Source organism: Dyadobacter sp. CY323, from assembly GCF_021390245.1.
Lineage (GTDB): Bacteria > Bacteroidota > Bacteroidia > Cytophagales > Spirosomataceae > Dyadobacter.
In genome coordinates this window covers 57,672-173,014 of the sequence record NZ_JAJUXH010000001.1, presented here as the reverse complement: position 1 = coordinate 173,014, position 115,343 = coordinate 57,672, and the positions used below count along the sequence as shown (strand labels likewise).

The window sequence follows — 115,343 nt, the reverse complement described above, 5'->3', positions numbered from 1 at the left end:
ATTGATTATCGCCACGATCGTGGTCTACAAGCAAGTCAATTTTATGCGCAGTCGCGATCTTGGTTTTTCAAAAGATCAAATGCTTGTCATCCATGGTGATACCGACAAAAAACGCAATGCTTTTCAGGAGTCGCTGCTCAATATCAGCGGCGTGAAATCCACAGCTGCGTCGACGAATGTGCCGGGTTCTAAAAACAATGAGGCCTACTCCGAAATTGAGAATGCGCAAGGCGAAATGCAGAGCGGTAACCTGGCAGTGTACAGTGTAGATTTCAATTTTTTACAACAATATGACCTGAAAATGGCTGCCGGACGCGGGTTTTTAAAATCATTTGGCTCGGATAGTTCCAAAGCATTGGTCATCAATGAAGCTGCTGCGAAAATGCTCGGTTACCAGTCCCCGCAAGACGCACTTGGGAGAAAATACAAACAATGGGGACGAGAGGGAACGATCATCGGTGTAGTCAAAGACTTCCATTTCAAATCTTTACAAGAAAGCATTACGCCTCTCACCTTCCGTTTTCTGGATTTTTGGAATGGGAATTTGCTTTCAGTAAAAATCGAAGGTAGCAATGTAAAACAGACATTGACCAGCATTGAAAAAGAATGGAAAGCGCAAAATCCCGAAAAGCCATTTACCTATTATTTCATGGACGAATATTTCGACCGCCAGTACCGGGCCGACGAGCGTTTTGAAAAGTTGTTTCTTCATTTTGCAGTACTCGCCATTTTCATTTCGTGTCTCGGTTTGCTAGGCCTCGCATCATATAGTACAGTGCAGCGCACCAAGGAAATCGGCGTCCGTAAAGTAATGGGCGCCTCGACCGGCAGCATTGTTGGGTTACTGTCCAAAGATTTCCTGAAACTGATTTTGCTGGCGTTCATCATTGCCTCTCCCCTCGCCTGGTTTGGCATGCATAAATGGCTGCAAAACTTTGCATATCAGACAGATATCGAATGGTGGGTGTTTGTGGCAGCCGCATTGCTTTCAGCTACCATTGCATTTGCTACGATCAGTTTTCAAAGTATTAAAGCTGCGTTACTGAACCCGGTCAAAAGTCTCAGAAGCGAATAACGATGAAAAACAACCGCGACACTGCACCTCCAAAATGGCCAAACCGGCTGCTGCGGATCTTCTGCTCGGCGCATCTGGTGGAGGAACTGGAAGGTGATCTGGAAGAACTTTACTACCAGCGTGTCCGATCGGGCAATGTTGGCAATGCGCGGTTCCGTTATGCGGTTGATGTACTGAGTATGATCCGGCCGTTTGCATTCAAAAAAGAAAAAAGCAGATACCCGCAACCTTCATTCCTGCAAACATTTATGATCAGAAATTATTTCAAAATTGCCCTGCGCAATATGTGGAAAAACAAGGCTTTTTCCTTTGTCAATCTTACCGGTCTGGTTGTAGGGATCACGGCTTGCCTGCTGATCCTGCAATATGTGAGTTTCGAGCTCAGTTTCGACCAGTTTCACAAAGATAGCGACCGCATTTACCGCATTACCAACGACCGTTTTCAGCAAGGAAAGCTGATCCAGCATGGTACCATTACCTATCCAGGCGTGGCTCCTTCAATGATGAAAGATTTTAATGAAATTGAATCTTACACGACCATCGGGAACCCGGGTACGTTCAGCTTGCAAAAAGACAATCAAATTTTTGAAGAAAAAGGCGCTTATGTCAATGACCGTTTTCTTTCTGTTTTTACATTCCCACTTATTACCGGAAATCCAAAAACCGTGCTTAAAGCTCCCAGATCTATTGTCATTTCTGAGAGCAATGCGAAACGGATTTTCCTTGCAACTCCGGACGATTATGCCGGGCTGATCGGGAAAAGCATCCGGATAGATCAGGATACCGAGCCTTATCAGATCACCGGCGTCATGAAGGACTTCCCGGCGGCGTCACATTTGCAGTATGGCGTGCTGATGTCGTATGAAACGCTTGCTAAAACCTGGGGTGAATGGGTAAGAGCTGGTTTCGAAAGCTCCGATATGTGGCATTACGTTAAGCTGAAACCGGGTGCGGATGTGGCTAAATTGGAAAAGAAATTCCCGGCGTTCAGTCGGCGCTACTTTAAGGGGGACAAGGTTACGGGCAGCGAGGAGCAGTTTTTCCTGCAACCGCTCAAAAAGGCGCATTTGTTTTCGGATTATGAATATGAGATTGGGAAAGTAAATAGCGGCAAGGCTGTCTGGACGATGCTGATCATTGCTGCATTCATTCTCTTGATTGCCTGGATCAATTATATTAATCTTTCAACGGCTCGCTCGCTGGAACGTGCCAAAGAAGTCGGTGTACGTAAAGTAGCCGGCGCAACATCCGGTCAGCTGATCTGGCAATTTTTATCTGAATCCTTGCTGCTTAACCTGCTTGCATTCATTTTGGCAATTGCACTAACTGTCGCATTGCAGCCCATTTTGAACCAGCTTATCGAACGGCCTTTGTCTTTGTCTTTGCTCACAGGCGATGGTTTTGGCGGAATATATATGCCGCTGGTGCTGGCTGGTATTTTTACACTCGGCATTTTGCTTTCCGGCTTCTATCCCGCATTTGCATTATCAGCATTCAAGGCTATTCAGGTTTTGAAAGGTTCATTCAAAAGGTCAACAAAGGGCATATGGGTGCGTCAGTCATTGGTCGTTTTCCAATATACAGCCTCCATCGCTCTGATTATCGGGACGTTCATTGTTTTCAAACAATTGAAATTCATGCGAGAGGAGAATCTTGGCTTCAATATGGATCGGGTGCTGGTGATACGCGGGCCAGAGCTCACCCGATGGGACTCAACAGCAATCGACCGGATCAATGCCTTTAAAACAGAACTGGAACGCATTCCTTCTGTGAAAGTAGCAAGTGCATCGGCCAATGTGTTTGGCAACCGGCTGAGCAGGAGCTTTAATTTTAAAAGAATCGGCTCCAATGATTCAAAAGGCGTCACTTTTAGCCGGATGCCGGTTGATCCCGCATTTTTCGAAACCTATCAGATTAAAATGCTGGCTGGCCGTAACTTCCGACCTACGGACTCGAATGCCGATGGCAACAAAGTGACCAATGCAATTTTAAATCTTTCAGCAGCAAAATTGCTAGGTTTCAAAGGCGCCGAACAAGCTGCCGGGCAGAAATTTGAGTTTAATGGTAAAGAATGGAACATTGTGGGTGTGGTGAGTGACTTTCATCAGCAGTCACTCAAACATGCCATTGAACCTATCGTTTTCGCTCCGTTTTACACATTATCGGGTTTCTTTTCCATCAAGATCAACACAGCTGACATTGGTAACTCAGTTGATTTAGTGAAACAGAAATACGATGAACTGTTTCCCGGAAACAACTTCAACTATTTTTTCATGGATGAAAAGTTCAACGAGCAATATAAAGACGACCGGATTTTTGGACAAATTTCGAGCTTCTTTTCGCTACTTGCCGTAATGATCGCCTCACTCGGGATTTTTGGTCTGTCATCTTACACCATTGCCCAGCGTACCAAAGAAATAGGTGTTCGAAAAGTACTCGGGGCGACGGTCGGCAGCATTGTGAAGTTACTATCTCAGGATTTCCTGAAACTGGTATTAATCTCCATCGTAATTGGCTCTCCCATTGCATGGTATGGAGTAAAACAGTGGCTGAACGATTTTGCTTATAAGATCGATATCGAATGGTGGATGTTCGTGGTTGCAGGACTTTTGGCTATTACCATTGCGTTTGCCACGGTTAGTTCGCAGGCGATCAGGGCTGCGGTGATGAATCCGGCGAAGTCACTCAAGTCGGAGTGAATTAAGCCACGAATACACGAATTTGCACGAATGCTAGTACGCCCACCAAAAGCCCCCTCCCACGGGTCGGGGGCACGATCAAATCTTTACGGCCAGAATAATCCCGGTCGCCCAGATTTGCTTGGTTACTACCAGATCGCTCCTGGAATCCAGGTAATCTTCCAGATTCCGGGCTTTTACATCGTGGCCTTCCGGCCAGTTTGGCTGAGGCATCATGTCATCGATGATGTAAAATGCACCGATGTTCAGCATATCTAAAACCTCGTCTAGCATCAAATACTTTCCGTGCCAGGTGTCTGCGAAAATATAGTCGAATTTTTCACCGGAATGGCTTGCTACCCAATCTGCGCCGTCGCTGTGTACCAGAGTCAGGCGGGGATCGCTGCCCAGATGATCCTCCGCGATTTTGAGAAAAGCAGCCTCGTTATCAACCGAAGTCAGCGTTGATCCTTCATCCATGCCGTCGAGTATCCAGGAAGTTGAAAGTCCGGTGCCGGTCCCAAGCTCTATGAACTTAGCTCCGGGCTTCGATGATGCAAGCGTTTTCAGCAGGGAACACGTGTAAATGTCCGAAGCCATGGTAAAGCCGGACTCTTTTGTCGCCACGTCGATTGCCTGATATGCTTTGGGTAACGGTTGGTGAATGTCCTGTGTCATTTGGAAATGCAGATTGAGATAGAAATGTGTGGGCAGTGATTTTGTAAACTTAATTGGAATGTTTCAGATCTCCCGCGATGTGACCGCAGATTTACCGTTTAATAAGAGACTGGTTATAAAACCGCCATTGTTAAAGACAACCGACCTTTAAATAATTAAGTTTGGGATGGTAATATTTTAAAATTAAGGAGTAATTATCCTGCCAACGTTCATTTAAACAACATTATGAAAAAACGCTATTTACAAGCTGCATCCCTTTATCTTCTACTTTTCGTTGGCGTCCTCGGTTGCGTGGACCACGAACTGCCTGAAGAACAAATCCCCGAACCTACTTCGCTTACCGCCGCCCCTTTTGCAAACGGCCTGCGCTTTCCTATCGGAATGGATGTCGATGATAAAGGAAACCTGTGGGTTTCTGAGGCCGGAACCGGTAAAGACGATGGCGCCATTGTGATGATCACACCAGGTGGGCAAAAAACAACTGTTTTGGAAGGATTCAAATCAGCGAAAGGCAATGAGGCTGTGGAAGGCATCAGCCACGTGCTCTATGACAAAGGCACATTATTTATTCTGCACGGGATTGAAGGCAAGCTTTATATTGCTGACGTATCCAACTTCAAAGCTGGCGATCTTCCAATGGCCTTGAACCTGATCCCTTTCGAAGAACATGGGCCCTTCGTGAAATCATTTTCATTCACGGATCCGCTTAATTCCAATTTATATGGCCTTACACTGGGACCTGACGGACATTTGTACATGACGGATGCCGGTGCAAATGCGATTTTCAAAAGAGATAAGAATACAAAAGAGTTTACTTTTTTTGCTAAAATCCCTGATGTGGCACCGAAAACCGATGCAGTTGCAACGGGCATCGTCTTCGATGGTACCAAGTTTTTGGTAAGCACACTTTCAGGTGGCCCATTTTTCGAGAATTCTGCGAAAATTTTTGAGGTATCTACATCGGGTGTTGTCAAAATCTACAGAGAGAATTTCACTACGCTGACGCACCTGACACTTACTGCCGGCAAAAAACCACTCGTCATTTCACTTGCGAAGTTCGATCTGAAATTGGGTGAGTTCACTCCTTTCTCTGGTACAGTCCGAAATGAAAGCGGAGATGTTCTGCTGGACAATCAAATGATGCCGACCGACATTAAACGCAGCGGCCCCAAAGAATTCTACCTGCTGAGCTACGCACTGGGAACGGTTCAGAAACTGACTTATTGATTTCAAATAATCGTAAAAAGGCGTCATTCGGGAGAGTGACGCCTTTTTTGATGGTGTTAAATAGGACATTGGTTATTCTTTACTCCCCGTTTCTTTTGGATTGACAACCTTGGGGGGCGCGTGATCCGGCATTTTTTCACCTAATAACTTACCCCAGGGTTTCAATTCATCGATCCGGTCGAAAATAATCTTAAGTACGGCTACAAAAGGAATTGATAAAAACATTCCGCTCACCCCCCACAACGTTCCGCCAAGCAACACTACCAGAATGGAAATGAGCGCATTAACAGAAACTTTCGAGGACACAACCTTTGGAACGATGATGTTGTTGTCAACAAACTGGATCAGAACATAAGCGCCGATGATCAGTAACGGAGTAGTGTATCCATCTTCGGTGATGAATGAAATCAGTACCGGTAATGCAATTGCAACCAGACCGCCGACATACGGAATGAGATTCAGAATTGCCCCGATCACGCCAAGCAAAACCGCGTATTCCACACCGAGGATCAGCAGCGCCGTGGAATTGAGTACAGCTATTATTGTCGTCTCAATCATCAGTCCGACAATGTAACTCTGCACGGCACCTTTGGTTTCCTTCAAAATTTCCGCTACCTGATCGGAATTATCTTCATCGAACACTTCAAATATGAAGTTCAGGATCAGTGGTTTATAAAATAAAAGCAGGAAAATATAAAGTGGAATCAGGATAAAAAAGCTGATCACGCCGAAAACGGTATTTAATGTCTTTCCAACATACGCCTTACTGCTGTTCATAGCTTCCTCCACCATACTTTGCTGCTTTGCGGTTGACATTCCGAAACTTTCCGACAACCATTTTTGCAGGTTACCAATCAGCATGGCCGCTTTTTTGGTCAGCTGCGGGATCATTTCGCCAAACTGGGCAATTTGAGATGAAAGAAAAAACATGATCCCCGCCACAACCAGTACCGCCAGAAATATCGTTAGAAAAATGGCCAGGATCTTATTAAAGTTCCACTTTTGAAAACGGTTGTAGAGCGGATTGAGAAGAATCGCAAGTAACCCCGCAAATGCAAATGGGACAATGATATCCTGTAACAAAAACAGAATGTAGAAGAAAAGATAGATGCCGATGAGCGACATGGGGGCTTTGATGTAAAAAGGATACGCGGCGCGTCCCTGCAGCCACTCGGCACCTTCACTTGTAACCCCTTTTGTTTTTTTGTAAAACAGCCCCATAGTAGCTAGTTAAGCAGAAAATAATGGATACATTAAAATAATTTCACTCAACTCCTTCATAGTCGATTACATCCTGATCAGAAATTTCAACGATTGAAATCACCTCACCTCTGACTTGCTCCGGCCCGCCGCGGTTTACAACGTTGGTAATATACGACTTACTTGGAAACGTATCATTCTGGATGATGTGACGCTCAAATGTAATGGTGTTTTCTTCGCTTATGGATGCAATCGTAATCATGAAATTCCGCATGGCTCGCATTTTTTAGATGTTGATACTAGCTGATAATATAATAAGCATGCCATGCCGGAAGGACCATCCATTGTAATTTTGAAAGAAGCCATAGATCAGCTTAACCTCGAAGGTAAGGTGATCAGGCATGTTGAGGGCAATACAAAAATCGATAAAGACAGGCTGATCAATCAGAAAGTGACTGATTTCCGCTCCTGGGGAAAACATTTCCTGATCTGCTTTGACGAATTCACACTTCGGATCCATTTTTTGCTTTTTGGCAGCTACCTCATCAACGAGCAAAAGAAAACGCCGCCACGACTGAGTCTGATTTTCGATAAGGATGAATTGAACTTTTACGCCTGCTCCGTTCAGATCTTTGAGGAGCCTGCGGACAAAATTTACGATTGGTCGGGTGATATCATGTCGGATTCCTGGAAATCGGCGAATGCATTAAAAAAACTGAAAGCAAATCCTGGTATGCTCGTTTGCGACGCATTGCTGGATCAGAATATATTCGCGGGAAGCGGGAACATCATAAAAAACGAAGTCCTTTTTCGGGCCCGTATCCATCCGCTCAACACCGTGGTAAAACTTCCGGATAAGAAGCTGAAAGAAATGGTGACAGAAACACGGAATTATGCTTTCGACTTTCTGGAATGGAAAAAGGAATTTACATTAAAAAAGCATTGGCTCGCGCACACCAAAAAGACTTGCCCGAGGTGCAACATTCCTTTCCACAAAGAGTATTTGGGCAAAACAAAACGACGGAGTTATTTCTGTACAAATTGCCAGGTTTTGTATGAATAAAAATTAATAGACTTTATCTTCACTAATTCCTGCTCCGGGCTTATCCGCTAAATTTCACAGATTGCGAACGATCTTTAACACCCTCATCGACAGCTACATCCACAATAAAGTGGGGATAGCCGAAAATTTCCTGAACGAGACATTGGCCGCCCAACTGAAACGTAACTTGTCGGCATTGTTCGCCGATGACCAGTTTCAATCGGCAGGTACAGGTAACGAAAAAATCATCGTGCAAGACAAATTGTACCGTGGAGATATGATCTATTGGCTGGACCGAAAGCACAACGACCCTTTCGAAAACCAATTTTTCGATCTCATAGACAGCTTTGTTCTTCATCTCAACCAGACTTGTTACACCGGCATTACAGGTTACGAATTTCATTACGCTTTATACCCGGCCGGCAGCTTTTATAAAAAACACCTGGATCAATTTCGCAACAATCCAAGCCGGCAGTATTCGATGATCACGTATTTAAATGCAGACTGGCAGGAAACCGACGGCGGCGAGCTAAGGATTTACCACGACGACCACGAGCAGGATATCGCTCCCGTTAATGGAAAAACCGTGTTCTTCAAAAGCAGTGAACTGGAACATGAGGTACTATTGACAAACAAGGCACGAATGAGCATTACCGGCTGGCTGAAAATAGGTTAGTCAAGGCTGAAACAAATCCAACTGAACCGCAGGTGAACCAACTAACGGTAACACATCCACCACATCATACTGCCGCCGTTTCTCATGGAACTTGCGGATTACAAATGCATCGCAGAGGAATGCGGCCTCGTATTCTGTAAACATAGAGTAAGCAAGTCCAATCCACTCGCGTGTGAGTCGCCGCCCGATAGTCATATGCGGGTTTTTCGATTCGTCGGCCCATTTTTTGGTGTATTGCTTTTTTAGTTTTTTATCAAAATTCTTCATGACCGTTTCACTTCTCTCGCGGATCGCAGCCGAAGTTTCCTCCGTTGGCTTAATGTAAAAAGCAGAATAATTAGCGCGATCGAAATCACCGAAGCTGGAAAACCGGATTTCAAAAGGAGTCAACTCCGAGACAACTCGGCGATATTCAGCCAGAATATATGGGTAGTCGTTTTCATCCGCATCAAACCCGTCCAGAGAAATATGCGCCTCCGCATTCGCGCTGCCATAGCTTCTGCCGACCGCGATGCGATATTGCTGTTTCATCTCCGCCACCTGACTGGCAATTTCGAGGCTGGGCATAATGGCGAGGGAATACTGTTCCATGGCATTTCAAATTTTGGACGAAATTCGAAATACGGAAAAGCTGCAAAGAATTCAAAACAGGAGAACATAAGGCTCGTACAAACGCATCCGTTTTGCAATCCTAAGTCCTTTAAATAAGCGGCGGCGCCTTTCATTCAAAATGCGTTGACATTTTTGTGACCAGCCTGCATTTAGCCCGTAACATAGTAGCAAGTGATTTTCAGAATGGAGTTATGCTGTGGAGGAACGAAAGTAGACAACTAAACAAATGAAGTATGGAAGCAAAAGATGAATTTCGGGCAAGAGTACTTGCATTAATGGAACAAGCGGATCAGGCGATTCATGCAGGTAGTGAAGTCCTAATCAGAAAAGAAAAAGTGCTGGATTTAACTGAATGGGTGACAATTAAGGAGTATTGCAAACGCTTTGATATAAAAAATACGGAGACAGTAAGCAACTGGATAAAGCGGGGCATTATTCCTGCGGACGACACCATGGTTATTGGAGAATTCAACAACATCCGGATGGTTAGAGCAAAGCCTTACCGCGTAAAGGCTACGCTTAGTACGTGCCAGTAAGAATTTTATTACTCAAAACAACCGCATCTGCTGCCCCGCCATATACTCGTGACCAAGCAAAGGAATAATATCAACAATTTCATACTGCCCCTTTTCTTCATTGAGTTTACGAATGGCAAATGCATTGCATTGAAACTCTGCCACAAAATCTTCATTCAATAACTCTTTGCAGACATCAAGCTCCGATTTAGTCAGCGAGCGCGCCACGCTCATATGCGGCTTTTTCCTGCCGACGATGTCCCATTTATCGGTGTGGGTCCGTCTCAAAAACTTACTGAAATTGGTGCCCATTTCTTTACATCGTTCCAGGATTATGTCTACCGAATCGTCATCCGGTTGAATGTAGAAAACGCATTCAGGCCGGTCGGCAAATTCTCCGAACCCCGACAATGCAACTTGAAACGGCGCCAATCCCGCCAGCACCCGTTTGAACTCCGCTAAAATGAGTGGATAATTTTCATCATGGGCTAAAAACAAAATCAACGTCATGTGCGCGGCGGAATTGACACTGCCGTAATTACGCCCAAGCTGCTGTTGCAAACGCTTTTTCAATGTCCGAACCAGACCAACGATCCGTTCATCCGGACTTATCACAAGCGTATACACGGACATCCGTTTCATTTGCATCATACCCATTTAAGGCTTTTGGCAGGAAGATCTACCGTTTCCCGGATTTCCGCTCAGGCTCGCCGATAATGCAATTGCACCAATCCGGTATCGAAACTTTTCGCATTAACCAATGTCAAATCTCCGTCCGGCCGTCCATCTTTAAAAAGCCGGATGCCATTACCGACGAATACGGGAATAATGGAAATGACAAATTCGTCGATCAGCTCGTGTTTCAGAAGCTGATGCACCACGTCGGCGCCCCCATCACAAAAAATGGTTTTGCCCTCTTTCGCTTTCAAATCAGCAATGAGCTCGCCAAGATCGCCCGTGTAAAAATGCCTGTTACCAATGCTTTCCCGAGGCGTACGGGTAATGATATACGTTTCTCTGCCATCGTGAGAAAAGTCCGGCGCATGCTGCATTACCCATTCATGCGTCCGCCGGCCCACAATCACCGTATCGACTTCCGTCATAAATTCTGCATACCCATAATCTTCACCTTCTTTCTCCACTTTCTGTAAAAATGCCAGGTCATCCCCCGGCGCCGCAATGTAGCCATCGACGCTAATCGCAATATAAAGTACGAGTTTCCGCATTATAGTTATGGTTGGTGTTTATAGTGGTAGACCGTCGGGTATGGTCATTGGTTGGGATAATGCGAAAATAGAAGAACGTGAGTAGTAAAAATATTCATCAAACCGGCTCGCCCGCCCACTCATTCGCGTTCCACGGCGCACTCATTCAAATTCACTCATTCACTCATTCAATCATTCCCGGCCCGCTTCATCCTCTCAAAGAAAAACACCAGATCCTTAAACGACCCGAAGATATCGGCGGAACGGGGATCGTAACCTTGTTCCTTCATGGAAATCATGTAGCCCGTGTAGATCGTCCAAAGGTGGTCGAGCCATGTTTCCGGCGAGCTGGCGCTCAGCAATTCTTTGACCTGTTCACCGTAGGCCATACACGTCGAGTCTGGAGACTCTGGGGAGTTTGGTTTGTTGTTCATTACGACTACTTTTTTGGATGGATAAAAAAAATGCCCTGCCTAAGGTGTCCAAGCGAAGTAATCTAAGCTCGAGGGACTTTCGCCGACCTCACACCATAACAGGGCAAAACTTTCAAGATTTTTCATAAAGACTACTTTTTTGGAGGACGCATATTCGGGAGAAATTTGCTGGGATGCAAATTGGGGGGTGGGGAATTTTCTAACGGTAGGAGGCAGCCACCGTTAGAACAATATTATATTAAAAGTTCAGGAAGGCGTTCAGTATAGACCTGTGAAGCTCTTTCCCTAATTTCTAGAAGTTCCTTTTTTGAGAAGCTGTATATTACCTGTCTTTTCTCATAGCATTTGCCCGTGGATAAATCAAGCTTGTGGTTCGACTCCATATTATGTGCGTGCGGAAATGATGGAAAAGGATCAGCGTCATATCTATGGATTACCCAAATTGTCTCCTGATGTTTAAACCTGGCCTTCTTTTTGACCACAAAATTGGAAGGAATCCAATCCTCATCGATTTCGATGGCTTTGAACAAAATATTAAATCAAACTTAGACAATTCAGACAACGCTTGATTATAGGTGATATCTAAATCCCAAACATCTCCTATCCATTCCATATCATCCTCGTCCGAATGCAACATGTATAATGCGTCCATTACATCGCCGTCAGTAATTGTCATCGACAAACAACGCCGAAAGTTCAAAAGCTAAGTCTCCTTTAAACTTATAAAATTCTTCGATCGTCATTTAAGTAATAAACAATGGGTTATTTTTTCTAAAATATTATATTTGAAGCTATGAAACTATTCGAAAAATACGCCAAGCTACGCCAAAAAGCCTATGTTACTTCAATGATCACCGAATCTGTGAGTGGTAGTATGGCGTTGGAAAATCAGCAGGTGCCAGAGGCACAGGTCAAGGCTATCGTAATCGCGTTATTGCGGGAAGCGGAGTTAAAGGGGCGTAAGTTCGACAAGAATTAAGGCAGTAAGTGCATTCATATCGCCCTGATCTGCATCCCTCAAAGCTTCAATATATTTGATTCTTGCCTCCCCCTCTCGGTGATATAATTGTATTGGTTCAAAACCTTTAAGCATAGCAGCAGCATTCAAAAGCAATCGCGCTGTGCGGCCGTTACCGTTGTTGAAAGGATGAATCCATACAAAACGGTGATGCAAATAAGTGAGTAGCTCAGCAATCTCCTGCCTCTCCTCCACCCTTTTAAGCCTGTAATTGATATCGTCGGCAAATTGGTACATCAACGCCGGAACCTGCGATGGATGCGGTGGGGATAACTTACCAACCTGAACCTCAATATTTCGCCATTTGCCAGCCCAGCTATATAATTCAGAAAAAGCTGTTCTATGAATTTCCAACATGAAGCTAATATCAAGATCCGCCGCCAAGTCTAGTTCCTGAATCAGTATTTCGCATTTGGCAATGCCACTGGTTTCGTATAGGTTCAAAAGTTCTCTGTCGGATATGTCCAGCAGATTTTCATCAATGGAAGGCGTGTAATCGGTTCCGTCGTTCATTGAAAGTGTTGAAGTATTTTCGAAGAAAGGATTTTTAATTGAAAACGACAACCAATATTAAACCTACTTCTCCGACTCAACAAAACGCACATTCAACAACCTTCCCCAAAACCTCCCGATACCGATTTTCCATTTTATTTCTACGCGAGCCAAGTAATGTTCTGGGATGCTTGGTCTGGAAAGTACGGAGCGGCAGAGAACCGTCGCTGGTGAAAAGTTGATATAAATATCCTTCGGGCAATATGGTTTTCCGCACGGGATTGAAGACTGCATTAATGCGTTCGTCGTATTTGGAGCCGGTGAGAAACACTACTACATCCGGTTTCAAAATAGCGATTTCGGCTTTCAACAATTCAAAACCTTCTTTGTTCCGGTCTTGCAGATCAGGTGATGGTGTAGTACTGTTGCAATCAAACTTAGAGATATTGGTCCAAAGAAATCCATTTGTATGCTTGCTCACTCCGTCCAAATCGCGATTCAAATCGAAAAATGTAGTCCGGCAGAAGTTCCAGAACGGACTTGATAATATGCGTTGGCTCTTTCCGTCGCGCAACTCGCTGGGCTTGCCGAGCCGAAAGCCATTATACATTAGCAAAAGCTCAGCAATACTCGGTTTTTTGCTCATTGAATGCCATCCAAAAGTCTCCTGCCCCACAAAAAGTATTCTATTTTCCATCGCGCAATACTCGTCAAAAACATGCACCAGCAACGGCGCAGACACATTGTCCTTCCAGGTTTGCGAGTAAATGGATTGCATGTAGTTTTTATAAAGTTCGAGTAGTTGGATGTTGAGAGTTTCGGCGGTCATTGATAGCGTTAGTTGAAACTTCTATTTAGGAAGAATTGTAGGTGGATTGAAACGGGTAAGTAAGTTTAATGCATAAGAACGCACTCAACCTAAATTGCTCGAATCTAGCTCTTTAACTTCAGTTTCCCGGCCCAAAACGGTTTTAGCATTACCGGCAGTCACCACCTTCTTGCCTGTTTGAGCTTCAAGCTCATTCAACGCAACCTTGGCGACATTCCCGCCTTGATATGCGACTTTTTTACTTTGCTCAAAAGTTTCAGGATTGACGGCCTGCGATATATCCTTGGTCGACGCCTCGGCCAGCATATTCAAAATCAGCTCCGTATTGGTCATATTGTCCCTGAGATTTTCTTTTTTCAAACCTTTCAGGGTTTTGTATTCTTTCGTAGTCTTTCCCGCCCAGGTTTTGGTGATAATGTCTGTGAGCACTGCAAATTGCAGTCCTTCCTGCAAACCCCGGCTTTTCCATTCATCGGTCAGCTCTTTACGGATTTCAATGCTTTTCAGACGCTGATTTATCCAGCTTTCCGAATAACCCAGCCGAAGATATTGTTCCAATGCTCTATCGATAGTCAACTCCGGATCCTGCATTTCATCGAGGCGTTCTGATGCAATTTGCGCCAGCCAGAGTTTAAAAGGTTCTGCTTTGGGTGAAGGAATGGATTGGATCAGGCGAAATAGCTGTTCAGTATCAGCAACATCAGTTTTGTAAAGCTTCCCATCAGAGGAACGCATTTTCAGTTGTCCGATAAAATCGGACAACTCACTACCTTCCTTTTTCAATTTGCTTTTCAAATCACTCCAGTACTTCCTCGGCCGATCCGTATCGGTCAGGATCTCAATGACATCGATGATTGAAAAAAACCATTTTTCTTGTTCCTCATCCCAAACAGTTCTTACTTTTTTGTCTTCAAAAATTTGAATGGCGTCTTGCTTTGTCATAGTATGTGTAAGTTTTACCGTGGAGATTATTTCTGACAATTTGGGAAAAATATTTCAAATGAAATATTTTTCCCCCACTTCTTACTTCGACGATTCCGCCTGCGCCTCCGGCGCACCCTTAAACCTCCCATCCCACCCCCGCAGCTTCCCAATAAAAAGCACCACCGGGAAAATAACTTTCTTCACAAAGGCCGGAATGCCAAGCATATCAAACTCACTCCGATACTTCGAGAGCAGATAAGCCGCGTCAAATGCAGCTGGGCGGCCTCCGCCGTTTTCCCGGCTCGACCGGTAAACCTCACCGAGAAAATACTCGATATTATACGGCGGCCAGATTTCCCCGGTACAGCGGAGCGTGGTCGTTCCGGCATTCCAGAACCGGTGGGCGATGCCGGCTTTGAATGTGGCCGATTGGCCTTCATTCAAAAAAAACGGCTGCTCACCCCGGACTTCGATCCCCATTTTACCTTCCAGAATATGCAAGCTTTCGTGCTGCTGGTGATGTACATGCATCGGCGGCCCCGATCCCGGACTTACCTGATTTTCAACCCGAACATATTCAACGCCGTCGCGAACTTCGCGTCCCAGAAAAGTAAGTTGCTCGCCGTGACCATTATCGATCGTCACCGGATATTTCTTTTTGATGGTTGTACTTTCCATTATCTGACCTCGGTTTGTATGGTTAAACTCCGCAAAAGCATCCCAGCAAATATCAATAACACGCTCAAACGCAGCAAGCTAAGCTTTTCCCACAGGTCTGCTCGCACCGTCAGGTCGACGCTCGTAGCAACGGAATATGCCGATGTGGTAATGGCTATCAATTCGGGAACAAAATAGGTAGCTGTGATCAAAAGAATCAATAGGTAGCCGCCGAAAACGATTAAAATTTGTTTTCGGCGCGGCAGCTTCCAGTTGGCGATTAATGCAGCGGCGAGGAGCAAAATGGTTACCGGATGCACCGGCATCCAGAAATTGGCCGGTTGAATGCCATACTCGCCCTGGAACATGCTGAGCGACACGGGCGGCGCCATACTCCACACGGGTACAATTGCGGCGTGTTCATAAATGGCCGCGCCGATGATGGTGATAAAGGCGATCGACGCCATAATCAGAAAGAGGTTTGAAAATGATTTCGTCATGAAGTTAAAAAGTTATATTTTTGGACAACGACCTAAAATTAGATACATTTAGGACATTGACCAAATATCACTTTAAAAAAATGAATGCAACCGAGGAAAAAATTATTAAACGGGCATTGGAGATATTTAACCTCAAAGGAATAGAATATGCCGGAATGCGCGAACTGGCAGCAGATTTGGGCATGCGGATCGGAAATCTCACCTATTATTTTCCGACAAAAGACGATCTGGTTTTCCGGCTAAGCGAAACATATTCTGAATCCAATTCGCAAATTCACCAGGATTTCCCGGTTAAAAGTCTATATGACTTTCTTAAAATGAGCAGACTACTTTTCGAAAACGGCCTGAGATATCAGTGTCTTCATTTGAGTATGGTGCATTTAATGGAGCAAAACCCGAAGATGTCAGAGAAATATGAGGGAGTCCGGAACGAACGTCATGCCGGATTGCACCGGGATATGAAGATCTTAGCAGAAAACAAGTACTTGAAATTCAGCTCCGACGACGATGAATTGCTCATTATTTCCAGCAACAGCATACAAAACAGATTCTGGCTTTCTGAAGCTGTATTATCCGAAAAACGCCAGAATCTGGGAAGTCAAATGAATTATTATCTAAAGATGAAAGCGCATTTGTTCAGACCTTACGCGACAAAAAAGGGGCTGAGTGACATTGAGTTGTTTTTGGGGGAGATTGGTTAATGCATTTTGATGTCACTTGGATGAAGCTTTTATCTGATGTTCCAATTTTCTTAGTTCTTCCAAATCCTCCTGATCAGCTAAATGTGCATCCTTCTGTTTTCTACTGGAATCGAATTGCTGATATATGTCGAACACTTGCTCCTCCATTCGTTCATTGCTTATCGAGCCTCTGCCCTGAAGTAAGTCTTTGTCATTAAATTCAATAATCCGGTCCACATTCTCCCTCCAGAAATCCATTTTGATTTGCTGACGATTTTTTGCCCTGAGTTCTGCCGTTTCGAGAAACACAGTTACAAATCTGTTTAGGCTGTCTATTTCATCTTGCGTGAGATAATTTTTTGCGATTAAAATGTCCTGTTTGCGTACGATCGCCCCTTTCCAGCTAGTCAGGCCCATATTCAGCTTTGTGGCGTCGGCCCGGTCCACGACAATTTCGGCGGCGGTTCTGCCGGTGATGGCATAAAGCATTTTATTCTGAGTTTCCGCGAAAAACATTTGTGTTGCCTTATCCGTCTTATCATAGTCAATGCTCAATGCGAACAAGTCACGTATTTTTTGATAAAACCGCTTTTCGGACGCCCGGACATCCCGTATTCTCGCTAACAGCTCATCGTAATAATCAGGCCTGCCGTCAGGATCCTTCAAACGCTGGTCGTCCATAACGAAACCCTTCACAATATACTCTCGTAAATTCTGGTTCGCCCATTGACGGAATTGCGTCCCACGATTGCTTCTAACGCGGAATCCGATGGCCAAAATCATTTCCAGAGAGTAGAAGGTAACGTCATATTTTTTGCCGTCAGAAGCAGTTGTCAAGTAATCCTTGACAACTGAATCCGCATTTAACTCATTCTCTTTGAGAATATTAATAACATGAAGGCTTATATTCTGCTTTGAGGTGACAAAAAGTTCGGCTAGCTGATTTTGACTTAGCCAGATGTTTCCGTCCCGGGCATAAAGTACCACAGAGCTTTTACCATTTTCGGCCCGATAAATAATGATCTCTTGCTTTTCCATTGAATGAAGGATTTGATTAGTGTGTTTTGAGACAGTTTTCAAATCTACGTCTTTCATCATAAAAAAACCCGCCGTTAAGCGGGTATAAACGTTTAATGTCGTTTCGAGTTATTTCTGATTGCCTTCAATCCACTTCCGCGCATTCACAAAAGCTTCCATCCACGGACTAACCTCATCCTTTCTTCCGTCGGGATAGTTTGCCCAATGCCATTGGAAAAGGGAGCGCTCGATGTGTGGCATCATCACCAAATGTCTGCCGGTTTCGTCGCAAAGCATCGCCGTGTTGAAGCCGGAACCGTTCGGACATGCCGGATACGTTTCGTAGCCATATTTAGCTACAATACTATAACGGTCTTCGGTATATGGAAACTCGAAACGACCTTCGCCGTGAGATACCCAAACGCCCAATGTACTTCCCGCCAGGGTTGAGAGCATTACGGATTTGTTTGGCTGGATTGTCAACGAAGTAAAAATGCTCTCATGTTTTCCGCTTGCATTGTGCAGCATTTTCGGCTTGTTGTCGTGTCCGTCGTTGATCAAACCAAGCTCTACAAAAAGCTGGCAACCGTTACAAACGCCTACCGACAAAGTATCCCAGCGTTTAAAGAAATTTTCAAGCGCGATTTTCGCTTTTTCATTGTAAAGAAATGCCCCGGCCCAGCCTTTTGCAGAACCTAATACATCTGAATTCGAAAATCCTCCAACTGCGCCGATAAATTGAATGTCTTCCAATGTTTCACGGCCTGAGATCAAATCGGTCATGTGGACATCTTTTACATCAAAACCCGCCAGAAACATCGCATTAGCCAATTCGCGCTCGGAATTACTGCCTTTTTCACGAAGTACCGCTGCTTTCGGACGTGGTTTCGAAGCATCGATTACCGGCTTTTTACCATCAAATTGAGCTGGAAATTTGTAGCGTAGTACGTGGTATTTGTAGTTATCGAAACGTTCTTTCGCCAGTTCCGGCTTGGTTTGTTTTTGATCCAGGAGATAGGAAGTTTTAAACCAAACATCACGCAGATTATCGATATCAAGATCCCATTTACCCGACGCATCTTTAACCGTCAGAGTCGAAGCCAGATTAACGGTTCCTATCTTATGGAAAGTTATTCCATTTGCTTCCAGAACCGATTCCGCCGATTCGTCGGCCTGGAAAACGATACCGATATTTTCAGCAAAAAGTTTTTTAATTATACCCTGATCTCCCAAACCTGACAAATCAATGGAAGCTCCCAGGTCACGGTCCGCAAAACACATTTCAAGCAAAGTCGTGATCAAACCGCCGCTGCCAATATCGTGACCAGCCTGAATTTTACCGGCTTTAATTAACTCCTGAATGGTGTTAAATGCAGTTTTGAATGCAGCTGCATCGGTAATATCAGGTGTTTCATCCCCAATTTTATTCAGGATCTGACCAAACGACGAACCGCCCAGTTTATATTGATCTCCTGATAAATTGATATAATAAATCGCACCACCACTTTTCTTCAAAACCGGCTCAACTACCCCAGTGATGTCATCACAATGCCCGGCTGCGGAAATAATTACCGTACCCGGCGCAATCACCTCGGTATCCTTATATTTCTGCTTCATCGAAAGCGAATCCTTACCCGTCGGAATGTTGATTCCCAGACTGATCGCAAATTCCGAGCAGGCTTTCACCGCTTTATATAAACGTGCATCCTCGCCTTCATTCCGGCAGGCCCACATCCAGTTTGCGGAAAGTGAAACGCTCGTTAGTCCATCTTTTAATGGTGCCCAAACGATGTTGGAAAGTGATTCGGCGATCGCATTGCGGCTTCCGGCTGCGGGATTAATTAATGCAGAAAGTGGCGCGTGCCCGATTGAAGTGGCGATACCGTCTTTTCCCTGAAAATCCAGCGCCATTACCCCTACATTATTCAATGGTAATTGCAACGGGCCGGCGCATTGTTGCTTGGCAACGTGGCCGCCCACACAACGGTCTACTTTATTAGTAAGCCAATCCTTACTTGCAACTGCCTCTAATTGAAGCATTTGTTCCAGATACTCGTGAAGCTTTTCAACTTCATACGTGACAGGCCCGTACTTTCTATCAATGGTTTTATCCGCCATGATGGTTTTCGGCGAGCTGCCGAACATGTCGTCCATTTCCAGGTCCATTGGTTTGGCGCCGGTTTTTTGCGATTCGAATGTAAACCGGTGAGTTCCGGTGACCTCTCCTACCTGATACAAGGGTGCCCGTTCGCGGTCCGCAATGCGTTTCAGGGTTTCCAGGTTTTCCTTGCTGATCACCAATCCCATGCGTTCCTGGGATTCGTTACCGATGATTTCCTTCGCTGAAAGTGTCGGATCACCGACCGGTAATTTATCCAGATCAATATTTCCACCGGTTTCTTCAACCAGCTCAGAAAGACAATTCAAATGTCCGCCTGCGCCGTGATCGTGAATCGAAACAATGGTATTGTTACCACTTTCCACCATGCCACGAACTGCATTGGCAACGCGTTTTTGCATTTCAGGATTAGAGCGCTGGATTGCATTCAACTCAATTCCCGAACCAAAAGCGCCGGTATCAGCAGAAGAAACCGCCGCGCCGCCCATTCCGATCCGGTAATTTTCGCCACCCATTACCACGATCTGGTCGCCGGTTTCGGGAGTCGATTTTTTAGCCTGATCCGCCTTTCCATATCCTACTCCTCCCGCCTGCATAATCACTTTATCATACCCAAGCTTGCGGCCTTCTTCCTCATGCTCAAACGTAAGTAACGAACCAACAATTAACGGCTGGCCGAATTTATTGCCAAAATCAGTCGCGCCATTGGAAGCTTTGATCAGGATGTCCATCGGTGTTTGGTACAACCATTTCCTTTCTTCAACTCCTTTTTCCCACGGACGATTTTCCTCCAAACGAGAAAGTGCGGTCATATAAACCGCCGTTCCTGCCAAAGGCAATGAACCTTGCCCGCCTGCTAGCCTGTCCCGGATCTCACCTCCTGAGCCAGTCGCCGCGCCGTTAAATGGCTCGACCGTTGTGGGGAAATTATGTGTTTCTGCTTTTAAAGAAAGTACCGACTCAAAATCCTTAATCTCATAATAATCAGGAACATCCGGCCGTTTTGGCGCGAATTGCTGCACAACAGGCCCTTTTACAAAAGCTACATTATCCTTATATGCCGATACAATTGAGTTCGGATTCGTTTCGGAAGTTTTACGGATCAGCTTAAATAATGAGACCGGCTGCTCCTCGCCATCGATCACAAATGTTCCATTGAAGATCTTATGACGACAGTGTTCCGAGTTGACCTGCGAAAAACCAAAAACCTCCGAATCCGTCAGTTTCCGGTTCAGTTTTTCGGCAAGATTATTAAGATACTCAACTTCCTCATCGCTCAAAGAAAGTCCCTCCTGCTTGTTATAGGCTGCAATATCATCGACCTCCTGAATCTCCTCCGGCTTAATGCTGATCGTATAAATATCCTGGTTCAGCTCGGGGTATTTCTGCGAAAGCATGGGATCGAAATCAGTAAAATCCGCATCGACTTTCTTGAATTCTTCAATGCGGATAATGCCCTGGATGTCCATATTCTGGGTGATTTCCACGGCATTGGTGCTCCACGGCGTAATCATAGCGGCACGGGGACCAACAAAAAACTCCGTGATGGTTTGCTCATCCCGGAGTTCTGCGCCGCCAAAAAGCCAGCTTAATTTTGAGATATCAGTGTCTGTCAGCGGTCGCTCAGTTTGCAGCGCAAAGACAGTGTTTTGGGTGTCTTCAAAAAAGTATATCATGGTATCGTATTATGCCGCAAAGGTAAGGCTATTTTGCTTTTTTGCCCAGCCTTAGCGACGTTTTTCTGCCTAATAATAACGCTGTCGCATATCCCGGCAACAAAAAGAGAAGCTCCCCAAATACGGAAAGCTTCTTCACTAACACTACTACACTTAAAAATATCAATGCGCTGCCGAAGCGTCGACTTTGGTTTTTCCGCTTTTAGTCCACAAAACAAAGGGTACACAAATAAGGAACATGACGCCCAGATACAGAAAAACATCCATATAAGACATCACCTGCGCCTGTTTGGTAACGGTAAAATCCAGCATTTTATAGCCGCTTTTCAGCGCCATATCAGCGGTCATACCCTTCGCCATAAAGGAATGCTGCAAACCTTCAACCCGCTGCTGGACAGCCGGATTATTCACATCCAGCTTACTTACCAGGTCGTTCCGGTGCAACATATTCTGGCGTGCCAGATAGGTTGTAATCACCGCCACTCCGAATGAACCGCCCAACTGGCGCATCATTCCCGTAAACGCCGCACCCTCACCAATCTCGCGGCCTTTCAAGGTGGATAATGCCAAAGTGGTGATCGGTACAAAAAGCAGTCCAAGTCCAATTCCGCGCACGATCAGCATGTTGAAGAATGCGTCTTTACCGGTATCCGGCGTGAGGATCAGGTAACCCCAGTAGCTGTAAATGAAAAAGAAAATCATCCCCAGCGCTACCAGATATTGTTGTTTCACACCTCTTTGTAAAAGCTGCCCCACGATTGGCATCATCATCGCCGTAACGATCGCGGCCGGCACCATCAGCATCCCGGATTGTGTCGCCGTCCACCCCAACGTAGCCTGGGTATATAATGGAATAATGAAAGTGGAGCCGTACAAGCCAAACCCGAGAATAAAAGATAATATCGTCCCAACGCGCAGGTTGCCATTTGACAAAACCCGAAGATTGACAATCGGATTTTTATAGGTTAACTCGCGCCAGATGAAGAAAAAGAACCCAAAAACCGAGGTAACTGTCAAAAGCGTAATGATCTCGTCATTAAACCAATCTTCCTCCTGCCCTTTTTCCAAAACATATTGCAAAGATCCTACCGCGATCGCCAGGAAAACGATCCCCCAATAATCGATCTCGTAACTATTCTTTTTCTCCGCGAATTTCGGGCTTCTTACAAACTGGAGCGTGAGCATCGCTGCGATAATTCCGAGCGGGATATTGATGTAGAAAATGTAAGGCCACGCGTAGTTATCGACAATGTAACCTCCCAGCGGCGGGCCGAGAGTCGGCCCTACAATCACACCCAGACCATAAATAGCCTGCGCGATTCCGCGTTTTTCGGGTGGGTAACTTTCGGTGATCAAGGTTTGGGCAGTTACCAGCAAGGCGCCACCTCCCAAACCTTGTATTAACCTGAAAAACACCAGCTCCCAGATGTTATCCGCATTTCCGCAAAGAAATGATGCGACTGTAAAAATGATGATCGAGGCAGCAAAATAATTCCGTCTCCCGAATTGCTGCGAAAGCCAGCTTGTCATCGGCACAATGATCACATTACCAATGGCATACGCTGTAATTACCCAGCTTACTTCGGACAGGGTTCCACCAAGGTTCCCCCGCATATCATTCAGTGCCACGTTCACGATCGTTGTATCGACGATTTCCAGCAATGCGCACAAAACCGCTGTGATCGTAATGATGATCCGGCGAAAGCCGTATTCAACAAGTGATTCCTGTAATTCCATTCAATATTGGTTTTAGAATCAAAATCAGGTTCTTAGTTCAACAGAACGTCCACAAAGACATTCATACCCGGACGCAATTCTGAGATAAACTGATGATCTTTTTCTTGTGTAAATTCGATTCGTACCGGCAGACGCTGCACCACTTTCACAAAGTTTCCGCTCGCATTATCAGGAGGTAAAAGTGCAAAACGTGCGCCGGTCGCAGGTGAAAACGAAGCCACTTTCGCTTCAAATTCATGATCCGGATAAGCATCCACATGCACCAGCACTTTTTGCCCAAGCTTCATCCTGGTTAACTGCGTTTCTTTGAAGTTGGCTACCACCCAAGGTTCTGTCGTCGAAATAATGCTGAAAAGTGATTGTCCGGCCTGCAGAAATTGTCCAAGCTGCGCATTTACCTTCGACACGCGACCGTCGGTTGGGGCGGTGATCACCGTATATGACAGGTTCAACTCTGCATTTGCGATCTCAGCTTGTCTGGCTTTGATGTTTGCATTTGCAACACCGGTTTGCACAGAAGTGGCCCTGGTTTGTTGCCCAGCCGCTTTCGCCTGACGCTGAGCGGCATTTTTCTGTGCAACTAAAACCGCCAATGCACGTTCCGCTTTTTGTTTGGTGGCCGACGCCTGCTCAAATTCCTGCTGCGTAATCGAATGGTCTTTGATCAGGTTTTCATATCTAGCAAAATCCTGATTTGCTCTCCACACATTTACTTTTGCTTCCTCGATCTGCGCTTCTACAATCGAAATGTTCGCTTCATACGTGATGCCACTGGCTTGTGACGCATTCGTAGTCGCATTTGCCACCACCAGACTTCCCTGTGAGCCAGCCAGCCCGGCCTTCGCCTGTTCCAGTTTGATCAGCTGGTCACGATTATCAAGTACGATCAGCGTATCCCCTTTTTTTACATTCTGGTTATCCTTAACCCGGATCTCGGTCACATATCCCGAAATTCTTGGGATTACCGGACTGATGTTGGCGTCTATCTGCGCATCGTCCGTTTCTTCATGATGGAGCCCGTGGTTGTATTTATTGAATCCCCAGATCCCGCCCACCAAAATGAGCGCGGTAAGGATAATGACAAAGCGGTAACTTTTCTTTTGTGGTGCAGTTTCTTCTGCCTCCAATGTGGTTTGTTTAGTTTCCATTATTATTTTAATGTTGAATGACTGAATGAGTGAATGTTCTATCCCGAACCACTCCGAACAATTAATGACCTAGTGACCCAATGACTAATTGACCTAATTAATCATCCCCGCGGTTTGTTCGAGTTTTTTGTAGGCAACAATGGCGTCGGCTTTTGCTGCTTCGTAGTTGATTTGCGACTGAACCTGCGCAACGTCTGCATCGAGCAGATCGGTGGTGGTTACCAGACTGTTATCATATTTATTTTTCGTAATGCGGTAGTTTTCGCTGGCTTGCTCCACGGCTTTGGCATAGACATCAATTTTGCGTTTACTTAACACATAATTAAAATAGGCAGTGTTTACTTCCAGATGAATGCGGTCGAGCAGAATTTCTTCATTCGTTTTTAGCTGATATACCCAGGTTTTTGCCTGCTCCATTTTGGCCCCGGATTTCCACAGCGATGCAATGTCGTATTTAACCCCAATCCCCGCATTCACTGCATTTGGGATCATCGCAACTCCCGGAATATTCAATGCAACATACCCGGCAGTCAGTGCGACACTTGGATAAAAATCCGCTTTAGCCACCTTAATGTCCGTTACAGCCGCTTTTTGCCGAATACCATTTGCTGCAAAATCCTTTCGGTGTGCCAATGCATTTTGTTCCCACTGATCTACACTTCCTTCCTCTTTTAATTGAATAAAACTCGCGGAATCAGCCAAGACAGCAGTATTTTCGGGAAGGCCGAGCATCAGGTCCATATTGATCGTCGTTATTTTCAGATCGTTTTCTGCATTCAAAAGAGCAAGTTCTACATTTGATTCCTGCAGTTTGGCTTTCATCAGATCGTTCCTAGCCAGCATCCCGTTTTTCTCACGGTTGGTAAATTCCGCCACCCGCTCACGTTCTCTCAAAAGATTTTCAGAAACCAGGTCAAGCGATTTTTTTGCTTTGTATAAATTGCTGTAAGCCGCAACGGTATTTTGTATAATGGCGTCGCGATCATTTTCAACGTCCAGTTTCGCAGCCTGTTCGAGGTAATGCGCAGACTCCAATCCATATTTAAACCGGAAACCTGAAAAGATCGGGAGCGATGCGCTGGCCATGCCGTACATCGCCTGATGCACTGCCGGAGCAGCCCCGCCACCCGTGCTATCATTTCCACTCTGCTTGATCTTTAGGTCGATATTTGGAGTATTAACCCGCAGATATGATCCCGAAATACTCAGATTGGGCAGCTGATTTTCCCGGATCTGACGAATGCTTAATCCAGCGAGATCTACATTCGTCTGGCTCAATTTAAGCTGTTTGCTGTTTTTCAAACTCATTTCAATGGCCTCCTCCAACGTAAGGGTGCGTGCGGTCTGGGCAAAGGAATGCGTGGCAGCCGCAACCCAGATCACTCCGGCTGCCGCGTAGACCATTCTCTTAATTTTGAATGTGGTGTTCATTAGATACGGATGATTTAAATAGACTTTTTAGGTGCTGGCTCAATTTGCGTTTCAGGTATTTTTGAAACTCTTCTTCCTCCATAGATTCGAGGTCGTTGATTTTCTTATAAAAATCCTGGGTGGCGATAGCATAATTAATCGTGCCATAAAGTGTGGTAGACATGAGGCTCATATCGATATTCTTGCGAAAAGCGCCGGAATCCTGACCTTCCTGAATGAGCTTCTGCATCAGCTGCATATTGCGTATTTTGAGATTCCGGATGTGTTCCGAAATGACCGGCGTGCGTTCCGAAGAAAGCTGCTCTCTCATCATAATGTTGTGAAAGCATTGATTTCCCATTAATCGGTCTATCACACTGTCTATCAGTACGTTGATCTTTTGTATAGGCATAAGATCGTCGTCCATTAAAAGCGTTTCCAGGCGCGACCGCGATTCGTTCATCCGGTGTTGGAACAGGGCCTCAATGAGTTTTTCTTTTGATCCGAAATAATAAGAGATCATGGAAACATTTACGTCTGCTTCCTGCGCGATATCTCTCACTGAAGTTCCTGCAAAACCCTTTTGGGCGAATAGCCGCTCGCCCACTTCGATGATTTGCAATTGTTTGGCGTTGTATTCCATTATGTGTTTCATTAACAGGATATTAGCAGTGCTTTTTGTTAATGACAAGACAAAATTACCAAACTCAAAAACAGAAATCAAACGCTTGTTTGATTTATTTAAACAAACGTTTGATTAGTTGAAGGATTTATCAAATTAATACCATTAAATTTTTTTTAATACTGAGATTAAATACTCGCCCGTTGTAACCGTTTTTGATCTATTTTTATCGTCAATACAACTCTATTCCGCTATTATTGATGAAATTTTACTTCGCGGGATCAGCTTTGCTTTTCCTTATTCTATTAGCTGCTTCCGTCCGGGTAGCTGGACAAACGCTGCCATCCTGCGGCACAAACGACTCGCTTGCCGAAGCTTACCTGAAAAAATATTCACTCAAAACTGACCTAGCCTCCGCACGTGCAGGTGCGACGGAGCAGCTCGAATACCGGCTCGCGCTGGATGTCAACTATAAAACTTACCTGCATTATAATAGCGACAAAAAGGCCATTACAAAGGCTGCGTACCGATTTATCGAAAATGCTTCCCTCATTTTCGAAAGAGATATGAATATCAAACTCACTGTGGTATCGATCCTGATTTGGGACCAGCCGGAACCCTACCCACTTGTCAATGACGAAGATTATTTCAACAACGTAGTGAACTACTGGCGGAACAATCGATTCGAACCGCGGGATGCCGTGGTTTCCCTTTCGGTGCGCGGCGGCTGGTTTTATGGCGGGTACCGGATGTGCTCGTCGAATTTTCCGGACCCATATAATCCGGGCATTTACGTGGATTTGCTGGCGCATGAACTTGGGCACACCCTCGGTTCCCCGCACACGCACAACTGCTCCTGGCCCGGCGGCCCCATTGATCGGTGCAATTCCGTAGAGAATGTCTCCGATTCTTGCCAAAGCCTGTTTACCGAGTCGATAAATGGTTCAATTATGTCTTATTGCCGCAGCAATATGTCTTTTCATCCGCTTTGCCAGAACCTGATACGGGACTATGCCGAGGGAAAAGTGAATACCGAGTTCAAGTTGAATGCATTGGTTAATGCGCCGACAACACCGCAGCTTTTAAAAAAATGGGAAACTGGCTCAGTCAACACGCCGACATTTGAGTGGGATGCGCAGGAATTGGCCGGACATTTCGTTTTCCAAATTGCCCGGGATGCCGCATTTACCCAAATACTTGAAGATGAATCGCCAAAACAGTCCATTTATCAGTCGCGCGGCCTGGCAGAAGGTAATTATTTTGCCCGGTTAAAATCCGTGAACGCAGGGGGAAGCAGCAATTGGTCCGCGCCACTTCCATTTAAAGTGGGACCTTTTTCCGAACAAGCGACCGCGCCTGTTCTCTCCAATGTCCGGATGGACAACGATCTGATTGTGTATGGAAGCTTCAAGAAATATGAGGGTATTCATTCTTACCAGGTTCAGGTTTCAACGTCTAATAATGAAGAGCAGAAGATCAGTTTTGATTTTACATCGGATAATAATGCGACTCAGTCCTTCAAAATTGCGGTACCGAACAATTTTTATGGACAAAATAACGTACGTCTGCGGGTGAAATACGGGAATATATGGAGCCAATGGTCTGACCCCGAGGGCACAACAAATCCATGGGGCAGCGTGGTCTGGAATGCTACGAATTTGCAGAACATTTCCAGCAAGCCCATTCTCGCCACTCAAAATTTCATCTCAAATCCGCATACGGGAGTTTTGGAACATATAGAGATCGCCACAGACGCCGATTTCAAGGATATCGTGTACACAAACAGCAACACTACCAACCGGATGAACGAATGGGTGACCAATAAATCTGATTTCATGCCCGAACTTTCAGAAAATAAGGACTATCATCTTCGTACACGGATCGAGTGGTTCCCGGAAAACATGACAAACTGGAGAAGCTACCAGCTTTCAACGGGAATGGACGATCAGCGCTTTCAGTATCTGACTACCATTTCCAAAAATATGTTATCGGCTAATTTCCGCGGAGCCCTTAAAAACCGGTTCTACCCGGCGGGAAAGAAATTGTATGTGTTTGATATTGTAAGTGGCTACTATTCAACTGAAAACCTCAAAGACTGGTCGGCCAGTACCGTCACCACGACAGCCGGAAAAAGCTCCAATTACATCAGCCTTTTCGGAGCATCGGACACGGGCAAAACCTATTTATTTGGAACCAATAACCTTTTCGTGGAATCGGACGGGAAAACGTTCGACTATCCATCTGGCTATCCGGCTATCTACTTCAATGAATTTAGCAAGGCTGTTGTGTCGGGAGACGGTATGTTTTTCAAAACGGCAAATCTGGGAGTGGGACGTTTTCACAACGGTGCCTGGACATTCTACGACTACAATACACTCTTTTCAACCCTGGCTGTCTGCATCGAAAAAGACGGTACCGGACGTGTCTGGGCCGTGATGGGTGACGGCCGTGTTTATTCGTTTTTCAACGAACGATGGACTCCCGAGACTTACCTCCCGCAATGGCGAAACGTGAAAGGATTAGCTTTTGATAAGGATCAAACCTGCTATGCCTACGGAGATTGGGGCGTGAGCAAATTGAACAAAAACAAGGAATGGGAAGCGATAGATACCTTTTCGCCATTCGCCATTCAAAAAATCATTTCTGACAAAGACGGGACCATGTGGCTGTCGGCCTACCGTTTCATCGGCATTATCAATCAGGATTTTGCAGATTATGCACTTATCAAATACAAAAATCAGAAAGCAACCATTTATTCCGACGGCCTGAACTTCCTGAAAGAACCCTTCGATCTGGAAATTTTCAACGATCAGTTATTGATCCTGACGAACGGCGGTGAATTGCATTCATTTGAAGAAAACAAAATTCAAAGGTTTGTACCAAAATCCAGGTATTGTGTGGGCAAAGAAACGAGTGTTACCATTACTACCAATTCAACTTTCGGAAAAGACAATACCATTTCCTTTCAGCTGAAAAACAATGCAACAAATGCGCTGACGATCTTGCCCGCACTTTCCAAAAACGGTAGCGAGGTTACTCTGAAGTTCCCCGAAACTCTTTCAACCGGACTCTATACGATCCGTACCATCACTACGAATCCCGAGTTGACAAGCAATGAAAGTCCGGCATTCAATGTAGAAAAAGCCGCCGCCTGCGAATTAGTCACAGCAACTGAGCCCTCGGAGATTATGCTTTTACAAAACGTACCAAATCCCGCACAGTCGAAAACAGCTATTACATTCTATTTGCCCGAGGCCACAACTGCAGAATTGGAACTCTTCAACGTCCGCGGCCAAAAAATAGCCTTGTTGAAAAGCGGCGCGTTCCATTCAGGTTGGCACACTGCGGATGTAGACGCATCGCGACTCCCCAGCGGGATTTACATTTACCGGCTGAAAGCCGGGAAGGTTACCAAAATTCTGAAGATGGCAAAATAAGAAATATCAGGAGGCCCCGCCGGGGCCTTTCATTCAATTTGGTATCACAATTTCTATAAACAGGGAGCCACGCTGTGGCTGGCAGGAAACTGAGTTTGACAATAGGCCAAATCTTGGAGGCCTTGATAAGAAGCATTTGGTTACAAGAGATTTCTATCGGCAAGACCAAGCAAAGCTCCCGAGCCTCCTGTTTCCAGAAAATGCAATTGAAAAGAAATACGTGCGGGCTCCGGAGGGGCCTCCTGTTTCTACAAAATGCAATTGAAAGGAAATAAGCGCGGGATCCGGAGGAGCATCCTGTTTCTAGGAAATCCAATTGAAACGAAATAAGCGCGGGCTCCAGAGGAGCTACCTGTTTCTAGAAAGCGTGGTTGATTAAGGTAATGCGGCCCCAGCGGGGCCTCCTGTTTCTAGAAAGCGTGATTAATTAAAGTAAATGCGGCCCCTGCGGGGCCTCCTGTAAGCTGGAAATCTAAACTGTAAACTTTTTTTAGGACGAGACAAATGTCATTTTACCCGGTCCGGATTTTCACCGACGAATGCGCCCCAACCTCCCTTTTTGGATTTTTTAGAAGTAGCGGTGGCTTTGGAAGCGGGCGAATTGGCATGGTACTGGTGGCAGATCGCGATCGCGATGCCGTCGGTGGCATCCATGAACTCTTTGCTCAGTTCCATTTTCAGGATTTTTTCCAACATATAAGCAACCTGTTCCTTGGAGGCACTGCCGCTTCCGGTCACGGATTGCTTTACTTTTTTGGGAGAGTATTCTACGATCGGGATATTTCGGGCTAACGCAGCCGCCATGGCAACTCCCTGGGCACGCCCGAGTTTTAACATGGATTGCGGATTTTTCCCGTAAAAAGGATCTTCAATCGCCATTTCGTCCGGCAGGTAGTCGTCGATCAGCTGGGAGATGCGCTCAAAGATTTTCTTTAACTTCAGTTCGTGGGTAGTATATTTGCTCAGATGTATCACCCCATATTGAACCAGCGAAATCTGCTGACCTTTGACCGAAATCACCCCGTAACCCATCACCTGAGTGCCGGGATCAACTCCTATAATAACCTTTTCGGTAACGTCGGTTTGCTGTAATCTGATCATGGTGCAAGATAACGAACTCTCCCCTCCAAAAGAAAGAACAAAACGGGCCTACCTGCTGCTCGGGATCAAACTGGTGGTTACCATCCTTATTCTCAGCTACATTTATAAAACATTCTCAAACGAGCAAAAGGGAATCGGTGATATCGGTGAAGTTTTTGGCAGTATTTTAAATGCGGAACACCTCGCAACCATTCTCCTTATCCTGGCACTGGTACCGGTCAACTGGGCTTTCGAAAGCCTGAAATGGCAGAAACTGGTGGGCAAGGTGATCAAACTCAGTTTTTGGGAAGCCTTTCGTGGGACATTAACCGGCCTGGCTGTGGGTGTGGCTGCTCCCGCCCAGCTTGGAGATACCATCGGCCGCATTGCCGCATTGAAATCAGATCGGAGGCTTGAAGCAATTGGCGCAGCACTCGTTTCAAATGGGATCCAGTTTTACGTTTCCGTGGTCGCCGGCGCGTGGGGCTGGTTTCAAATTCAGCAAAGGTTATTACTGGCAGAAACTTCGAAACAACTGCTGAGTTTGTTACTTGTATTGATCATCATTTTGGGAATTGCAACCATCTGGCTCAAAAAACCGGTCACGGAATGGAAACCGGAAAAGGCGTTTTTCAAAAAGATACAATCCTATATAAGGATCATCGGCAGCTATTCTTCGGGCGAAATCGGTTTTGCAACTTTATTAGGCGCATTTCGTTACCTGATTTTTCTAAGCCAGTTTGTACTCGCATTATCACTTTTTGATCTGCCGGTATCGGTTATCGATCTCATTTCATGCGTTTCGTTGATTTTCCTTGCTAAAACCCTGATTCCCGCCATTAATGTACTTGGCGATCTCGGTTTGAGGGAATTTACTGCATTGCTCGTGTTTGCATCCTACGATCTGCCACCTGAAAGGATCATCGCAGCCACGTTTCTGGTTTGGATCGTCAACGTGCTCGGACCGATCCTTATCGGTATTTTCCTGATCTGGAAATACAAATGGAAAGCTGTCCGGATGCAAGAAAAACGGTTGCGATGATCGAACAATACGTACTTTCCTGGCTTATTCCGCTGATCTGGCTTTTCGTGGCGAGCTATGCAGTATTCACATTTGTCCTGACTATTTTTTGGAAAAGGATCAAGCCTGCGCAGGATCGGCCCGACATCTCCGACATTTTCATTTCCGTCGTTATCCCCGTTCGCAATGAAGCCGCGAATATCGGATTTCTGCTCCAAGACCTCATTTCACAGACATTGCCTCTGAGCCAGTTTGAAGTATTAGTGATGGACGATGGCTCCACCGACGAAACCGCCAGCATTGTTGAAACCTTTGCACAGACGACAGAATGCAACATTAAGCTAATTGCATTACCCAACACTAAAACTACGTCACCCAAAAAACGGGCGATCGAAACAGCCATTTCACAAGCAAAAGGCACACTCATTGTAACCACCGACGGTGATTGCCGCGCGAAAGCCGGCTGGCTGCTCGCAATCGCCACATATTACAGGCAAACCGGAGCAAAACTGATCAGTTCCCCCGTAACTTTCACAGCCGAGACATCTTTGACCGATCACCTGCAAACCGTCGAATTCGCAAGCCTTATCGGTAGCGGGGCGAGTGCGATTTCCGCGGGTTACCCCTCGTTATGCAATGGGGCCAATCTTGCGTACGAAAAAAAAGCCTTTCTGGAAGTCGGTGGATTCGAAGGTGTTAAACACATTGCTTCGGGTGACGACGAGTTTTTAATGCACAAAATCGCAGCCCGTTATCCCGATGGAGTCTACTTTTTGAAGAATCAGAATGCGGTCGTCAGTACCGGTCCGCATAAACATTGGTCGGCTTTTTTTCGTCAGCGAAAACGATGGGCTAGCAAATGGAAGCATTACCAAAGCAAAACTCCGCTCATACTGGCGATTTACGTGTTCACCTGCAACTTTTCCATGATAGTAAGCCTGCTTTTATGGCTGTCGGGACAATTGAACGGCCAGGCTTTTCTTTTTTTATTGGGACTTAAATGCATTCCCGAATGGCTTTTCCTCGGCAGTATTTTACGCTTTCTTCAAAAACCAAAGTCGATCTTTTACATTCCGGTTACCCAGGTAATCTATCCTTTTTACGTATGCTTTTTTGGTCTGGCGGCTCAAAAACCGGAATACGAATGGAAAGGGAGAAAATTAGTTTAGCACCCATATAAAAAAAATGCCCGCAAATCGCAGGCAATTTTAAAAGTCACATAACGCTATATAAGATCAACTCTTATTTCTTCAGGATTTTAGAAGAATACTTACCTTCTCCGTTTACAACATTCACGATGTATAATCCCTGAGCGAAAGCCTGAACATTCACTCTAATTTCGGTTTCGTTCTGAGCGGGTAACTGCTGATATACTTTCTTGCCGCCCAATGTATAAATTTCCACTTTCTTCAACGGCGAGAAGCTTTTTACATTCACTTCATCCTGAGTCGGATTAGGATAAAAGTCAACCGCAAGTCTCGTGTCACAGGTCTTACCATCTACGCTGCGGATTGCACTGTATTCGAACGATTCATCCGTATCAACTTGTTGCAGACGATAGTAATAATATTTGGAAGGCGTTGATTCTGAGGAAAATGGAGCATCTGCAAAACTATAAGCTGATTTTCCTGCCGAGTAATCGATGCGTGCCAGCGGACTGAAAGTTCTTGCATCCGACGAACGCTCCACTACAAAGTGAGAGAAATCTTTTGCTTCGCTAACCACCCATTTCAAAGCCACGTTGCAATTTTCGTTCTTCGCGGTGAAGCTTGCGAGTGTTACAGGCAATGTACTTCCCGGAGGAGGGCTGGTATAGCAGCTTCCGTTTGTTGCCGATTCAGGATATTCGATTGAGATCGTCGTCCACGGATCCACGGTCACTTTGATTTTTGCGCCAGCTATGCGAAGTGAACCAAAACGATCGTCTTCAATTTCGACCCATTTCCCGTCTTTTTTCTCGTAACCAGGCCAGGCCATTCCCTTTCCATTGATGTCGAGCGCCGCGCCGGGAAACAAAATGCTACCTGTAAGATCCAACCCTGCATCTTCCTTAACTACCTTATCCTCAGAGTTAATCCATTCGATCTTCACTGTTTTTCCAGTGGCGTCAAAATCATGCGGGGTTACTACGTAATCCAGGTAAGGCGCATTATTCAAGCATTTCGATGAAGCTACAACCGTGATTGTCTTCTCGACCGGTGGGGTAACTGTCGGGATAAATGGCCAGAAGTGGATCTCGTCACCTTTGTGGTCGAACGTTTTCGCAATAACCTGACCGTTCAGGTTGCCGTTGTTTCTTTTGAAAACATTGGCCTGCGGAGCGAGGATCGAACCATAAATGACCGCACCTTTGAGTGTAAGATCTTTGGTGGCGTCGGGAAAGTTGAAAACCACATAGCTTCCTTTTGAGTCGTCGAAACCGCCCATATTCGGAAATTTCAGTTCGCTGTTTCCTTGTTTTGCGCAAAACGTAGGAAAGTCAACGATGTTGATGATCAGACCAAACTTACCATTCGCAGCTGCATAAGCTGCATCTGTTGTCCCGGCAGCCTGCCCCGAAGGAATGCTTTTGAAATTGATGTTATTGATGCTGTTCCAAACTTCCGCAGAAACGGTAAGTACATTTATTTTGGCCGGATCAACTTTAATGGTTGGGTTTTGATCGAAAATTCCCGTGGTAAGGTATGGTCCCATTGCGGCACCAGGCATTGGCTGGTCATTTTCTTTCAGGATCGGTAAATTATCCGCCAGCTCTTTCAGCTGAGTGGACGCCTTGATCAGTTTCGGAAATGCGCCGTCCACATCGATCTGACCGGCTCCGCTGCCAAACACGTTTTCAATGACCGGATTGTTGGATACGCCTACTTTATAGCCGGATTTGAACTCGTTTACGTTTGCATTGATGATGAAATTCGGATTTGAATCGTAACCTCCGTTGTTCTGCGTGATGGTTGCGTCGGTAATGCGGATCGTTGATTCCGCATTGTTGTAATCTTTGTACCAAACTTTAAGCTTGGTAAGATCACCAGAATCGGGTGTACCGTTTCCAATTTTGGCGTAGTTTTTACCATCCACTTTAAGGGCACCGCCCAGTTTCAACCCGCCGCGGACTGCGAGTCCGATGGAAACTCCGTCCACAAAAAACACACCATGTGAGCGGTTGAAAGTGATCTGATAGTTACCGGTAACAAACATATCTCCACCTACTGCAACCGGACCTTCAATCTCGTTTGGGGCGACAGTCAGATTTCCTTTGGTGAAAATATTAAACCCCATTGCGGGTGATGTTGGACTTTGTGCTTGTATTTGGCCAGAGCGTAGTATAAGGGTCGCCAGCGAGGTTAAGAGTAAAAGTTTTGAGGACATTGCTGAGTCGAGTTTTTAATTACTCAACAAACTTATGTCACCCCTAAATTTTAGTAATTCTTTTTGTGGGAAGTGGGTAGATCTTTGGGGTAATATTCCGAAAAACAGGGGTTATAAAATGATTCAAATTGCATTAAACCAATAACTCCGTCCTCAAAATGAAAACTATATGGGGACAGAAATGAATAAATTATCCACTAATCGTCAATTATTCTACAATCAATTAGCATAAAAAAGAGTAAATGCCCAAATCCATTGTACTATTACTACTTGTATTGACTTTAAATCACCGAACGTTCTCCATTTATCAATATAATAAAAGCAAGGTGACTGTTTAAGCACGCCCGAGTGACCGGAAGCCGGAAACGGCGCTTAATCAAATTATTTGGACGCTTTTATTCCCTTGATCTCCTTGATTTCATTCTGCATTTCCTGCAACATCCGCATCAGCTGCTGCATGTCAGATTGTGGCTCGGGAAGCTGCTTGCTATGGAAACTATAATACTCCCACAACTCAATTACTTCTGAAATCGGTACGGTATAGGCGAAATATTGCTTGTTGAATGATTGTAATAGCACAGTTCCATCTTTATTGATCGTCACCTGCTTGAACACAAAGTCCTGGTCACCCCGCAGGATCACGATACATGGTGTTTCCGGCTTTACGGAAGTCCAGTCCTGGACGTACCGGGTGATGATGTCAGCCCCCTCGGGCACCGGAAGCATGGAATCACCCACTGTCGGAAACATGCGGAACGTCCCGTTTTTGGGAACAGTGGGAAGATTGAACCGCGGCAATGTCGAAAGGAATTCAGGATCACTGTACCCATTCCGGTATCCGGCCTTCGCATGCACCGGCACGTATTCAATGTTTTCTTTATCTTCTTTATCCACCGTAATGGCCAGAACCCGGATCTTCCCTCCTTTCATAAACAGCTCACTCCCCTCTTCCAGGTCTTTAATCTTCTGGTCCGACAGCTTTGTCAGATCGATTTTCAGTATACTGTCTATGCTCATCCTGAAAAACTCTGAAAAGTTGATCAGGTCGTCAATCGTCGGATTGGCTGTCCGTCCGCTTTCATGCGCATTGAGCTTAACCCTGCTGATACCCAGCTTTTCTGCCAGCGCCTCCTGGCTTAAACGCTGTCTCAAACGAAGAAATTTAATATTGACCGACCAAAAGATTTCCTGAGCTCCCATAACATTTGATATTTACGAAATCAAATATAAGATATTTATAATATCAAAAGTAAAAACCATTTATATTTTTTCGGCACAAAATGCAGGAACTAGTTTTGTTTAACTATTTTTGATAAACGTTAAACAAAAAATGGCGCATTACTCCATTAAAGACCTCGAACGCATCAGCAGCACCAAGGCACACACCATTCGCATCTGGGAGCAGCGGTACCATCTCCTGCAACCCGAACGCACCGACACCAACATCCGCGTCTATGGCGATGATGAGCTCAAAAAGTTGCTGAATATCTGCACGTTGCTTGATAGGGGAATGAAGATTTCGCGGATCAGTAAAATGTCAAAGGCGGAAATTAGCCAGGAAATCGACCAGATAATTGCCGAATCGTTCCAGGCCGACGTCCACACCATGGCGATTATCAATCGCGCGCTCATTGCGATCAGCACCTACGATTCTCATTTGTTTGATTCGCTGTTTTCAGATGCCGTGAAGAGACTTGGATTGAGAAAAACATACGAGCGCATCATCTATCCGCTACTCGTGCGCACGGGCTTGATGTGGACTAAGGATGATCTGCTGCCCTCGCAGGAGCACTTTTTGTCCAACCTGATCCGGCAAAAACTCTTCGCGGCAATCGACACGCTGCCGTTGCCTGCAGAAGCCGATCAAACCTGGGTACTCTTTTTGAACGAGCAGGAAGATCACGAAATCGGGTTGTTGTTTGCGAACTATCTGATCCGTCAATATGGCAAAAACGTAGTTTACCTGGGGGCCAGAGTTCCCTACAGCGATCTTTCCGCGGTAATTACGAAGGTGAAGCCTACCCACCTGTATTCATTTTTTGTAAGTGCATTGGAAAACGAGCAAGAAACGCTGCTGACACGTCTTTCGTCGGACTTTGAAAACATTTGTATCTGTGTTTCGGGAGCAAACCAAACGTCCATTGAAAAAACATCGCTTCCAAACATCACGTACGTAAAAAACATCGACCAACTAACTGACATACTGAATGATAGCTATGCAGAATAAGGGAATAAAGAAAAGCGGGTCGCCCGCGGACGTAGCGGTGATCGGCTCAGGATTTTCCGGGCTTGCGGCTTCGGCTATTCTCGCCCAAAGTGGGGCAAATGTGACCGTTTATGAGAAACACCAACAAATCGGCGGCCGCGCCCGGACCTTTTCGCAGGCAGGCTTTATGTTTGATATGGGCCCGAGCTGGTACTGGATGCCAGACGTTTACGAGCATTTCTACGCACTGTTCGGGGTTAATGCATCTGACTTTTATGAATTAAAAAAGCTGGATCCCGGTTTCGCCGTAATTTTTGGGGAGAACGAGGTCATGGATATTCCGGAAGACTTCGAGGAGATCTGTGCACTTTTTGAAAGCATTGAGCCCGGAAGCGCCCCGAAATTAAGAAAGTTCATCGCCGAAGGTGAGTTCAAATACATGGTCGGGATGAATGATATGGTGTACAAACCGGGAAATTCGGTGACTGAATTCTTCAGTCTCAAACTCTTCCGTGATGCATTAAAACTCCAGTTATTTACATCTCTCAGCAAACATGCCAGGCAATATTTCAAAGATCCCAGACTACTCGCATTGATCGAATTTCCAGTGCTTTTTCTGGGCGCAATGCCGCAGGAAACGCCTGCATTGTATAGCCTGATGAATTTTTCCGCTCTGAAACAAGGTACTTATTACCCAATGGGCGGATTCGGTCAGGTGGCGCAATCTTTCCGGAAAATTGCGGAAAGTGCCGGGGTCCGGTTTTCAGTTTCGCATAATGTCGAAAAACTGGAAACGGATAATCGCCGCATCACGCATTTACATACCAATGGGAACCGGATCCAAACAGACGCCGTGATTGGAAGTGCCGATTATCATCACATTGAAACACAATTACTTGATTCCGACAACCGCTCCTACCCCGACGCTTACTGGGATAGCAGGGTATTTGCCCCCTCGGCACTACTTTTTTATCTGGGGGTCAATAAAAAAATCAAAAAGCTGCGGCATCACAACCTGTTTTTCGATGAAAACTTTGAGCAACATGCGGAAGAAATCTATAAAAATAAAAAATGGCCGTCCCGACCTCTTTTTTACGTCTGCTGCCCTTCCAAAACAGATCCCTCGGTAGCGCCGGAGGGAAGTGAGAACATTTTTATTTTAATGCCGATCGCAACCGGCCTCAAAGATCCGATGCCAGTCAGAGAAAATTATTATAACATTCTGATGGACAGGCTGGAAAAATTTGCCGGTGAAAATATCCGCGACCATGTGGTTTTCAAAAAAAGCTACTCGGTCTCCGATTTTACGGAAGATTACAATGCATATAAAGGCAATGCATACGGACTGGCGAACACACTTATGCAAACGGCCATTTTTAAACCAAAACTAAAAAGCAAAAAGGTAACTAACCTCTTCTACGCCGGCCAGCTTACCGTTCCGGGACCGGGAGTTCCGCCCTCGATCATATCAGGACAGATTGCCGCCAAAGAATTACTGAAATACCTAAACAAGTAAGTTATGAAAACCTTGTTCGACACTTTATCAGCATCCTGCAGTAAAAACACGACACAACTCTACAGTACTTCCTTTTCCCTGGGGATCCATTTTCTGAAATCTGAATTCCACAAGCCCATTTACGGCATTTACGGATTTGTACGGCTTGCCGACGAAATCGTAGACAGTTTTCATGACTACGATAAGGACCTCATGATGAATAAGATACGCGTCGATACCATCGAGGCGATCCGCGAGCGTATCAGTATTAATCCAATTTTAAACAGCTTTCAGCACGTCGTTCACAACTATCATATTGAATGGGAACTGATCGATACGTTTCTCAGAAGTATGGAAATGGACCTCCGGAAAAAGGAACACACACTCGATTCGTACAGTGAATATGTACTTGGCTCAGCGGAAGTGGTCGGGCTGATGTGCCTGCGTGTTTTTACGGAAGGCGACGATGCACTATTCGAAGAATTGAAACCGTATGCCATGAAACTTGGCGCTGCATTTCAAAAGGTAAACTTTCTCCGAGATCTGAAAGCCGATTATATGTTCCTCGGCCGGACCTATTTCCCGGGCGTCAATTTCAGCCATTTTTCCATTGGGGACAAACAAATGATCCAGAAAGAGATCGAATACGACTTTGAACAAGCTTTAATCGGGATTAAGAAATTGCCGCCGGGAGCCCGGAGAGGCGTATATCTTGCCTACTATTATTACAAAAAGCTGTTTCTCCGGATAAAAGAGACTCCACCCGAGAAAGTAATGGACGCGCGCATCAGAATTCCGGACCATGATAAAATCGGACTGATGTTTCGGTCGTTGTTAAGGCATCAGCTAGACATTTTGTGACATATTTTTGTTACCACAAAATAGAATAACCCTGTTGAAGTCTTAAAAAATTGAAATATGAGTGACCAGGTAGTATTAGTGAATGAAAATGACATGGAGATCGGACTGATGCCCAAGCTGGAAGCACATCAGAAAGGAGTTCTTCATCGTGCATTCTCCGTTTTTATTTTTAATTCAAAAGGCGAAATGTTGTTGCAGCAGCGTGCAGCCGGCAAATATCACTCCGAAGGACTTTGGTCAAACACCTGTTGCAGCCACCCTTACCCCGAGGAGCCGACACACGAAGCTGCATTAAGAAGATTGGAGGAGGAAATGGGGATACAGACTGATTTGCATTTCCTGTTTTCATTTCAATACCACGCGAGCCTCGAAAACGGTCTGACGGAACACGAATATGATCATGTTTTCTGGGGTGTTTCAGACAAAAAACCACACATTAACCTTTCGGAAGTGAGCAGTTACAAATACCTCAAACCCGCTGATATTAAATTGGATATGATACACAATCCGGGCGACTACACCGAATGGTTTAAGATTTGCATGGATGAAGTCGTAGACAAAATAGACGCTAAAAACCAGTCATTAAATTAGAAATGTACCCCTGGATCACTAACACACTGTTTGTAGTAGCCGCTTTCGTAGGCATGGAATGCATTGCGTGGCTGGCACATAAGTACCTCATGCACGGCGCATTATGGTCATTACATCACGATCACCATCAGCGCGACGACGGCGATTTTTTTGAGAAGAACGATTACTTTTTTGTGATTTTCGCCACGCCGGGCATTGCATTGCTGTGGTTCGGACTACGTGCTGATTTCAATTACCTGTTCTGGCTCGGGCTTGGGATTACGATCTACGGATTTACCTACTTTCTCGTACATGATATCTTCATTCACCAGCGGTTTAAAATGTTCAGAAACACCGATTCGGTTTATCTGAGAGCGATTCGCCGGGCACACAAAATGCACCATAAGCATTTGGGCAAGTATCAGGGTGAATGTTTTGGAATGCTTTGGGTGCCGTTGAAATATTTCAGAGAGGCAAAAAATGCGGCGGCGAAATGAATGCACTATATCTGATTATTGACATTTGCGCCATACTTGTCCCCATAATTGCCTCCTTTCACCCCAAAATTGCTTTACACAAGAAGTGGCATTTGCTTTGGCCAGCCATTCTGATCTCGGCCATTCCATTCATTATCTGGGATAGTTACTTCACGCAAATCGGTGTCTGGGGCTTTACACCCAAGTATCTGACCGGTTTCTACCTTTTTCGCCTGCCGATCGAAGAAATTCTGTTCTTCATTTGCATTCCTTACGCGTGCCTTTTCACCTATTATTGTTTCCGGATCTTTTACACGCCGGAATATCGAATACGTTTTGAAAAATCCATCACCTGGTTTTTCCTGATTTTCACGGTAATCATGGGTATTGCATTTTTCGGACGCTACTACACCACCTCGACCTCCATTTTATTAGTAGCGTTTCTACTATTCCTGAAATTCGTCGCCAAAGTACAGTGGATGAGCCTGTTTTACTTTTCTCACATGTTTTTGCTCATCCCGTTTATCATTGTAAACGGCATTCTCACCGGCACCGGACTGGACGAACCGATCGTTTGGTACAATCCGGCTGAAAATATGGGAGTACGGTTCCTGACCATCCCATTTGAAGATCTCTTTTATGGAATGCTGATGCTTTTACTCAATACTTACCTTTTTGAGCTTTTTCTGAAAAAATTCGATACGACAAACTGACCTTAAAAAACGTCACCGTGGGTTAGCGAGACCAGTTTACCGGTGAGCCTGGGCATTTTCGACAGCGCTCTGAGTGCCAGGTCTGTGGTAGTACGCTTTCCAAAGAGATTCTGCAAATGGTATCCGGCCGTAATGCGCGTTTTAAATGCATGATTCCAGGCGTTTTGGTAGTTTTTTAGTGCCTGTTCTTTGGTTTGTTTATTCTCAACAAACAAGATTAATTCCGTCGCAAGCAGCTTGGAGGCGCGCATCGCCATACTCATTCCATTTCCACAAAGCGGCGTAATGGAGCCCGCAGCATCACCTAGCAGGAAAATCCCATCGGTATCAGTTTGTTTTTTGTTAAAATGCACATTACTGATCACCAGCGGTTGCTCATTCACAAACTCCGATTCCGTGAAATAGGCTTTCAAATAAGGATTTTTGTAAAGTACATTTTGCTCCATAAGTTTGATATCCTTCCCATTCTGCAACAGATTGTTAGCTGTCGTCAGATAGCACAGGCAGTACCAATCCCGGTCCACTTTTGAAACGCCGCAATAGCCATCTTTGAAATTATGAAGTTCGATCCGGTTGGGCGGCAGGCTGGCCTTTATGTGATATTTTACGCCGATGTAATTATTCGCTTCGATTTCCGGATTAACAACTTGCTTTAAATGGATGAATTGAGGCGTGTATTTACCGTAACTGCCACAAACTATACGGGCTCTAAAAACAGAATCAGAAGTCTGGATCTGATAATCAGAACCTGTTTCCGCCACATCGGTTACCCGGCTACCTTGCATGACTTTCACTCCTTTCGATTCAGCAATTTCAAAAAGCTGATTATCAAGAGTAAATCGGCTGATCCCGAACCCGCCCATTTCCAGCTGATGTTCAAGCATAAATCCCTGCTCGGAACTAATACCTAATGTATTAATTACCGGCAAATTAAGTTCACGATAAGGCAGGCCCAGACCGATCAGAAAATCGCGGCTTTCCATGGAGATATATTCGCCGCAAACTTTGTGAAACGGGAATTTATTTTTTTCAAAAAGTAAGACTGAATAACCTTTGTCCGCGAGCTGAATGGATAGACAAAGTCCCGCCAGGCCGCCGCCGATAATGGCACATTCATAGACTTTTTCCTGCGTCTCCATAAATGATTATTTCATGTCGGAATGCCCATTTATTACGAACAGAAAACGTTTTCACGCCAGCCTCCTGAATCATTTTAACCCATTCCACTCTTTTAAAACCTCTCAAAACAGAAAGCGGCGCATCGTTTTTGACCAAATACGATTTTGAAAAAAGTCGTGTCAGAAATTTGATCGAATAATAGGCGACCGGATTGCGTTCGAGATCGTTGATAATCAGAATAGCGCGATGCTGCAATGCAAAATGCATTAACCCGGCAAGTTGCTGCTGAGTAAGATGATGGCAAAAAAGACAAGCGTGAATAATATCGACTTTCTTCACATGCCGGAACAAATTACGGTAATCGTCGCAGATCAGGTTCACGTGTTTTCCGCTGAGATTAGTTTCTGCATATGCTATGCAAACCGGTTTCAGATCGATTCCATGCAGATCCAGCTCAAAACCCACCTTTTCGTTCCAGTTGAATATCCGTTTCAAGGTATCACCTCCACCACAACCAATATCCGCGAGGACGTAGGTCTTACCGGGTTTTAAAACTTTTTTTAGTGCCGAGAAAGAAATGTTATAGCCGCCCAGCCAGTGATTAATGAAATCGAGTTCTCTGAGGTTTTGATACAAATCGGGGGCAGGAATTCCGTCCTGGTCAAGAAGCTCTTTTTCATTGCTCCTCGTTTTAAACATACCGGAGCTGCATGGTTTCGATACTAAGTCCCGGACCAAATGCCGCCGAGAAAATGCGGTTTCCTTTATGTTCTGGTTTCGTCTTTTCAATCACTTCTTTTAAAACAAAAAGCACAGTCGGCGATGACATGTTGCCGTAATTTTTCAGCACCTGATAAGTCGGAGCCAAAGCGCATTTATCCAGTTCGAGCGCAACCGCGAAATCATCCACGATCCGCTTTCCACCCGGATGTATCGCCCAGTGTTTGTAATCTTCCGCATTCAGCCCGACCGAAGCCAGCATCGGCCTGATATTCTTGCTGATCAGGTCCGGCACATACGAAGACAGGTTCATAATAAAGCCTGTTTCTGACAACCGCCAGGCCATATCCGAATAGCCATTATGCAGGATCAGCGAATTAAATGCATCGATTTCAACCTCGTGCTGATAATTCCCCGAAGGTCTGGAATCGACCAGAACTGCCACCGAACCGTCGCCAAAAAGCAGGTTTGATAGCAGATAGTCATCGTTATATTGTTTCTGAAAATGGATCGAGCAAAGTTCTGTACATACTACCAAAACGCGCGCATTCGGCTGACTCCTGCAAATGGCATCTGCATTTTTCAAGGCAATAATCGCTGCATTGCAACCCATAAAATTGACGCTGCTGCGCTGAATGGCTGGATTTAACCGCAATTCGCGCATCAGCTCTACATCCAGTCCGGGCGCAAAAAGGCCCGTACAAGTCACTGTGATCAGATGGGTAACTGAACTTTTGATCTGCTCAAAATCCTTAATTTTCTCAACTGCTTTTTTTGAAAGTTTGGTCGCTTCCTGCTGATAAACCTGCATGCGCTGCGTCAGAGTGGGTTCTGGCAGCAGATCGGCGGAATTATTAAAAAATGTAAACTCACCTGCTTTTTTATCGAAATCGGAAAGAACTGAGTAGCGTTTTTCGATGCCGGTTTTGCCAGCTACGATTTTAATTTTCCTTTTACTGATTAAATCGTCGGTGGATCGGATGTAAAAATCGGAAAGCGTTTCCTGCGAATAGCAATGGCTGGGGACTGCGGTTTCAATTGCTGATAAATAACTCAAAGGAATTCTGTTGATAATAATTAATACTAGAAAACAACTATTCATACATATCGCCGCAATCCAGTTCATTCGCATTGTATTCCTAAAATTGGCGGCCTGCCGATCCTTGTAAACCAGATAAAACCAGTAGCTAAAATAGAGTACAATCGGGAAGAAGAACACCTGGATTATGTAAAAAACCATTCCAAGATCCTTTGACGTAAAATACAAATAATAAAATACATTACAGAGTAGAAACATCAGCCCGGTAAACACAAAAGTGCCTGTATACCCCAGTTTAAAGCTCAGCGTTTCGATACCGTCTTTCAGGTCCTGTTTATGCTGGTACACCTGAGTGAGCGGATATGCGCCCGCGATCTGAAAAGTACATCCGAGCAAAATGCAGATATTCTCCCGATCCAGTCGTAGCCCCGAGCCCGAAACCCCGGCAATGGACATATAGTAAGTAAATGCGCCCTGAAAAAAAGCGACTGTTAAAAAACCGGCGATCGGGTACTTTTTCAATCGGATCTGCCGCGAGCTGTACGCGCGCGATGCTGCGATATATAGTAAAAGACAACCGGCAAACAGCGTATTTACGAAAATGAGGGCGAAAACGATCGCAATCGAATCCAGAAATATGGTAAGATAAAAAAGCCGGATCGTGGGCAGCGGCGGCTTTTCCAGCCCCCCGATACTGTCTTCATCGCGATCGACAAAGCTATTGTATCCGTTGCTTGCCGGGTAAATCAGTAAATGGATGATTAAAAACGACCACAACGCCTGATGATGCACCACCGTTTCCGCCTGACTGTACGCAAATAAAAAAAGCGGCAGCAGAAAAAAGGAGAATGGAATTCTCAGAAGTTTGATGGTATTCCCGTCGATCAACATCCCGCCAATTTAATCAGAAAGCAGATAGTCTGCGAGGTTGGAAGGTACTTTTTATAAAAACAGAAAACTGTCCCGGATGGCATGTTGCCCGGGAATGTCCAACACAAAAGAAATTCTGAAAATGTAGGATAAATTAGAACTTTCAGCGAATTTTAACTGTATTAGCTGAACTATATGCTAGACTTATTGAAAATTACTGAATATCGTTCGAATTAACACGAGAAGAATGACCGGAAATGAGATAGTACTCGACAAAGTGGACCTCAGCATTCTGAGACTGATGCAGGAGAATGCACGGATATCAAACGCCGACCTGGCGCGCGAGCTGGAAATGGCGCCGTCTGCAGTGCTAGAACGGGTGAAGAAACTGGAACAGAAAAATGTGATCATCCAATATACCACACGCATCAATCCGGGCGCATTGCAGCAGAAGTTACTCGCGTTCATCTCGATAAAATCGTCCGAGGGAATGGGCAGTAATATCACTACCAAAGAGTTAGCCAAAATTCCCGAAGTACAGGAAGTACATCACATCGCTGGCGACGATTGCTACCTGGTCAAAGTGCGGACTGCCGATTCAGCCTCGCTGATGGAGTTAATGCGAAATTCGTTCAGCAAAATCCCAAACATCATTTCCACCAGGACTACCATCGTTCTGGAGACAGTAAAAGAAGAACAACAATTAGTCATACCCGAAAAATGAATTTGTCATGCAATCAGAAAACAAAACTCCGTCTACCCTCCTTGTAGTGCTGGCTTTTGCCACCGTTTACATCGTTTGGGGTTCCACTTACTTCTTCATTCAGAGAGCGTTACATGGACTTCCCCCGTTTTTCCTGGGTGCATTCCGTTTTATTGTCGCGGGATTATTGATGCTCGCCTGGACATTGGCCCAGGGCGATAAACTATTTTCATGGAAAATAGCCAAACCTGCGATCATTACCGGATTACTCCTTTTATTCGTCGGGAACGGAGTCGTGATCTGGGTCGAACAATTCCTTCCGAGCGCGATGGTCGCCATTATGGTTTCTTCTTCGCCACTTTGGTTTGTGCTGCTCGACAAGCCGAAATGGTCTGAAAACCTGAGCAACAGATCAACGATTCTGGGGCTGGTGATCGGTTTTGCGGGCGTAGTCCTGCTTTTTAGCGAGAAGATCATGGCGTCTATGTCGTCGCTGAACAGTTCACGCGACTTGTTCGCGATGGTCCTGGTGGTATTAGGCTCAATGGCCTGGGCGGGTGGTTCTTTGTATTCGAAATACAATTCCGGCTCCGACTCAGCAACCGTAAATTCAACCTGGCAGATGTTCGCGGCGGGTATTGCATTCGTCCCCGGGATCTTTATTTCCGGAGAATACACCACTTTGAACCTCGCCACGGTACCCACAGACACCTGGCTGGCAGCTACGTATTTGATCTTTTTCGGCTCGATCGCGGGTTTCAGCGCATACGTCTGGCTTTTGAAAGTGCAGCCAGCGACAAAAGTGAGCACGTATGCCTACGTCAACCCCGTGGTGGCAGTATTGCTAGGCATTTTCTTCGCAGGTGAATCCATTACACCCATGCAAATTTCAGGACTGATCGTAATCCTCGCCAGCGTGCTATTGATCAATCTGCACAAATACAGAAAACCAAAACAGGTGGCGAACGCCTATTGATCCAGTGAAGGATGGGTCGGGGTTTCAGGAAATGACTCTAATAACAGAGTGCGTCTTCGGAAATCCTTTCTACTTGAGAGATATCCCCATTCCGTCGGATGAGAACAATAATTTGTTCAAAATCAATGAGTTGAGACACTTCGAAAGCGATCACACCGACAAACGTTTTTCCTTTATTGATAAAATTAAGATGCTTGATTTTCGCACCTTTTACGGATTCTACAATGGTGGTGATTTTGTGAAGGCTGATTGCATTCCGGTAAATAATGCGTAGGAGAAATGTGTCTTTCATTGGTCTGTTGATTTTTAATTGGCTAATTGTAATTCTCTTTTCCGGGTAGCGGGCTCCGTTTCGTAAATTCTGGCAAGCGAATTCACAATGTGGTCCACTTCGTCGAACGTATTGAACTTACTGAATGAAAACCGTACATTCTCCTTATCACGCTGACAAGGTAACGCACTGATTACGTGCGAGCTGCCATTACCGAGGTTCGAACACGCACTCCCGCCCGAGGCCGCGATGCCGATCGCATCCAGCTTGTTCACCACACTTCCCAGAGCGAGGCAGGGGAGTGAAACATTCAGCACATTTGAAATGCTGTTGTCTATCGATTTACTGTCTCCATTATAGCAAATCCCGCCGATTCCGCTGATCGCAAGTTTTGAGATCATATACTGTTTCAACCGGCAGACTTTGGTCTGATTTTCGTCCAGGTTGCGGTATGCGACTTCCAGGGCTTTTGCCAAACCCACGATGCCGATCACATTTTCGGTACCTCCGCGCTGACCGCCTTCCTGTCCGCCACCCAGGATCTGGGCTTTAATGTTGTGTTTTTTATTAATGTAAATAAACCCAATGCCTTTTGGGCCGTGAAATTTGTGTGCGGAACCAACCAGAAAATCGATGTGGTCCTGGCTGAGATCAAACCGGATCTTACCGATCGTCTGGGTGGTGTCTGAGTGAAAAATGGCATTATAACGTTGAGCAAGAATACTAATCGCATGAATATCAGTAATGTTACCGATTTCATTATTGGCGTGCATTAGTGTGATCAAGGTGCGTGGATTGGCACGGAGCAGGTTTTCCAGGTGATATAAGTCGACATGACCGCGTTCATCCAGCTTAACAAAACTGATTTCGATATCACCTTCCTTTTCGTGCCGGGCCAGAGTTTGCAAAACGGCTTTATGCTCTATTTTACTTGTGATCACATGACTGATCTCATAGGTTTGAATGGCTCCGGTGAGTGCCAGATTGTTGGCCTCCGTCGCTCCCGAGGTAAAAAAGATTTCGCCCGGAGAAGCACCCAGAATGTCGGCAATGGTGTTTCGGGAACGATCTATGGCCTCCCGGACTTTCCTTCCCGCCCAGTGTGTGGACGATGGATTGCCATAATTTTGTGTTAAAAAAGGAAGGATTGCTTCAATCACCTCCGGATCCAGCGCTGTTGTAGCTGCATTATCACAATAGATTTCCATACTCCTCTCTATTTTATCATTTATCTCTATTCTTGTCCCTCGCCTTGAAAGGCGAGGCAATTGATAGGCCCATTCTTATTGCCCTGCCTTCAAGGCAGGGGCTCAGCAATAAAATTGGCCAGATCTTTATTCCATTTTTTGACATAATCCTGATAGAACTGGCCGGTTCCTTTTCCTGAAAATCCAGTGTGGATCTCCTTCACTTTTCCATCGCGACCGACGATGATGGTGGTTGGGTAAGCCAGAAATTTGTCGATAGGGGGCAGCTTTTCAGCAACTACATTTCCGCCAACCTTCCCGGCAAAAAGCAGGTCATACTGAATGTCATAACGGTTTTTGAGTTTGGTCAATGTGTTTTTCGCAAATGCGAGATCATCTTTCGCTTCAAATGCGAGCCCGATCGCTTCTACCCCTTTGCTTTTGTTTTCTTTATACCAGGGTGCCAGAAAAGTCACCTGATCGATACAGTTCGGGCACCATGTTCCCATGATTTCGATGATCACCACTTTGCCTTTGTATTTTTCGTCACTGAGCGAAACCGGCTTTCCATTTACATCCGGGAAAGTGAAATCGAACTTGTCGTAGCCTGGTTTTAAGAATGTTAGTGCGTATGCATCGGGCAATGCTGCGTTATCATCTTTTATGGCCTCAAAACGGATAGGTTCCGCGCCGGCACCGATCGAGCCGGTGATCGACTGATCGCTATTGATTTTACCTCTTACAAACGCCGGGCTGGATCCCGTAAAACCGGATAACAGGAATTCATCTCCCTGAACGTTACCTTCCAGCTCGCGGCTATCTCCTGAAACAGAGAGGATAATGCCATTCAGCTTATTTCCTTTTTGTTCAAAAACCGCTACCCGGTCCGGCGCAGGCTTTTCTGAGTTGGGCGCCGATTGAATTTTCACAACCCATCTACCCGAAATATTGGCTTTTGGAGCAACTTCCTTTCCCGACTCTACAAACCGGTACGATTTCCCGGGCTGAGCTTCAAAAGGATAACTTCTGCCGGCATTTCCCGGAATCAGACTTTTTTGCACGCCGGTGATACTGCCATCCTGCTGGATCTTCGCAAACCAGGCAGTCTCGAAAGTGTTCAGACTGACTTTTATGGAGTCGCTGGAAATGCGGTTAACCTGAAAATCGTCCCGCCGCTCCCCATTGATTGCTATGAAAACGGGTTCGTTCCCTGCCCCGTTCTTTACTTCGAAATTAAATGGGACCTCATTTTCACCGACTTTAAATACGCCCCGCCAGATTCCGTTTTTAATTGGGAGAGATTGAGAAAAAACAGTGGTTAACGAGAATGCAACCGCAATTACGTAGGAGCATATATGTCTGATTTTCATTTTGTTATAATTCTTTAATTAGGTTATTTACATATCAAACCCTTGTAACAAATCAGCAAAAAGCCAAATGTTTCCAGCCTGTTCCTTTCGGAAAAAGCACTGGTCAACTTCAATACAGTTCGATCCGGTGGTTGGATAATTAGATTTATCGTTAGAATTAGGTTGGGGCACCTTAAAAGTCCTAGGTTGCCAGAAGATCGTAGAGCCTAACCTCTCCCTTCATTCTTTATAAATCTATTAATTCGATAGACAAAGATGAAAATAAGTTTTTAGGTATGCAAGGAGGAAGGTGGAAAAAATTTTGCAGGAAGAGTTTGGAGATGCTATGATGCTACTTTACAGCCGCTTTGAGCTCAGAGTATCGCTTTTTTAGGGAATTCAGCCTCGGTGCAGATGTCTTATCCAAAGCCAGATTCCTAATCTCATGAGGATCCTTCTTTGTATCGAAAAGCTGCTCGTAACCGTGCTCGATGTAGTTCATGAACTTCAAATCTTCCGTCACAACTCCCTCGACTTTGGGCAATCCCGGACTTCCCATGAAGGTGTGCTCGTAGAAGAAATCTTTGCGGACGGGAAGTTTCTTTTGTAATGTGCCGATCAGGTCCTGGCCCTGAATTTCTGCCGGTATCTTCACTCCCGCCAGCGCCAGAATGGTCGGTGCAATGTCGATATTCAATGCGATGGCATCGGATTTCTTACTCTTCAAATTGGCTGGCAATGCATTTCCCGAGATAATTAACGGGACGCGGATGGATTCTTCGAAACCAAACCATTTACCTTCCAAGCCGTGCTCACCGAGTGAAAATCCATTATCGCCCATGAAAATGATGATGGTGTTGTCTTCGATTTTTAAATCCTTCAGTTGCCCAACCAGATTTCCCACTACTTCATCCACGCCGGTGATTAAACGGTAATAATTCCTTGTGGTTTCCGCGCGCAGCTCCTGCGTAGACAAAATAGGTTTCCAGCGGTTCCGGCCGATGTTTGCGTCAGCGAGCATAAAATCAGGAAGTGTGTTCCAGTACTTGGGATCGGCGGTGATCGGATCGGGAATTGCGACGTTTTTATATAAATCTTTAAACCGTTCCTGAACCGGATAAGTCGGCGGATTTCCGTCCAGCTCATGCGGCGCCTTGAAGCTCACAGCCAGACAAAATGGTTCTTTCCCCGCAAATCGGCCCAAAAACCGGGTAATGTCTTTTCCAACACTATCTGTATGGTGAATGACTTTTCCGCTCTTATTTTTCAGTTCATATTTAGGCTGACCTTCTTTGGCCGCAGCCCAGTAGTCATAAAGCGAATCCGGCTGGTTTTGAACGTCAATGCCCCATTTGCCGATGAACCCGAGCTTATATCCAGCCTTTTTGAGCAATGCAGGATAGGTTTGCGCCAGCGCATCCTTCTCAAAGTCGGTATTAAAATTATTGATCTTGTGCCGCGACATATACTGCCCGCTCAGCAGACTGGCGCGACTCACCATACAAATTGCCGTGGTTACGTACGCCTTTTGGAACAAAATGCCCCGGTTGGCCAGCGCATCCAGATTCGGAGTTTGAATGATTTTATTCCCCATCACGCCCAACGCATCCCAGCGATGGTCGTCCGTCAGAATGAAAATGATGTTCGGCTGCTTGGAATTGTTACTCTGAGCGACGGCCGGCTCAATAGTTAAGACGATTAATAAACTGATTATAAAACACTTAATGCAACCGTAAACTATCCTTACCATCATATCGATATTTCCATTGAGACATATAAGCATCGGCCGTCAGAAATTCATCCTTTGCCTCCGCCAGTTTTTCCGCCATTACTTTTTCAAGTTTACCCCGAATATTCGCGTATTCCGACGCACCGATCAGGTTTTTGAGCTGGTAAGGATCTGCGGCATTATCGTATAAAAGCCACGGACCGTTCAGATCTTTGGCATATGTGTATTTATTTGTGCGTATTGCACGATATTCCTTTCCGCCATTCAGAAAATTATTTTCATGAAATGGGACAGGTAATTGAATTAGAGCGACTTCCTCGCCGGTGACTTTTTGTTTTCCGGTAAGTATCGCCGCATAATTTTTTCCCTGAACCGTTGAAGGAATTTTCAAATCACTTAATCCGAGCAGCGTCGGCAAGATATCGATGTTACTGAATGGAATTGTCAATGCTCGTTTCTCTCGGCCTAATTTGGCCGGATAATGGACAATTAATGGAACAAGGAGCGACTCGTCCCACGGTTTCTGCTTCCGGACTTTTCCTTGTGAGTACAACATATCCCCGTGATCAGATGTAAAAACGAGGATCGTATTGTTCTCAATACCAGCCTTTTTCAGCGCTTCCAGCAAATCACCCGCTGATTTATCCAAAGCCGTACAATGCGCATAATAACCCGCCAGGTCCTTTTTAGCCTTCGCTTTCAATGAGTCCGGCACATTCGGCCTGAGTTTCAGATTTTCAGGAGTATAAAGCTTGCGGTATTCTTCCGGCGCAGTCGCATACGGGTCGTGCGGCGGGCCCCATGAAAGTACCAGAACGAAAGGTTTTGTTTTGTTTTTATTGATAAAACTGATCGCGCTGTCGGTTTGAGGAAAAACGTCGTAACCTGGCCAGTCGTGTTTTACGTCGTTTTCATCAAAGTAAAAAGAATTATTGTAGTCGTGCGTCACTTCGCGTGCTTTCCAGTAATCGAAACCCTGTCTCCGGCTTTTTGGTACCGGACGATTTCGCCCACTGAATTGCTTTTCGGAATTCTCCTGACCATTCACGTGCCATTTACCAATGTAACCTGTCGCATAACCTGCCTCTTTATAAATTTCAGCCAGTGTCAACGCTTCATTTCGGAGCGGGCGATCGTTGTAAAAAACACCATGTGTGAGCGGATATTGTCCCGTGAGTAAACTCGCCCGCGCCGGGCTGCATACCGGCATTACCGAAACTGCATTTTTGAAAACCACACTCCGTGCTGCCAGCTTGTCCAGATTCGGCGTTTTCACATCCGCATTACCGGCATATCCCAAAGACTGCGCATTCCATTGGTCAGCCAGAATGATCACAACATTGGGTTTCGACGCTTTTGGAGTAGCCTCATTTTTAAAACCCAAAATAAAACCGGCGCCGAGCAGGATAAAACCTGCTACCAGCAACCGGCGACGGTATTTTCTCATCATGCATTTGTGGTGTTTATTCCTATTCAATTGCAGGAAAACCCTTTTTCAACAACGTAGCCATTTCAGCAACGGTAATCAGATACGCATTGTCTTTGGCAAGATTGGTAAACTCATTCGGGTCTTTTTGGTGATCATACAGCTCCACTCCTGCTTTTCCCTCATCCCATTCGGTATATCGGAAACGTTCACTCCGGACGCTCCTTCCAAAGATCTCGCCTCTTCGGACCTGAGTATAAGCCGGTTTGTCCCAAATCGCATCCGGATATTTGAGCAAAGGTGTAAGGCTTTTGCCCTGTAATTTCTGAGTTGGGCTAATGCCGCACAATTCCGCGAGAGTTGGATATATATCCAGCAACTCCACAGTCCGGCCGGACGATTTCCCTTTCGTACCTCCTGGTACTGAAACAATTAACGGCACACGGGCTGAATTTTCGAACAGACTTTGTTTCATCCATTGTCCGTGCTGACCTACATTATAACCGTGATCGCTCCAGAAAACAATGATCGTATTATCGGAAAGTTTGAGTTTATCCAATGCATCCAGCAACTTGCCTACCTGCGCATCCATGAATGAAATAGTCGCATAATAAGCTCTCAGTGCCTCCTTTCGCTCATCGACAGACAATCCCCAATGTGCGGGTTTTGTAAATAAAGCAGCTTCCGGGATGTCATCCAGGTCGTTGGGTATTTCTTTCGGCAATGGAATGCTGGCCAGAGGATATTGGTCAAAATACTTTTTAGGCGCCACGTAAGGCGAATGCGGCCTGAAAAATCCTACCGCCAGAAAAAACGGACTGTTTTTCTTTTCTGTCATGATTTTGATCGCTTCCGTTGCGATCATTCCGTCTGTCTGCTCGGCATCGGTACCTTCGGTGGCGCGCCAGGCAAGTGCGCTGCCCAGTCCACGGGTAGGCGTCAGGTTTTTGACCAGAGACTCCTCCGCTTTGTCCCGGCCTTTCGGATTTACTTTATGGTCCCAGGAAATCGGGTCGTCGAGCCCATCGGTACCAATCTGGCCCGGCACGCCGTAATGGAAGATTTTGCCGACTCTCGCACTGTAATAATTGTTGTTTTTAAATAACTGGGGAAGCGTTACCACGTTCGGCAGGGTCTTCCTGAAATGCGTTTGCAATTCGTAGATCTTCGTTACGTCGGGCCGCAATCCCGTTAATAACGACGACCTGCTCGGACTGCAAAGCGGGAATTGCGTGTAGGCGCGGTTGAATTTCACACCCCTTTTTGCCAGCCGGTCGATGTTCGGCGTTTTTACAAATTTGTTCCCATAGCAGCCCAGATCATTGTTCAGATCATCGACGGCAATGAACAACACATTGTAATTTTTCTTTTCTTTTTTATCCCCACCATCCTCTGCCACACTCTCAAAAAACGGGGATAACGCCAAAACAAACAGGATTGCCGAAGCAAGATGGTACCTTTTCATCGTGAGATCGTTAAGTTATTCTTTTCCCTCTTTGACAGTGGGAGCATCTTTTGCATTTATGACGGGCAATGATTTTGCCAGCTTGGCTTTAACGGCGGCAAACTTCTGGTCTTTTGCGAGATTTTTGAATTCCTGCGGATCAGTATCGTGATCGTATAATTCTTCAGAACCGTCGTTGTAACGAATATAACGCCATTTCTCGGAACGAATGGCATGATTTCCAAAGCCGTGCGTAGTCAGGGAGGGGTGATCCCACTCGGCAGACGGATTTTTCAATAAAGGTGCAATGCTGTTGCCTTCCACCCCTTTTTTGCCGGGCAAATTACACAGTTCGGTCAATGTTGGATAAATGTCCATGAGGTTCACAGTACGTTGCGAAACGGAATTCGGTTTGGAAAGTCCAGGCGCATAAACGATGAATGGGACCCGGGAAGCTTCTTCCCATAATGCAAACTTTCTCCAATGCTCCTTTTCGCCCAAATGCCACCCATGATCGCCAAAGAAAACGATGATGGTATTCTTGGCATATTCACTCTTTTCCAATGCATCCAGCAACCGTCCGATCTGTCCATCCGCGAAAGTGATGCTCGCCAGGTAACCCTGCACCGCCTTTTCCCACTGCTTGTTGTCCACGATAAACTTATGGTCGCCTGTTGGTTTGGCGATTTTCACACCTGCATCCGGAACGTCGGCCAGGTCGTTTGCGGTTACTTTTGGCAGTTTAATGGACGACAAAGGATATTGGTCATAATATTTCTGAGGCACATACCAGGGTAAATGCGGACGTGTAAGACCGATCGCCAGGAAAAATGGTTTGTCGTGTTTTTTATCAAAAAAATCGATACCCTGGTTCACCACTTTAAAATCACCCATATCCTCATCTTTCACATCCACCGGACTCCAGTCGAAATGTGCGAAGCCGTTTACCGGAGCTTTGGGCGGCTCAGGGGATTGGGGTACGTCGAAATAGACGGGCCATGAAGCCTTGTCATTGAATGCATTGTGAAAGATTTTTCCGGCACCTTTTACCTCGTAACCATTTGCGGTAAAATACTGAGGTAACGTCACCGCATCCGCCAAGACAGGCCGCCAGGGTTGGTTATTATGATAAACACCGGAAGTAGAAGGCCTAACCCCGGTGAGCAGACTCGCCCGCGAAGGGTTACACGCAGGCGCCGAGCAATAGGCGCGCTGGAAAACCACACCCTTTTTTGCCAGTTTGTCAATATTAGGTGTTTTTATGCCAGGATACCCGCCAAACGGTGCGATCCAGTCATTCATGTCATCGACAGCGATGAAGAGCACGTTGTATTTTGGCTTGGTTTGACCGGAAGTTTGTCCATGAAAACCAACAGCGAGGATTAATGCAAAAAGTAAGGCGTATTTGAAATTCATTTTTTGGTTAATTTTTAGGAAGCTCCGCCGGAGCTCATATCCGTTGTTGTTATTGTTTGCTAGAAACAGGAAGCTCCGCCGGAGCTTGCATACATTTCTCAAGGAACCGAACCTCAGCCGCAGAGCGGCTTCCTGTTTCTAGGATATATAAGTGAAAGAATTACGGGCTCCATCGGAGCCTCCTGTTGTTCACAAACGCCTCAATCTGTCTTTTCCGCAAATGCCGGATCGGGTTCCAACCCAGGCAAAACGACTTTCGCAACCGGCGCATCGCCGAACTTCCATGCCGGGAAACGCTTCATATCCTGTACGAAAAGCTTTCGCACCAACTCTCCCTCCGCTCCTGCCTGGCCTTCCGCGATCGGGCTTTTTTCTTCAATATCCTTTTCCAGATTGTAGAACCTGCCGTCGGAATACAGCTTATAATGCTGATTACGCATAAATCTGGCCGAATTCTTGTTGGCCGACTCGCTATGTACGGGAGTATAATGTGAGAAAATCCATTCACGCGGTCTGCCTGTTTTTTCCTGGACCAATGGCAAAATACTGCGCCCGTCCGTGTCCCATTCGGCGGGAACTTTCACCTGCATGGCCTCCCCAAGTGTAGGCAGGATGTCGGTAAAGTCCATTAACCGGTCGGTTTCGTGGCTCTTATATTTGCGCGTTCCCCAGTTTATCACCAACGGTACGTGATGCCCGCGATCGATCGTGAGCCCTTTTCCGCCTTTTACGCTGCTTCCATCTTTCATGGGAGTTACGATTGCCCTGCCGGTCCCGTTGTCACCCGTGAAAATAATGATCGTATTTTCGTAAATACCCAAATCTTTCAGCTTTTGAACGATCTTGCCTACATTTTTATCGGAATACGTCACCATATCCTTAAAGTTGAGCGTATCGCTTTTATGGCGTCCCGCAGGGTCCGTTTTCCAGCTTTTACTGTCAGGGGTGGGAGGAAATGGATCGTGCACCAATGCCATCGGGTAGTATGCCAGAAACTTTCCGTCTTTATTTTTTTCAATAAAATTCAGCAGGTAATCAACGAAAATATCCGGTCCGTAATCGTCATCCGTTGTTTTCAGGATCTCGCCATCTTTATCGATCAAAGGTTTGGCATAACGTTCACCGTCCCGCCTCGGCTTGTCCAGCTGCCACAGACAATACTGGTCAAAACCGAAATGCTTGGGCAATTTGTTATTTGCCCCGAGCTGCCATTTACCGGCAATGGCCGTTGCATAACCCGCTTTTTTTGCCAAATGCGCAAAGGTCTTCTGGTCCTGGTTGAGATGGCCAAATTGCGAATAGTTCTTGTGATTGTATTTGCCCGTCATGATCTGCACACGGGTAGGCGTGCAAAGCGGCTGCGAAAATGCATAATTGAATTTCAAACCTTCCTTTGCAAGCTGGTCGATATGAGGCGTTTTGTAGGTACTTCCATATGCGCCAATGCATTCCCTGCCCATATCATCCGCGAGAATGAGAATGACATTCGGGGCCCTTTTCTGGGCGAAAGCAGGAACCAGGGCCATCAGGCAAAGCAGGGCACCCAAAGTGTTTTTGAAGTATTTATTTACTTTCATGGATAATCATTTGGTTTTCAGGTATGGTCATATTGGTTATATATAATTAAGACGCATTGCGACATCAAAAAATAACGATTTTTCAATTTTATATCCATATTGAAATCGTTAATCGGTTTTAACAGGAGGCTCCTCAGGAGCCCTGACTGTTCGTTATACCTTGTTGCTAGAAACAGGAGGCTCCTCGGGAGCCAATCGATTTCTTTGTTTTACATATTGCCAAAAACAGGTCGTTCTTCGCCAGCGATCGATTTCTTTTTTTACATATTGCCAAAACAGGTCGCTCTTCCCCAGCTTATCGATTTCTCTAATTCACGTCGTTGCCAGAAACAGGCTTCCGGCAGCACTGCCGAGAGGATCACCCGAGCCATTTCCAACGATCCCGAACCATTTCCGACAATACCTCACTGATAATTAATAACCACTTTTCTCAACTTTCCGGTAAATGTAAATGGTGATTTATATTGATCCGAAACCGCGTGTTTTTGGTCTCTTCCTACATCTGTACCATCAAGATTGCGCGGGCCCTGGATCTGGGCCTGGGCTGCGGTGAAACTTCTTTCTCCTACTTTTTCATCATTCATATATACCGTTTCCTTTCCAACAGACTGACCTGCCTCAGCCGGGCCGGAATGTTCGAATACCAGCTTAAAATTCACTTTTCCTTTCGGAATGGAGTTTGAAGAAACCGCATTAAAAACATCTTTTCCCGTTTTATGCGTGTAATGGAACTTGCCCTCTTTCACAAAAAGACTGATCCCGCTTTTATCCCCACCTACGGCAAACAAAACACCTTCCTCCTGCCCTGAAACGATCTCCACCTCGGTATTCACTGTAAAGGAACGGCCGTCATAAAGCGGGCTGCTCACTCCTACAAGGTTATCGACACCCGGAAATAAGGTAACGGTCGGCGTTTTGCCGTAAACCGTTCTTCCAGCAGGCATATCGTGCGCGGTGAAATCTTTTAATGGATACACATTGTATTTCTTCGCTTCCTGATCAAAAACCGCCTGCAATTCTTTCAGTTTTCCGGGATTTTTGGAAGCCAGGTTCGTCCGCTCGTTGAAGTCTTCATTCAGATTATAAAGCTCCCAGACGTCTTTGCTGAAATCCACTTTTTTTCCACTCGGATCTGCCCCGCGACCGATCTCAAAACTGTCCATCACCTGATGTCCTCTTGAAGCTTTCCAGCCATCCTTGTAAATCGAAAGTGCGCCGGCAATCTCATAATACTGGATCGTGTGTTTTGATGGTGCTTTGACATTGTCGATCGCATACGCCAGGCTCGTCCCCTCGATCGGCTCTTGTTTGTAGCCATTGATCAGCTTCGGCGATTCTCCCTTAATGATTTCCAGCGTAGTAGGCAGAATATCGATCACATGCCCGTACTGGTGACGGACACCGCCTTTGTCTTTAATGCCTTTTGGATAATACAAAATCATCGGATTACGCGTGCCGCCCTCCGTATTTGCATCCGCTTTCCAGTAACGGAATGGCGTATTGGCAGCCGCCGCCCAGCCGATCGGGTAGTCAGTGGCGGATTCGTCGGTACCTATTAGATCGCTTGCTTTCAAAATCGCGTCAATGCGCTGCTCACCTTGCAACCGGTTGATTTGCGGGCTGATCGTTCCATGTTGGGTACCGCCTTTACTGGCTCCATTATCCCCCAAAATGACTGCGATAACCGTATTATCCAGCTGATCGATTTGTTCCAGATAATTGACGATCCGGCCAATTTCATAATCCGTGTAAGAGTAAAAAGCCGCATACACTTCCATGAAATGCGCGTAAGCTTTCTTCTCTTTTTCGGTTAACGTCGCCCATTCTTTCACGCCCGGATTTCGTTCGGGCAAAACAGCATTCTGAGGAATAACGCCCAGTTTTTTCTGGTTTTCGATCACGATCTCGCGGTACTTGTCCCATCCAAGGTCAAACTTGCCTTTGTATTTGTCAATCCATTCTTTCGAAACCTGGTGCGGCGAATGCGTTGCACCGGTTGCCAGATATAAGAAAAATGGCTTTTCCGCATCCACTGATTTTTGATTTGCAATGTATTTAATGGCTTTATCTGCCAGCAATTCATTCAAATGCTTGGTATTCGGTTCAATGTCCAGCTTGGTTACGCCCTCCCAAAGTTCCGGGTGCCATTGATCGGTCGCACCCGGCAGAAATCCGTAGTACTGGTCAAAACCTCTGCCGGTCGGCCAGCGGTCGAATGGGCCGGCCTGCGAATTTTCGGTCACTGGGGTCAAATGCCATTTACCTAATGCAAATGTGCTATATCCGTTTTCACGCAGCACTTCCGCGACGGTCGCCTTTTCAAACGGAATGTAGGTGTCGTAACCCGGGAAATCGATCGCAGCCGGAGTAAGCAAACCCACGTGAGCGGAATGGTGGTTCCGGCCGGTCAGCAATGCGGCGCGGGTCGGCGAGCAAATGGCGGTGGTGTGAAAATTGGTAAACCGAAGCCCCTGATTGGCCAGTTTCTCGATATTAGGCGTTTCTACCAAACCTCCAAATGCAGTAGTCGCACCGAAACCAGCATCGTCGATCAATATCCAGACTACATTGGGCGCGCCTTTCGGAGCTTTTTTATGATGCTCAATTTTAAATGGTGTCGATTCAAGGAGTGTTTTTCCGGCTTTGCCATTCCACGGCTGCTGCGGACTATTTTGCGCGAAAACCGAACCGGCGGCCACGCATCCGGCCAGCACCGAGACTGCCACTTTTAAAGTTATTTTCATAAAACAGAAATGTAAATGGGGTTATTTGCCGCTCGCAGCCGGAGCAAACTCAGGGTTTAGTTTCGTCGGAACAGGTGCATTCGTCTTTGTTCTCCACGCGTCGAGTTTATCTTTCAATTCCTTGGCTTTTGCAGGATTGGATTTGGATAAATCCTTCGTTTCGCCAATATCCGATTTGATGTTATAAAGCTCGATACGTCCATCTTCATAAAACTCGTGCAGCTTAAAATCGCCGGAACGAATGGTACTGGTCGGCCGCGTCCTGAATGCGTCTTTATTCCGGTCATCTCCTTTAAAAGCTTCGAGATAGCCCGGAAAATGCCAGAAAATATCCCTTGACGGAGTCGTTTTGCCCAATAAAAGCGGCGCAAAACTTTGGCCATCGAATTCCGCATTTAACGGTTTTTGAATGTTTGCCGCTTCCAGCAGAGTTGGATAAAAGTCAATCCCGATCACCGGCGTATCTGTTACCGAGCCCGCTTTGGTTTTGCCGGGCCATTTTACGATCAGCGGAACACGAACTCCGCCTTCATAAAGCATTCCTTTTGAACCACGAAGCGGATATTGTGTGGTATTGGCTCCCATTCCCCCATTATCCGAGAAGAAAACAACCAGTGTATTTTCAGCAATATTAAGTTTTTCCAATTGATCCAAAACCCGGCCAACACCCTGATCCGCACTTTCGATCATCGCCGCATAAGCAGGATTGTTATGATACTGATCACCTTTTTTAGCTTTGTATTTTTTGATAATTTCCTCCTTTGCCTCCACCGGCGTATGCACTGCGAAATAGGATAGATATAGGAAAAACGGCTTTTCTTTATTGGAATCGAGAAATTTGACAGCCTCGTCGGTGAGCCGGTCTGTCAGATATTCTCCTTCTTTTCCCGAGGTAATGCCTTCGTGCGGCGACTCTTTTCCTTCTTTATTATATGGGTAAAAATACGAGTTGGTACCGCCTGTGTTTCCGATCACGTGATCAAAACCCTGAGCATGTGCATCGGCATTCTTGCCTTTCCCACCGAGCTGCCATTTACCGATCAAACCGGTACTGTACCCTGAATTTTTGAGCTCTTCTGCAATGGTAACAAAGGATGGGTTCAAGACCGTATTGTTCTCGATCGGGATCAGTTTCCGGTCAGCCGATTGCCCGCGATCCGCATTACCAACCGTGAAAATGCCATGACGCGGCGTATACTTTCCGGTCATCAGCGACGCCCGGCTCGGCGCACAGTTTGGCCCCACTGAATAGGCCTGGGTAAACTTCAAACCCTGTTTTGCCAACTTATCAATATTCGGAGTTTCGTAATACTTGCTCCCCGCCGAACTCAAATCCGTCCACCCCCAGTCGTCGACGAGGATGAAGAGGATGTTGGGGCGTTTTTCCGACTTCTGAGCGGAGGCCGGAAGCGACAGGAGGAGAATCAAAATTAGTCTCGGGAAGAATTTGTCAATGGTTGTCATTTATAGTCACTAATAGTTTTAAGATTCGCTTATGCCGCTATGCCGCTGTTGGTGTTATCACCAACAGCCCTCGCCCTCTTCCGGAGCCTAAACCTGGCAAGTCTTGCAGACTTACCAGGTTTTTTCACTCCCACCCCGGATTTTGTACCAGCTTCGGGTTCAGGTCCAATTCTCTTTGCGGGATCGGGTGGAGGTAATGCTTTTCAGCGGCGTTGGTTTTGCCTGCTTTATGCAAATCGGTGATCATGCGTTTTGTTCTCACGAGGTCGAACCAGCGTTGGAATTCAAACATCAGTTCCAGACGACGTTCCAGATAAACGGCTTCGCGGAAGGTATCTTTGGTCAAACCGGCCAATGGGGCAAGTCCGGCCCGGTTACGAACCTTGTTGATCGACGCGTAAGCCTCGGTTGTCGGCCCCGTGCTTTCGTTAATAGCCTCCGCGTAGATCAGCAGTATTTCGGCGTAACGGATCACCGGGATATTTTTAGCAGATTCCGTCGGGTTACCGATTTGGGCCATATCGAAATATTTGAAAAAACGGGGCGGAAATGTGATTTCCTTGCCGGTTGTCGGGCTTACCAGCGATGTAAAAAAAGTCACATCGCGTCGTTTGTCAGTCGCTGCATAAAGTTTGTAAACATCCGCATGCGGCTCATCGGTACCTGCCGCAGCCACACCAGGTATCCCTACCGGCGTAGCCGACGAAGCAAGCCGGTTTCCCTGTCCATTTACATTGGATTTGCATTGAACAGAGAAGATATGCTCCTTGCCATTTTTGGTAGCGACATTAAATACATCTGCAAAATTTTCGAAAAGATCGTAACCATATCCTCCATTTATCACTTCCAGACTTTTTGCAGCCGCTTTGTCCCATTCCTGACGAGTAAGATACACTTTGGCCAGAATGGATTTTGCGGCACCGCCCGTCGCACGTCCGGCATCTGCCCCTGCAAATGACTTCGGTAATGCTTCGGCATCGGTTAAATCTTTGATGATCTGCTGATACACCGCTTCTTTTGGCGTCCGCCCGACCTGGATCGCATCTTTACCCAACGAGTTTACTTCCTGCAAAACCAATGGTACATCGCCCCAAAGTCTTACCAGATTGAAGTATAGCAATGCGCGTAAAAACTTGGATTCATTCACCAATCTCGTCCGCAGCGTGGCATCCATTTCAATCTGCGGAATGCGCTCGATCGCGATATTCGCCCGGTTGATCGCCACGTAACTTTCACGCCAGAGTTCATCCACGCGGTCATTGGTGGTGGAATGCGACAGTACCGAAATGGAGCGCACATCCGCATTGGTTACCCGCAAACCTGCAATCGCATCGTCGGACATGATCTCGAAAGCAAGGTGTACCAGACGGTTGTACATCGTCAACCCGCCGTTATTCAGGGCTGCATTGTAGACACTGGTTACCGCCGCCAGGGCATCGCTTTCGGTTTTATAAAACTGCTCGGTCGTGATGAGCGAGGCTGGATTTTCATTCAGGTCCGTGCAGGAAGTGAAGGTGAAAATGCCAAGAAATATATAGAGTATCTTTTTCATGATTCTGTTTTCAAAATTTGGTTTAAAACATTTAATTACCTTAAAATGAAATGCTTAAACCTGCTAAAAACGATTTGGAGGATGGATAAACACTGTAATCGATTCCCTGGTTGAGCGTACTTTGCTCATTGCGGCTCACTTCGGGATCAAAACCGGTATACTTGGTCCAGGTGAACAAATTCGCCGCCGAAACATAGACTTTGATCTGGCTCGAATGTATTTTGGAAGCAATGCTTTTTGGTAGATTATAGCCCAGCGTCACGTTTTTCAGACGTAAAAACGAGGCATTTTCCACATACCGGCTTGTATTAACCGGCGCAGGATCTTCAAATGCACGTTGCACCTCGTTCGTCGGATTTGTTGGCGTCCAGCGGTCATATGCAGCAGTGGATGCATTTTGCTGACCAGTCAGCAGTTCCAGTTGTTGCCTGTTTTGGTTAAAAAGCTTATTTCCATACGTTCCCTGGAAGAAAATGCTCAGATCGAAATTGAGAAACGATAACGTGTTCGTAATTCCCCCCTGAAACTTCGGCTGTGCATTTCCGATCAGCGTGCGGTCGTCAGCCTGCGTGATTTTTTTGTCTCCATTGATATCCACATACCTTCTGTCACCTGCTTTGGTTGTCGCCGGATTGATTGTCGGAAGATTGGCGATATCGTCGCCGGTCTGGAACAATCCATTGGTTTTATACCCATAAAAAGACCCCAGCGGTTGACCCACCTGTGCAATGTTAGCGCCCGAAATAATGTAGTCGGCACCATCGCCCAATGTCAATACTTTGTTCCGGTTTGCCGAAAAGACGAAATTGGTATTCCATGAAAAAGGCCCGGTGAGGTTTTCCGTGTTGATACCAAGCTCAATTCCCTTATTTTCCACAGAACCATAGTTTTGCAAAGAGGTACTTTGTCCCGAAGTATACGGGATCGGGACGTTCAGCAGCAGGTTTGTGGTCTTTTTGTAATAGGCATCGAACACAAAATTAATGCGGTTTTTATACAACGAAAGGTCGAACCCGCCATCGTACTGTGCCGTCGTTTCCCAGCCTAGTTCCGGGTTTGCAATGCGGTTTGGGGCAAAACCAATGTAAGTCTGCCCGCCGAAGAAATAGGTATTCGAATTCAGAGTCGCCAGGGAAAGATACTGGCCGATTTCCTGGTTACCTGTGATACCCGCGCTCAGGCGCAGTTTCAGGTTGCTGATCGTCTTGAATGAGGACAAAAATTCTTCGCGTGAGATGTTCCAAGCCACTGCCGCAGATGGGAAATAACCCCATTTATTGGCTTTACCAAAACGGGAAGAACCATCGGCGCGACCGCTGATCGTGACAATGTATTTTTGGTCAAAGGAATAGTTGATCCTGCCTAAATAGGAATTCAAAGCCCAGGATGAAGACCCGGAAGAAGGCTGGCTGTAGACCGATCCGCTGCCGAGGTCATTATAGGTAAGCTGGTCCGTAATGAATGCCTCGGAGCCCGCAATCGCACTTTCAGTTGAGAATGCCTGTTGTGTGTAACCCACAACCATGTTTAATGAATGCTTTTCTCCAAGTGTTTTTGAGTAACTTAATGTATTCTCATTCAGCCAGGTAGAGGAGAATTTGGTTCCAACGAACGCTTTTCCGGTTGGATTGGAGTTGGCTCCCTGGTAAATATCGGACGGGATAAAACGGTTTTGCTTATTATTGATCACATCCGTTCCAAAAGAAACTTTGGCAACCAAACCGTCGAAAAATGTATATTCTCCAAACACATTTCCGAGCAGGCGGTAAGTCGTGGTTTTGTTCACCTCCTTTTCCAGCGTTGCAATCGGGTTTCCCAGTGGAGTTTCAAATTCGCTCTGATAGGTATACTTCCCGCTTGCATCACGGACTTTCACCGCCGGCGGCATCGATAATAGCGCATTTACAATCCCTGCGTTGGCCACCTGCGAGCTGATTTTGCTGGCAGTAAGGTTAACACCCACTTTGAATTTAGAAGAAAAATCACGGTCCAGATTGATCCGGCCCGAGTATCTTTCAAAATCTGTATTTAGCAATACTCCATTCTGTTTGAAGTAGTTACCTGAAATCGCGTAACGCGTACGATCATCGCCACCAGTGAGCGAAAGCTGGTGATTTTGAATGGATGCGGAACGGAAAGCCTCTTCCTGCCAGTCGGTACCTTCACCCAATCCATTGATCTGATCCTGCGTATAATAAGGCGCTTTTCCCGAATTGGCGCGGGCTTCATTTTTCAGTATAGCCCAATCTTTCGCACTCGTCATCACGTCGATCTTACTCAGGACTTTTTGGGTACCAAAATACGCGTCGTAAGTCAATGTATTTTGCCCGGCTTTTCCTTTTTTGGTCGTGATCAAAACCACTCCGTTTGCACCGCGGGAACCGTAAATGGCCGTAGCAGATGCATCTTTTAAAACCTCAATCGACTCAATATCACTCGGATTCAAACTTGCCAATGCATTGATACTCGGACCGTTCGTCACGCCGGCGCTGGCATCTCCATTGCTATTATAAACCGGAAATCCATCGATCACATATAAGGGTTCATTTCCCCCCGTAATGGAGTTCCCGCCCCGGATCCTTATACTGACCGCGGCTCCGGGCTGACCCGAAGTCTGAGTTACCTGCACACCGGCTGCCGCACCCTGCAATGCGCGGTCGAATGAGCTAATCGGTTGTTTTAATGCGAGTTGCGGTACAGAAGCAACAGAACCTGTAAGATCTCCTTTCTTTTGAGTACCGTACCCGATCACGACTACTTCGTCCAGCACATTGGCTGTTTTCAAAACAACCTCTGCCGGTTCGTCTGACAACTCATAAATATCGATTTCCTGCTGCTGATAACCGGTGATATTGATCTGCAGCGTGAAAGGAAAATCTTTAGGTGCGGTAATGCTGAATTTGCCATCCAGATCACTGCTGGCATATTTGGAAGTTCCTTTTAAAACGACAGTCGCGCCGGGGATCGATTGTCCCGAGGCATCCTTGACGACTCCGGTCACTACATCCTGCGCATGCGCTGATAGCAGGCCCAAAGCCAGGAAAAGCGTGAGGTACACGTATTTTTTCATCAAATTTAAGCGGGTTAAAAAATTAGAATTCTAGTTAAATGAACAGGGTATGAGGGAAAATTGGCAAACGCATTTCGATACCGCCAACAAACAATGTTGACGGTATGCGATATACGACGATGAACCTTATTTAATAGCAGCGAACTTTTCAAGGTTTGCCTTTTCGTGTTCCAGTTTTTTCGGATCCGGTTTCAGATAGCCAAACTGGCGCAGATCTTTCTCTGCATTTGCGGCAACCCAAAGCAAAAACTTCTTAGCCTCGGGATTTGCATTATGCTTGCCGATTGAAAAATGAATGTATTCAACCGGTACGTTTTTAATCTTGTCAGCTTCGAGACCCGTCAGTACCTGATCCAAATTGTCAAGTAGTTTTTCTTCTTTGGAGACGCGGCCATTTCCATCAAAATCGACCGGGATGATGGTGATTCCATCCACTGCCTTTCTCGATTGAAGATCAAATGCGAGCCCGGGTATCGTGTAGCTAATCCCCGTTTCGTCTTTCAGTAATGCTTTGATCAAATGCTCATCAGCCCCTGCAATGGCCTTTCCTTTTATATTTTGTTGCTCGTAGCCAAAGTATTTTGCAAAAGTGACGGGCGCTCCTGCCTTTTGTAATCTGGTGTAAATGGTATAATCGGAAGGGAGCGTTTTGTCCTTTTCGGCATAAATGTCGTGGAAGTAAATTTGCTTGTACGTTTTTTCCGTCAGGCCTTTTTCTCCATATTCTTTGGCAAAAGCAGATTTTGAATTGGCGATCGGCAGCAGTGCGTAACGTGCGACTGAAATGTACTCCCGTGTTTCCTTCACTTCTTTATCCTGCTCATACGCCTCGATCAGCAGATCATATTTCTGAGGATCCGTGATGGTGCGGGTTTCGATGATGATCTGAGACTTGGGGTTTATTGCCGTATAATCCCTGATCCATTTTTCCACCAAAGGATACGCAAAACGAACACCTGTAATAATCACCTTATTATCAGACGTTTCCTGAGCAAAAATGGTGTGAGAAAGCAATGAAAACGCTAATGCAAAAATCAGAAATTTCAATTTTTTCATGATTATAATGTTCACAGGTAATGCTGCCGAACGCGTTAGAACTGCGTTGTGACAGATTTTACAATATGTAATAGGAATGAAAATAAGCGTCAGGAAACTTTAAGCCCTGCGAGACCGGCTAGCAGTATCGGCGACAACACTTTCCGGGCGATTGCCGGAAGCCAGGATCGGATACCACCATGGGCGCAACTTTCCATTGCGAAGAATGTACATTCATCGATTTCATCAGTGAAAATGATATGTCAAATCTCTCGTGCTGGTGGTAACAAAAGAGAAATCTACTAGTTTGATAGACAAAGTAAATTTAAAGAAAATTAAATAGCAAGAAGTTTTTGGAATCAGCGGCAAAAAATGCGTTTTGGGGGAGGTTACCAGATTACTTTGAGACCTTCGGAAGTGTATTTCTTGATGTTGCTATCATCTGTGATAAGAATATAATCATTTACCAACGCTTCCCAGATCAGCATCCGGTCAAATGGGTCTTTGTGGTAACTGGCATCCAGCTTGTAATACGTGCTCGTGGTTTCACCGGATAGCGGCCTCACGTCGAAACCGGAATCAGAACACAAAGTGGGTAGGCTATCAGGATCAACACAGCCTAATTTTATTTTGCCAGTTCCGAGTTTAATCCCGATTTCCCAAAAACAGATTGGACTGACTAGGATAGTATGATCAGTATTGGAGAGAATTTCAGAGACTGATTCGGAGAGTTTATTCGATTCAAAAAATGCCCAAAGAAAAATGTGTGTGTCTAGCAGATATGTCATAATGGAAACTCGTCCTCGTTCGTAGCGGAAAAATCATCACGCATGTAGTAACCTTTGCTATGATTCAGCATTCCGAGTTCCCTTTTTTTGGCGGTGTTCTTTCCTGAAAAAAGTTGGGCACTAACCGGCGTGATCACTTTCGGCCTGTTTGTTAACGAAATGCTTTTAAACACGTATTCCGATTTGCCAATCTTTCCTGCTTTCATGATACCTCGAATTTTTACTTCTCAAAGTTAACCCTTTCATCGAATTTAATCCCGTCCACTTTTTTAACGGCACCATTAGTTAACCTGCTTCGTCAGCGCGTCCATTTCCGACTGTGCTGGGGTGGCGGAGGGAATGCCATTTTCGGGGATTTCAATCTTGGCAGACCATGCGATCGCATTCAGTACCAGTTTTCTGACGTTATCGTTACGCCAGTTGTTGTGAACATGACCGCCTGTAAAGCCAAAGCCGCGTCCGCCATTTGGCCGGGCGAATGTCCAGGCTAATGTTTGCATTTCCTTTTTTACTAAAACCGATTCTCTCACGGCGGGATTGCTGGAATGTGTGCCCTCGGGACGGTTTAAGGTTTTGTCAGCGGGTAATGCCTGTAAAATCGGTGTGATCTTGCTTCGATCGTCGGCAAACCGGAGATGGTAATACCATTCGTCCATGATGCTGAACGGCTTGATGCCCCGCGAAATGGGATGATCGGGAAAACTGGCGAAGCTAGCTTCCCACGATGGGTTTACCGACCAGTTGATCTCAAAATAACCGCCAATCCATTTCTTAAAATATACACCAGCGGTTTCTTTCGGTACTTCCAGCGCAAAATGCAGAACAACCATCCCAACACCCTTTTCCATCAGTTTGTCAACCTCATTCAAATGCGGCATGACCATGTGACCGTCGCCTCCATCGCCATACATGACGATCGCATCGGCGTCTTTGAGGATACTGATATCTTTTGGCCAGCCTCCTTCAATCAGGATTGCATTTGCCTCTGGAACACTGTCATTCAACGCTTTTGCTAATAAAGTACATCCGCCTTTGTGCTCATGGTCGCCTTTTCCATGGCTGTCCGGCCCGGCAATGAAGACGATCTTTTTCTTTGCCGTCGATGTAGCTTTGTGACTTTGCGCAAAAGCAACAATGCTCAGAAAAATAATCAGTAATGTGATATTCAGTCTCTTGCCCATGATCGGTATCTGGTTTGATTTAGAAAAAACGCGTCTTAAATCGCATTACCAGATCGTAACCACATAAAAATCAAGCCACAACGCCACATTTTGCAGTTGTTACTCTTTCAGAAATCGGACTGAAGTATCATTACTTCCGTCGTTTGAGCGGAGTTTGAGAATATACAGACCACCGGGTAAACTTCCCACGTCAACATCATTGTTGTCATGAACCGGAAAGTCGGTCAGCCGGGAATTTGCAGCGGTTCCATTGATATGCAAAACAGAAGCTTGTGCACCTCCATTGCGATTATCGACCCTGAATATCAGCCTATTTTTAACGGGATTGGGTGCCAGTAAAATGGCAATGCGAGATGCGGCCCGACATTGTGAAGATATAATCCGGGTGTAATGCATTTTACCGTCATAATCTTTTTCTGCAACCCGGTAATAATAATGCTCTGCCGCAGCCGCGATATCCCGGAAGGAGTAGGTCTTTTTTTCCAGTGAATTCCCCGCCGCCTCTATCCGCCCGATCCCGTTCCACCGAATCGCATCGCTGCTTTTTTGTATCTCAAAAAAATCAGCATTTTTTTCCTCCGATGTCTCCCATTCCAGCATGACATCGCCGCCTGCACAAATGCTTTTGAAATTGCTGAATGTAACCGGCAACGGATCGGGCAATTTCGTCAGCGTATTATTTCTTGTAATCAACCACACATCCGGATCAAAAATCAATTCATTCGCCTCGAATCCCAGATTCTCATTAAAAGTCTGTCCGCTAAATGTATTATTCAGGATCACCAGTTTTTCCTCGTTCGTTACCGAATTCCGGAATAGCAGCGGGACCGGAAGCTGGAAAAAACCCACCGAAGCATGCGAAGTGGTTTGCTTTAATTTTACCTGCACTCCCGTAGCCTGCGGGAACCAGTCGACCTGGTAAGAAGGAAACCCCTGACCGGTGTACCATTGATCGAAAAAATAAGTAAGATTTTTGCCGCTGCTCGCCTCTAAATGATTTTTCAGTTTGTCGGTAGTAGCAAAACCATACGCGAGCGCAGGATCGGCCAGGTAATTGTTGACCGCGGTAAAAAACACGGCATCCCCTAAGATCCAGCGGAGCAAATACAACAAATGCGAGCCTTTGAGATAACTCAGCCGGTTGCTAAAGATCCGGTTTTCGTCATTGACATTATCCACCCGTACCGATCCGCCCGGTAAAGATGTTATCGAATTTATCTCCGTTGTGCGGCGGGTTTTAATCGTTGCTGGATACTTATTTTCCAGGTACATATTGGCCAGATGCGATGCAAATCCTTCATTAAGCCACACATCCTCCCAATTTCCACATGTGATTTTATCCCCAAACCATTGATGCGCAAGCTCATGCGCGACGAGCATTTCACTCGTATTAACCATAAACGAACCCGTCTGATGCTCCATTCCCCCACTCCATCCGAATTGGATGTGTCCGTACTTTTCTTTTTTGAATGGATAAGAACCAAACAGGTTACTGAAAAACGTGAGGCCTGCCATCGCGGTTTGAGCACCGGTCGCAAAGCTTGCCTGATTTTCCGGGTAACAAAAGGTTTGCATGGCGACATTGTCCGGGCCGATAACAACCAAATCATTTAATGTAACATAATTAGAAACCGCCATACAGACCAGATAACTGGCAATGGCATACCGGTGTTTCCAGTGCGTAACTGTCTTTCCAGCCAGCGCAGCAGTACCGACCTGCACGCCATTAGAAACGGCTTTATAAGTAGCAGGATGTGTAATGTATACGTCAATGGAATCAGCTTTGTCGTCGATGCCATTCTTGCACGGCCACCAGTAATGGCTTCCGTATGGTTCGCTCAATGTCCAGAGTACAGGTGCCGCCGTGACACCGGAACCATGCGTACTGGTTACAAAAAACCCACCGGCGGGCGGTACGCCTTCATAGGTAACGCTGACTGAATCACTTACTCCCGCCGCCAATGCAGATTGCAGTGTAATGGTGAGCAAATTCCCGGCGCGCGTGAAACTGAGCGGAATATTGCCCTTCTTAACCGAATTTACGGTGAGGCTACTGGTGAGGTCCAGTACAATGTCATTGGATATGGCTGTGGTGACAAAATGGGTTGTGACCGTTCCTTTTATCGCGCGAATTGCCGGATCCACCTCCCATTCGCAGCGGTAGTATTTTACATCGAAATTGTTAGATGAACTTGTTCGTAAAGACTTTTGCAGCGACTCGGTCTGGCGTTGAAAACCTTTCCTTTCAATATTAACGATCTCCTGGTTCTCCGAAACCGCATTGGATTCCTGTGAAAAAGCGGTGTGAATCGAGAGAAAAAAAAGGAATGGAAGCAAGGTTGATTTCATAAGTAGTGTGATATAGTCCGGTACGAACTTAACCACAATTTATAGAAAAACCAGCAACCATTCCCCGCAAAAAAAACCAGGTGCCCGGAACCTGCGACAACAGTAGTTCCAGACGTATTAAGCGCCGGCCTTTTCCAGTTTGATCTCGAAATCACCGTCCGCAGTCTGATCTTTTATGGCTAATTCGAGCCCCTCTTTTTGGTTTACCCTCAAATAATTTTCGACAGCAAGTATCGCCTCATTCTCGGATTCCACTCCCGACACTGTTAATGTACTTCCCGCTTCCACTTTACCCGATGGGTGCTGATTTGTGATATTTGCCATAACGATGATTGAATTGTGAGTGAACGTCTGTTTTAAAATTGTGCCAGACAATCGGCACAAAAAAGCCTGCCGGAAATCCGACAGGCTTCTTGATTCTATACAAGATTATTATTTAGGGACCGAAGTACCTGTGCCGCCGCCCGGAAGCGTGGAAGGAGTTGATGTACTTCCCGGAGTCGTGGTGGACGGACTTGTTGTGCTGCCTGGCGTTGTGGTACTTCCCGGTACGGTGGACGAAGGCTGCGTAGTACTTGGATATGTTGTCGATGGCTGGTTGGTACTGTTCGGCACATTCGTTGGCTGAGTAGTACTTCCCGGTATCGGCTGCGTTCTGTCTGTTGTCCCGGGAACCGTTGACTGTGTTCCTGTGCGGGGCACCGTGCTGGATGGTTGCGTCGTGCTGCCCGTGCTTGTTGATGAAGGTTGTGTTGTACGATCTGGTACTGTTCCCGGCGGCACGGAAGTGCTTCTTGGCGTTGTATTCGGAGTAGTGGTGTTACCAGGTTGTCTGGTGGTGCTGCCTGGCTGAGTTGCTCCCGGCAAAGTTGAAGGTTGTACAGTACTTCCTGGTACTGTTGTCGGCTGAGTTGTTGACGTTCCGGGAGTTGTAGTGCCCGAAGAAGAACTCGACGGGGTACTCGTTTGGGCAAATGCCGCAGTTGCTCCGAACACGGCCAATGCGAAAATATTCAATTTTAAGGTTTTCATAACGATCTATTTTTTGTTGTTGATAACACGTATTTGAGCCAAAAATGAAAAATAACTGTGCCAAAGTATCCGCTGCATGGTATTCTTTTTACAAAAAATGTCTCAAATGCCCCCAATTTTGACCGCATCCCCACCTTCTTTTTTGTAAATAAAATCAGAGATTTGTTATATCATTTAAATCACCGGGATCTATGGAAAATCAGGGAGAAACATTGGAATCAGGATTTAGCGACACATTAGCCGGGCACCAGGTGGTAAGCAATGAAGAATGGATTGCCGCCCGGAAAGAACTTTTGAAAAAAGAAAAAGAACTTACCCGATTGTCCGAGGAAATGAACCGGCAAAGACGTGAACTGCCGTGGGAATTGGTGACTAAAAACTACGTTTTCGACACAATTGAAGGCAAGAAATCGCTCAGTGACCTCTTTGGAAAGAACAGCCAGCTATTTATCTATCATTTTATGTTCGGCCCGGACTGGGAAGAAGGTTGCCCGGGCTGTTCTTTTATGGCAGATCATATGGATGGACCGAACCTGCACCTGGCGCATCACGATGTATCTCTGGTGGCCGTGTCACGTGCGCCCCTTTCCCAGATCCTGCCTTTTAAGAAGAGAATGGGCTGGCAGTTCGAATGGGTTTCTTCTTTTGAAAGCGAATTCAATTACGACTATCACGTCTCATTTACCGAAGAACAGATTGAAAAGAAAGAAGTTTACTACAACTACGAATATGCGATCCACGATTCAGGGACTGAATCACCGGGCAGCAGCGTTTTTTTCAAGGATGAATCCGGTGCCATTTATCATACATACTCTACCTACGCGCGAGGCGGGGATATTTTGCTGGGTGCCCACAACTTTCTGGACATGATGCCCAAAGGCAGAAATGAGAGTACAATCATGGATTGGATGCGTCATCATGATAAATACGAGGAGGTGAAGCCGAAACCGGATTCATGCTGCCATTAATGCAATCGTTCTGTTAACTCAAACTCCGGACGTATCCCTGGATTGTAACAGCTTCTTAATGCCGCTGGAACGACCATCAGCGAGGCGATTGCCGGGATGGCGATGTAATGATTTTTTTGCTTTCATAATGGTTTTGTTTTCTGCAAAACTGGTTATCTTTGCTAACAATATGTTAGTAATAAACAAAAGGTTAGTAGCAACCATCTAGTTAGTGGAAACAATGAAATTTGGAACCAGGCAAGAAAGAAATCACTCCTCGGCGGAATGTACCAGCAAACTAGGCGCAATGGGCGACGCTCTTTACGTGATCGGTGGAAAGTGGAAATTACGCGTCATTATCGCATTGACGGAAGGAAACAAGCGGTTCAACGATCTGCAACGTGCGATCAGCGGCATATCGGCCCGGGTACTTTCCAATGAACTGAAAGAACTGGAGATCAATGGCTTTTTGAAACGGAATGTATACACCGAGCCCAACGTAGTGATTGAATATGAGCTGACCGAGTACAGTCAGACTCTCGATCCCGTCCTGGCCGAGCTGATTGCCTGGGGGGAAATGCACCGGGCCAAAATACGGGAGGAAGATAAGCCGCAGGAAAAGCTTACTGCACTCGAAGCAGTTTAAGATCACACACTGCAGAGCAATCGTTTATTCGGCGTTACGTAAAATAATGGTTCCGCCGGGTTTACATTTCAGCTCGATGAAGTCCTCTTCCGGCACATCAATTGCAACTCCGGAAACAAGGGGAGTCGTCCATTTCCCAAACGGCTTTTTCAGCCGCGCGACTCCGCCTTTTTCTGATGTGATCCTAATATCTGTAACTCTGCCCGACACTTTTTTGAGGCTCACCAGGAATGCTCCTTCCGTTCTCAGTTTTTCAAATGATATATCTTTCCACCCGGCGGGAATGGCAGGAAGTACCTCGATAAAGCCTGCGTAACTCTGAATGAGCATTTCCTGCAGACCGGCCGCAAATGCAAAATTACCTTCCAGCGTAAATGGCCGGTATGTGAATTTAGACAAACCCGATTTCGTCTGGTCGCCGTTGGCGTGAAAACTGTTCGGCAGGCAAAATGCTTTTGCGAAGATCGAGAGATTCTTAGCCGCACCTTCGCCGTCTTTCGCCCTCGCCTTCATATTGGCAAACCAGGAATACGAATAGCCACACCAGTAATCCGGACCAACCTTTTCCAGCAGATCCATAGAATTTTTGATAATGGACTGTGCGTTCTCGCCGTCTTCCCATTTGATCAGCCCCAAAGGATGGATTGCCATCATATGTGAAAAATGCCGGTGAGACACATTATAACTCAGCGAAGGCGCAAACATCAGCTCGTGATTTTCCGTAATGGCATACTCTCCAAACTCCGACAAGACCTCCTTCCAATGATCTGATTCCGAAACCATACCCAATTCCAGCGCCAGCTCAGCCGCTGTTTCGAATGCAAATTTCATCAGCGCCAGATCGTAGTTTGTATTCTCGGGAAACCACGCCGAGAGTTTGTTGTCATTGATCTCCGGACTTGAACTGATAGGCAGTTTCCTAAATCCGTTTTCATCCTTCACAGTTATGTTTTCGAGAAAAGTACACACTTCTTTAAACCAGGGATACGCACTTTTCTTCAAAAAATCACGATCCATACTATACCGCCAGTGCAGGTAGTAATGCTGCGACAGCCAGGACGAGACCGTTGGAGACAATGAATACTGGATCCAGCCGCCCATTTCTGTCCCGTCGAGCGTGGTAACTCCCGGAACCGCCAGACCGTCCGTACCGAAGTAGGTTTTGGTGTACCGCCTGTAATTGTCCAGATTGGCTGTCAGGTGATCCAGATAACCCAATTCTTCTTCCAGGTGATTGCCACTGTATGCCGGCCAATAGCTAAGCTGGGTGTTGAGATCGTGATGGTAATCGCCTTTCCATGGCGGGATTTTGCCGTTGTCGGCTGTCCAAACCGCCTGCAAAGAAATGGGTGGGGCACCGCGCCGGGCTGCCGAGCCAAATTTGTATTGTTCCAGATACCATTGCTTTTCCAGCAACGGATCGGGCACGCGTAATGCCGACTGTCCCCAAAACTGCTCCCACCAGGCATAATGCGTCCGGCGATCCGCCTCGTAACCTCGCTGCAAAGCTGCTTTCACGATATTGGAAGCAGTTATTTTAGTCTTCCCATCGGGATAATGAGATGAAATGCTCCAAACTCCTTCTAAAACTCCGGCAAACGGGTTTTTCCATTCTACTGTAATCTCATAGCGGAACCCAACCCAGCCTTCCTGCTGGTAAACGATTTTGTTTTTCTGCTTTACAATCGTTCCTTGCTTGTAGCCAAGTCGCGCCAGATCATCGCCAACCAGCGAATTGACCTCGGCACCTTCCTCTACTTTACCTTGATACTTTGGGGTTACCAGTTCCGGTACGATCGCCGATTTGACATTTTCAAACCGAAACCATCCGACCGGCTGCGTAGCGTGCACAAACGTTTTGAGCTTCATCCCATTATCCCACTGAACCTCACATAATGCGCGCGCCAACGAAAGGTGTACGGATTTGACGTTCAGGGATCCAGGAATAATAAATTCAAGAGCGCCGCCCGGGATCTTGGAAGGGGCCGGCTCTTTATCATAAGGCACGTCAAAGTATTGCTGAACAGGCTTATAGTCTTTTTTGGCAACTTGTCCCTGCACCCATTTGTAGCTAAATTCTTCCCGGTGCAGTCCAGCCATCGGTCTCATATCCCAGAGATCGGCCCGATCAAGTGAAAATCTTAACTTTCCTTCTTTTTGCCAGATTAATGCGCCAACGGTTGCATTTCCGAGCGGGATCGCCTCGTCCCAGACACCCGCTAATGAGGTTGTCAGAAGATCATGTCTTTCAAGTGGCTGGGCGACTAATAAGCCAGTAAAAAGCATCCCGATGACAAAAAGCAGCGGTTTCAGCATTTTATTTAAGGTTTAATAACAAATCGGTCAGAGTTCATAGGCTTGCAAAACATCCGCCACACGGTCATCGAGCGGTGGGGTAAGGCCTGCAAAAAGCCACCACGAATGAATTTTAGCACCGGCATCTATCAGCTTTTTTATAATCTCAATGTGGTGGTCGCCCACTCCTTCATGAACCGTCGCCCAGAGCGTCTGATCCAGTACAGTTCCACCGAATTCGTTCCTAGCTTCCAGCGGGGCCTTTTTTTCCATTAATAACCGCACAATTTCGGGATATCCCAAATACGCCGCCCAATGCAATGCGGTCCATTGCCGATGGTCGCGCGAGGAGAGTTTGACCCCTTTTTCAAGCAAAAATGAAACCGTATCAACACGGTTGTGCATCGCCGCCCATACCAATGCAAGTTCCAGGTTTGCTTCCGGGCTCCGCGGCATATTCATCCAGCTCACGCCGATCAGCGGCACGTCCGGCAGTAACTGACCCGAGCTATCGAGGTAATCCGCAACTACTCCTGTCAGCCCCATCGCTGCGGCAACCGCCACATTATCAACCCTCGCCCCCAGCCTCAGCAGCGCATCCGCGGCTTTCGGATACCGGAAGTAAATGGCGGTGAGTAGCGGGGAGCCATCATCATTAATCCCATTGACGGCCGCGCCTCCTCCTACCAGCTTTTCTGCCAGTGCCACCTGCAACCCCGCTTTTGCCGGATGCACACTCGAAACAAGCAAATCCAGCGTAGTCCCCCACTTTTGATCATATACATCTGCCAAAGCATCTGCTTCACTTCCGGCTGAAAGCAGCAGATCTGCAACCTCAACCGCATTTTCCGGGCATTTCTGGCGGTAATTTTCGACGCCATTGGCAGCTATGTAATGTAAAAGTGTGGCCCGGTGCGCCCTCGTTGACCTCGCGTTTGCCAGAGTGGGATTCTGTGAAAGCAATTCCCTGAGTAGCCCGATGTTCCCGGTGATAATGGCATCGGCCGCGCGTTCAAACTGCGATGTCGGCGTATCCGCAACGGACAGGTCGGAAATGTGTTTTCTGAATTCTTCGCCATTTTCGAAACCGTGTTCCCTGGCAAGGATGAGAGTAGCGTCTTCGATCGTAATATTAGAGGAAGGTCTGTTGATGTCGGTCAGCGTCTCGGGATTCGGATGATATTTCCGGATGTGTTGCACCGTATTTTGGTCCACTGATTTGCAGGCGTCGAACAGCTCGTTCGCTTTTTGCTCGTAAAACTCCCACGCAGGCTCAGCGACAAGCGGGGTAACGTCAGTGGTATTCATGAAATTCAGTTTTAAGTATTTTGTAAAGGATAACAGCTACCCCGGTTTCCAAGGAATTTCAGCAATGCAGACACAAAGAATCTTTTCCGGATGTTTCTGATATCCAATACGGTGAAAAGCCGCACTGGTCGAAACGGCCGGATTTCAGGAAAGGTGGAGAGGTAACTTGAGGGTACTTTTAGTATATGTTTTTATCATAGGAAGGTCTTTTAATGCTGATGTCAGTTTAGATACTTTTGGCCATAAAAATAACTGGAAAAATGATATTCCGTTACACTTATTACAAGCAATCTTCTAATTTGAAGAAGTTCTACATTACGCATTTGAAAGCTAGTCGGTATACGCCCGGAACCATCGGTAACCGTAAGCTTCGAGCGTGATCGTGTGCCGCCCATTCTCATCCAGCGTACTTTCGATGTTATTCATCAGATCAATGAGCCGGCTTGCTCCAGCCTGCTTTTCCGGTACGACCAGTTCAAGTGATTTTTCCTGAAAATTGTGCCAGATAAACAGGATCCTGTTCTTCCAGATGTAGCGTATTCCTAAGATTTCCTTGAACCCTGTGTCCAAAATCTCCCAGTTTCCATACCCTATTTCCGGGCATTCTTTGCGGATACGGATCAGCGTGGTCATCCAGTTCAGCAGCGAGCCGGGATCGCGGCGCTGGTTCTCCACATTCATGTGTTCATATGCATAATATCCATCTTTGATGACCGGGTTTACCAAACGCTCCGCTTTCGAAAAGCCTCCCTGAGCCTCGCCCGACCACTGCATCGGCGTTCTCACCGCCTCCCGCTCATTCAGGGACAAATCGTCTCCCATTCCTATTTCATCCCCATATCGGATTACGGGAATTCCGGGATAGGAAAATATCAGACTGTAGGCAAGTTCGGTCTGCTGGCGGTTTCCAAGCATGGGAGAAAGTCTTCGCCTGATCCCGCGGTCATAAAGCTGCATGTTTTTATCAGGCCCAAACCTTTTGAATACCACTTCCCTTTCCTGCTCTGTCAGCCGGCCGAGATCCAGTTCATCGTGATTTCGCAGAAAATGCGCCCACTGGCTCCCCGCGGGAATATCCTTCGTTGCCTCCAGTGCTTTTATGAGCGGACGGGTGTCGCTGGACGCCAACGCGTAAAATGTGTACTGGTTAACAAAGAAATTGAACATCAGGTGAATGCCGTCGCCATCCTCCCCGAAATATTTTTTGCTTTCTTTGGGAAGTACATTTGCCTCTCCCAGCAAAACCGCATCGCCTTTCCTCCATTGCAGAAAGCGCCGCATTTCTTTGAGGTATTCGAAATGCATTACCGTTTTCTTCCCGTCGACCGGGGCCGATTCCAAAATAAATGGTACCGCATCGACCCTGAATCCGGCAATGCCCAGTTCCAGCCAGTAACCCATGATCCGGGCGATTTCCTTCCTCACGTCCTCATTATCCGTATTCAGGTCAGGCTGGAACTCGTAAAAGCGGTGAAAGTAATATTCGTTTGTTGTCTTGTCGCGGGTCCAGGTTGCTTTTTGGACGCCCGGGAATACCATTCCCTTGTTCCAGTCGGCCGGGCGTTTCGCCGACCATACATACCAGTCACGCTTCGGATTGTCTTTTGATGATCTGGCTTCCTGAAACCAGCGGTGCTCGTCGGAGGTGTGGTTCACGACCAGATCAATAATGACTTTTATGCCCAGTTTGCGGGCTTTGTGAATAAAATCAACAAAATCACCACTGGAACCGTGGCGCGGATCTACTCCGTAAAAATCGCTGATGTCGTATCCATTGTCCCGGTTTGGAGTGGGCTGAAACGGTGCGAGCCAGATGGTATCCAGCCCCAGTGCGTGTAAATAATCGAGCTTATTGCATAAGCCTTCAAAATCCCCCGTCCCGTCGTTGTTACCATCCATAAAGGTTTCCAGGTCAAGACTATATAATACTGCATTTTTAAACCACAATTCTTCAGTCATCCGTGTATCTTTTTTTTTGACGACTAAAAAATTAGTGCCATTCCCCGCAGTATCGCTGATTTCACCTACACATCTTCCATATAATCCCAATCGGTAATGTCGGTACTGTTGTGCGTGATGGTCTCGGCGGAATAGATCTCGATGAACATTTTATTCTGTTCATCGTACTCGCCATCTTTCCATTCTTCCTCGTCAAATCGCTTGAACCTGACGAGCGAGCCGTTTTCGGGTAGTTCTGTTCTTTCCATTATTAAATTAAAAAAGATGGTTTAATGCAGGTTAATGCACCAAACCATCTTTTACTAAAACCTTGCCTGCTCTGAATTACACTTTCAATTTTCTCCGCTATACATATTAAATGCCAGTAAATGCTTCTTGAACATCGCATCGTACTTCTGTGCTTCGGTTTGCTGATTTGCCCGGCGGCATTCCTGTACGATATTTTGAAGAATATACAGGTCAATGTTCACATCACGGTTTCGCTGCCCGCCATTTTCTTTGATCCAGGTAAGGTTTTCATCCGAGCGGATCGCCATTGTACGCGCCGAGTCGAGTGCTTTTTTATTTTCCCCAACCTCAAAAAGTGCCCCGACGAATCCGACTGAAATCTGATCAAACGGGATCGTATCGTCCGGCATGACGGTCATCACTTTATCCACCACTTTTCTGGCTTTGTTAATCTGATTTTCGGCGATCAATTGTTGTGCGAGCCGCAGGAACGACAGTCTGGCGGTGATCACGGGCGAGCCTTTGTAGGTATCGTCGTAATATACATCCGGGTTATTCATTTCGCGCCACGACATTTTGTTCATCAGATTGTCGTACATCACCTCCGAATTCACGTAACCGTCGTTCGCGCCCGGGACGCGCACGGGCAGAAGCCGGTAGGCATATCCTTCCAGCTGCAAATATTCCTGTAAGCCAAGATTATGCGAATTCCCCATTGTTGAAGAAAAATAGACCGGACGTTTCCAGTTGTTACTCGCGATGATATCGAGCATTACCAGGTCACCTTTGAAAAGATCTTTTTCCCCGATTTTCCAGCTCATGGAATCCGTTAAATAAGGAACGAGATCCTTTTTAACAATATTCAACGCCGATACCTGCTGTTTGTCGACGGGTAAAAAAAGTGTCGATGAAGGCAAGATCGAGGTCATATCGCCGCTGGTGAGCGGAACCTGGATCGCTTTATTATCCTGATTCACGAGGTCAAGATATTCTTTCAGGTTAATGCCATTCTTTACCGACGGAATCTCATAAAAAGGGACGTAGTCGTTTTTACCCATCGCGTAACTGTTTGTGTCGAGAGTAAATGGCAATGCATCCGATTGGTTCACTTTTCGTTTCAGTTGCTGGATATACCAATCCGTCCCCAGAAAAGTCTGGACGCACACGCGGACATCGGTTCGAAATCCTTCCACTTCCTGCACATACCACAATGGAAACGTATCGTTATCGCCACCTGTAAACAAAATCGCATTGGGTGCGCAGGAATTCAGAAGGTTTCGGGCGAAATCGACCGAATGGTAACGATTACGACGATCGTGGTTGTCCCAACCTTTTGCGACCATAATCACCGGCACTAAAACGCCAGCCGCCACCGCCAGACTGGTTTGTAAAATGGGTTTCCTGACACGTTTATGCAGATATCCTGCCAGAGCCATCACACCGAAACCGATCCACATACAGAAAATATAAAACGAACCCACATAAATATAGTCGCGTTCGCGAGGTTCGGATGGCGGGGAGTTGAGATAAACTACGAGCCCGACTCCGGTCAAGACAAAAAGCAAAGTCAATACGAGCACATCTTTCCGCGACCGGTTGTACATGAAGAACAAGCCGGCCAGGCCCAACAGGAATGGAAGCATAAAGAAGTTATTATGTCCCCGGTTGAGGCTGATGGAGCTCGGGTATGATTTCGAAGTATTCCATGGCAGCAACGCTCCGGCACCTTCCCGGTCACTTTCCCGACCTACAAAATTCCAGAGAAAATAGCGCCAGTACATATGTCCGATCTGATGCGAGAACATATAAACCAGGTTATGACGCATGGCAGGCTTCTGGCCTTCCGCCAGTCCGGTCATTTGCTGATACAGTTGAGGATGCCCGGGTTGCGAGCTGTACATTCTGGGCAGCAGCATATTACTTCCCGGTTCATAGCCATAAACGGGACGGTAGTCGATGATGACGTATTTACCGTCTCTCTTTTCGTACACCGGTGCGCCTCGTTCCTGGGTGACCGGGCGGGAAACGAACGATGGTCCATATAATAGCGGCCGGCTTTCATATTGCTCGCGCTTCAGGTAAGATACAAACCGCAGCACGCCGCTGGGATTGTTCTCATTAATGGGTGTATTGTAACCGCTGCGAACGAGTACGAGTGTGTAGGAAGAATAACCTACCAGCACAAATGCCAGGGAAAGCAAACTGGTGTTGAGCAACACGATTCCCTTCCGATGTGTATGTCCGATGCCCCAGATGAGCCCACCCAGAAACAACGTGATAAAAAACGTAATACCCACATTATAAGGCATTCCAAGTGAGTTCACAAAGAATATCTCAAACTTCCCCGCCAGCTCAGGCAGACCGGGGATGATGCCGGAATTTATGATTCCGAGTACGGCCAATCCGCAAAGAAATGCAACAGTACCGCCGAAAAAAGTGGGTTTAGGAAATTTTTTAAAGTAGTAAACGAGCGCGAGCGCGGGTATCGTGACCAGGTTCAGCAAGTGTACACCAATGGAAAGGCCGATCAGGTAGGCCGTCAGGATGAGCCAGCGGTTTTCAGTAGCCGGATCCTCCACACTTTCCCATTTGAATACCGCCCAGATCACAATCGCCGTAAAGAAAGACGACATGCCATACACCTCTGCCTCAACCGCTGAAAACCAGAACGAGTCGGACCACGCGTAAGCCAGCGACCCGGCAACCGCCGACCCGATAATAAGCATGACATCAGCACTTTCCAGATCTTTCTCTTTCTTGCCGACTAACTTAATTCCAATCAGCGAAATGGTTTTAAAAAGAAAAAAAACGGTAAATGCACTACTCAAAACGGACACCATATTGACCCAATATGCCACTTGAGTAAGGTCCCCAAATGCCAGCAGTGAAAAGAGGCGGCCGATCAGCACGAAAAAAGGTGCGCCGGGCGGATGCGGCACCTGAAGTTTAAAGGCACAGGCAATGAACTCTCCGCAATCCCAGAAACTGGCAGTGCGCTCCATGGTAATGACATACGTAGCCAGAGCGATTGCAAATACAGTCCAGCTGACGGTATTATTCCATTTTCGTAAAGATGTCATAGCAGTAATAGTTTTGGATCCGTTTTAAACCGAATCCAAAACTATTTACAACATCCATCAATGCGTGCCGTGAGAATCTTAAAAAACGTTAACCAGGTCCCCGATCAGCGGGGCTTTAACTTTCTTTAACACTACTCAATAAGAAACTAACTGAAAACAAATGGTTACCTGATTAAAAGCAGGTAGTAAAGGAAATATAAAACGGTAATCCAGAGCGCGGTACCCGCTGTGATCGTCAATACGACAGCGCCTAAAAAAGGTAGTTCCGCAGATTTTGTGTAGTTAACTGCCGTTCCCATTGAGTGATGATTGTGAGTTAATTTTGATAGAGAGTTATGTAACAGGGAATTATTACGCGATTATTGGGTTTTTGCTTTCTGGTTCTTATAAATTTCAACCTTTTTAAAAAGCTCCAGAATGTTAGTGACGTTCAGCTTTTCAAAAATCCGGGCTTTATACGTACTGACGGTACTTTCCTTGATGTTCAAATCGGCGGCAATGTCTTTTGTCCATTTCCCGATCAGCAGCATATCCATGATTTCAAGTTCACGATTGGAAAGGATTTCCAACGGGCTTTCTTTACTTTCCCTTTCCAGCATCGTGGTACTCACCAGCTGGCTCTGCACAACATTACTGATATAGGTACCGCCGTTGAGTACCGAAGAAATGGCTTTTTCCAACACTTCGTTCGAGGATTCCTTAGGCAAATAGCCACTTGCACCGGCTTTATAATAATGCAATGCGTAAAGTTCTTCGTCCTGTGATGAAAAAATAAGGATCTTGACTTTGCTCTGAATGGCCTTGATTTTTGTGATCATATTAAATCCTTCGCCACCCGGAATCTTAATGTCCAGGATCACAAGATCAAAAAATCGCGACTGCAGATGCCTCAGTGTTTCAGTAAAGCTTCCCGCTTCAATGACGTTTACAGGTGGCAGAAAATCTTCAATCAACAACTTCACACCCATTCTTACAATGGCGTGGTCTTCTACCAGTAAAACAGTCCTCATTAAAATCTAGGTTACTTCTATTCAATGACGAAAGTTAATAGAAATAGCGAATTTTTCTAATGGCGGAGCGCTAGTTGGTACTATTTTTTGAAAAAATAATATGAACCGACGTCCCCGCCGGTGAATTGGGCTTGGCTACCAGCCTGGCGTGGACCAACCGGGTGAGTTCTTTGATGATCAGCAGTCCCATTCCGAAGCTTTGGGCATTGTGTTCCGAGCCCGGGAGCTTCACATCGCTGTTGACCCAGTTCATGATCCGCCGGTCCATACCCGCACCTGTATCGGAGACATTGAGCAGCAACTCGTTCCGAAGATCTTCGCAGCTTACCGTCACGGTTCCTCCCTGCGTAACTTTATTCGCATTGTCGATCAGGTTGTGCAGGATAATACCAATCAGCTGTGGATTATTTTTGAGGATCACGCCCGGAGGTACGTGGTTTACGAGTACGTTGGAGTTACTTTCGGCTTCGGTGGCGAAAATCGCTAATTTCTCAGAAACAAGCTCATTTACGTCCATATACGTGAAATTCATCCCGTTTTCTTTGTACCTCAATTCCGTATACTCCAGCAGATTTTTCATAAAGTTATATAGCCGGGAGCTGGATTGACTGATTGCGCGGACGGTAGGCAAGTCGGGATAGTTTCTTGCCAGACGTGCCGTGGTGGTCATCAGAAAACGCAGCGGACTTTTGATATCGTGCGAAATGCTGGCCAGCAGATGTTGCTGATGGGCTATTTCCTGTTCCTGAGATTCGCGTGCTTCTTCCAGCGAGGATAAGCTCGCCGTGAGTGCCATGGTACGGGCATCCAGTTCCCGGATTGTTTTCTGGTAGGAATTGAAAAAATAGTAATTGATCAACACCAGAAAAACGAAATTGTGAAAAAGCAGGATCGCAATTGCAAAATGACCCGCGCCGGGTGGGCCCCAGGGAATTCCTGAGCCAATAGTATGACCTGTCAGCAGATAAATAACAAAAGGCAGCACAGTCCCGAAGGAATAGATGAGTCCCCAAAAATTCCCCAGTCCATAAAAGGAACAAAGGCTTATTATCACCATATACTGGAGGGTGACCAGGTGGAGCCCGTTGCTGAAGCTGAGCAGGTTTGTCCAGACAATCAGCATAAAAATCAGGATAGCGGCATGAATGGCCTTTCGCCAGCTGCATCCCAGACTGACGGCGATGTAAAACAGCACTGCAATGACCATAAGCACAGCCACCCGGATTGCCTCCGAATCGTAATCGTGCATCGTGTAGGATGCCAGCAACATGGCTGTGGTGAGAAGCTTCAGATGAAGTGCATATGACAGCACCATGATGCGTGCCCTGTTAAGCGTATTCGTTTCTTCAGCCAACTGCTTTCGGACCGGCCATTGCAAAAAGGATAAATTCATGTATGCAGTTTTGGTAAATGCCCTAACCAACTTCTATGTATATACGAAGGGGTTCTGTGCCGATGATTTCCCAGGGCTGGCCGACCGGCAAATAAGATCTAGCCAAATCTACCTAAAAAACTGAATAGAGAATGTAGAGGAATTACTACACGACAAATCAGACAACTCCATTTCAAAAAAAGAATTCACGTTGTATAATTGTGCATTATTTCGGGGCAATATCCTTCAAAACGTTCAGCTTGAAAGTGGAGATTTGGTACGTAACGAAATAAGTTATAAACGTTGAGTATGTCTTACACCTTCTGGTAATCATTACCGGAAGGCGTTTTGTTTATAGAGCAAAGCGAATTTCGTAGTAAGCCTGTTCAGTTCGTTGAGTGAACAGTTTATATTTTGAATCAGCGGGAGAAAACAGCAAATGATAAAGCCCTAACGTCTGCTGCGGTATGCGTAAGAGTATAGAGGAACGAGAGTAATCAAATTAGGTACAAGCCAGGTTTCCCTTTCAGTTCTTGTCCTTACCTTTCCTGGCTTTTACCTCACCCGGGGTAAATTCACCATTGATCCATCTCACGAAATTCTTGGACTGCACCTGATAAACTTGTGCCGACAATGGTTTGAGATCTGATTTTTCGATTTCGTGAAGGTAATCTGCCAATAATCTGTTAATCTCTTCCAGATATTTACTTTGCGTTTTCATTTGGGCTTTTTATAAATGAACCGTTAGGATATCTAACTGGCTGCAAGTATAATTTATTCATATTAATACCATTTTGTTTTTGTGGTCAGCAAGCCGATTTACTGGGTGTAAAGGCCCCTTCATGGGGGCAGATTTTTAAAGTATCTGATCCTTTCAGGCAAGCTGCATTACCGCAATGCAAATGGAAAAAGGAAGCTCCGGTGAGAACTTCCTTTTTTCATTACAGATATCGACGCTATTCCGGAGACGAAGCCTGACGTTAATCTTTTTTCCGCAGGTACACATCGTTACTGATGGATTCCAGCTTTACCGCAGCCCCGCCGCCATTGGAAGTTCCTTCAAGCAGATAGCCGACAATCGGATGCTTCTGTTTTTCGCCTTTGAAACTAATATCGAAATCAGTATATACCTCACCGGTAATGGTCTTCATGGCTACATTCAACCCTTTCGACTTCGGCCAGCTCATATCCACATATCCGCTGATTGTTTTTGCATAAACAGGCGTTCCCGCTCCCTGAATGTCAATGTTACCATCAATCGTTTCCAGTTTCAGCTTTGCATTTCGCGGAAGAAACACCTGGTAATTGATTTCCTTGCACATATAATACCGGTGCTCGCCGTTCTTGTCATTCCACGTACTTTTCTTGTTTCCCGGACAATCCTCTTCCTTTCCCTGCTTCATTATTTCCCGGTCGAAATCTATTTCCAGGATTACTTCCTCAGCGGTCGCGCGATCTTTTACGATCAATGCGTCGTTCAGCTTGTTGCTGTTGATTACTGCCCTGATTTTAACATATACTTCTGCTTTGTCCCAATACTTCACCTGAATGCTGTCCGCAAATTTAAGATTCAGGTTGGCCGTCTGCCCTTCCTTGTACGGCAGGTGTTTTTCAATGATTCGCTGCGCAAAGGATTGACTTGCCAGTAATGCAAGGATGAAAATGAATAGGTTTTTTTTCATGACGCTAGATGCAAAGGTGATTTTTATTTTTTCCTGATATAAATGTTGCTACTGATCGTATTCAGCTGTACCTCAACGCCTCCGCCATTTGTAGTGCCTTCAATATTACTCATTCCGCCGACTCTGGAAAGTCCGCCTTTGCTGCTTTTAACACCGAGATCAAAATCCGTGTACATCTCGCCATTGATCGATCGCAGCTTCATGTCAGATTTTACGTTGGCAGGCAAAGTCACATCAATTTCCCCGCTGATCGATGAGATAGCCGTGGGTTTACTCTGGTCCAGACCTGAAAAGATCACATTCACATTTCCGCTGGTTGAATTGGCCACAACCGGGCCGGTCACATTTGTGAGATTAATGTCTGCACCATTGGTTTTTATTTCCAGGTCCCCGTCCATTCCGCTGATATTCAGCTTGGAACCACCCTGCCAATTCGTTTCCTGAAAGAGTACCGACACCTGTTTCGGCACACGGATCGTGTATTTCGCTTCCTTGCGAATGACCTTTTCGATCCGCAGGCCACCGTTCTCAGGCGTGACGGACAAGCCTATACCGCTGTTGTCGACGCCGGTGTTGTAAAGTGGTTTAAGACCTTTTGCGCGCTCGGGCGGCGCCTCGAAATTCTTGGAAGCCTGGATGATCACCTCATCGCCGGCATACCCTTCGATCTTTACATCGCTGGCAGCCATTTCGATGGTCACTTTTTTGTCTTTGGTATTGGCAAGTTTGGCTTTGTATTCCAGCCCCTGCGCCTGCAGTTCGGCAAGACACAATAAGCCTCCAATACTCATTAAAAGTACTTTTTTCATGGTTTTTGATTATATGTAATTGATTAGAAATTCACTCTTTCTACGCGTCCGCTGCGGTCAGCTGATTTACTCCTTCTTCTGCTTTGAGCCTCACTACTTCCATTACTTCCTGGTCGCGCACCAGTTGCTGAAACGGAGCTACTGCCCTTTTTTCTTTGATTGAAACCAATACTTCGATCAGGGAAATCTGAATATTGGGATCCGTTTGAATGGCGAGCGATTGCACCAGCGCCTCGCTCACGTTCGGTTCGTTCCCGAAACGCTGCAACGCCTGGCACGCGGCCAGCCGGACATTGATATTCGGATCAAAGTTTAGTGTGTTGATCAACAATTGTGTGATGTCCTTATCGACGTCAGAAAGCTCATAACTCTGGTTCACAGCCTGAATACGCTCGCTGGCCGAGGTACTGCTCATTTTTTCAAAAGCCAGCGCATTTTTTATTTCATTCTGAGAAGCCGCCTCTTTGGAATTTTTAAATAATGCATTACCCGCCTGGTCTGAGCGATCCTGAAACATCCAGCCGCCGATAAAACCGATAATCAATAGTGTAAATCCAGCGGCAATCCGGATCAGCCAGCTGCCGAATGCGCGCACCGGGCCTTGCTTGGGCGGGTCCAGCTTGGCCGCCAGATCACTGTGGAAAAGCAGTGATGGAAACTCATTTCTTGCCTCGACAAAATAGCCGAACTGCGCTGCGTGGCTTTTCAGATGATCCGGAATGTCCTCATTTTGAAAAAATCGTTTCAGCTCTTTTTCTTCCTCGACGGACGTTTCTCCTTCGTAATATTTGTCCAGTAATAGCTCAATATCCAGTTTCATAGTCATTTGCTTTAAGGTAATTCTCCCGCAACTTCTGTCGCGCCCTCGAAAGGATCACACGGATGTTTGCATTGCTCAGGCCAGTCACCTGCTCAATTTCATCAAACGAATACTCCTCTACATCCCGCAGGTGCATGACCAGCTTTTGCTGCTCCGGTAGCTCGCCCATCAGCCTGTGTATCAATGCCGAACTGTCCGCATTTTCCAGCTGACGGTGGGGCGACAATCCTTCCGCCTGCACGCTGCTTACATCTGCCCCATCCTGCACTTTTTGATTGTGGTGCGATTTGAGTCTGTCCAGGCAAAGGTTTTTTGTCATCTGTACCGCCAGCGCTTCGATGCTTTGATACGTCTCCAGTTGGTTCCGGTTCGTCCACAACCGCAGCAGCACATCCTGAATGGCATCCTCCGCCTCTTCGCGGTTGCGGAGAAACAGTTGCGCCAGTCTGAAAAGGCGTCCCTGCACGGGAAGTATGCGTTGGTTGAAGGCTTGTAAATCCATTTCAAATACAAAGACGACTCACCCACGAATTCGTTACAAACCAGAAGGAAATATTTTTTTATAGTGTCCGGGGCGAACATCGCATGTCCGGTTTTGAACAGAAAAAAATTTGAAAATCTGCATTTAAAGCACCTGAGAGGCTATTTTAGATTTTGGCAAAGTATTTGTTTTGCATAATTAAAACTAATCGACTTTGGTTTAATGAAAAGAACATTCCTGGGAGAATTTGAAGAAATTGTCTTACTGGTGGTCGCTGCCTGCACCGATCCGGCCTATGGTGTTAAGGTTTGGGAAAGCATCCAGACAGCTACGGGCCGCTCCATTACTTTGAGCGCAGTCCACGCCACGTTATACCGATTGGAAGAAAAAGGATTTTTAACCTCCGAAATGGGCGGGGCTACTGCGGAACGGGGCGGGCGGAGGAAGCGGTTTTTCACCATGACTAATTACGGAAACCGGGCATTACTGGAAATCCAGCAGATACGCCAGCAACTCTGGCAGTCGATCCCGGAGGAAAAGCTGCAACCTAAACTTAGCTTTTCGTAGCCATGGAAAACCACAGGAACGAACCGCCGAAATGGATCGATATGCTGCTGAAAAGGATCATCGCACCTCATTTCCGTGAAGATGTAATGGGTGATCTGCACGAAGTATTTGCCATTGAAACAAAATCCCGGGGTTTAAAAAGGGCCAATCTCGTTTACCTGCTGGCCGCGACCCGGTACATCACACCCTATTTTATGAGAAGAAAACCCAGCCCATATCCATCCATCTATCTTTTTAGCCCTGAAATGATTCAAAACTATTTTAAAATCGCACTCCGGACGCTGGCCAAAAACAAGGCGTACAGCTTCATTAACATCACCGGTCTCGCTTTGGGCATGGCCGTGGCAATGCTCATCGGCCTGTGGATTTACGACGAGCTTTCGTTTGACCGCAGTTTCAAGAATTACGACCGCATTGTTCAGGTCATGCAGCATCAGACCCGGAATGGGGAGATCGGGACGCAGAATTCGAACCCATATCCGCTCGGAGCCGAGCTGCGGCGCAGTTACGGAAGCGATTTCAAGCACGTCATCATGTCATCCTGGCTCACCCCCCACGTCGTGGCTGTGGGCGACAAACAAGTCCGGAAAATGGGGGCGTTTATGGAAGAGAAAACGCCTGAAATGCTGACTCTCAACATGTTGAAAGGAACCTGGACAAGCTTGAAAGATCCTCATTCGGTGATGTTATCGGAGTCCGTAGCCAAGGCTTTTTTCGGCGACGCCGATCCCATTGACAAGATTGTGAAGGTGGATAACAGCCTTAATCTGAAAGTGACGGGCGTTTATGAAGACCTGCCACACAATACTACATTTCGCCAGCTGGAATTTCTGATGCCGTGGTCTCTATACGAAATCACAAATCCTTCCCTGAAAACCATGGAAGACCCGTGGCGTCCGAATAACTTTCAGATTTTCGCCCAGCTTGCCGAACATGCCGATGCAGATCAGGTTTCTGCGAAGATCAAGGATGTTAAAAAGAAGAATATCCGGAAAGAGCAGCTGAAATTCAAGCCGGATGTTTTTCTCAATCCGATGGATAAATGGTATCTCTATTCGACATTTAAAAACGGGCAACGCGTTGGCGGGCGGATCGAAAATGTGTGGCTATTCGGGGTAATCGGCGCATTTGTGCTGCTGCTGGCTTGTATCAATTTTATGAACCTCAGTACAGCCAGATCAGAGAAGCGGGCGAAAGAAGTCGGCATTCGCAAGGCCGTTGGCTCTTTCAGAAAGCAACTCATTACCCAGTTTTTCAGCGAGTCGTTCCTGGTTGTGGCGTTTGCCTTCATTGTGGCAAACCTTATTGTCCTTCTTATTCTCCCGTTTTTCAATGAGGTTGCTGATAAAAAACTTGAAATGCTATGGGGGAATCCTGCATTCTGGCTCATGGGAGGCTGTTTCAGCATTGTTACCGCACTCATCGCCGGAAGCTACCCGGCTCTCTATCTATCCTCCTTCCAGCCAGTAAAAGTCTTGAAAGGCACGTTCAAAGCTGGAAGATTTGCGGCACTTCCGCGAAAAACGCTGGTAGTCGTGCAGTTTACGGTTTCCATTATTCTTATTGTGGGGACAATCGTCGTCTACCGGCAGATCCAGTTTGCCAAAAGCCGTCCCGTCGGCTATAATCGCGAAGGATTAATCACAATTTATTCATCAACTCCTGAGATTCACAACCATTTTGACGTAGTCCGTAACGAGCTGAAAAGCACTGGCGCCATTGCCCAGATCGCAGAGTCGAGCAGCCCCACGACCAATTCGTGGTCATCGACCACCGGCATTGTCTGGAAAGGAAAGGACCCGGCATTGTCGGCGGATTTTAATTACAATGAAGTTTCTCATGATTACGGAAAAACCGTAGGCTGGCAATTTATCGACGGAAGAGATTTTAGCAGCGCATTTGCGTCCGACTCGTCGGGCTTGATCATCAATGAAACCGCAGCAAAGTTTATGGGCTTGAAAAATCCGGTGGGCGAAGATCTTATGTGGTTCGACGAACGCATCAAGATCATTGGGGTGATCAAAGATATGATCGTAGACTCCCCTTACGAGCCGAGCAGACCGCTGATTTACAACATCAACAGCGAGAAAGGCGGCGTGATCAACATCAGAATGAGTCCCGCGCTCAGTACGAGCGAAGCACTGGCCAGGATTGAAACTGTTTTCAAAAAATACGATCCGGGCGTTCCATTTGAGTATAGTTTTGTGGATCAGGATTATGCGTGGAAGTTTTTTGAGGAAATGCGAATCGCCAAGCTGACCACATTCTTTTCCATTCTGGCTGTCCTCATCAGCTGCCTCGGGCTTTTTGGTGTGGCGTCTTTCATCGCCGAGCAACGTACCAAGGAAATCGGGGTCCGAAAAGTACTGGGCGCGACCATTATCAATGTTTGGGCGATGCTTTCAAAGGATTTTATCGTCCTGGTATGCATCGCATTTCTGATCGCCGCGCCGCTTTCCTATTATTTCCTGAATGGCTGGCTCGAGAAATACACCTACCGGACCGAAATCTCGGGGTGGATCTTCATCGCGACCGGTTTCGGAACCTTGCTGATCACATTGCTCACAGTCAGTTTTCAGGCGATCAAAGCCGCGCTGATGAATCCCATTAAAAGTTTACGATCTGAGTAGCACCTTCGTTTTGTACGGTACCGCTTTGATCAAACGGGTATTGTTGAACTCTTCGATCGTCCTGACGTTTTCGGCCGGGATTACACCACGATTGATCCAGTTAACAACCGTCTCGACATTTTTGACTTCAAACCGATTGCAATATTCTTTTATCGTAACCCATTCAGCCAGGTCGACCACTTCGCCCTGGCTGATCAGGTACGAAGTTGCTTCTTTTATTGCTACGTCCGCCTCCGTCAGCAATTGCTCGATTTCCTGCGTCAACTCCGATTTCGTTTCCATATCTCGTTATTTTTACTCCTTTAAATGCCGTTGCCGGTGATAACACCGGCAACGGCGAAACGGCAAATGGCCAGCTACCTACGCTTGCGGGATTGCAGAGGGATCCATCCACATGATTTCCCAGATGTGGCCGTCGAGATCCTCGAAACTGTCGCCATACATAAAGGGATATTCTTGCGGTTCTTTTACAAACTTGCCGCCTGCATCGAGGGCCCTTTTAATGAATTCTTCGACTTCCGAGCGGCTTTCGGCAGAAAAGCAGATCGTTACCTCGGAGGTTTTTGAAGTATCAGGAATTGCCTTTTTGGTAAATGACTGAAAGTAGGGTTCAACCAAAAGCATCACATAAATATCTTCCGTCACGATCATGCAGGTTGCATTTTCATCGGTAAAATTCGGGTTAAAAGAATAACCCAATTTTGTAAAGAATTCAACGGATCGGTGCAGATCTTTTACAGGCAGGTTAACGAAGATTTTGGTTGCCATGATTTTATAGGTTTATGGTGATGTTACAAAGCTACTGGCAGAAAACAATTTGAGCGTTGTGCTGTTGCGCCAATTTGAGGGGCTAATTGCGGCAGGCTACAAAATTGTTATTTTTACTTGTAAACCTCATCCAGCCATGAAAATTATCCTAATCGTCCTGATACTCTGCACCTCCGTGCCGATTTTTGCGCAGAATGCTGTCGATTGTAGTCAGAAACAGGTGCAGGATAGCCTTTTCAATACCTATTCAAAAAAAGCGCATGAGTTTTCTTTGAATGATAAAGAATGGGTGCAGATTTACGACTCGCTTATTTCAATTTGCCCAAATATCTCGGAAGCATATCAGGAACGCGGATTGGCCTACCTCGTTTCCGGCGACACGAGTCAACTATTTGCCAACATCGACAAAGCCGCCGAACTGGATCGGACACGCTGGCTGCCATACCGTGGGTACCTGCATTGCATTTACGCCAAAAATTACCAAAAGGCAATTACAGATTTCGAAGAGGCCGAAAAGCTGATGCCGAATGCATTTACGATGGACCATTCGTTCTCATTCTATTTGGCGATGGCCCATACCGGATTGGGAAATTTTGAAAAAGCGGAAACTTACTTTTTAAAGGACATTGCTACGCAAAAACGCGGCACCGGGCAAAACGACATTCACTATAACACACTTCTGTATTTTGGAATCATGCATTTCCTAAATAATGAACTGGATAAGTCCGAAACACGGCTTCGCGAATGTCTGCAGCTTTACGAGCAGCACCCGACCGCCAATTATTACATGGCGCTGATTATGAAGGCAACGGGAAACAAGCAGCAGGCAGCTTTTTTTGAAAAGGCAAAACAGTATTCGCAGGAAGGTTACAAAATTAATGAGCCTAATTCATATCTCGTACCCTACCCGTATCAGGTAAGCATGGCAGACCTTGGCCTGAAAGAGAACAACTAGAATTTTGCTTCTACCCACAATGCAGTGAGGCAAATGAGCATCCAGGCAAACCAGAACCCATCGGAAAGCTTTTCAGTGACCAAATTTTCTCCCTGTCCGGTTTTTGCGGATTGCTGCAAATACGAAAGGTGTTTGGAATGCGCATGAATAAAATCCGCCATTTGGGCCGCTTTCAATATAGTACCCGATTTTTCAACGTACAGGTCAAATGGAATCGAATCCTGAATGGTGACCCAACCGGACTCGGTAGGCAGGAAAATGCCGGAAGCTGATTGGTCATTTAGTATTGATTTTTGAGTAAACAGCGTGTCATTTCCAATGCGGATTTCGTGTTCCAAATCTTTAGAATGATTGGCAACAAACTCACTTTTCAACCCCTGATAAACCGGAGCTGAAATGTCGACATTATCCGTAGATACCGGCCTCACCAATGCAATAATCGCATTCCAGACTTTCTCATACGTGACGCTATCGCCGGTGAGCTGCATCGGGAAAGTTTCGGTTAACAAACTGATCGCCACTTTACCTTTCGTGTTTTCGGTCATCACCGGATAGGGTTTTAACTCCAAATGGTAACCAGACTTTACAAACTGAAACGGTAATGCATTCAACTCCGGCGAAATGCGCACGGCTGGTTCATTGGATATCTTCCGAATCTGGAATTTGGTACCTAATGCTGTGTTTATCGCACGAACTTCGGCGGGAGGATCAGTCAGATTAATAAAAAGGATGCTTTTCCCATTATTCAAAGCCTTTTTGACCGAAACATCCGATGCATTCCCTGGATCGGTAACAATCAAATTGGGCTCTCTTGCTGCATTAATGTTCTGATTCGCCTTTAAATCCTTCGATAATATCGCCTCATATTTGATCGCATTGCCGGTTTTCCCGAGCCAGGTCGCCAGGTTTCTGGTTTCAAAATCCGGACTATCCAGCAGAAAGCGCACAGTCAGCATTTCAGATGGCCGCGCGAAAAACCGTATGGTGTCCAGCGTCTTGTCTCCCAAAGTCAGTTGCATCTCCGTTCTGCCTTGCGTAAAAACCGGGAATTTCAACCTGAAATCGCTGGTACCCGGTTTCAGTGACGCGCTGTCAAGCGTTTGATTTCCATATTTTACCTGGATAACCTGATTTTGCAGTGTTTCAATACGACCATAAATCGTCTGCATTTCACCTTTTCTAGCAACTCCTTTCCACTGCAAATGCTGCGGCTGGCCTTTCTCAAAATAAGGGATCCATTGCACTACCGGCTGATTTTCCAGCTGACTTATTTGAGAGAAAAGTGCTGGCGGAAAATCCTGCCCGACAACCACAAGTGTATCGGCATTCTGCGTCGACAGTTCAGAAAGTGTAATCTGTTCTGCATTAATTCCATTCAAAATTTTGTCTGTAAAAACCGCCGGAACATTGGCAGCTGGTAGCAAACGGACTTTTGACGACGCTTTTCGGGAAATGAAGGGTTGAGTAATGAAGCCTACCAGGCCAATCCAGAGCAAAACATTCAGAAAAAGCTTTAATGCAAAACGACCGGAAGAATTTGCAGTACCTGCCGTACGCCTTTTGAAAAGCAACCACAATTGCACAAGTAACAATGCAAAAGCAAAGCCCAGGATTACCTTATTCAATAAATCCGACCAGTCAAAATCAAATTGAATCATTCGTATTATTCCATTTTCAGGTCAGCGGAGTTGTTTCCAGAATGCCTCCTCCAATTTCTTCTCGCTTGAATACCCTCGTCTGCTCAGTACCGACCGGCTCGAATAATTATATAATTCACTTTTCAAAACCTGCTTTTCCTTTACAGTCAAAGCTTTATTGCTAACCAGCTTTTGCAGCGAAGCAATCACCGGCCAGTTCTGCAAACCGCCATTAAATGGCCCGCTTTTTATTAATCTCTCACTTAATGTGCCGCCAAGCAATTGTAATTTTGCCTGTTGTTTTTTGTCCAAAGTTTTATAATCCAAAAAACCAAGTACCTCGGCAGCAAGTTGTTGCGTTTGCTTTCCCTCATACGATTTCTTCGAACTGAGATCCGTCGCCATCTCTTTCATTTCTCCGGTCAGCCTTTTTTCCTGTTCCTTGATCGGCGGGGGATCGTAGCCGCTTTTTTTCACATAAGTACGTGCTTTTTGCTGTGCGGATTTGAGGTATTCCAACGCTTTGTTTTCAAATGGAATTGCTTTTTCCGGCTCATACATCCGCAAATGCAGCTCTGATTGCCACATTTGTTCCAGGGCCATTTTCAGCAAACTCCTCGTCGACTGCTCATAAAATGTATTCGTTTCCGCATCGTCGTGCGAATGCGTGTATTGCTCCATTAATGCGGCTAGCGGATCTTTGGTTTCAGCACCTTTTTGCGCATTTCCATGATCATGTTCATCGTGATTTCCGCGCCCCTCAACCGGCGCGGCAACCCGTTGTTCAGCACCTTCACCGGTGCCATCCGAATGATGCGTGAATGCATCCACAATATTCCCCTCGTCTCCATGCCCACCGATGTTTGTTTCAAATTCTTCACCCAAATACTGCCCGTAGCGCAACCGGAGCACTTTTTGGTCAAAACCAATTTCGTTGGAGGTTGAATTGAATGCTTGTTTCGTCAGCTTTTTCTTTTTGGCGATCAGCTTTTCCGTATCGATAATGATCTGCCGCTGGCTGCGGAAATATTCCGGCATAATGTTCACCGCCATGGTGGCAAGCTCGGCTTCTTCAATCTGCGAAGTGTCTTTATAAACCAAGAAATAGGTGTCCGATTTACTAAAATTCGCTTCCGGTTGCTTGTTGTCCATGGCGGCCCAGTAGTAGTAAAGCTCATCGCCGGGGGCAAAATGGAGCTCATTCAGATCAATCGTTTTTTCAAGAGTAGCCTGTTTAAAATTACCCGGCAATGGAAACCGAACTTCCCTGAACTTTACATTTTCACCCGATCCCCGAGCCAGCGTAGCCACAATGAATGCCTGTTTAACCTGAAAATCATCCGACATTTTTGCCGAGATGCTGATTGTTTTGTGGTCTTTTAAATGATGATACTGGTACAATTCCTTTGAAGTCGGCTCAATTTTCGGCGCGATATCCGGAATGGCTTCCAGTTTGTAAAAGTCTGACTGATAGACCAGTGAATCTTTCCAATATGCTTTTAATGAATACAAGCCTGAGCCAGTCAGCCGGTCGGCGAAAGTGAATGCGTTAGTGGATCTGGCAAAAGGAATTTCCTCACCCCGACTGTTCGCCAGCTTCACCGAAAGGTTAGCATGATCATCAAACCGGACATTCCAACCGATGACAGAGCCGGAAATCGCACTGATATTCAAATCCTCCGATTGCGTTTTTTTTAATTGCGTATATGCCGGCGGCTGAACCGAAACCCGCGCAGATTGGAATGCGGGCGGCGCGAGCGGATCTTTCTTCTTACGTTCAATGGCTGTCGATACGTTTAGTTCACACGAAGTTTGCGTTGCAGTGAGTTTGGGATAAAGCCAATAAAAAGCGACTGACGCGAGTAAAATGGCAGAATACCAGATGATCCCGCTGTACAGTTTTGCAAAAGGAAATGCACTTTCCCGCTCGCCTACCCGTTCGAGCTGCAATCGTTCCGCGATATTCAGCTCGTCCTTTTCCAGCAAATGCAAACTATATTCGGTTTCACCAGAATACCGATGAATGAGACTTATCGCTTCCGGCTTTTTGCTCTTATAAATTTTCGTGATGAATATACCCGCAATCAATCCGGAAATACCCCCCGAAATCGCCGCTATTTGAGAAAAAGCTGCTCCCAGTACATACCCGGCTCCCCCAAGCAAAATGCACCGGGTCGCGTCGGTAACATATAGCTGGCTGGTAACTGCGCTGACGAGCTTCTCCAATTTAGGCATACGAAACAATCTTGTTTTTCCTGAGCGACATTCCCCTTTCCAAAAGGAAAATCAGGATGAATGCTAAAAGAAGCCATTTCCGCATTCTGTCCGCTTTCCGATCGTGTATAGGTTTCGTTTGTACAAACATTGCATTCAACTGCTGGCTGCTGAGTGGCGACTGGCTTTTAGTCAACCGGTTATGCTGTAAAAGTGCCTTTCCAAGTAACTCGGGCAATCTGCCGTTTTCAATAATTTCTGATGAAGATAACCGCAGCGAATCTGGTATTTGAATCACATTTCCTGCTAAATCCAGCCTGGGAACTTTGCCCGAGAGTACATACAAAGTTTGGCTATTGGTCAAATGTGGAAGACTGTCAGTCGCAATCAAATCGTACTTTTTCCCGGGATCTGATTTTAAATCGATGCTAAAAGGTGCATCGTAGACATCTGCCAGTGCCTTCAACGCCGCCTGAACCGTTGCCTGCTCGGCCGAATTTTTGTAAGAAATCAACGCATGAATGGCATTACCATTACTGAATTTCAATGCAGCCGGCGGTTGCGAGGAAGTGTCAGGTAACGCATATAATTGGAAAGCTCCGGGTACATAGACCTTCGGCAATATCGCTAACTCCTGATTGGCAAGTAGATAGATTTTCAGCTTGCTTCCGACCGTCGCTGTTTTGTTGATCGTTTGCTGCAAATGCATTGTACCTTTTGAAATGCCGGGCATTTGAGCAAGATTCTCGACATTTTTCGCATCCGGCTCAATCCAATACACTTTCTCACCCTTTTTCAATGCATTTTCCAGCTCGAAACGGAAGTTGTTCGTCAATATTCGGTCCGGTTGTACGAGGTGAATTGTTTCTTCCGAACTCTGATTATCCAACCAATCCAAAATAGGTTTACTAAGTATCCAGGCCAACAAAATGAGTAATAAACACCGGATCAACATCAACGGAATTTCGTAGAGCCGGATGCCGCGGTGATTTAACGTAGTTTTTTCAAAAAGCCAGCGGGATGCCGCCCATTCAATGGTTTTACCCTTTTTCTGGTTCCAGAAATGGATTGCAACCGGCACAGCCACGGCCAGCATTCCCCAAAGCCAGGAAGGTTGCAAAAATTCCATTACCCTTTTCTTTTTGTTAAAAAAGTTTTCAAAACCATGCCGATCGGATCACTCATCCGCGCCGTAACCAAATGAACCTGAGGCATTTGTAATTTACTTTTAATGTTTGCCTGATATTCTTCCATGGAATTCTGAAACTTCTCTTTCACAGATTCCGCATCCAGCTCCATTTGTTTCCCCGATTCCAGGTCGACAAAACGGTAAAAGCCTTTCAAATCAAAATTTGCTTCCTGATCACCGAGAATCTGGAAAATAACGATCTCACGTTGCGGATTAGCGAGCGACTTGATCAGTTTCAGCCATTCGTCATCCACCTGCAAAAAGTCACTGACAAAGATCAACTGCTCCTTTTTTTTGGTTTGAAGCTCAGGAAATTTCAACAGCGCCCCCGCGTTACAATCCCACTCGCCGCCAGCCACTGTCTTTTCAAGCCCCACTAATATCTTCTGAAAAGCCTGACGGCCCGAAGAAGCTGATCCCGTGGTACTTAACGTTTGTACCGAACCTTCTTTCAACGTGTACAAACTCATCTGATCATTTTGAATATAGCATAAATAAGCCAGTGAAGCCAGCAGAATCTGCGCATACTGCAACCGGCTCACACCATTTTCAACATAGTTCATCGACCCGCTCAAATCCAGCACAAAACGGATCTGGCGATCACTTTCCGTCGAAGATTCCCGGATCAAATGCTTGTCCGTTCGTGCAAATAGCTTCCAGTCAATGCGTTTGGGATCGTCCCCGGGCTCATAATGGCGGTATTGCTCAAACTCAATCCCGATACCCGACCGTTTACTTCCATGAATCCCCAACATCAGTTCCTCACTCACCAGTTTTCCGGTCAGTTGCAGGTTTTTGAGTTTAATGAGGTTGGAAGCAAGAAGGCCAGTGGATGTTGGCATGTTTGACTTGGTAGTTTGTGCTTGTTTTCTCCCTTAAATCCCATCAAGGGGACTTTTGCGTTTTCTTATGTAAAAGCGTCTCCCCTTTAGGGGTCGGGGGCACTAGGATATCTTCACCACTCTCAGCAGCTCCGCAATCACCTGCTCTGTCGTTATACTCTCAGCCTCGGCCCGGAAATTCATTGCGATTCGATGTCTCAAAACCGGGTATGCCAGCGTCTGAATATCTTCCGGAATCACTGCGAAACGCTCATTCATAACCGCCCGCGCTTTGGCGCAAAGTACCAGCGCCTGACCTGCACGCGGCCCGGCTCCCCAGTCGCACCATTCTTTTACAAAATCGGACGGACTTCCTTCCGGTCTGCTGGCGCGGACGAGTTTATTGATCCATACGATCAATTCGTCGCTGATATGCACCTGTCTCGTTAATTTTTGAAGATCACCGATCTCGGTATCCGACAAAATACGATCGATCTGCGGTTTGAAAGAACCTGTGGTTCCTTTTAATACGTGAAGTTCCTCATTTTCATCAGGATAGCTCAGTTTAATGTAAAGCAAAAAACGGTCTAACTGTGCTTCGGGCAAAGGATACGTACCTGCTTGCTCGATCGGGTTCTGGGTTGCTATGATCAGAAAAGGACCTGGCAGCTCGTAATTGGTACCGCCGTAGGTAACGCTTTTTTCCTGCATGGCTTCCAGTAATGCCGCCTGCGTTTTGGGAGGAGTCCGGTTGATCTCGTCGGCTAAAACGACATTCGCGAAAAGCGGGCCTTTATTGAATTTGAAAAACTTCTTTCCGGTTTCATGATCTTCTTCCAGGATTTCCGTTCCGACAATATCTCCCGGCATCAGATCCGGCGTGAACTGGATCCTCTTAAAACTCATGTGCAGAGCCTCTGACATCGTCTTTACCATCAGCGTTTTAGCCAAACCAGGCACGCCTTCCAGCAAACAGTGCCCGGAAGCAAGCAACGAAATCAGAATTTCATCAATCGCCTCACGCTGCCCGACAATGACTTTCGCAATCTCCTTTTTGAGAAGCGGCAGTTTGGCGACGAGAGATTTATAGTGGGTTAGTTCGTTATTTGTGGTCATTTGTCGTCGTTGGTCATTAGGTCATTAGGTCATTTGTGGTCATTAGGTCATTTGTTGTTCGGCACTTGTTCGGGGGTGTTTGAAACCGTTCTGTAATGTTCAGGATGTTCAAAATCATTCAGGATCTGTGACAATCTTCATACAATAAATGACCACAAATGACTATCAATGACCATAAATAATAACTTCCAACAACCCAGAACCACTCCGAACAACACCCAACTATCCTTTACGCCGTCAACGCATACATCACTATATTAACCCCGAACCTTGTATTATCAACCGCCAAGAATCGCTTGTTTCGGAAATCGTAGTCCCATTCGCAGCCGTAATCTTTGTTGCTGTATAAAACGCCGATCCGGCCGTTGATGGTGATGGCTTTCAGGTAATCGTGCACGAGGTCGTCGCCCCAGCCGTTCAGTTCGAATGAAGTTGTTGGCGGGCCGTCTTCGAATTTAAAAAAGCAATTATAGATCGGGTGGTTGTTCGGGATCTTTTGCAAAGCTTTCGGCCCGAATGTTCGCTCCATTTCCTGTTCAAAGGATTTGGCGAAAAGTCCGTCGATATCGTGGTTGCAATCATCGACGAAAACGAAACCTCCATTCTGAACGTATCGTTTGAAATGGTCCCGTTCCTGCGCTGAAAATTCAACGAGTTTGTGCCCGCTCAGGTAGCAGAACGGACTTTTGAAAATCTCGTTACTGTTCAGCTGAACCACTTTTTCCTTCTCGTCGATCGGTACTGTAGTATATTCAACCAGCGAATGCAGCAGATTTGACGGCATCCGCTGGTCTGTATCCCAATTTCCGGAAGTGTATTGAATTCTTGTAAAGAAAAAAGGTTTCATGCTTCCTTGTCAACCCATCAACCTAAACCGCGTCGGAAAGTGATGAAAATGTAAATTCCCTGATTTTCATCGGGGGTATCAAATAATTTTGGTCCGATTCTGTACTTACTACCCGTTCCGGTTTGCCTAACGTTTCCAGATTGTTCAACATGATCACCGGACTTTCATTAAAACGGAAGTTTTTCACCGGATGTTTGATGACACCGTTCTCAATGTAAAAAGTACCATCCCGCGTGAGGCCGGTTTGCAACAATGTTTGCGGATCCACCGACCGAATGTACCAGAGTTTCGTAACCAATATGCCCTGTTTCGTCGATTTGATCATCTCTTCGAGTGTCGCAGTGCCTCCATCCATGATTACATTGCTGGGGAATGGTACCGGTTTTACATTATTTTTTTGTGCCCAGTATCTGGAATAAAACATGTTTTTAACAACTCCCTTTTCAATCAGGCTCATTTTATTGAGCGGCTGACCGTCACCGGACCAGGGTGAAGAAGGCAGCTCAGGATTCGCAGGATCGGTATAAATGTTGACGCGCTCATCAACGATCTTTTCATTCAGTTTGGTTTTTCCGCCCGGCTTGCTCAGGAACGACCTTCCCTCGTCCGCACTTCTGGCATCCATTCCAAAAAAGATATTTTCCAGTAATACCACTGCTGCGGTCGGTTCCAGGATCACGGTATACTTTCCAGGTTCCAGAGCCTTCGCACCCATTGAACCTTTTGCCTTTTGTATGGCAATAGTCGTGGCCGCGGCAGTATCCAGCTTTTTTATATCACTATATCCCCGCGCCACATATCCTGAACCGGTTCCATCCGGTGTGCGCACCGTCAGCGTAAAGTTGACATTGGTGCTGGGATAATATGCAAAAAGGCCTTTTGAATTCATCATGGCCGAATATCCTTTGCGGTTTTCAAGAAAACCGGCGGCCGTCAGATTTTGAGCACGGGATAGTTCGAGACTTTTTGCGACGGCATCAGCCCGGACATCCGGTGTAACAGCAGCTGTTGATTCGAAAAATCCATTGGACTTGCCGTAAGTTTGCGGTCCTAAAACGCTGACATATTCCGGGTTTTCCGGCGCTAGCTGAGCCAGTTCCTCCGATCTCCGCACACATCTTTCAATGGATTCGTCACTGAATTCGTCAATGGTTGCAACGCCCACTTTTTTGCCAAAAGCAGATTGCACCGATAAATTTTGATTGATCAATGATCCGCTGGTCGATACCTCATTTCTGGCATATCGCAGATTTCCTCGCTCCTCGCCCAGAATATTTGCCTCGCATTCATCTGCTTTGGAATATTTCAGCACTTTTTGCAGTAAAGCTTTTGCTTCTGCTTCGGTTAATATGATTGACATGGCTGTTCCGGTTAGATTTTTCTGGCTGTATTGATCACATTCACTCCGTTGAAACGGGCTGTCGAACTTCCGTGCGAAACAGCGCTCGACTGCGAAGGCTGACCTTTTCCGTCAAAGAAAGAACCGCCCAAACGATAGTCTTTATCATCGCAAACCTGCACGCAAGAATTCCAGAACTCCTGGGTATTAGACTGATAAGCCACATCTTTGAGCATACCAACGATCTTCCCGTCTTTGATTTCGTAAAACAACTGGCCTCCGAACTGAAAGTTATATCGCTGCTGATCAATGGAGAAAGAACCGTCGCCGATGATATAAATGCCTTTTTTAACATCCTTGATCATATCATCCACTGACAATGGCGTTTTTCCGGCGGCCAGCGATACGTTTGGCATACGCTGGAACTGCACCGAGCTCCACGAATCGGCATAGCAGCAACCGTGCGATTCTTTTTCTCCGATGATATGCGCCTGGTCGCGGATCGCCTGGTAGTTAACCAAAACACCATCTTTAACCAGATCCCATTTTTTGGTATTCACACCTTCATCGTCCCAACCAACTGCACCCAGCGAGCCTACCTGCAATTTGTCGGCGACCAGGTTCACTTGCTTGCTGCCATATTGGAAATTTTTGGATTGCCATTTGTCCAAAGTCGCAAAAGAAGTACCCGCGAAATTCGCTTCATAACCAAGTACCCGGTCGAGTTCGAGCGGGTGGCCGACCGATTCATGGATCGTTAGCCATAAATGGGATGGATCGAGGATCAGGTCATATTTACCCGCTTCCACAGACTTTGCAGTCAGTTTTTCTTTGGCTTGTTTGGCGCCGGCAGTGGCATCTTCCAGCATATCGTAACCCATATTATAACGGGTAGTTACGCCGGTAACTTTATCTTTTGGATTCACCTGAAGATAATCGTACCCCATTCCCATTGGGGCACTTAATGCATTCCGGGTTTCAAATTTCCCGGTTTTGGGATCGATGGCCGTGATATTAAAAATCGGCCAGATCCTATGTACGTCCTGATCAATGTAGGAACCGTCTGTCGACGCAAAGTATTTCTGTTCATTTACCAAAAACATGACCGAATTCACGTAGTTAGCCCCATTTGCCATCGCCGCCGCATTGACCGAAAGAAGCAGATCTGCCTTCTCTTTCACAGGTACCTCAAATGCATTTTTCTTGATCGGCGCTTTCCAGCTTACTTCGCCAAAACCCTTTTGAGGCGCCAGCTGAACCGGCTCTTTCATCAGCTTTGCATTTGCTTTCGCAATGGCAACGGCATCCTCGGCCGCTTTTGCCATTTGAGCCTCACTTTTCACATCGACCACCGCCGCAAAACCCCAGCACCCATTTGCAATTACCCGTACACCTACGCCATACGATTCAGTATTGACGATATTCTGAACTTTATCTTCCCTCGTAATCACAAATTGATTGAGATAGCGCCCGATCCTAACGTCGGCATAAGAGGCACCTTTGGACTTGGCGGCATTGAGGGCCGCATCTGCCAGCCTTTTCTTGACAGCGACATCATCTCCGGGATTTAGAAATGCCTCCGGGGAAACAATCCTGCCCATTGCCAGGCCAGGCAGCAGGAACGCTCCGGTTCCTAATCCAGCCAGTTGTACAAAATCTCTTCTTTTCAAGGTGTATAAGTTTTGCTAATAGTGATGAGATTGGTTGAAATCCGATTAAAACGTATTGGATAAGATATTAAAAACACGTTTTCGAATCAATCCACTTTTTATGTAAGGCTGGATATCCATTTAAATGGTTACACCGCATCAGACAGGCTTGTGAATGTAAAGTCTCTGATTTTCAGAGGCGGGATCAGATTTCCACTGGCGCGAACCGGTTTCCCTATCGCTTCGACGTTGTTCAGCATAATCACCGGACTTTCGTTAAACCGGAAGTTTTTCACCGGATATTTGATCTGCCCGTTTTCAATGTAAAATGTACCGTCACGTGTTAAGCCTGTGTACAATAAGGTTTGTGGATCGACGGCCCGTATGTACCAGAAACGGGTTACCAGAATGCCTTTCTCCGTTCCTTTTATCAAATCCGCTAGTGATTCGTTTCCACCTTCAAATATAAATCCCGATGGTGGCGGGGTTGCCTTCACTCCTTGTTTTTGAGCCCAGAACCTTGAATAGTACATATTTTTCACTACTCCTTTTTCGATCCAGGTTACCTTTTCCTGTGGCCGCCCGTCTCCACTGAATGGCGAACCGGGGATTTCCAGGTTCATGGGATCGGAGTAGATGGTAACACGTTCATCAAAAAGCTTTTCGCCCAGTCGGGTGCCACCGCCTTTTTTACCTAAAAAGCTTCTGCCCTCGTCTGCATTACGGGCATCCATGCTCCGCATCATATTTTGCAGTAAATCCACTCCCGCAGTCGGTTCCAGGATTACAGTGTACTTTCCCGGTTCCAGCGCTTTTGTGTTTACAGATGCCAATGCTTTCTGCATGGCGACTTCGGTAGCAGATTTTGTATCCAGTTTGGAGGCATCGTTATAATCGCGGGCAACGTATCCGGAGCCTGTACCGTCGGCAGTGCGAACGGTAATGGAAAAGTCGACGGAAGTGGCCCGGTTGTAACCAAACAGGCCTTTGTTATTTCCCATCGCAGAAAACCCGGCGCTATCCTGCAAAAATCCGGCAGCCGTAAGATTCTTTTTAATGCATGGATCGATGCTGTTGAATGCAGCCTGGGCGCGAAAATCGGGATTGATCGCCGCGGTACTTTCCGCGAAAGATTTGGTTTCCAGAAATTGCTGCGGGCCGAGCATAGGCATATATTCCGGATTGTCCGGCGCCAGCTTGGCGATTTCCTCGGCGCGTCTTACCGTTTTTTCCAGCGATGCGTCATCAAATTCGTTGATCGTAGCCGTACCTGATTTTTTACCAAAAACCGAGGTAACGGAAAGTGACAAATCCGTCGTTTCACCACTGGTTGAAACGGAGTTTCTGGCATAACGGATATTCCCGCTACGGTCGCCGGAAAGTCCGACACTGATTTCGTCAGCCGTGGACAGTGCCAGTACCTTATCTATTATTTTTTTTGCCTCTTCTTTTGATAGTATTGCCATGTTCTAATGTCATTAGTAGTCATTTATGGTCATTAGTTGTTTTGGTGAGATGGTCATTGTAGTCATTGATTGTCATTAGTTGTTTTAGTATTTATCTGACGTGCTGCTATTATGTTAACATCTTCAACATAAATGACCACCAATGACAACGAGTGATTATTAATGACAATTAATGACCTTCCCCTCCCCTAAATCCTCCTCCCCGTATTAATCACATTAACTCCATTAAACCGGGTTGTCGAACTGCCGTGTGAGACGGCACTAACCTGGCCGGGCTGGCCTTTTCCGTCGAAGAATGAGCCGAATGTACGGTAATCGTCTTTATCGCAAAGCTGCACGCAGGAGTTCCAAAATTCCTGGGTATTGGACTGATAAGCTACGTCGTCGAGCATGCCGGTTAGCTCGCCGTTTTTGATTTCGTAAAATACCTGTCCGCCAAACTGAAAGTTATACCGTTGCTGATCAATGGAATAGGAACCTCTGCCAATAATGTAAATACCCTTTTCCACACCTTTGATCATATCCATGACACTTCGCTTCTCAGCTCCGGGTTTCAGAGAAATGTTAGGCATCCGCTGAAATTGTACCGAATTCCAGTTGTCCGCATAACAGCAGCCGTGCGATTCTTTTTCACCAATGATTTTCACCTGATCACGGATCGCCTGATAATTAACCAGAATACCATCCTTAATAATGTCCCATTCTTTACAAGGCACACCCTCGTCGTCGTAACCGACAGCTCCCAATGTATGAGGCTGCGTTTTGTCAGCTACGATGTTGACAAGCTTACTTCCGTATGCAAAATTTTTGGATTGCCATTTGTCCAGAGTCGCGAAACTGGTGCCTGCGTAATTCGCTTCATACCCGAGTACCCGATCGAGCTCGGTCGGGTGGCCTACCGATTCATGAATGGTAAGTCCCAAATGGTTGGGATCTAAAACAAGGTCATACTTGCCAGCCTGAACCGTTTTGGCTGTAATTTTTTCTTTCGCCTGTCTCGCCGCAGTAACCGCATCTTCGACCATATCGTACGAATTGCGGTACCCTACCAGTCCATTCGGGCCGGCGATTTTCTCCGAAGCGATCCCATCCAAATATTCATATCCCATTCCCATGGGCGAGCTGATCGCATCGCGGGTTTTGAACTTTCCAGCTGCTTTGTCCGTCACTGTTACCGTAAAAGTCGGCCAGATCCGGTGCACATCCTGGTCGATGAATGATCCGTCGGAGGAAGCAAAATATTTTTGTTCGTTGACAAAAAAAAGATTGGAGGTAACAAAACTAGCCCCACCTTCGAGTGCCTTGTTATTGACATTCATCAGTAAGTCAATCTTTTCGCGAACCGGGATTTCAAATGCATTTTTGACAATGGGCGTCTTCCACACCTTATCTCCCACCCCTTTCTGCTCGGCCAGCACAACCGGCTCTTTCTGGAATTTTGAGTTGGCTTTGGCAATGGCAACTGCCGTGGCTGCGCATTTGGCAATTCCATCTGCGGTAACGTCACTGGTCGCCGAGAAACCCCAGGTGCCATTTGCAATGACGCGGATCCCAATGCCGTACGATTCGGCATTCACGATGTTTTGAACCTGCTTCTCCCGCGTAAACAAATATTGCTGAAGGTAACGTCCAATCCGTACATCCGTGTACGTTGCGCCTTTACTCCTGGCCGCATTCAATGCGATTTCGGTGAGTTTCTTTTTGTCAGCGGCATCCATCCAGGATTCCAGTAAATGCTCGGCAGACACGGGATTACCAATGACAGGTACGGACGGCAGCATCATTGCACCAATCCCCATACCGGACATCTGCATGAAATCTCTTCTTTTCATTTTATATGGTTTAGCCTCGCGGCAAAAGAATGAAGGACAATTCGTCGGAAATTGATTTCACAATGTAATGAAATATATTTTCAGCAAATATTCGTACAGCAATTTTTTTTGGAGGGGGTGATGTTGGTGAAAACACCAACATCGGGTGAGGAAACACCAACATCGGGGCGGTACCTGCGCGGGACTAGGATGTATGCGACATCATCAAATGTCTGAGTTGCTGCTCGTCCCAGGGTTTGTTTATATAGTTGTGAAAGTAACCCTTTTCGGCTGCAATTTTGAACTCGTCGGTATATGCATTGCCGGTTAGCAGCACCCGGACACTTGCGGGAAAATTACTGGAGGCTTGTTTCAAAAATTCGAGGCCAGTCATGCCCGGCATCTGGTGGTCGGCAAAAATTACATCGATTTTTTGCTCGTTCAAAATCCGGAGGCCCTCGCTTGTGGAGCTGGCTACAAATATTTCCGCATCGCGGCGAAACGACGCTTTGAAAGAGTTTAAATTGTTGATTTCATGATCTACGTAGAGTATGCTCATATTAGTTATTTTTTTCGAGTGGGGTTATTACGACGAAAAGCTATGCATAAACTATGTTCAAAGCAATCTTTTGGCACTTCTTAGCTATTTTTTACAAAAGATCCATTACAAATTACTGCCTCAAAAAATGGAGAACACTATTTAGCTAGGAATCAAATAGATTGATAATGAAAAACTTATTAAACGGTAAGTCCAACAGTGGCATTTTGGATCGGAAATCTATTTTTTTCGCAGTTCATCTACTTTTTTTCGCCATGTTACATAGATCGCCTTCTTTTATGATGTAAATCCCAAGCCGAGGGATCTGCAGTTTCAAAGAAGTCATTTCATCAAACACAAATCTCAGTAATCATGAAAAAGTGGTCCATTGTTCTGATGTTTCTCTGTTTTGTCATGGGAGCATTTATTTTTTGGCATGAAAAAAAGGTTGGCGGTCCGTGTGAAGGCTGCGAGGCAATCTATGAAAATCCGGTTCCGTTTGAAGAACTCCAAAGCGTTACTAAACTTCCCGAAGTAAGCTGGGAAGGGAAAAAACCAGTGGGTATTAATGGGACTGTTTTCAAGGCTGATGGGAAAACACCCGCCGCCGGCGTGATTATCTATGTTTATCACACAAATGAAAAAGGTATCTATCCTAAAAAAGGCGATGAAACAGGCTGGGCGAAGAGACACGGATACATCCGCGCCTGGATGAAAACAGATGAAAAAGGCAATTACAAATTTGTAACGTTGCGTCCCGGCACCTACCCCAACCATAATGAGCCCGCACATATTCACATTACAATAAAAGAGCCGGGTTTAAATGAATATTATCTGGACGAGTTCCTATTTTCAGACGATCCTCTACTGACAAAGGAAAGAATGGCCAAACTGGAAAATCGCGGGGGAAGCGGGATCGTGAAACTTGTGGATGTCGGTAATATGTATAAAGGTGAACGGGATATATACCTTGGAAAGAACATTCCCGATTATCCGGCGAAGAAGTAGCTGGTTTCGCAGGGCTGTAAATGACTTGTGCGGTTAGGCAAGAAAATATTTGTTACCCCGGGTCGGACTTTAACCAGCCCGGGGTTTCGAAATAATCTAATCGATTAGTTATTCCCTGGGTCTTTAATTGCATTGCACATAGCTGAAAGGTTTAAGTGTAAAAAAAGATTTGAAATTGGTCTGATTTAGAAAGATACTTATCTGACACGACAATTGTCGCATCCTTCTTTCTATTATTTTGAGACCCCGGTTCAATTTGCCCGGAACCGGTAATCGATGGCGGTAACTGATGGTTCTTGCTCTTTGGCTGCGCCCGGTTTGGGTAAGAAAAATCGAACTTGATCGTCGAATTTGTTTTATTTTTTAGTGTGAGCGTAAACTTCTCAGTGAAAAGCAAATCGCCGGTAAAAAACACGTCCTGCATATTGTCTTTTGAGCCATTAAATGGACAGTAAAGGTTGTAAGCCAAAGTTTGTAAAATCGATCCATGCGGCTCAATGGGCACGGTACGCTTGTCCAGAAATCCCTTCGGACTGAACTTATATACGCTCCCTGTGTGAACGTCGATTCGTTTTGATTCGTCCTTCATATACTGATAAGTGAGCACTTTCAGGTACCCGTAGTCGCCATGGTAATCCGGCCCGGGAACAATATTGGTTCTCAATTTCGCGTCCTGAGGCACATCGGAACACATATTTGACTTGATGGTCGTTCGCTCGTAGTATAGTTCAAGAAGATTTTTATCGGGGTAGGCATTCTCGATAGTGAGGTTGACGGTTGTTTTTTCATTGAAAACCATCAGATCCTCAATTTCACGCTTGATAAAATCTTTCGTCCGCGAGCCTACATTTAATGCGTTTGCAATGGCGTGCACCCTGGTATCGAAATTTTCCTGATGAGGTTCCCGGGTCGTGATAATCATACTTAGGAAACCTGTGAAGCCGAAAAAGAGCAAATCCTGAAAAAGAGACGATTGCCAGGACAACACAAAACCCTCTCCCAAATCCCACTCCTTTTCGACCATGTTTGTGTAAGAATCCCGATAGATGATCGAGACGATCAGCAAAATGATGAAGGCAAAATAGACGTAAAAAAGAGGCCTGTATTTCAGCCAGACCTTATATAAACGGTCTTTTATTCTCCGGTAAAGCTGTTTCATATGAGCAGGGTAATTCACAAACTGGCAACGCCGCTCAAATTAGAGAAAAAAAACAAAAAAGAGCCAGCTTGACAGCCGACTCTTTCAAAACAAAAAAAGCACACTTTCGTGTGCTTTACGTGATCCGGATGTGATTCGAACACATGACCTGCTGCTTAGAAGGCAGCTGCTCTATCCAGCTGAGCTACCGGACCGTAACCAAAAGAAAAAGGCAGCTAGCAGTATCTGCATACGGCTGACTGCCTTTTGTTGTCGGGGAGACAGGATTCGAACCTGCGACCCTCTGGTCCCAAACCAGATGCGCTACCGGGCTGCGCCACTCCCCGAGGTAATATCAGCCCCTGATTTCGTCAGTTTTAGAGCCATTTTTTAAAACTTCCAGAAGACGTGTAGAGGAAGCGGGATTCGAACCCGCGGTACCCTTGCGAGTACGGCAGTTTAGCAAACTACTGGTTTCAGCCACTCACCCATCCCTCCTTCTTTCCGTTCTGGGTTGCAAATATAGAAGGTTGCCTCTCAGAAAAACAAACATTCATTCAAAAAAACTTTATCAGAAGCCGCAAATGCCTATTTTTGGCAAAGATTAAAATTACCCAAATCGTTCATTATGAACTGGAATTATCCCTTTGGCACCACGGAATATTTTTTTATATTTTTATTCATTTTAGCTTACGTTACCTACATTATCCGCACAGTCCGCATTGCCCGGCAGTTGCAAACCACCGCCCGGACGCTCATCATCAAACTCTTTTTAAGAAGCATCACATTCTCATTATTGATCATCAGTTTGCTTGGACCTTCGTTCGGCGAGGCGGAGCGGGACATCCAGGCAAAAGGCAAGGATATATTTCTGATCGTCGATCTTTCCAAGTCCATGGATGCCGCGGATGTTACCCCCTCCCGGCTGGAAAAAGTGAAGTTTGAGATAAACCGGTTTATCCAGAATGAGCGCTCAAACCGGATCGGGATCATCATCTTTTCCAACGAAGCATTCATTCACGTTCCGCTGACTTACGATAACGCGGCTCTCGAACTTTTTATCCAATCCCTTCAAACCGACCTGCTTCCCACCAGCGGAACCAATGTCTGCGGGGCGGCCGAGCTGGCTTACAACAAACTCATGAACGTACCCGACCCGACGGGACGTGCTAAAATAATGGTACTATTTACGGATGGAGAAAGTGATTTCGGATGCAGCAACGCACTTTATAACAACCTGAGACGGTTTGGCATCGGGGTTTACGCGGTGGGAGTAGGTACCAAGATCGGCATCAGTATCCAGCAGAACGGGAAACCGCTCATGGACAAAAAAGACAGGCTGGTTATCAGCGCACTGGACGAGAACTTCCTTAAAACCCTCACCAGCGCATCCAGGGGGAGTTACTATGAGTTGAATAACACTAAAAACGACATTCCAAGACTTATCAATGACATTGATCAAGCCGAAGGAACGCTGGTCGATTCCCGGACGATCACGGTTGTCAGTAACAAATACTACTATTTTCTGGGTGCGGCATTAATCCTGATCCTGTTCGACGTTTTAATTACCATCGGAACATTCCGACTCTAAGGATCAATGCTTATTTTTGTGCCAAAACACGGTTCGATATGACGGCACTTATTCTTTATGTCATGCTCTGGCTTTGGGATAACCGGACTTTTGATTCGATCACCAAATCCAACCAGCGGAAACTGGCCGCCGAGGAGGCATATAATAACAAGCAATTCTCCCGGTCCGCGGATTTGTACCAGCAGATAGCATACGGCTCAATTTTTTCAGATCCGGCAGCAAGGTTAAACCTCGCACATTCCTATTACGAACTGGGGGATTTTACAAAAGCATTGAAACACTATCAGCTGCTCAGCGATATCGATGACAACACAATTGCCTCTATTGCAAATTGCCAGATTGCACTCATTCAGGTGAGCCAAAAAGATACGGCAGGCGCGCTAACCAGCCTGAAATCAGCTCTCATGCTGGAATCAGGCAATGGTGTGGCACGGGCCGATTACATTATCTTGAAAAAGCATTTCTCAGGAATGGAACAACCTTCCGACATTCGAACAAAGAAGCAAAAGTCGAATGAACAGGTAACGCAACAGAACAATCAAACCAGCCAGCCGGAGCCTAAACCTGAAACCAGAGAAGTGGCGGAAGATGTAAAAAAGGAAGAATTATTGAAAAGCCTCAAAGCAATGAATATGTCGGAAGACCAGGCGAGGGCAATCCTGGATGCCATGAAATCAAACGAAAGCCAATATATTTACCAGCTCCGACGGAAGCAATACAACAAAATGACCGACAAAAAGGAAGAAATCGAGTGGTAATTTTTTTAACAAATGATGAACAGTATACCCGAAACAAATTTTCAATTTCCTGGTCAGACTGGGTTTTATAAGGGAAAAGTCCGCGACGTTTATGCCTTTGAGAAACGACTCGTGATGGTTGCTACCGACCGCATTTCTGCATTTGACGTAATCCTGCCGAGGGCAATCCCATATAAAGGACAGGTACTGAACCAGATCGCAGCACACTTTTTGAATGCGACATCGGGCATTGTGCCGAACTGGCTTGAAGAAGTGCCGGACCCGAATGTGAGCATCGGTATCAAATGTCAGGCCTACCCGGTAGAGATGGTTGTGAGGGGTTATCTGGCCGGTCATGCATGGCGGGAATATTCATTGGGAAAACGTACCGTTTGTGGCGTGTCACTTCCGGACGGATTGAAAGAAAACGACAAGCTCCCCGAGCCGATCATTACGCCGACGACGAAAGCCCACGAGGGACATGATGAAGACATTTCGCGTGAGGAGATTCTTGCGCAGGGATTGGTAAGTGAGGACGACTACGCACATCTGGAAAAATATACGCTGGCATTATTTGCAAAAGGAACCGAAATGGCAGCGGACCAGGGCTTGATCCTGGTGGATACAAAATATGAGTTCGGGCAGCTGGATGGCATTATTTACCTGATCGACGAGATCCATACCCCCGATTCTTCACGGTATTTTTATCAGGATGTTTATCAGGAAAATCAAACTGCCGGAATTCCCCAGAAACAGCTTAGCAAGGAATTTGTAAGAGAATGGCTGATTCAAAATGGTTTCCAGGGAAAAGAAGGACAAAACGTGCCGGAAATGACGGATGAGCGGGTTCAGTTGATCTCAGATCGGTATATCGAGTTATTTGAAAAAGTAACAGGCAACAAATTCCAGAAAAACAATCTGGACAATCCATTAAAACGCATTGAAGCGGCCATTGCCAGATCTTTATAATCGATTCATCAGATCCCATTTTGAACTTATTATTTCGACAAAACAAATACTGCAATGAATTACAAACTGGAAAAGAAAGAGCAATACGTTTTCATCGAACTCGAGGAAACGGCATTTGCACAGGATATTCCGGCTTCATTTGAAGAAACCGTGAAAGGCCTTTTCCGAGAAGGTTACCACAGTCTGATCGTCAACATGCAGACTGTTAAATCCGTAGACGCAGCGGGAACGATCATATTAAAGAAAATCAACTGGCTCTGTTCGAATGATCTGGGACTACTGGTGATTGTAACCCGGGACGACGATTTCATCGACCTTCTAGAAAGTTTAAAAATCCCGGATCTTCAAGTATTACCTACCAAAGAAGAAGCCATCGACGCGGTTTTCATGAATAACCTGGAAAACGAATTCGGTGCAGGGGATGATGACTACGATGACGAAGATTACGAAGGTGTAAGCGAGTCAAAAGAACCTTGATCACAGTCCATTAAGATAAAAAAGTCACTCAAACGTCCTGCTCCCCGGAGTCGGACGTTTTTTTGTCATCTGTAGTCACACCTCGTCATTAGTTGTGACTGGACTATCAAACAACGAATACCAATAGCTAACAGCTAACAGCCAACAGCTAATAGCTGATAGCTGATAGCCGACTTCCATATTATACTTTCCAAAGACTCTATTTGTAATCTTCCAAGTTTCTAAAATCCTAAAATTTAGATATGATTTTGGCAACCAATTGGCTGGATCTTTAAACTGTTATCAATATTTCTATAAATTTTGTAACTAAACTATCAAAAATAACGGGTAGTAGAAAATTTTGCCATTCGCATATTAAGCCAAATATTTTTTATGGTTATCTTGCGAGGCTTTACCCTATTCATACCAGAACGCTGGTTTTGCACTTTTTTCTAACCGCTTATTTAAACAAATTCTAATTACGAATTTGTCAATTACTACAATCTCGATAATGTCGCAAATGTCTGAACCAAACGTAGAAAATCAGGGACTATACCGTCCGGAATTCGAGCACGATGCATGTGGAATCGGTTTCCGGGCTAACATTAAGGGCCGTAAGTCACACCAGATCGTGGCGGACGCTATTCATATGTTAGAGCGTATGGAACACCGGGGTGCTACTGGCTTCGATCCGAATACGGGTGATGGCGCCGGAATTTTAATTCAGATTCCTCACGAGTTTTTTGTAGAAGAAACCACGAAGCTGGGCTTTCAGCTTCCCTTTGCCGGAGAATATGGTGTGGGAATGATTTTCTTTCCGGGT

99 protein-coding genes and 3 tRNA genes (2 of these 102 cut by a window edge) are annotated in these 115,343 nt (G+C 46.0%); 30 read left to right on the top strand and 72 right to left on the bottom strand.

Features of this window, described 5'->3' with window-relative positions:
• Together LZG72_RS00800 and LZG72_RS00795 are read left to right on the top strand one after the other, a co-directional pair.
• A protein-coding gene (locus tag LZG72_RS00800) for an ABC transporter permease (RefSeq protein ID WP_233866341.1) crosses the window boundary here: on the top strand, positions 1-1,075 show its final stretch. 1,556 nt of this gene lie to the left of the window's left edge; the window shows 1,075 of its 2,631 coding nt (coding positions 1,557-2,631); its start codon lies off the left edge, out of view; its stop codon occupies positions 1,073-1,075.
• A gap of 2 nt (positions 1,076-1,077) precedes the next feature.
• Entirely contained in the window at positions 1,078-3,774 is a 2,697-nt protein-coding gene (locus LZG72_RS00795; RefSeq protein ID WP_233866339.1) for an ABC transporter permease, read from the top strand.
• A 78-nt stretch (positions 3,775-3,852) separates the two neighbouring features.
• Here LZG72_RS00795 and LZG72_RS00790 read toward each other — a convergent pair whose 3' ends face one another.
• Positions 3,853-4,431, bottom strand: a complete 579-nt coding sequence (locus LZG72_RS00790; protein WP_233866337.1) for an O-methyltransferase — start codon at positions 4,429-4,431, stop codon at positions 3,853-3,855.
• Positions 4,432-4,656: 225 nt separating this feature from the next.
• Between LZG72_RS00790 and LZG72_RS00785 the strand changes: the two genes are divergently transcribed.
• Complete coding sequence (locus tag LZG72_RS00785; RefSeq protein WP_233866335.1) at positions 4,657-5,658, top strand: ScyD/ScyE family protein; 1,002 nt, start codon at positions 4,657-4,659, stop codon at positions 5,656-5,658.
• Between the two features lie 72 nt (positions 5,659-5,730).
• Here the strand turns inward: LZG72_RS00785 and LZG72_RS00780 are convergent, their stop codons facing one another.
• Both LZG72_RS00780 and LZG72_RS00775 read right to left on the bottom strand, forming a co-directional pair.
• The gene (locus LZG72_RS00780) at positions 5,731-6,879 is read right to left on the bottom strand and encodes an AI-2E family transporter (protein ID WP_233866333.1); all 1,149 of its coding nucleotides are present in this window, start codon (positions 6,877-6,879) and stop codon (positions 5,731-5,733) included.
• Between the two features lie 43 nt (positions 6,880-6,922).
• Positions 6,923-7,132: a hypothetical protein gene (locus tag LZG72_RS00775; protein ID WP_233866331.1), complete on the bottom strand. Its 210-nt coding sequence runs from the start codon at positions 7,130-7,132 to the stop codon at positions 6,923-6,925.
• Between the two features lie 51 nt (positions 7,133-7,183).
• On the opposite strand from LZG72_RS00775, the gene LZG72_RS00770 reads away from it, so the two are divergent.
• Together LZG72_RS00770 and LZG72_RS00765 are read left to right on the top strand one after the other, a co-directional pair.
• A complete protein-coding gene (locus LZG72_RS00770; RefSeq protein ID WP_233866329.1) occupies positions 7,184-7,921 on the top strand; it encodes a DNA-formamidopyrimidine glycosylase family protein in 738 nt (245 codons plus the stop codon).
• Positions 7,922-7,982: 61 nt separating this feature from the next.
• The gene (locus LZG72_RS00765; protein WP_233866327.1) at positions 7,983-8,576 is read left to right on the top strand and encodes a 2OG-Fe(II) oxygenase; all 594 of its coding nucleotides are present in this window, start codon (positions 7,983-7,985) and stop codon (positions 8,574-8,576) included.
• Here the strand turns inward: LZG72_RS00765 and LZG72_RS00760 are convergent, their stop codons facing one another.
• The gene (locus LZG72_RS00760; protein ID WP_233866324.1) at positions 8,577-9,167 is read right to left on the bottom strand and encodes a 2'-5' RNA ligase family protein; all 591 of its coding nucleotides are present in this window, start codon (positions 9,165-9,167) and stop codon (positions 8,577-8,579) included.
• 254 nt (positions 9,168-9,421) lie between these two features.
• Here LZG72_RS00760 and LZG72_RS00755 point away from each other — a divergent pair, with 254 nt between their 5' ends.
• Positions 9,422-9,724 (top strand): hypothetical protein, encoded by a 303-nt coding sequence (locus tag LZG72_RS00755; RefSeq protein ID WP_233866321.1) that lies wholly within the window; start codon positions 9,422-9,424, stop codon positions 9,722-9,724.
• Positions 9,725-9,736: 12 nt separating this feature from the next.
• Here the strand turns inward: LZG72_RS00755 and LZG72_RS00750 are convergent, their stop codons facing one another.
• The 3 genes from LZG72_RS00750 to LZG72_RS00740 form a co-directional block, all read right to left on the bottom strand.
• Positions 9,737-10,345 (bottom strand): 2'-5' RNA ligase family protein, encoded by a 609-nt coding sequence (locus LZG72_RS00750; protein ID WP_233866318.1) that lies wholly within the window; start codon positions 10,343-10,345, stop codon positions 9,737-9,739.
• A gap of 59 nt (positions 10,346-10,404) precedes the next feature.
• Entirely contained in the window at positions 10,405-10,929 is a 525-nt protein-coding gene (locus LZG72_RS00745; RefSeq protein WP_233866315.1) for a dihydrofolate reductase family protein, read from the bottom strand.
• A gap of 167 nt (positions 10,930-11,096) precedes the next feature.
• A complete protein-coding gene (locus tag LZG72_RS00740; protein WP_233866312.1) occupies positions 11,097-11,297 on the bottom strand; it encodes a hypothetical protein in 201 nt (66 codons plus the stop codon).
• Positions 11,298-12,135: 838 nt separating this feature from the next.
• On the opposite strand from LZG72_RS00740, the gene LZG72_RS00735 reads away from it, so the two are divergent.
• Complete coding sequence (locus LZG72_RS00735) at positions 12,136-12,321, top strand: hypothetical protein (RefSeq protein WP_233866309.1); 186 nt, start codon at positions 12,136-12,138, stop codon at positions 12,319-12,321.
• Here LZG72_RS00735 and LZG72_RS00730 read toward each other — a convergent pair.
• The 5 genes from LZG72_RS00730 to LZG72_RS00710 all read right to left on the bottom strand — a co-directional run bounded on the left by LZG72_RS00730 (position 12,292) and on the right by LZG72_RS00710 (position 15,762).
• Positions 12,292-12,873 (bottom strand): Fic family protein, encoded by a 582-nt coding sequence (locus LZG72_RS00730; protein WP_233866305.1) that lies wholly within the window; start codon positions 12,871-12,873, stop codon positions 12,292-12,294. The two genes, LZG72_RS00735 and LZG72_RS00730, sit on opposite strands and share 30 nt — an antisense overlap.
• A gap of 76 nt (positions 12,874-12,949) precedes the next feature.
• Complete coding sequence (locus LZG72_RS00725) at positions 12,950-13,681, bottom strand: hypothetical protein (protein WP_233866302.1); 732 nt, start codon at positions 13,679-13,681, stop codon at positions 12,950-12,952.
• A gap of 84 nt (positions 13,682-13,765) precedes the next feature.
• Entirely contained in the window at positions 13,766-14,623 is an 858-nt protein-coding gene (locus LZG72_RS00720) for a Bro-N domain-containing protein (RefSeq protein ID WP_233866300.1), read from the bottom strand.
• An 81-nt stretch (positions 14,624-14,704) separates the two neighbouring features.
• Positions 14,705-15,283 carry a cupin domain-containing protein gene (locus LZG72_RS00715; protein WP_233866298.1) on the bottom strand — a complete coding sequence of 193 codons (579 nt, stop codon included), beginning with the start codon at positions 15,281-15,283 and terminating at the stop codon, positions 14,705-14,707.
• The gene (locus tag LZG72_RS00710) at positions 15,283-15,762 is read right to left on the bottom strand and encodes a hypothetical protein (protein WP_233866296.1); all 480 of its coding nucleotides are present in this window, start codon (positions 15,760-15,762) and stop codon (positions 15,283-15,285) included. Before LZG72_RS00710 ends, LZG72_RS00715 begins: the two co-directional genes overlap by 1 nt.
• 80 nt (positions 15,763-15,842) lie before the next feature.
• Between LZG72_RS00710 and LZG72_RS00705 the strand changes: the two genes are divergently transcribed.
• Positions 15,843-16,463: a TetR/AcrR family transcriptional regulator gene (locus LZG72_RS00705; RefSeq protein ID WP_233866294.1), complete on the top strand. Its 621-nt coding sequence runs from the start codon at positions 15,843-15,845 to the stop codon at positions 16,461-16,463.
• Positions 16,464-16,475: 12 nt separating this feature from the next.
• Here LZG72_RS00705 and LZG72_RS00700 read toward each other — a convergent pair whose 3' ends face one another.
• The 6 genes from LZG72_RS00700 to LZG72_RS00675 all read right to left on the bottom strand — a co-directional run bounded on the left by LZG72_RS00700 (position 16,476) and on the right by LZG72_RS00675 (position 26,204).
• Positions 16,476-17,480, bottom strand: coding sequence for a virulence RhuM family protein (locus LZG72_RS00700; RefSeq protein WP_233866292.1), 1,005 nt, complete (start codon positions 17,478-17,480; stop codon positions 16,476-16,478).
• Positions 17,481-17,588: 108 nt separating this feature from the next.
• On the bottom strand, positions 17,589-21,254 hold the full coding sequence (purL, locus tag LZG72_RS00695) for a phosphoribosylformylglycinamidine synthase (RefSeq protein WP_233866289.1): 3,666 nt from the start codon (positions 21,252-21,254) through the stop codon (positions 17,589-17,591).
• Between the two features lie 162 nt (positions 21,255-21,416).
• The gene (locus LZG72_RS00690) at positions 21,417-22,991 is read right to left on the bottom strand and encodes a DHA2 family efflux MFS transporter permease subunit (RefSeq protein ID WP_233866287.1); all 1,575 of its coding nucleotides are present in this window, start codon (positions 22,989-22,991) and stop codon (positions 21,417-21,419) included.
• Between the two features lie 32 nt (positions 22,992-23,023).
• Complete coding sequence (locus LZG72_RS00685; protein WP_233866285.1) at positions 23,024-24,139, bottom strand: HlyD family secretion protein; 1,116 nt, start codon at positions 24,137-24,139, stop codon at positions 23,024-23,026.
• Positions 24,140-24,232: 93 nt separating this feature from the next.
• Positions 24,233-25,570 carry a TolC family protein gene (locus LZG72_RS00680; RefSeq protein WP_233866282.1) on the bottom strand — a complete coding sequence of 446 codons (1,338 nt, stop codon included), beginning with the start codon at positions 25,568-25,570 and terminating at the stop codon, positions 24,233-24,235.
• Positions 25,548-26,204: a TetR/AcrR family transcriptional regulator gene (locus LZG72_RS00675; RefSeq protein ID WP_233866279.1), complete on the bottom strand. Its 657-nt coding sequence runs from the start codon at positions 26,202-26,204 to the stop codon at positions 25,548-25,550. Before LZG72_RS00675 ends, LZG72_RS00680 begins: the two co-directional genes overlap by 23 nt.
• 227 nt (positions 26,205-26,431) lie before the next feature.
• On the opposite strand from LZG72_RS00675, the gene LZG72_RS00670 reads away from it, so the two are divergent.
• Positions 26,432-29,608, top strand: coding sequence for a M12 family metallo-peptidase (locus LZG72_RS00670; RefSeq protein WP_233866277.1), 3,177 nt, complete (start codon positions 26,432-26,434; stop codon positions 29,606-29,608).
• Positions 29,609-30,115: 507 nt separating this feature from the next.
• Here the strand turns inward: LZG72_RS00670 and ruvC are convergent.
• The gene (gene ruvC, locus LZG72_RS00665; protein ID WP_233866274.1) at positions 30,116-30,709 is read right to left on the bottom strand and encodes a crossover junction endodeoxyribonuclease RuvC; all 594 of its coding nucleotides are present in this window, start codon (positions 30,707-30,709) and stop codon (positions 30,116-30,118) included.
• Between ruvC and LZG72_RS00660 the strand changes: the two genes are divergently transcribed.
• Entirely contained in the window at positions 30,708-31,730 is a 1,023-nt protein-coding gene (locus tag LZG72_RS00660) for a lysylphosphatidylglycerol synthase domain-containing protein (RefSeq protein ID WP_233866271.1), read from the top strand. The genes ruvC and LZG72_RS00660 overlap by 2 nt on opposite strands.
• Positions 31,691-32,878 (top strand): glycosyltransferase, encoded by a 1,188-nt coding sequence (locus tag LZG72_RS00655; protein ID WP_233866268.1) that lies wholly within the window; start codon positions 31,691-31,693, stop codon positions 32,876-32,878. Before LZG72_RS00660 ends, LZG72_RS00655 begins: the two co-directional genes overlap by 40 nt.
• A gap of 73 nt (positions 32,879-32,951) precedes the next feature.
• On the opposite strand, the gene LZG72_RS00650 is transcribed toward LZG72_RS00655, so the two are convergent.
• Together LZG72_RS00650 and LZG72_RS00645 are read right to left on the bottom strand one after the other, a co-directional pair.
• On the bottom strand, positions 32,952-35,075 hold the full coding sequence (locus tag LZG72_RS00650) for a choice-of-anchor A family protein (protein WP_310590536.1): 2,124 nt from the start codon (positions 35,073-35,075) through the stop codon (positions 32,952-32,954).
• A 381-nt stretch (positions 35,076-35,456) separates the two neighbouring features.
• Positions 35,457-36,275, bottom strand: a complete 819-nt coding sequence (locus LZG72_RS00645) for a LexA family transcriptional regulator (RefSeq protein WP_255700868.1) — start codon at positions 36,273-36,275, stop codon at positions 35,457-35,459.
• A 130-nt stretch (positions 36,276-36,405) separates the two neighbouring features.
• Here LZG72_RS00645 and LZG72_RS00640 point away from each other — a divergent pair, with 130 nt between their 5' ends.
• Genes LZG72_RS00640 through LZG72_RS00615 form a run of 6 tightly spaced genes read left to right on the top strand, consistent with a single transcriptional unit; the run spans position 36,406 to position 41,396 of the window.
• On the top strand, positions 36,406-37,302 hold the full coding sequence (locus tag LZG72_RS00640) for a MerR family transcriptional regulator (RefSeq protein WP_233866259.1): 897 nt from the start codon (positions 36,406-36,408) through the stop codon (positions 37,300-37,302).
• A complete protein-coding gene (locus LZG72_RS00635; RefSeq protein WP_233866256.1) occupies positions 37,292-38,797 on the top strand; it encodes an NAD(P)/FAD-dependent oxidoreductase in 1,506 nt (501 codons plus the stop codon). The genes LZG72_RS00640 and LZG72_RS00635 overlap by 11 nt, the downstream gene beginning before the upstream one ends.
• Before the next feature lie 3 nt (positions 38,798-38,800).
• The gene (locus LZG72_RS00630) at positions 38,801-39,637 is read left to right on the top strand and encodes a squalene/phytoene synthase family protein (RefSeq protein ID WP_233866253.1); all 837 of its coding nucleotides are present in this window, start codon (positions 38,801-38,803) and stop codon (positions 39,635-39,637) included.
• Positions 39,638-39,694: 57 nt separating this feature from the next.
• Positions 39,695-40,228 carry an isopentenyl-diphosphate Delta-isomerase gene (gene idi, locus LZG72_RS00625; RefSeq protein ID WP_233866250.1) on the top strand — a complete coding sequence of 178 codons (534 nt, stop codon included), beginning with the start codon at positions 39,695-39,697 and terminating at the stop codon, positions 40,226-40,228.
• A 2-nt stretch (positions 40,229-40,230) separates the two neighbouring features.
• Positions 40,231-40,704, top strand: a complete 474-nt coding sequence (locus LZG72_RS00620) for a sterol desaturase family protein (RefSeq protein WP_233866247.1) — start codon at positions 40,231-40,233, stop codon at positions 40,702-40,704.
• Positions 40,701-41,396 carry a lycopene cyclase domain-containing protein gene (locus tag LZG72_RS00615; RefSeq protein WP_233866244.1) on the top strand — a complete coding sequence of 232 codons (696 nt, stop codon included), beginning with the start codon at positions 40,701-40,703 and terminating at the stop codon, positions 41,394-41,396. Before LZG72_RS00620 ends, LZG72_RS00615 begins: the two co-directional genes overlap by 4 nt.
• A 2-nt stretch (positions 41,397-41,398) precedes the next feature.
• On the opposite strand, the gene LZG72_RS00610 is transcribed toward LZG72_RS00615, so the two are convergent.
• Genes LZG72_RS00610 through LZG72_RS00600 form a run of 3 tightly spaced genes read right to left on the bottom strand, consistent with a single transcriptional unit; the run spans position 41,399 to position 45,165 of the window.
• The gene (locus LZG72_RS00610) at positions 41,399-42,535 is read right to left on the bottom strand and encodes an NAD(P)/FAD-dependent oxidoreductase (protein ID WP_233866241.1); all 1,137 of its coding nucleotides are present in this window, start codon (positions 42,533-42,535) and stop codon (positions 41,399-41,401) included.
• Entirely contained in the window at positions 42,510-43,214 is a 705-nt protein-coding gene (locus tag LZG72_RS00605) for a methyltransferase domain-containing protein (protein WP_233866238.1), read from the bottom strand. Before LZG72_RS00605 ends, LZG72_RS00610 begins: the two co-directional genes overlap by 26 nt.
• On the bottom strand, positions 43,207-45,165 hold the full coding sequence (locus LZG72_RS00600; RefSeq protein WP_233866235.1) for a UbiA family prenyltransferase: 1,959 nt from the start codon (positions 45,163-45,165) through the stop codon (positions 43,207-43,209). Before LZG72_RS00600 ends, LZG72_RS00605 begins: the two co-directional genes overlap by 8 nt.
• Before the next feature lie 226 nt (positions 45,166-45,391).
• Here LZG72_RS00600 and LZG72_RS00595 point away from each other — a divergent pair, with 226 nt between their 5' ends.
• Positions 45,392-45,868: an Lrp/AsnC family transcriptional regulator gene (locus tag LZG72_RS00595; RefSeq protein ID WP_233866233.1), complete on the top strand. Its 477-nt coding sequence runs from the start codon at positions 45,392-45,394 to the stop codon at positions 45,866-45,868.
• A gap of 7 nt (positions 45,869-45,875) precedes the next feature.
• Positions 45,876-46,823 carry an EamA family transporter gene (locus LZG72_RS00590; protein ID WP_233866231.1) on the top strand — a complete coding sequence of 316 codons (948 nt, stop codon included), beginning with the start codon at positions 45,876-45,878 and terminating at the stop codon, positions 46,821-46,823.
• 37 nt (positions 46,824-46,860) lie between these two features.
• Here LZG72_RS00590 and LZG72_RS00585 read toward each other — a convergent pair whose 3' ends face one another.
• The 19 genes from LZG72_RS00585 to LZG72_RS00495 form a co-directional block, all read right to left on the bottom strand.
• A complete protein-coding gene (locus LZG72_RS00585; RefSeq protein WP_233866229.1) occupies positions 46,861-47,115 on the bottom strand; it encodes an ACT domain-containing protein in 255 nt (84 codons plus the stop codon).
• A gap of 14 nt (positions 47,116-47,129) precedes the next feature.
• Positions 47,130-48,302, bottom strand: coding sequence for a cysteine desulfurase family protein (locus tag LZG72_RS00580; protein WP_233866228.1), 1,173 nt, complete (start codon positions 48,300-48,302; stop codon positions 47,130-47,132).
• A gap of 89 nt (positions 48,303-48,391) precedes the next feature.
• On the bottom strand, positions 48,392-49,651 hold the full coding sequence (locus tag LZG72_RS00575; RefSeq protein WP_233866227.1) for a peroxiredoxin: 1,260 nt from the start codon (positions 49,649-49,651) through the stop codon (positions 48,392-48,394).
• Positions 49,652-49,982: 331 nt separating this feature from the next.
• Positions 49,983-51,383 (bottom strand): sulfatase, encoded by a 1,401-nt coding sequence (locus LZG72_RS00570; RefSeq protein ID WP_233866226.1) that lies wholly within the window; start codon positions 51,381-51,383, stop codon positions 49,983-49,985.
• A complete protein-coding gene (locus LZG72_RS00565; RefSeq protein ID WP_233866225.1) occupies positions 51,352-52,809 on the bottom strand; it encodes a sulfatase in 1,458 nt (485 codons plus the stop codon). The genes LZG72_RS00570 and LZG72_RS00565 overlap by 32 nt, the downstream gene beginning before the upstream one ends.
• 19 nt (positions 52,810-52,828) lie before the next feature.
• Complete coding sequence (locus LZG72_RS00560) at positions 52,829-54,250, bottom strand: sulfatase (RefSeq protein ID WP_233866224.1); 1,422 nt, start codon at positions 54,248-54,250, stop codon at positions 52,829-52,831.
• A gap of 15 nt (positions 54,251-54,265) precedes the next feature.
• Positions 54,266-55,645, bottom strand: a complete 1,380-nt coding sequence (locus LZG72_RS00555; protein ID WP_233866222.1) for a sulfatase — start codon at positions 55,643-55,645, stop codon at positions 54,266-54,268.
• Between the two features lie 200 nt (positions 55,646-55,845).
• Complete coding sequence (locus LZG72_RS00550; protein WP_233866221.1) at positions 55,846-57,222, bottom strand: sulfatase-like hydrolase/transferase; 1,377 nt, start codon at positions 57,220-57,222, stop codon at positions 55,846-55,848.
• Between the two features lie 404 nt (positions 57,223-57,626).
• Complete coding sequence (locus LZG72_RS00545; protein ID WP_233866219.1) at positions 57,627-59,966, bottom strand: arylsulfatase; 2,340 nt, start codon at positions 59,964-59,966, stop codon at positions 57,627-57,629.
• A gap of 21 nt (positions 59,967-59,987) precedes the next feature.
• A complete protein-coding gene (locus tag LZG72_RS00540) occupies positions 59,988-61,430 on the bottom strand; it encodes a sulfatase (protein ID WP_233866216.1) in 1,443 nt (480 codons plus the stop codon).
• Between the two features lie 124 nt (positions 61,431-61,554).
• Positions 61,555-62,982 carry a RagB/SusD family nutrient uptake outer membrane protein gene (locus LZG72_RS00535; protein WP_233866214.1) on the bottom strand — a complete coding sequence of 476 codons (1,428 nt, stop codon included), beginning with the start codon at positions 62,980-62,982 and terminating at the stop codon, positions 61,555-61,557.
• 40 nt (positions 62,983-63,022) lie between these two features.
• On the bottom strand, positions 63,023-66,052 hold the full coding sequence (locus tag LZG72_RS00530; protein ID WP_233866212.1) for a TonB-dependent receptor: 3,030 nt from the start codon (positions 66,050-66,052) through the stop codon (positions 63,023-63,025).
• A gap of 126 nt (positions 66,053-66,178) precedes the next feature.
• The gene (locus LZG72_RS00525) at positions 66,179-67,108 is read right to left on the bottom strand and encodes a hypothetical protein (protein WP_233866209.1); all 930 of its coding nucleotides are present in this window, start codon (positions 67,106-67,108) and stop codon (positions 66,179-66,181) included.
• A 368-nt stretch (positions 67,109-67,476) separates the two neighbouring features.
• On the bottom strand, positions 67,477-67,875 hold the full coding sequence (locus tag LZG72_RS00520; RefSeq protein WP_233866206.1) for a type II toxin-antitoxin system VapC family toxin: 399 nt from the start codon (positions 67,873-67,875) through the stop codon (positions 67,477-67,479).
• Positions 67,872-68,081, bottom strand: coding sequence for a hypothetical protein (locus LZG72_RS00515; protein ID WP_233866203.1), 210 nt, complete (start codon positions 68,079-68,081; stop codon positions 67,872-67,874). The genes LZG72_RS00520 and LZG72_RS00515 overlap by 4 nt, the downstream gene beginning before the upstream one ends.
• Positions 68,082-68,156: 75 nt before the next feature.
• Positions 68,157-69,056: a ThuA domain-containing protein gene (locus tag LZG72_RS00510; protein WP_233866200.1), complete on the bottom strand. Its 900-nt coding sequence runs from the start codon at positions 69,054-69,056 to the stop codon at positions 68,157-68,159.
• Between the two features lie 99 nt (positions 69,057-69,155).
• Positions 69,156-71,405, bottom strand: a complete 2,250-nt coding sequence (locus tag LZG72_RS00505; RefSeq protein WP_233866197.1) for a M1 family aminopeptidase — start codon at positions 71,403-71,405, stop codon at positions 69,156-69,158.
• A gap of 117 nt (positions 71,406-71,522) precedes the next feature.
• Positions 71,523-71,729 (bottom strand): hypothetical protein, encoded by a 207-nt coding sequence (locus tag LZG72_RS00500; protein ID WP_233866194.1) that lies wholly within the window; start codon positions 71,727-71,729, stop codon positions 71,523-71,525.
• A 108-nt stretch (positions 71,730-71,837) separates the two neighbouring features.
• The gene (locus tag LZG72_RS00495; protein ID WP_233866192.1) at positions 71,838-72,437 is read right to left on the bottom strand and encodes a hypothetical protein; all 600 of its coding nucleotides are present in this window, start codon (positions 72,435-72,437) and stop codon (positions 71,838-71,840) included.
• A gap of 191 nt (positions 72,438-72,628) precedes the next feature.
• On the opposite strand from LZG72_RS00495, the gene LZG72_RS00490 reads away from it, so the two are divergent.
• Both LZG72_RS00490 and LZG72_RS00485 read left to right on the top strand, forming a co-directional pair.
• Complete coding sequence (locus LZG72_RS00490; protein ID WP_233866189.1) at positions 72,629-73,405, top strand: thioredoxin family protein; 777 nt, start codon at positions 72,629-72,631, stop codon at positions 73,403-73,405.
• Positions 73,406-73,625: 220 nt separating this feature from the next.
• The gene (locus tag LZG72_RS00485; RefSeq protein WP_233866186.1) at positions 73,626-74,030 is read left to right on the top strand and encodes a helix-turn-helix domain-containing protein; all 405 of its coding nucleotides are present in this window, start codon (positions 73,626-73,628) and stop codon (positions 74,028-74,030) included.
• Positions 74,031-74,054: 24 nt separating this feature from the next.
• Here LZG72_RS00485 and LZG72_RS00480 read toward each other — a convergent pair whose 3' ends face one another.
• The 12 genes from LZG72_RS00480 to LZG72_RS00425 form a co-directional block, all read right to left on the bottom strand.
• On the bottom strand, positions 74,055-76,346 hold the full coding sequence (locus LZG72_RS00480; RefSeq protein ID WP_233866183.1) for a glycosyl hydrolase family 95 catalytic domain-containing protein: 2,292 nt from the start codon (positions 76,344-76,346) through the stop codon (positions 74,055-74,057).
• Positions 76,347-76,373: 27 nt separating this feature from the next.
• The gene (locus LZG72_RS00475; protein ID WP_233866181.1) at positions 76,374-77,633 is read right to left on the bottom strand and encodes an ankyrin repeat domain-containing protein; all 1,260 of its coding nucleotides are present in this window, start codon (positions 77,631-77,633) and stop codon (positions 76,374-76,376) included.
• A 330-nt stretch (positions 77,634-77,963) separates the two neighbouring features.
• Complete coding sequence (locus tag LZG72_RS00470; RefSeq protein WP_233866179.1) at positions 77,964-79,592, bottom strand: alpha-amylase family protein; 1,629 nt, start codon at positions 79,590-79,592, stop codon at positions 77,964-77,966.
• 65 nt (positions 79,593-79,657) lie between these two features.
• Positions 79,658-79,840 (bottom strand): hypothetical protein, encoded by a 183-nt coding sequence (locus LZG72_RS00465; protein WP_233866177.1) that lies wholly within the window; start codon positions 79,838-79,840, stop codon positions 79,658-79,660.
• Positions 79,841-79,924: 84 nt separating this feature from the next.
• A complete protein-coding gene (locus tag LZG72_RS00460) occupies positions 79,925-82,900 on the bottom strand; it encodes a DUF2723 domain-containing protein (RefSeq protein ID WP_233866175.1) in 2,976 nt (991 codons plus the stop codon).
• Positions 82,901-83,259: 359 nt separating this feature from the next.
• Positions 83,260-83,910 (bottom strand): response regulator transcription factor, encoded by a 651-nt coding sequence (locus tag LZG72_RS00455; RefSeq protein WP_233866173.1) that lies wholly within the window; start codon positions 83,908-83,910, stop codon positions 83,260-83,262.
• Positions 83,911-83,980: 70 nt separating this feature from the next.
• A complete protein-coding gene (locus LZG72_RS00450) occupies positions 83,981-85,303 on the bottom strand; it encodes a HAMP domain-containing sensor histidine kinase (protein WP_233866171.1) in 1,323 nt (440 codons plus the stop codon).
• Between the two features lie 505 nt (positions 85,304-85,808).
• Entirely contained in the window at positions 85,809-86,003 is a 195-nt protein-coding gene (locus LZG72_RS00445) for a hypothetical protein (protein WP_233866168.1), read from the bottom strand.
• A gap of 259 nt (positions 86,004-86,262) precedes the next feature.
• A complete protein-coding gene (locus tag LZG72_RS00440) occupies positions 86,263-86,964 on the bottom strand; it encodes a DUF4097 domain-containing protein (RefSeq protein WP_233866165.1) in 702 nt (233 codons plus the stop codon).
• Between the two features lie 23 nt (positions 86,965-86,987).
• Positions 86,988-87,773: a DUF4097 family beta strand repeat-containing protein gene (locus LZG72_RS00435; RefSeq protein ID WP_233866162.1), complete on the bottom strand. Its 786-nt coding sequence runs from the start codon at positions 87,771-87,773 to the stop codon at positions 86,988-86,990.
• A 40-nt stretch (positions 87,774-87,813) separates the two neighbouring features.
• A complete protein-coding gene (locus LZG72_RS00430; RefSeq protein ID WP_233866160.1) occupies positions 87,814-88,593 on the bottom strand; it encodes a HEAT repeat domain-containing protein in 780 nt (259 codons plus the stop codon).
• A complete protein-coding gene (locus tag LZG72_RS00425; protein ID WP_233866157.1) occupies positions 88,577-89,095 on the bottom strand; it encodes an RNA polymerase sigma factor in 519 nt (172 codons plus the stop codon). Before LZG72_RS00425 ends, LZG72_RS00430 begins: the two co-directional genes overlap by 17 nt.
• Positions 89,096-89,296: 201 nt before the next feature.
• On the opposite strand from LZG72_RS00425, the gene LZG72_RS00420 reads away from it, so the two are divergent.
• Positions 89,297-89,641, top strand: a complete 345-nt coding sequence (locus LZG72_RS00420) for a PadR family transcriptional regulator (RefSeq protein WP_233866155.1) — start codon at positions 89,297-89,299, stop codon at positions 89,639-89,641.
• Between the two features lie 2 nt (positions 89,642-89,643).
• Complete coding sequence (locus LZG72_RS00415) at positions 89,644-92,271, top strand: ABC transporter permease (RefSeq protein ID WP_233866153.1); 2,628 nt, start codon at positions 89,644-89,646, stop codon at positions 92,269-92,271.
• On the opposite strand, the gene LZG72_RS00410 is transcribed toward LZG72_RS00415, so the two are convergent.
• Both LZG72_RS00410 and LZG72_RS00405 read right to left on the bottom strand, forming a co-directional pair.
• Positions 92,257-92,553, bottom strand: coding sequence for a hypothetical protein (locus LZG72_RS00410; protein WP_233866151.1), 297 nt, complete (start codon positions 92,551-92,553; stop codon positions 92,257-92,259). The genes LZG72_RS00415 and LZG72_RS00410 overlap by 15 nt on opposite strands.
• 78 nt (positions 92,554-92,631) lie before the next feature.
• Entirely contained in the window at positions 92,632-93,039 is a 408-nt protein-coding gene (locus tag LZG72_RS00405; RefSeq protein WP_233866149.1) for a VOC family protein, read from the bottom strand.
• 136 nt (positions 93,040-93,175) lie between these two features.
• Here LZG72_RS00405 and LZG72_RS00400 point away from each other — a divergent pair, with 136 nt between their 5' ends.
• Complete coding sequence (locus tag LZG72_RS00400) at positions 93,176-93,994, top strand: tetratricopeptide repeat protein (protein WP_233866147.1); 819 nt, start codon at positions 93,176-93,178, stop codon at positions 93,992-93,994.
• Here LZG72_RS00400 and LZG72_RS00395 read toward each other — a convergent pair.
• The 11 genes from LZG72_RS00395 to LZG72_RS00345 all read right to left on the bottom strand — a co-directional run bounded on the left by LZG72_RS00395 (position 93,991) and on the right by LZG72_RS00345 (position 108,642).
• On the bottom strand, positions 93,991-95,652 hold the full coding sequence (locus LZG72_RS00395) for a hypothetical protein (protein WP_233866145.1): 1,662 nt from the start codon (positions 95,650-95,652) through the stop codon (positions 93,991-93,993). The two genes, LZG72_RS00400 and LZG72_RS00395, sit on opposite strands and share 4 nt — an antisense overlap.
• A 21-nt stretch (positions 95,653-95,673) precedes the next feature.
• Positions 95,674-97,866, bottom strand: a complete 2,193-nt coding sequence (locus LZG72_RS00390) for a DUF4175 family protein (RefSeq protein ID WP_233866143.1) — start codon at positions 97,864-97,866, stop codon at positions 95,674-95,676.
• Positions 97,859-98,974, bottom strand: a complete 1,116-nt coding sequence (locus tag LZG72_RS00385; protein ID WP_233866140.1) for a BatA domain-containing protein — start codon at positions 98,972-98,974, stop codon at positions 97,859-97,861. The genes LZG72_RS00390 and LZG72_RS00385 overlap by 8 nt, the downstream gene beginning before the upstream one ends.
• The gene (locus LZG72_RS00380) at positions 98,974-99,876 is read right to left on the bottom strand and encodes a DUF58 domain-containing protein (RefSeq protein ID WP_233866137.1); all 903 of its coding nucleotides are present in this window, start codon (positions 99,874-99,876) and stop codon (positions 98,974-98,976) included. Before LZG72_RS00380 ends, LZG72_RS00385 begins: the two co-directional genes overlap by 1 nt.
• A 102-nt stretch (positions 99,877-99,978) precedes the next feature.
• Complete coding sequence (locus LZG72_RS00375) at positions 99,979-100,971, bottom strand: MoxR family ATPase (protein ID WP_233866134.1); 993 nt, start codon at positions 100,969-100,971, stop codon at positions 99,979-99,981.
• A gap of 229 nt (positions 100,972-101,200) precedes the next feature.
• Positions 101,201-101,818 carry a DUF4159 domain-containing protein gene (locus LZG72_RS00370; RefSeq protein ID WP_233866131.1) on the bottom strand — a complete coding sequence of 206 codons (618 nt, stop codon included), beginning with the start codon at positions 101,816-101,818 and terminating at the stop codon, positions 101,201-101,203.
• A 22-nt stretch (positions 101,819-101,840) separates the two neighbouring features.
• Complete coding sequence (locus LZG72_RS00365; protein WP_233866129.1) at positions 101,841-103,178, bottom strand: TldD/PmbA family protein; 1,338 nt, start codon at positions 103,176-103,178, stop codon at positions 101,841-101,843.
• Positions 103,179-103,189: 11 nt separating this feature from the next.
• Entirely contained in the window at positions 103,190-104,827 is a 1,638-nt protein-coding gene (locus tag LZG72_RS00360) for a TldD/PmbA family protein (protein ID WP_233866127.1), read from the bottom strand.
• Between the two features lie 128 nt (positions 104,828-104,955).
• Positions 104,956-106,272 carry a TldD/PmbA family protein gene (locus tag LZG72_RS00355; protein ID WP_233866125.1) on the bottom strand — a complete coding sequence of 439 codons (1,317 nt, stop codon included), beginning with the start codon at positions 106,270-106,272 and terminating at the stop codon, positions 104,956-104,958.
• Positions 106,273-106,460: 188 nt separating this feature from the next.
• Positions 106,461-108,104, bottom strand: coding sequence for a TldD/PmbA family protein (locus LZG72_RS00350; RefSeq protein ID WP_233866122.1), 1,644 nt, complete (start codon positions 108,102-108,104; stop codon positions 106,461-106,463).
• 184 nt (positions 108,105-108,288) lie between these two features.
• Entirely contained in the window at positions 108,289-108,642 is a 354-nt protein-coding gene (locus LZG72_RS00345) for a response regulator (protein WP_233866119.1), read from the bottom strand.
• Positions 108,643-108,993: 351 nt separating this feature from the next.
• Here LZG72_RS00345 and LZG72_RS00340 point away from each other — a divergent pair, with 351 nt between their 5' ends.
• Complete coding sequence (locus LZG72_RS00340; protein ID WP_233866116.1) at positions 108,994-109,629, top strand: intradiol ring-cleavage dioxygenase; 636 nt, start codon at positions 108,994-108,996, stop codon at positions 109,627-109,629.
• A 151-nt stretch (positions 109,630-109,780) separates the two neighbouring features.
• On the opposite strand, the gene LZG72_RS00335 is transcribed toward LZG72_RS00340, so the two are convergent.
• The 4 genes from LZG72_RS00335 to LZG72_RS00320 all read right to left on the bottom strand — a co-directional run bounded on the left by LZG72_RS00335 (position 109,781) and on the right by LZG72_RS00320 (position 111,265).
• Complete coding sequence (locus LZG72_RS00335; protein WP_233866115.1) at positions 109,781-110,788, bottom strand: hypothetical protein; 1,008 nt, start codon at positions 110,786-110,788, stop codon at positions 109,781-109,783.
• A gap of 120 nt (positions 110,789-110,908) precedes the next feature.
• Positions 110,909-110,982 (bottom strand) — tRNA-Arg (locus LZG72_RS00330).
• A gap of 58 nt (positions 110,983-111,040) precedes the next feature.
• A tRNA-Pro gene (locus tag LZG72_RS00325) sits at positions 111,041-111,114 on the bottom strand.
• Between the two features lie 64 nt (positions 111,115-111,178).
• Positions 111,179-111,265, bottom strand: a tRNA-Ser gene (locus tag LZG72_RS00320).
• Between the two features lie 130 nt (positions 111,266-111,395).
• Between LZG72_RS00320 and LZG72_RS00315 the strand changes: the two genes are divergently transcribed.
• The 5 genes from LZG72_RS00315 to gltB all read left to right on the top strand — a co-directional run.
• Positions 111,396-112,358: a VWA domain-containing protein gene (locus tag LZG72_RS00315; protein ID WP_233866114.1), complete on the top strand. Its 963-nt coding sequence runs from the start codon at positions 111,396-111,398 to the stop codon at positions 112,356-112,358.
• Between the two features lie 38 nt (positions 112,359-112,396).
• Positions 112,397-113,116, top strand: a complete 720-nt coding sequence (locus tag LZG72_RS00310) for a tetratricopeptide repeat protein (RefSeq protein ID WP_233866113.1) — start codon at positions 112,397-112,399, stop codon at positions 113,114-113,116.
• A gap of 15 nt (positions 113,117-113,131) precedes the next feature.
• Positions 113,132-114,064, top strand: a complete 933-nt coding sequence (locus tag LZG72_RS00305) for a phosphoribosylaminoimidazolesuccinocarboxamide synthase (protein WP_233867479.1) — start codon at positions 113,132-113,134, stop codon at positions 114,062-114,064.
• A gap of 54 nt (positions 114,065-114,118) precedes the next feature.
• Entirely contained in the window at positions 114,119-114,541 is a 423-nt protein-coding gene (locus LZG72_RS00300) for an anti-anti-sigma factor (protein WP_233866112.1), read from the top strand.
• Positions 114,542-115,031: 490 nt separating this feature from the next.
• Positions 115,032-115,343 carry the start of a glutamate synthase large subunit gene (gene gltB / locus LZG72_RS00295; protein ID WP_233866111.1) on the top strand. 4,272 nt of this gene lie beyond the right edge of the window, so 312 of the gene's 4,584 nt are visible here — the first part of the coding sequence; its start codon is at positions 115,032-115,034; its stop codon lies beyond the right edge, outside the window.

Coding starts and splice junctions, on each gene's coding strand:
- LZG72_RS00795 (WP_233866339.1), top strand. CDS start 1,078: ATGAAAAACAACCGCGACACTGCACCTCCAAAATGGCCAAACCGGCTG.
- LZG72_RS00790 (WP_233866337.1), bottom strand. CDS start 4,431: ATGACACAGGACATTCACCAACCGTTACCCAAAGCATATCAGGCAATC.
- LZG72_RS00785 (WP_233866335.1), top strand. CDS start 4,657: ATGAAAAAACGCTATTTACAAGCTGCATCCCTTTATCTTCTACTTTTC.
- LZG72_RS00780 (WP_233866333.1), bottom strand. CDS start 6,879: ATGGGGCTGTTTTACAAAAAAACAAAAGGGGTTACAAGTGAAGGTGCC.
- LZG72_RS00775 (WP_233866331.1), bottom strand. CDS start 7,132: ATGCGGAATTTCATGATTACGATTGCATCCATAAGCGAAGAAAACACC.
- LZG72_RS00770 (WP_233866329.1), top strand. CDS start 7,184: ATGCCGGAAGGACCATCCATTGTAATTTTGAAAGAAGCCATAGATCAG.
- LZG72_RS00760 (WP_233866324.1), bottom strand. CDS start 9,167: ATGGAACAGTATTCCCTCGCCATTATGCCCAGCCTCGAAATTGCCAGT.
- LZG72_RS00755 (WP_233866321.1), top strand. CDS start 9,422: ATGGAAGCAAAAGATGAATTTCGGGCAAGAGTACTTGCATTAATGGAA.
- LZG72_RS00750 (WP_233866318.1), bottom strand. CDS start 10,345: ATGAAACGGATGTCCGTGTATACGCTTGTGATAAGTCCGGATGAACGG.
- LZG72_RS00745 (WP_233866315.1), bottom strand. CDS start 10,929: ATGCGGAAACTCGTACTTTATATTGCGATTAGCGTCGATGGCTACATT.
- LZG72_RS00740 (WP_233866312.1), bottom strand. CDS start 11,297: ATGGCCTACGGTGAACAGGTCAAAGAATTGCTGAGCGCCAGCTCGCCG.
- LZG72_RS00735 (WP_233866309.1), top strand. CDS start 12,136: ATGAAACTATTCGAAAAATACGCCAAGCTACGCCAAAAAGCCTATGTT.
- LZG72_RS00730 (WP_233866305.1), bottom strand. CDS start 12,873: ATGAACGACGGAACCGATTACACGCCTTCCATTGATGAAAATCTGCTG.
- LZG72_RS00725 (WP_233866302.1), bottom strand. CDS start 13,681: ATGACCGCCGAAACTCTCAACATCCAACTACTCGAACTTTATAAAAAC.
- LZG72_RS00720 (WP_233866300.1), bottom strand. CDS start 14,623: ATGACAAAGCAAGACGCCATTCAAATTTTTGAAGACAAAAAAGTAAGA.
- LZG72_RS00715 (WP_233866298.1), bottom strand. CDS start 15,283: ATGGAAAGTACAACCATCAAAAAGAAATATCCGGTGACGATCGATAAT.
- LZG72_RS00710 (WP_233866296.1), bottom strand. CDS start 15,762: ATGACGAAATCATTTTCAAACCTCTTTCTGATTATGGCGTCGATCGCC.
- LZG72_RS00705 (WP_233866294.1), top strand. CDS start 15,843: ATGAATGCAACCGAGGAAAAAATTATTAAACGGGCATTGGAGATATTT.
- LZG72_RS00700 (WP_233866292.1), bottom strand. CDS start 17,480: ATGGAAAAGCAAGAGATCATTATTTATCGGGCCGAAAATGGTAAAAGC.
- purL (WP_233866289.1), bottom strand. CDS start 21,254: ATGATATACTTTTTTGAAGACACCCAAAACACTGTCTTTGCGCTGCAA.
- LZG72_RS00690 (WP_233866287.1), bottom strand. CDS start 22,991: ATGGAATTACAGGAATCACTTGTTGAATACGGCTTTCGCCGGATCATC.
- LZG72_RS00685 (WP_233866285.1), bottom strand. CDS start 24,139: ATGGAAACTAAACAAACCACATTGGAGGCAGAAGAAACTGCACCACAA.
- LZG72_RS00680 (WP_233866282.1), bottom strand. CDS start 25,570: ATGAACACCACATTCAAAATTAAGAGAATGGTCTACGCGGCAGCCGGA.
- LZG72_RS00675 (WP_233866279.1), bottom strand. CDS start 26,204: ATGAAACACATAATGGAATACAACGCCAAACAATTGCAAATCATCGAA.
- LZG72_RS00670 (WP_233866277.1), top strand. CDS start 26,432: ATGAAATTTTACTTCGCGGGATCAGCTTTGCTTTTCCTTATTCTATTA.
- LZG72_RS00660 (WP_233866271.1), top strand. CDS start 30,708: ATGGTGCAAGATAACGAACTCTCCCCTCCAAAAGAAAGAACAAAACGG.
- ruvC (WP_233866274.1), bottom strand. CDS start 30,709: ATGATCAGATTACAGCAAACCGACGTTACCGAAAAGGTTATTATAGGA.
- LZG72_RS00655 (WP_233866268.1), top strand. CDS start 31,691: ATGGAAAGCTGTCCGGATGCAAGAAAAACGGTTGCGATGATCGAACAA.
- LZG72_RS00650 (WP_310590536.1), bottom strand. CDS start 35,075: ATGTCCTCAAAACTTTTACTCTTAACCTCGCTGGCGACCCTTATACTA.
- LZG72_RS00645 (WP_255700868.1), bottom strand. CDS start 36,275: ATGGGAGCTCAGGAAATCTTTTGGTCGGTCAATATTAAATTTCTTCGT.
- LZG72_RS00640 (WP_233866259.1), top strand. CDS start 36,406: ATGGCGCATTACTCCATTAAAGACCTCGAACGCATCAGCAGCACCAAG.
- LZG72_RS00635 (WP_233866256.1), top strand. CDS start 37,292: ATGCAGAATAAGGGAATAAAGAAAAGCGGGTCGCCCGCGGACGTAGCG.
- LZG72_RS00630 (WP_233866253.1), top strand. CDS start 38,801: ATGAAAACCTTGTTCGACACTTTATCAGCATCCTGCAGTAAAAACACG.
- idi (WP_233866250.1), top strand. CDS start 39,695: ATGAGTGACCAGGTAGTATTAGTGAATGAAAATGACATGGAGATCGGA.
- LZG72_RS00620 (WP_233866247.1), top strand. CDS start 40,231: ATGTACCCCTGGATCACTAACACACTGTTTGTAGTAGCCGCTTTCGTA.
- LZG72_RS00615 (WP_233866244.1), top strand. CDS start 40,701: ATGAATGCACTATATCTGATTATTGACATTTGCGCCATACTTGTCCCC.
- LZG72_RS00610 (WP_233866241.1), bottom strand. CDS start 42,535: ATGGAGACGCAGGAAAAAGTCTATGAATGTGCCATTATCGGCGGCGGC.
- LZG72_RS00605 (WP_233866238.1), bottom strand. CDS start 43,214: ATGTTTAAAACGAGGAGCAATGAAAAAGAGCTTCTTGACCAGGACGGA.
- LZG72_RS00600 (WP_233866235.1), bottom strand. CDS start 45,165: ATGTTGATCGACGGGAATACCATCAAACTTCTGAGAATTCCATTCTCC.
- LZG72_RS00595 (WP_233866233.1), top strand. CDS start 45,392: ATGACCGGAAATGAGATAGTACTCGACAAAGTGGACCTCAGCATTCTG.
- LZG72_RS00590 (WP_233866231.1), top strand. CDS start 45,876: ATGCAATCAGAAAACAAAACTCCGTCTACCCTCCTTGTAGTGCTGGCT.
- LZG72_RS00585 (WP_233866229.1), bottom strand. CDS start 47,115: ATGAAAGACACATTTCTCCTACGCATTATTTACCGGAATGCAATCAGC.
- LZG72_RS00580 (WP_233866228.1), bottom strand. CDS start 48,302: ATGGAAATCTATTGTGATAATGCAGCTACAACAGCGCTGGATCCGGAG.
- LZG72_RS00575 (WP_233866227.1), bottom strand. CDS start 49,651: ATGAAAATCAGACATATATGCTCCTACGTAATTGCGGTTGCATTCTCG.
- LZG72_RS00570 (WP_233866226.1), bottom strand. CDS start 51,383: ATGATGGTAAGGATAGTTTACGGTTGCATTAAGTGTTTTATAATCAGT.
- LZG72_RS00565 (WP_233866225.1), bottom strand. CDS start 52,809: ATGATGAGAAAATACCGTCGCCGGTTGCTGGTAGCAGGTTTTATCCTG.
- LZG72_RS00560 (WP_233866224.1), bottom strand. CDS start 54,250: ATGAAAAGGTACCATCTTGCTTCGGCAATCCTGTTTGTTTTGGCGTTA.
- LZG72_RS00555 (WP_233866222.1), bottom strand. CDS start 55,645: ATGAATTTCAAATACGCCTTACTTTTTGCATTAATCCTCGCTGTTGGT.
- LZG72_RS00550 (WP_233866221.1), bottom strand. CDS start 57,222: ATGAAAGTAAATAAATACTTCAAAAACACTTTGGGTGCCCTGCTTTGC.
- LZG72_RS00545 (WP_233866219.1), bottom strand. CDS start 59,966: ATGAAAATAACTTTAAAAGTGGCAGTCTCGGTGCTGGCCGGATGCGTG.
- LZG72_RS00540 (WP_233866216.1), bottom strand. CDS start 61,430: ATGACAACCATTGACAAATTCTTCCCGAGACTAATTTTGATTCTCCTC.
- LZG72_RS00535 (WP_233866214.1), bottom strand. CDS start 62,982: ATGAAAAAGATACTCTATATATTTCTTGGCATTTTCACCTTCACTTCC.
- LZG72_RS00530 (WP_233866212.1), bottom strand. CDS start 66,052: ATGAAAAAATACGTGTACCTCACGCTTTTCCTGGCTTTGGGCCTGCTA.
- LZG72_RS00525 (WP_233866209.1), bottom strand. CDS start 67,108: ATGAAAAAATTGAAATTTCTGATTTTTGCATTAGCGTTTTCATTGCTT.
- LZG72_RS00520 (WP_233866206.1), bottom strand. CDS start 67,875: ATGACATATCTGCTAGACACACACATTTTTCTTTGGGCATTTTTTGAA.
- LZG72_RS00515 (WP_233866203.1), bottom strand. CDS start 68,081: ATGAAAGCAGGAAAGATTGGCAAATCGGAATACGTGTTTAAAAGCATT.
- LZG72_RS00510 (WP_233866200.1), bottom strand. CDS start 69,056: ATGGGCAAGAGACTGAATATCACATTACTGATTATTTTTCTGAGCATT.
- LZG72_RS00505 (WP_233866197.1), bottom strand. CDS start 71,405: ATGAAATCAACCTTGCTTCCATTCCTTTTTTTTCTCTCGATTCACACC.
- LZG72_RS00500 (WP_233866194.1), bottom strand. CDS start 71,729: ATGGCAAATATCACAAATCAGCACCCATCGGGTAAAGTGGAAGCGGGA.
- LZG72_RS00495 (WP_233866192.1), bottom strand. CDS start 72,437: ATGAAAACCTTAAAATTGAATATTTTCGCATTGGCCGTGTTCGGAGCA.
- LZG72_RS00490 (WP_233866189.1), top strand. CDS start 72,629: ATGGAAAATCAGGGAGAAACATTGGAATCAGGATTTAGCGACACATTA.
- LZG72_RS00485 (WP_233866186.1), top strand. CDS start 73,626: ATGAAATTTGGAACCAGGCAAGAAAGAAATCACTCCTCGGCGGAATGT.
- LZG72_RS00480 (WP_233866183.1), bottom strand. CDS start 76,346: ATGCTGAAACCGCTGCTTTTTGTCATCGGGATGCTTTTTACTGGCTTA.
- LZG72_RS00475 (WP_233866181.1), bottom strand. CDS start 77,633: ATGAATACCACTGACGTTACCCCGCTTGTCGCTGAGCCTGCGTGGGAG.
- LZG72_RS00470 (WP_233866179.1), bottom strand. CDS start 79,592: ATGACTGAAGAATTGTGGTTTAAAAATGCAGTATTATATAGTCTTGAC.
- LZG72_RS00465 (WP_233866177.1), bottom strand. CDS start 79,840: ATGGAAAGAACAGAACTACCCGAAAACGGCTCGCTCGTCAGGTTCAAG.
- LZG72_RS00460 (WP_233866175.1), bottom strand. CDS start 82,900: ATGACATCTTTACGAAAATGGAATAATACCGTCAGCTGGACTGTATTT.
- LZG72_RS00455 (WP_233866173.1), bottom strand. CDS start 83,910: ATGAGGACTGTTTTACTGGTAGAAGACCACGCCATTGTAAGAATGGGT.
- LZG72_RS00450 (WP_233866171.1), bottom strand. CDS start 85,303: ATGAATTTATCCTTTTTGCAATGGCCGGTCCGAAAGCAGTTGGCTGAA.
- LZG72_RS00445 (WP_233866168.1), bottom strand. CDS start 86,003: ATGAAAACGCAAAGTAAATATCTGGAAGAGATTAACAGATTATTGGCA.
- LZG72_RS00440 (WP_233866165.1), bottom strand. CDS start 86,964: ATGAAAAAAAACCTATTCATTTTCATCCTTGCATTACTGGCAAGTCAA.
- LZG72_RS00435 (WP_233866162.1), bottom strand. CDS start 87,773: ATGAAAAAAGTACTTTTAATGAGTATTGGAGGCTTATTGTGTCTTGCC.
- LZG72_RS00430 (WP_233866160.1), bottom strand. CDS start 88,593: ATGAAACTGGATATTGAGCTATTACTGGACAAATATTACGAAGGAGAA.
- LZG72_RS00425 (WP_233866157.1), bottom strand. CDS start 89,095: ATGGATTTACAAGCCTTCAACCAACGCATACTTCCCGTGCAGGGACGC.
- LZG72_RS00420 (WP_233866155.1), top strand. CDS start 89,297: ATGAAAAGAACATTCCTGGGAGAATTTGAAGAAATTGTCTTACTGGTG.
- LZG72_RS00415 (WP_233866153.1), top strand. CDS start 89,644: ATGGAAAACCACAGGAACGAACCGCCGAAATGGATCGATATGCTGCTG.
- LZG72_RS00410 (WP_233866151.1), bottom strand. CDS start 92,553: ATGGAAACGAAATCGGAGTTGACGCAGGAAATCGAGCAATTGCTGACG.
- LZG72_RS00405 (WP_233866149.1), bottom strand. CDS start 93,039: ATGGCAACCAAAATCTTCGTTAACCTGCCTGTAAAAGATCTGCACCGA.
- LZG72_RS00400 (WP_233866147.1), top strand. CDS start 93,176: ATGAAAATTATCCTAATCGTCCTGATACTCTGCACCTCCGTGCCGATT.
- LZG72_RS00395 (WP_233866145.1), bottom strand. CDS start 95,652: ATGATTCAATTTGATTTTGACTGGTCGGATTTATTGAATAAGGTAATC.
- LZG72_RS00390 (WP_233866143.1), bottom strand. CDS start 97,866: ATGCCTAAATTGGAGAAGCTCGTCAGCGCAGTTACCAGCCAGCTATAT.
- LZG72_RS00385 (WP_233866140.1), bottom strand. CDS start 98,974: ATGGAATTTTTGCAACCTTCCTGGCTTTGGGGAATGCTGGCCGTGGCT.
- LZG72_RS00380 (WP_233866137.1), bottom strand. CDS start 99,876: ATGCCAACATCCACTGGCCTTCTTGCTTCCAACCTCATTAAACTCAAA.
- LZG72_RS00375 (WP_233866134.1), bottom strand. CDS start 100,971: ATGACCACAAATAACGAACTAACCCACTATAAATCTCTCGTCGCCAAA.
- LZG72_RS00370 (WP_233866131.1), bottom strand. CDS start 101,818: ATGAAACCTTTTTTCTTTACAAGAATTCAATACACTTCCGGAAATTGG.
- LZG72_RS00365 (WP_233866129.1), bottom strand. CDS start 103,178: ATGTCAATCATATTAACCGAAGCAGAAGCAAAAGCTTTACTGCAAAAA.
- LZG72_RS00355 (WP_233866125.1), bottom strand. CDS start 106,272: ATGGCAATACTATCAAAAGAAGAGGCAAAAAAAATAATAGATAAGGTA.
- LZG72_RS00350 (WP_233866122.1), bottom strand. CDS start 108,104: ATGAAAAGAAGAGATTTCATGCAGATGTCCGGTATGGGGATTGGTGCA.
- LZG72_RS00345 (WP_233866119.1), bottom strand. CDS start 108,642: ATGAGCATACTCTACGTAGATCATGAAATCAACAATTTAAACTCTTTC.
- LZG72_RS00340 (WP_233866116.1), top strand. CDS start 108,994: ATGAAAAAGTGGTCCATTGTTCTGATGTTTCTCTGTTTTGTCATGGGA.
- LZG72_RS00335 (WP_233866115.1), bottom strand. CDS start 110,788: ATGAAACAGCTTTACCGGAGAATAAAAGACCGTTTATATAAGGTCTGG.
- LZG72_RS00315 (WP_233866114.1), top strand. CDS start 111,396: ATGAACTGGAATTATCCCTTTGGCACCACGGAATATTTTTTTATATTT.
- LZG72_RS00310 (WP_233866113.1), top strand. CDS start 112,397: ATGACGGCACTTATTCTTTATGTCATGCTCTGGCTTTGGGATAACCGG.
- LZG72_RS00305 (WP_233867479.1), top strand. CDS start 113,132: ATGAACAGTATACCCGAAACAAATTTTCAATTTCCTGGTCAGACTGGG.
- LZG72_RS00300 (WP_233866112.1), top strand. CDS start 114,119: ATGAATTACAAACTGGAAAAGAAAGAGCAATACGTTTTCATCGAACTC.